Origin of the sequence: Sphingomonas sandaracina (assembly GCF_036663695.1) — a bacterium.
In the GTDB taxonomy this organism is placed as follows: Bacteria; Pseudomonadota; Alphaproteobacteria; order Sphingomonadales; family Sphingomonadaceae; genus Sphingomonas.
In genome coordinates this window covers 55,813-171,155 of the sequence record NZ_JAXOJK010000005.1, presented here as the reverse complement: position 1 = coordinate 171,155, position 115,343 = coordinate 55,813, and the positions used below count along the sequence as shown (strand labels likewise).

The window sequence follows — 115,343 nt, the reverse complement described above, 5'->3', positions numbered from 1 at the left end:
ACCCCCGACCCCTTCCCGCATGCGGGAAGGGGGGCAGCAGAGGGCGCTCATGCTGCGATCTCCTGCGCTTCGACAGCGCGCCGGAATGCCTCGACCAGTGGGACCACCCGGCTGCGGGTCTTCATCGCGGCGCGGTTGACGACCAAGCGGCTGGTGACTTCCATGATCGTCTCGACCTCTACCAAGCCGTTTTCGAGCAGCGTACGGCCCGACGATACGAGGTCGACGATCCGCGGAGCGAGACCCAGCGTCGGTGCGAGTTCCATCGCGCCGTTGAGCTTCACGCACTCCGCCTGCACGCCGCGGGCGGCGAAATGCGCCGCGGTGACGTGAGGATATTTGGTCGCGACGCGGACGTGGCTCCAGCCGCGCGGATCGTCCTGCGCCGCCATCTCGGCGGGTTCGGCGACCGACAGGCGGCAATGACCGATGCCCAGATCGACCGGCGCATACAGTTCCGAATAGCCGAACTCGGCGATCACGTCGGACCCGACGATGCCGAGCTGCGCCGCACCGTGTGCAACGAAGGTGGCGACGTCGAACGCGCGCACGCGGATCAGCGATATCGCCGGATCGTTGGTCGCGAACCGCAACGCGCGGCTGTTCTCGTCGGAGAACGACGCTTCGGGGTGCACCCCGGCGCGCGCGAGCAACGGCAAGGCCTCGGCGAGGATGCGCCCCTTGGGGACGGCGATGATGATTTGGGGGATGATCTGGGAGTCGGGCACGCGCCGGGCTTTACGGGGGGGGCTGGACGGGTGCAACAACCTGCGCATGGCCGACGAAATATCGAACCGCGCGTGCTTCGACATACAAGCGGGCTATTGCGCCGCGATGGACGCACCGATCACGGCGCGGGTATGCGCTGCGCTGGGAACCGCCATCGATCGCGCGAGCAAAACCGGGCGGCGGGTGCTCGACTGGCCGGGCGAGCCTGTCGCGGATGCACTGGCGTTGCGGCTCGTCGGCGGGTTGCATGCGCTGCACCGGGCGGGCATCGATCCGGCGCTCTCCGCGGTATTCTCGGCCGCGGAAACTGACCCGTCGCGCGTGTCCGCGACGCTGAAAACTACGCTCGTCGTGCATGATGCAGCGTTGCTGCCGTGGCTCGATGGGCCGCCGCAGACCAACGAGGCGGCGCGGTCCGCGGGGATGATGACCGGGATACTTCATCTGGCGGCGCGGTACGGACCGCGGTTCGAGGTGCTGGAGATCGGATCGAGCGCGGGGCTGAACCTGCTGATCGACCGCTATCGCTTTGATCTTGGCGGCGTGATGGTCGGGCCGAGTGATTCGCCGCTGACGATTCGCCCCGAATGGCGCGGCGCGGTACCGCCAGACGTACCGGTCACGATCGGATCGGCGTACGGCGTCGACATCCAGCCGCTCGACCTGTCAGACCCGGCGGCAGGAACGCGGCTTGAGGCGTATGTCTGGGTCGATGCGGTCGAGCGGCAGGCGCGGCTTGCGACGGCGATCGGCATGGTGCGCGACGGCGGCGTCAACTTGGTCGAAGGCGATGCGGCGGACTGGGTCGAGGCGCAGCTGGCGAAGCCGCAATCCGAAGGCGTCACGCGCGTCCTGATGCATTCGGTGGTGTGGCAATATCTGCCGCCGGTATCGCGCGAGCGGATTCGCCTCGCGATGGATGCGGCGGGATCGCGCGCGACGGCGGAGCGGCCGCTCGGCTGGGTGATGATGGAGCCGAACCGTGATCTCCATCGGCACGAGGTTCGCGTACGCGGCTGGCCGGCCGATCGGGCCATGGAACTGGTGGCGCTGACGCACGCGCATGGCGCGTGGGTCGAGGGCCTCGACGCTCCATACGAGACGCGCGACTATGTCATGCGGCGCGGGGCGTACGAGCAGGACTGAACCGGCCGGGATCGCTCCCGGCCGGTATCCGGTCTTAGTAGAAGAAGCCGTTGTTGACCTGCGCGACCCGGCCGTTGCGCGTGTCGACCAGCACGACGTCGCGGCCGTAGCGGACCCAGCGCTGATATCCGTAACCCGGACGGGGCAGGCGGTAGGTCTGATAGTCGTTGATCCAGTAGTTGCGGCCATAATAGGCCGGCGCGAACCGGTAGCCGACGGTCACCGGACGATAGCGATAGCCGCGGGGGCCGGCATAGGCCGGGCGACGATAGACGTTGCCGTGGGTGCGGCGATAGTCGCGCCAATCCTGGCGCGCTTCACGACGGTCCTCGCGCAGTTCCTGACGCGCTGCGCGGACATCGCCGCGGTCGCCATAGCGACGCGCACGCTGAAGGTCGCGCTGGCTCTCGCGGATCTCGCGCTGGTCACGACGGACTTCGCCGTAGCTCTGCGCGGTGGCGAAGGTGGGCACGAGGGTGGCGGCGGCAACGGCCGCGAGGATCAACTTACGCATGACTGCTCTCCTGTTTACGACGCCGACTCAACGGCATGACCAGCGTTGTGCTCCTACCCCGCTGAACGATCGCAGAATGTGGTCGTCAGGATCCAGACAGGTGGCGAAGTGCTAGGTCGCGATATCGGTGGTGACCTATCGTCGGGTCAGACACCCCAGCGGCGCATCGCGGCGATCACGGCGTCAGGCTTTTCCCACGGCACGAAATGGCCCGCATCGACCTTCTCGATGGTGAGGTCGGGCACATAGGCGGCGAGGTCGAGCTGGCTCGGCAGCAACGCCTTGTCCTGCATGCCCCAGATCACCAGCACCGGCATGGCGGTCGGCGGGAACGGCGCGTCGAGAAAGGCGGGGCGAGGGGGCGTCTCGTCCATCTCGGGGACGACGATCGCGCTGGCGCGGTACCAGTTGAGCATCGCGGTGATCGCGCCGGGTTGCGACCATTCGTCGAGATACGCGGCCTTGTCCTCGGCCATCTTCGCAAGGTCAGCATGCTTTGCGAAGCTCGTGTCGAAGAACGTTTCCAGCCCGATCGACGCGACATGTTTTTCGAGATCGGGATTGCGGAACGCGCGGATATACTGGCTCGCGGCGCGCTGTTCGAGATCGTCGAACATGGTGCGCTGGAAGACGAGCGGGTGAGGGGCGTTGATGATGACGAGCTTCGCGATGCGCTCGGGGTGGCGGAGCGCCGCCATCCAGGCGACCGCGCCGCCCCAGTCGTGGCCGACCAGCGTGAAGCGGTCGATATTCAGGTGATCGGCGAGCGCGATCAGGTCGGCGACGATCTTGTCGGGGGTGTAGCTGTCGACGCCCTCCGGCTTGGACGATCGCGCGAATCCACGTTGATCGGGGGCGACGACATAGTGATCTTGGGCGATGTCGGGGGCGATGGCGCGCCAGGTGCGGTGCGATTCGGGGAAGCCGTGGAGTAGCATGACGGGCGGGTTCGCCGGGTCTCCAGAGATCGCGACGTCCAGGGTTACGCCAGTGGATAACGCGATGCGTTGCAGGTCCGACATTATTCCCCTCCCGCTTGCGCGAGGGGTTAGGGGAGGGCCTACCCGTTCGCGCTGCCCCCGGATCATGCTCTCCCCCGACCCCTCCCGCAAGCGGGAGGGGAGAATACGCCTGCTCCCCTCCCGCATGCGGGAGGGGTCGGGGCTGGGCTCGCCGCCAATTACACACGAAGGGGGCTGCGATAGCGCGTGCCCACCCCCTACCCCCTCCCGCATGCGGGAGGGGAGGAGTCACGGATAGCTGACTGTCTTCGGGATCGCGGGGATTTCGATCCATTCCTTTTCGTCGCCGGGTACTTTCGGAAAATTGCCTGCGTTCCAGTCGCGTTTCGCCTGCTCGATCCGATCGCGGTTCGAGCTGACGAAGTTCCACCAGACGTGGCGCGGCGTCGTGAACGCATCGCCGCCGCAGAGCATCGCGCGGCCACCATGAGCAGACCGTAGCGTTGCCGAGATGCCTGGACGCAGCACGTACAGCACCTGCGGCTCCAGCGTCACGCCTTCCAGCGTCGCCTCGCCCATCGCGAGGTAGATCGCGCGCTCCTCCGCCGCGGCATCTATCGGCACGCTCGCGCCCGGATCGAGCGCGATATCGGCGTAGATCGTTCCCGAATAGGTCGTGGTCGGCGCGGTCTGGCCCCACAGGCTGCCCATGATGATCCGCGATCGCGCGCCGTGCGCCTCGATCGTCGGGAGTTCGGCCTTGGTGACGTGCTCGAACGCCGGGTCGATCTCCTCGACCGCCTCGGGCATCGCCAGCCACGTCTGGATGCCTGACAGGTTCGGCCCCTCGGCACGCTCGTCGCCGGGCGAGCGTTCGGAATGAACGATGCCGTGGCCCGCGGTCATCAGGTTCACCGCGCCGGGCTCTATCCGCGCCTGCGTGCCGAGCGAATCGCGGTGATCGATCGCGCCGTCGAACAGATATGTCACCGTCGACAGGTTGATATGCGGATGCGGCCGCACGTCGATGCCTTGGCCGACCTCGAGATGCGCCGGGCCCATCTGGTCGAAGAACAGGAACGGGCCGACCATCGTCCGCTCCTTGTTGGGCAACGTGCGATGGACCTTGAAGCCGCCGAGATCGTGCGTCGACGGCAGGATGGTCTGAAGGACGAAATCATCGAGCATGGCGTTATCCCTTGGCAGGTTCCGTGGCGTCGAGGAGTTCGACCAGGTCTGCGGGATAGAGCGTTTCGTGGAAGCCCGCGATGTCGTTTCGGGAAAACCAGCGGTGACCGACGAGCAGTTGCTTCTCCTGTTCGGTGAGATTTCCCGCCTTCACCTCGCAGGTGTCGACGTCGATCCGGAAATAGCGTTCGTCGGCGGTGACCTCGACGCCCTCGAACGTCAGGAATTCGACCACCCGGCGGGCAACCTCCGGACCGCAGTCGATGTCGAGGCCGACCTCTTCCCACAATTCGCGGCGGGCGGCGGCGGCATAGCTCTCGCCCGGATCGACCGCGCCGCCGGGCGTGCACCACAGCGGGGGCCGATCGGTGGGGGTGAAGCGGAACATTAGCACCCGGTCTTGGCGGTCGACGAGCAGGATGCGCGCGGCTGGGCGAGCGGTCCTCACGATATATTGCCCCTCCCCGGCGAAGGCCGGAGTCCAGTTGGAAAGGCCGATATGGCGACGGACAGCCGGTCGTTATCGACGTCCCCCAACTGGACCCCGGCCTCCGCCGGGGAGGGGCTTGCTGGCAGGGCGCTGCTGAGACTCACGCCGCGTCGAGTTCGGGATAGTAGCGGAAGATGCCGTCGGTGTTGAACGCGACGCGACGGTCGCTCTTCAGATACGCCTTGATGCCGGGCAAGGCGGCGACCTGATGGTGGATGCGGACCAGGGTCGGATACTCGGCTTCGAGCGTCTTCATGCGCTGGGGGAACATGTAGCGCAGCCCCTCGATCACCTGGAACAGCGACGTATCGGCGTAGGTCCATTTGTGATCGATCAGCCAGTCGCCCGGATTCGCCAGTGCCGCGTCCTCGAAATGGCCGAGGAATTTCGGCAGCCGCTCCTCGCGGAACTGTTTCGCGGCGCGCGCGGCCTCGGGCTTCTGGTCGTCGTAATAGTCCATCATCGCAACCGGGTGATGAACGTTGTGCACCTCCGCCACGAGGTCCGCGATTGTCAGCTGGAGCTGGTTGAGCCAGAGTCGGTCGGCCATGTTCGACGGCGCGAGGCCGTGGCGCTCACCGAGATACATCAGGATGTTTGCAACCTGTGCGATCACCAGACCGTCGAGTTCCAGATAGGGCGGTGCGAAGGGCGTGCGGCCGGTGCGGTCGTTGAGATCGGCCATCAGCCCGTCCTCGTCCGACGTCCGCGCGCAATCCTCATACGCGATCTCGGCGGCTTCGAGCGCGAGGCGGACGAACTCGCCACGCCCCTGGATGGAGGGCCAGTACCAGAGCTTGTACGCCATCAGATTTCCCCGGGTGCGCGGGCCTTGATGGCGAGCGCGTGGATCTTCGTGCTCAACAGATCGGCGAGCGCCTGGTTCACGAGGCGCTGGCGGGCGACGCGGTTGAGCCCTTCGAACTTCGGCGTTTCCACGTCGACGCGAAAATGCGTCTCGCCGGTGCCGTCGTCGCCCATATGGCCGGCGTGAAGCCCGCTTTCGTTAACGACGCTCAATTGCGTGGGGCTGAGCGCGGTGGTGAGGCGGGCGGTGATCTGGTCCTGTACGGAGCCGGTGGCGAGGTCTGTCATCGACCCTATATAGCCCGTTTCGAAAGGCGCGGGGAGCCGGTGGCGGACGACGACGGACATAAAGAACGCAAGGAGCGTCCCAGCCCGCGGTTTCACGGCCGCGTGGCCGGAACGGGGCGCGTCTGCATGTGGCGCGATTGCGAGGAGCCCGGCGAATTCCGTGCGCCGCCGCTCGAAGGGGCCAGCGACGGCGGACCGCCGCAGTTCCGCTGGTTCTGCCTGGAGCATGTCCGCGCGTTCAACTCAGGCTATAACTTCTTCGACGGGATGACCGCGGACGAGATCCACTATGCGCAGCGGCCGATGGCGGGCTGGGAACGCGAGACGCGCGCGTTTGCGCATGGTGGCGGAGACATCCCGCCGAAATGGGCGGACTTCGCCGATCCGATCGATGCGATCGGCGCGCGCTTCGGCGAGCGCATGGCGGCGGCACGCAAGGATGGCCGCGTGTTGTCCGACGGAGAGCGACGCTCGTTGCGGGTGCTCGGCCTCGGGACCGACACGGACCGGACGGCGCTACGCAAGCGTTACAGTGAACTCGTCCGCCGCTACCACCCCGATCGCAACGGCGGCGACCGCGCGCATGAATCGGACTTGCAGAAGGTGATCGCCGCGTACCAACATCTGAAGGGCGCCGCTGCGTTCGCCTGACTGCTCCGCCGCCTGACACCTCTCCGTCATCCTGGGCTCGACCCAGGATCCAGAGCCAAGCAGGGAATCGATAGTGGCTCTGGATCCCAGCGTTCGCTGGGATAACGGTCGTGGGATCCCGACGTTCGCTCGGATGACGGTCGGGTGCTATGATGCATGCTTACTCTGATCGATATTTCACCACGCCCGATCCGGAACCCGCTGCTATCCCGGCGGTTCGTCTAACTCATCCGGTCAATCGCCCGACCAATCGTGACGCGGCGGTTGAGTAACTGCCCGCGCTTGGCCTAGAGCTACCGGGAACACGAGGCCAACATGACCGATATCCCGAATACCCAGCCCGACAGCCGCGAGACCACGATCCTCGACGCCCCCGACCGCATGGTGAAGGTGCGCGAGATGTTCGGGATCGATTCCGACATGGAAGTGCCGGCTTTTTCCGAAGCCGACGAGCGCGTCCCCGATCTCGATCCGGCGTACGTCTTCGATGCGGACACCACGCTCGCCGTGCTGGCGGGCTTCGCGCATAACCGTCGCGTAATGGTCCAGGGCTATCACGGCACCGGCAAGTCGACGCATATCGAGCAGGTCGCGGCGCGCCTGAAATGGCCGTGCATCCGCATCAACCTCGACGCGCATATCAGCCGTATCGACCTGATTGGGCGCGACGCGATCGTGCTGAAGGACGGCCAGCAGATCACCGAATTCCGCGAAGGCCTGCTGCCCTGGGCGTTGCAGACCCCGACCGCGCTGGTGTTCGACGAATACGACGCGGGCCGCCCCGACGTGATGTTCGTGATCCAGCGCGTGCTGGAGACCGAGGGCAAGCTGACGCTGCTCGACCAGAACCGCGTGATCCGCCCCAACCCGTGGTTCCGCCTGTTCGCGACCGCCAACACGGTCGGCCTCGGCGACACGAGCGGGCTGTATCACGGCACGCAGCAGATCAACCAGGGCCAGATGGACCGCTGGAACATCGTCGTCACGCTCAACTATCTGCCCGCCAAGGTCGAGGCGCAGATCGTGCTCGCCAAGTCGGGCGAATACGACAAGCCCGAGGGCAAGAAGACCGTCGAGAACATGGTCCGCGTCGCCGACATGACGCGCAAGGGCTTCGTCAACGGCGACATCTCGACCGTGATGAGCCCGCGCACGGTGATCACCTGGGCGCAGAACGCGCTGATCTTCGGCGACGTCGGCTTCGCGTTCCGCTTGTCGTTCCTGAACAAGTGCGACGAGGCCGAGCGGCCGCTGGTCGCCGAATATTACCAGCGCGTGTTCGGCAAGGATCTTCCCGAGAGCGTGGTGGGTAAGGCGTAAGCCTTTGGCCAACGAAACACCCCTCGATCGGTTCAAGGCAGTTCTCGCCGGGACCGCGCGTGCGATTTCGGAAGAGCCCGAAGTCGAACTCGCGTTCACGGCTGACGCGCCGACGCAGAGCGGCAAGCACATCAAGGTGCCGATGCCCGCGCGTGCGCTGCCGGCCGAGCAGGTGGCGGAAGCGCGTGGGTTCGCGGATGGCTTTGCGCTGCGGCTGCGGCTGCACGACATCGCGCTGCATAACCGTGCCGCACCAGTCGAGGCGGTCGCGCGCGCGGTATTCGATTCGGTAGAGACGGCGCGAGTCGAGGCGCTTGGGTCGCGCGGCTATGCCGGGATCACCGAGAATCTCGAATATGCGCTCGAGGTCCGCCTGCGGGCAGACCCGATCACGCGCGCGCGCAACCGTGACGAGGTGCCGCTGTCGACCGCGCTCGGCCTGATGGTGCGCGAGCGGTTGACCGGGCAGGAATCGCCGGCGATCGCCGCCCCCGGCCTCGCGTTGGTCCGTGAGTGGATCGAGAGTAAGACTGACCTCGACGCGCTTGCCTATGCGCTCGACGACCAGAAAGCGTTCCAGGGTCTCGCGCGGAAGATGCTGCAGGAACTGGAGCTGGTCGAGGGCGATCAGGTCCCCGAGGAGAGCGACGAAGGCGGCTCCGAGGACGAGGGTACCGACGAGCAGCAGCAGGACGAGGGCGACGAAGGCGACGACCAGGGCGAAGACGGCCAGGGCGAAGTCGAGGCGCGCGGCGAACAGTCCGAGCAGCAGAACGAGGAAAGCGACGGCCAGGAGCAGAGCGACGAGTCGATGGACGACATCGACGGCGAGCCGGGCGACGACGGCGAGGAAGGCATGCAGCCGGTCCGCCCGAACCGTCCCTTCGCGGACATGGGCGGCGCGTTCGACTACAAGCCGTGGACGACGCAGTTCGACGAGGTGATCGCCGCCACCGAGCTCTGCGACGCCGACGAACTCGCACGTCTGCGCGGCTATCTCGACCAGCAGCTCGTGCACCTGCAATCGACCGTGTCGAAGCTCGCCAACCGGCTCCAGCGGCGGCTGATGGCGCAGCAGTCGCGGTCATGGGATTTCGACCAGGAGGAGGGCATCCTCGACGCGGCGCGCCTCGCCCGCGTGATCGTCAACCCGACGCTGTCGCTGAGCTACAAGGCCGAGCGCGAGACCGATTTCCGCGACACCGTCGTGACGCTGCTGATCGACAATTCGGGATCGATGCGCGGGCGGCCGATCTCGATCGCGGCGATCAGCGCGGACATCCTCGCGCGCACGCTGGAGCGGTGCGGCGTGAAGACCGAGATTCTGGGCTTTACGACGCGCGCCTGGAAGGGCGGGCAGAGCCGCGAGACGTGGCTAGCCGCGGGTCGCCCGCCGCAGCCGGGCCGGCTCAACGACATCCGTCACATCGTCTACAAGCGCGCCGACGAGCCGTGGCGGCGTGCGCGCAACTCGCTCGGGCTGATGATGCGCGAAGGGTTGCTAAAGGAGAATATCGACGGCGAGGCGCTGATGTGGGCGCACGCCCGGCTGGTCGCACGGCCCGAGGAACGCCGCATCCTGATGGTCATCAGCGACGGCGCGCCGGTGGACGATTCGACGCTCAGCGTGAACTCCGGTTCGTATCTGGAGCGGCATCTGCGCCAAGTGATCGGCTGGATCGAGAGCAAGTCGCCGGTCGAACTGGTCGCGATCGGCATCGGCCACGATGTTACGCGCTATTATGCGCGCGCGGTGACGATCATGGACGTCGAGCAGCTCGGCGGCACGATCATCGAACAGTTGGCCGCGCTGTTCGATACCGAGTGATGTCCTGGGAAGGGTGGGCAGGGTGATCGCAGCGCCTGCCGGCGGTTTCCACGGACCCGTCAAGCGCTCGATCACGATCGCCGGCCACCAGACCTCGATCAGCCTCGAACCGGTCTTCTGGCAGGCGCTCGAAGCGTCCGCGACGCGTCTCGGATTGCCCTTATCCGCACTTGTCGCGGAGATCGATGCGATCCGGATCGTCGCGGCGGCGCCCCCCAACCTCGCTAGCGCATTGAGAACATGGCTGTTCGACAAACTTGTTTGAGAACTAGTCGCATTAGCGTTGACAGTGCGAACGACTCTCAATAGCGAGCCCCGCAGAACAAAGGGGTTTGTCTATGTCGATACCTTCGCCGCGTGCATCGATGCCGCGCTCGTCCACCGTTCCGGCGTTTCTAGCTCTGTCGTGCGTCGGCGCCTTCGCGACCGCGCCCGCCTATGCGGCGGATGCGGACAAGGCCGCGGCACCTACAGCGGCGGACGAGCAGCAGCGCCAGGAAATCCTCGTCAACGGCCAGCGCCAGCGCGACGAGGGCCCCAAGCAGGTCGCGCCGCTGGTCAACACGCCGCGCTCGGTGATCGTCCTGCCCAAGGAGGTGATCGAACAGACCGGGTCGAACAGTCTGGCCGATGCACTGCGCACCGTGCCCGGCATCACGTTCGGTGCGGCCGAGGGCGGCAATCCGATCGGCGACCGCCCGTTCATCCGCGGCTTCGACAGCCAAGGCAGCATCTATGTCGACGGCGTCCGCGATCTCGCCTCGCAGACGCGCGAAGTGTTCGCGGTCGATTCGGTGCAGATCGTCCGCGGTTCGGATTCGACGCTCGGCGGTCGCGGCTCGGCCGGCGGCACGATCAACATCCTGTCGCGCCTGCCGCAGCTCGATCATTTCGGTACGCTCAGCGCCAGCTACGGCGAGGCGGATTACAAGCGCGTCACCGGCGACGTGAACCTGAAGGTCTCCGACACCGCCGCCTTCCGTATCGAGGGCATGTGGCATGATCAGGATGTCGCGGGGCGCGACGCGATCTGGCAGAAGCGCTGGGGCATCGCGCCGTCGTTCGCGATCGGGCTCGGAACGCCGACCCGCCTGACCGCGAGCTTCTATCACATGGAGAGCAGCGAACTGCCCGACAGCGGCATCCCGTATCTCTACACGATCGCCAACCATCCCGGCACGGGCAACGTCTCGACACAGCCCGCGCTCGGCACCGTGACGACCGCCGGCGGCCAGACCGGCTACGTCTCGCGCAAGAACTTTTACGGGCTGGCCAATCGCGATTTTCGCGAAGCCAACACCAACCAGGCGACGATCCGCGTCGAGCATGATTTCGGCGGCATCACGCTGCGCAACACCGCGCGCTACACGCACAGCACGCAGAGCTTCATCTTCACGCTGCCCGACGACAGCCAGGGTAATGTCTACGGCACCACTGCGACCAATACGGGGGCGAACGTGACGACCGGCGGCTATGTCTGGACGCGGGGCAACACGCGCTACGGCTATAGCGAGAGCATCGTCGATCAGACCGACCTGTACGGCAAGTTCGACACCGGCGGGATCGAGCACAGTTTCTCGCTCGGCACCGAGATCTCGTGGGAGAAGACGCGCCGCGGCGCGTTCGTGTCGGCCAACGGATCGACGATCTCTCCGCGCTGCAACACCGCGACGATCGCGCGCTCCTATTGCACCAGCCTGTTTGCCCCGAACCCGTATGCGCCCTGGGTCAACTACACGAGCGACACGTCGACCACGCCGACCCCGATCGTGAAGGGCGGGACCGCGACCGAAACGCAGAACGATGCGAACACCAAAGCGATCTACGCGTTCGATTCGATCACGCTGATGCCGTCGCTGATCCTGAACCTCGGCGCACGCTACGATCGGTTCCAGTCGACCGTCATCCTGCCGGGTGCCCAGCAGACGCGGATCAAGCGCGTCGACAATCTGTTCAACTGGCAGGCCGGTCTCGTGTTCAAGCCGACGCCGGAAACCAGCCTGTACGCAAGCTATGCGACCGCCGCGACGCCGCCGAACAGCCTGCTCGGCGAAGGCCGCGAGGACAATGCGATCACGGCCGCCACGCTCAACCTGCTGAAGCCGCAAAAGACCAAGTCGTACGAGGTCGGCGCGAAGGCCAGCCTGTTCGGCGAACGGCTTCAGCTCGGTGCCGCGGCATTCCAGACCGATATCGCCAATGCGCGCGTGCTCGACGACACCAACACCGCGTCGTTCATCGGCGAGACGCGGATCCGTGGCGTCGAATTCAACGTCAGCGGAACGATCCTGCCCGGCTGGACCGTCTTCGGCGGCTTCACGCATCTCGATCCGAAGATCATCGACGGCGGCTTCACGACGCTGACCGCACCCGCAGTCACGACGACCGCGAACGGCGTGGTGACGGTGCAACCGGCCCGTACGATCGGCGTCGTGTCGGTCAATACCGGCAAGCAGGTCCCGCAGACCGCGAAGAACAGCTTCACCGCGACCACCAACGTCACCGTGACCAAGCGGCTCCAGATCGGCGGCACGGCTTTGTATATGGACGAGCAGATCGGTGGCTATGCCGACAACCGCACCGCGACTCAGACCGCTGCGGGCGTGGTGTCGGTCAACCCGGCGACCAAGGTTCTGACGCGCAGCACCCCCGATTACTGGCGCTTCGATGCGCGCGCGAGCTACAAGCTGACCGATAATGTCGACCTCAGCGTCAACGCGCAGAATTTGACGAACAAGACCTATTTCTCGCAGACCTATGCCAGCCATTATGCCACGCTCGCGGCCGGCCGTACGATTTTCGGCACGGTGAACCTGCGTTTCTGAGGACGAGATGACGGCGATCGATACCCTCACGCCCGACGCCATCGCCGCGCGCCTCTCCGGCAGCCCGGAGGAGCGCGCGGCGTTCGTGCGTGAAGCGGCGGAGGCGGGCGTGGCCGAGGCGCAGGCGGTCTACGGGCAGATGCTGCTCGACGGCACCGGCGTCGCGTCCGATCCGGTCGCCGCGCTCGGCTGGTTCATCAAGGCGGCAGCGCAGCATCACGTGATGGCGCTCAACATGGTCGGGCGCTGCTACGATCTCGGCTGGGGCACGGCGGTCGACAAGGTGCGCGCGGCCGAATGCTACCGCATCGCAGCCGGGCGCGGGCTCGACTGGGCGATGTACAATTACGCGACATTGCTTGCGCTGGGCGAAGGCGTTGCCGAGGACAAGCCGGCTGCTTTGGCCTTGCTGGAAAAGGTCGCGGCGATGGACTCGAGATTGGCGAGCGCAAAGGCAATCAACTTCGTCGGCAGTTTCGCCGAAGACGGCTGGGCGTGCGAGCGCGACCTTGCGCGCGCCGCTGAATGCTATGCGAGCGCGGCGGAGGGCGGCGATTTCCGCGGATGTTTCAACCACGCCCGAATGCTCGGGGCAGCAGGGGATGTCGATGCGGCGCTCGGCTGGCTGCGACAGGCCGGCGCACAAGGCAATGCCGCGTTTCTCGCCAAGGCCGAAGCGTGGCTGGCGGCGAGCGATATCCCGGCGTTCCGGACGTCCGGTGTAGCGGCATTGCGCGAGGGTTCACGATGCTGATCGCCATCCCCGATGTGCTTGAGGCAGCGGACGTGGCGCGGGTGCGGAGCATCATCGATGCGGCTGCGTGGATCGACGGCAATGCGACCTCCGGCCAGCAATCGGCACTCGCCAAGCGTAACGAGCAACTGCCCGAGGACAGCGCCGCTGCGCGCGAGGCCGGCGGCATCATCCTCGACGCGCTCGGCCGATCCGCGCTGTTCGTCGCTGCCGCGCTGCCGCTGAAAGTCTTCCCGCCGCTGTTCAATCGCTATGCCGGCGGACAGGATTTCGGGCTGCACGTCGATACCGCGATCCGCATCAAGCGCGGCTCCGATTTCCGCATCCGCAGCGACCTGTCGGCGACGCTCTTCCTTGCCGATCCCGAGACGTACGACGGCGGAGACCTCGTGATCGAGGATCAGTTCGGCCCACAGTCGGTCAAGCTGCCCGCCGGGCATATGGTGGTGTATCCCGCCTCCAGCCTGCACCGCGTCGCGCCGGTCACGCGCGGCATGCGGGTCGCGTCGTTCTTCTGGTTGCAGTCGATGGTCCGCGACGACGGCGCGCGGCGTATCCTGTTCGATCTCGACCAGGGCGTGCAGGCCGTGGCGGCCACGCAAGGCCAGGGCGATCCGGCGATCGTGCGGCTGACCGGCGTGTATCACAACTTGCTGCGTCGCTGGGCCGACGCTTGAACGCGCAGGGTGACGGAAAGGGGTGGATCGGCGAGCGCGCACCGGTCATGCCACCTTCCACGAACGGGGGACTATGATGAGCAAGTTGGCGATGCGCAGGGCGTGGTTTCAGGTCCACAAGTGGATCGGGCTGATCCTCGCGATCCTGATCATTCCGTTGTCGCTCAGCGGCGCGGCGTTGGTGTGGCATGATGCGCTCGATCGGATCGTCGATCCGTCGCGCTATGCGGTGTCGGGAACGACGGTGCTCAGCCCGGATGCCTATGTCGCGGCGGCGGCGGCCCGGCTGACGCACGGCGAGCGGATCGCTCAGCTGACGATGCCGGAGGATGGCGGGCCGGTCGTGGTTGCCGCTGCCGCCGCCGGAACCGCGCCCAGGCGGCCGGGCCCGCCGCAAAGGACGGTGGTCTATCTCGACCCTCCGACCGCGCGCGTGCTGGAGGTGTCGCCCTCGAACGGCGGACTCGTCCGGTTCCTCCACGTGCTGCACGGGAGCCTGCAAGTGCCCGGCGTCGGGCGTTCGATCGTCGGCTGGATCGGCGTGGCGATGATGGTATCGTGCTTTACGGGGCTGTGGCTGTGGTGGCCGACGATCGGGAAGTGGACGCGCGGGCTGCGGTACAGGCGCCATCGCAACGCCGACACGAACCTGCATCACCTGTTCGGCTTCTGGATCGCGCTGCCGCTGTTCGTGCTCTCGCTGACCGGCGCGTGGATTTCGTTCCCGCAATTCTTCGGCAAGATCGCCGGCGAGGCCTCGCGGCCGAGAGGCGGGCCCGATCGCGGCGCGATGATGCGGGCAAAGCCGCTGGCCAGCCCCGCGCAGCCGCTCGTCGTCGCGATCGGCAAGGCGCGGGCTCTGGCCGGTGGCGCGCCGCTTCGCAGCATAGTGTGGCCGACCGATCTCAGCGCCGATTGGACCGTGACGTTCGCGCGCGGGACGACGCCGGTGGGCGTGAAGATCGCCGACGACACCGGCGGCGCGACCGCTGCACCTGCGCGGCCGCAGGGCGGGGTCGCGCGCTGGATGCGGCGGATCCACGACGGCACCGACATGGGTACGCTGTGGCAGGTGATCATCTTCCTCGGCGGGATATTGCCAGCCGTGCTGGCGGTGACCGGCGTGATCATGTGGTGGCGCGCCCGCGGGTGGAAGGCTGAGCTCGCGGCGCGGCGGGCGGCGTAAGATTTCCCTCGCCCCTTCGGGGAGAGGGAAGGAGGAGCACTTGCGACGGGAGGGTGAGGGGCGGTTGGGTGTCGCGTCCCGAGCCTCATGCCCCTCACCCTCCCACACGCAAGCGCGTCCGGGCCCCTCCCTCTCCCCGCAGGGGAGAGGGGTTTAGCGCCCGAGCAGCACGCGTGCCTGGCCGGCGATCTGTGCCAGCATCGCCGCGTTCGGGACGGCCGCATGACGCGCACGATCGATCACGGCCTTGAACTGCGACACCCGCGTGGCGTTCGCTACCAGCCAAGCCTCGACCGCGCCCTGCGGATCCTGTGCCCCGCGCCGCGCGATGAACTCCAGCCGCAACTGCTGGAAATCGCGCGCGAGGCCGGCGATCAGCAACCGCTCCCAGGGATCGGTCGGGCTGATCCGCGCCGCATTCGCCTGCGCCCAGTCGAGGCCCAGTGCCTGGCCGAGATGCGTGAACGCCCGCGTCAGCACCGCCTCGTCGAGCGTCATCCGCTCGCCGAGATCGGCAAGCCCGACCGCGCCGTCCATCTCGAACAGGCGCACGACTTTCCGCACCAGATCGCCCGGCGCGCCGACCGCTTCGAGCTGGCTGGCGATCCGCCCGCTCTGCGCGCTCGCCTCCTCCAGCAGCAACGCCGCGGTCTGGCTGTCGAGCTGCGTGATGCCCTTCGCGAGTCGCGCCATCACCGCGCCCGGCGCCGTGCCCGGTGCCGATACCCGCAACAGATCGGCGATCTGTGAGCGGGTCGCTACCGCCACCTCGTCGAACAGCGCGATCCGCGCTGCCTCGGGCATTACGGCCGTTTCGATCTCCGTCCACAAGGCCGGCAGGTCGAACAGGCGTTCGGCAACCACGAACATCGCCGCGATATCACCCATCGCCGCGCCTTCCTCTTCGGCGAGCTCGAACGGGTAGAGGATGCCGAGGCGATTGACGATCCGGTTGGCAAGCTTGGTCGCGACGATCTGCGGCCGCAGCCGATGCTCGTCGATCGCCGTCGCGTACCGTTCGCGCATCGCCGCCGGGAAGGCGGCGTGGAGGTCGGGCTTGAGCGCGTCGTCGCCCGCGATGTCGCTATGCTCGATCGCATCCTGCAACCCGAGCTTGGCGGTCGCCAGTAGCACCGCTAGCTCGGGCCGGGTGAGGCCGTGCCCGTCCAGCCCACGACGCAACAGGATATCGTTCGACGCCAGCCCCTCGACCGCGCGATCGAGCCGTCCGGAACCCTCGAAGATCTCGATCACTCGCACATAGCTCGGTACCGCGACCGCGCCGTCCGCCTCGGCGATCGACAGCGCCAGCGTCTGGAGGCGGTTATCCTCCAGCACCAGATGCGCGACATCGTCGGTCATGCTCGCGAGCAGCGTATTGCGGTCCTCGTACTCCAGCCGCCCCTCGATCATCTCGCGGTTGAGCGCGATCTTGATGTTGACCTCATTGTCCGAGCAGTCGACCCCCGCCGAATTGTCGATGAAGTCGGTGTTGATCCGCCCACCGCGGGTCGAGAACGCGATGCGCGCGGCCTGCGTGACGCCCAGGTTCGCGCCCTCGCCGATCGCGATCACACGCAGATCCTCGGCGTTGACGCGCAGCCGGTCGTTGGCCGGATCGCCGACCGCGACGTTCGCCTCCGATGCGGCCTTCACGTAAGTGCCGATGCCGCCGAACCAGAGCAGGTCGGCCGGCGCCTTCAGGATCGCCGAGATCAGCGCGCCCGGCTCCATCTCGCCGACCGTCACGCCGAGCGCGGCCTGCACCTGCGGCGACAGCTTGATGACCTTGGCGGTGCGCGCGAACACGCCGCCGCCCTTCGAGATCAGGCTGGCGTCGTAATCCGCCCAGCTCGACCGCGGCAGCGCAAACATCCGGTTGCGCTCTTCCCAGCTGATCGCCGGATCGGGATCGGGATCGAGGAAGATGTGGCGGTGGTCGAATGCCGCGACGACCTTCAGCGTCTTCGACAGCAGCATGCCGTTGCCGAACACGTCGCCCGACATGTCGCCGCAGCCGACGACGGTGATGCTCTCGCTCTGCACGTCGAGGCCACGTTCGGCGAAGTGCCGCTGGACGCTAAGCCATGCACCCTTGGCGGTGATGCCCATCGCCTTGTGATCATACCCGACCGACCCGCCGGAGGCGAACGCGTCGCCCAGCCAGTAGCCGCGTTCGAGCGCCAGCGCGTTCGCCACGTCGCTGAACGTCGCGGTGCCCTTGTCGGCGGCGACGACGAAATACGGGTCCTCGCCATCGAGGATCGTCACGCCGTCGGGGTGGACGATTTTGCCCTCGACGATGTTGTCGGTAATCGACAGCAGCGTGCGGATGAAGATCCGGTAGCTTTCGGTGCCCTCGGCTAGCCACGCGTCGCGGTTCGACGGAGCGGGAAGCTGTTTGGGATAAAAGCCGCCCTTCGCACCGGTCGGCACGATTACCGCGTTCTTCACGCGCTGCGCTTTCATCAGCCCGAGGATCTCCGTGCGGAAATCGTCGCGACGGTCGGACCAGCGCAGGCCGCCACGTGCGACCGGGCCAGCGCGCAGATGGATGCCTTCCACGCGAGGCGAATAGACCCAGACTTCACGCCACGGCACGGGCGCAGGGAGGCCCGGGATCAGATGGCTGTCGAGCTTGAACGCGAGCGCTTCCGACGCGGCCGGCGTGAACGCGTTGGTCCGCAGCGTCGCCGCAATCAGGTTGCGATAGGCGCGCAGGATGCGGTCGTCGTCGATCGCGGTAACCGCGTCGAGCCCGGCCTCGATCGCCTGATCCGCCTCGATCGCATTCCCCGGATGATCGGGATGATGCACCGCGGTAAACCGTGCGATCAGGGCCGCGGCAACTTTCGGTGCACGGCGGAGTGCATCGACCACGGTGGTCAACCCGTAAGGCATGCCTGCCTGGCGGAGATACCGGAACCACGCGCGGAACAGCACGACAGCCTGCGGTCGCATGCCAAGTTCGACGATCAGCCGGTTAAACGCATCGTTCTCGGCCGCGCCTTCCAGCACCGCGGCGATCGCGCCTTCGAGGACGGGCGCGTCGCTTTGCTGCGCCGCGTCGTTCGCCTCCAGCACGAAGTCATGCACGAACGGTACGCTGTCGTCGCGCAACCGCGTCGGCAGCTCGCCAATGATGCGGAAGCCGAAATTCTCCAGCACGGGTACCGCGTCGGACAACGGCAACGCGCCGCCCAGCTTGTAAATCTTCAACTGCGGATCGGCGCCGGCTTCGCCCGGCACGAGGCGCACACCGCGGGCATCCGCGTCGGTCAGCGCGGCGATGCGCTGGATATCCTCGGCAGCCTCGGCAGGCGTGCTGAGGTTGCGATAATTCTGCGGGAACGCGGCCGCCCATTTGAGCGCGAGGCGCGCGGCGCGGGGCGGTGGCAACGTCTCGACCAGCGCCGCCTCGACGTCCGATACCCAGCCGCGCACCATCCGCTGCAACCGCAGCGCGAGGGGCGCGACTTCAGGCATCCGGCCATCGCCGCGCAGATCGAGCGTGTAGCGAATCATCGCGACCTCGCCGTCCTCCAGCGCGATCGACCAGTTCAGGATGCTCCCATTCGCCGCTTCCGCGAGCATGTCGCCGATCGCGACACGGCGGCTGGTGGTCACGTCGTCGCGGGACAGCCAGACGAACCCGAACAGGTGACGGCCCAGCGCGGACTCGACCAGCACCAGTGCCGGCCGCGGGCGATCCGCCAGGCTCATCGCGGTCAGCGCGAGATCCTCCAGCGCATCGGGCGCGAACGCGATCACCAGGTCGTGCGGAAGCGCGGTGAACGCATGCGTCAGCGCCTTGCCGGCATGGCCGCGCGGATCGAACCCGAACTTTGCCTTCATCGCCGCCAGACGCGTGCGCAACACCGGCACATCGCGGGGCATCGCCGCCAACGCAGCGCTGGTCCAAAGTCCGCTATAGATCGACAGCCCGGCGACCGTCGCGCCCTCCATCACCGGCACCACGACCAGATCGAGCGGTACCGCGCGGTGCACGGTCGAAATCAGGTTCGACTTCAACAGCAACGGCGCATCGTTGCCCGCCTCGAACCATTCGATCGCCAACGCGCGCGAGGCGGCCGCGAGGATCGGTACGCGATGTTCGTTACGCGCGATGCCGAGCGCGGCATGACCGCTGCCGTCGCGGTGCCAGATCTGGTGCCCCAGCAACGTCAGGTGGCCGTTGAGGAACCACTGCAACAACGCCGCGCCTTCACCCTCGGGCAGTTTTGCGATGTCGTCGTCGAGTGCTGCCTGCATCGCGCGCCAGTCGGTCACCGCCGCACGGACGTCGGCCAGCACCGCGGTCAGGTCCTCGATCAGCCCGCGACGGTCTCGCGCGTCGGCGCGTTCCATCTCCAGATAGATCATTGATTCGGGGCGGCCCGCACCCTGGCCATCGGCGTCGATCGCATGCAGCGTGCCATCGGGCGTACGCGTCGTGCGGACGACCGGGTGGATGATCCGGTCGACCGCAATGTCCTGCGCACCGATCGCCGCGGCGATCGAATCGACCAGGAACGGCATGTCGTCGTTGATGATCGCGAGGCGCATGCGACGCCGCGTATCGTCCGCGCTGATCGGCTCGATCGCGATCGCTGGCGCCCCGTCGTCGCGGTGCGCGGCGGTGGCGGCCACGAACGCCGCGGCTTGCGCGACCTCGCCCGCACCGAAGTCCTTGAGTTCGCCCGGAAGGGCCCGTTCGGTCAACCGGCCCGCAAGGGTTTCGGTAAGCGTGTTCAACGATTGGTTCGCCATAGATCAGGGCCTATGCGCCCGCCCATCGGCTATCTCAACCCTTGTGGCAGTGCGAAAGATAATGCTGCAGCGCACCTAGAATGCGTCGCGTTCGGCGGCTGCGATCGCCGCGAGATCGCCGTCGAAACCGCCGAGAAAGCTCGCGAAACCGCCCGTCGGCACGTGGTGCCGCTGAGCGTGCCGTAACACCGCCGCGAACGTCTCCAGCCGTGTCGCTTCGAAACTGGTACCAAAGACCAGGGTAACGATCTGCATCATCGCCGCCGCCTGGTCCGGCAGACAGGCGGCGGAGAGCAGCACCGCGAAATCGTCGCCGTCGCGCTCGGCCGATACCGCCAGATCATGCGCCCGGCCCAGCGCCCGGTGAAGCGCCGCACGACTGCGCACTTCGGCCGCCCGGACCTGTGCCGCGCTCTCGCGCGCCATCGCCAGTTGCTCGCCGAGCGGACCGGCAAGCGCATAGTCGACGGGCAACGGATCATCGAGCACGAGCTCTTGCGTCGCCGGCGATGCCGGTTCGGCGGGCATGATATCGAAGCCCCCGCTGGGTCCATCGGCCCAGACCTGCGTGGCCGCGCCCGAACCATCCGGCGTCGCGCGGACCGCGGCATCCAGTTCCGCCGACAGCGTCGCCTGCAGGTCGGCGTCGGCGAGTTCCTTCCAGTTGATCACGCCGTAGATGAAGTCGATGGTCACGCCACCCGACGCGAACGGCATCAGGATGCCGCGGTACAAGGTCGTCCGCCCGCGACTGCTGACGAATTCCGCCTCGAAGCCGATCGGTGCGCGATTGGCGATGATCTGGAGATAGTGATCCGTCAGCCGCGACAGCAGCGACCGGCTGGGCACGTCGGCGATCGTCGCGATCTGCCCGTCGAGCCCGCATTCCTCCCGCAGCGCGCGGCCTAGATACGCGATTCTGGGATCGCCCATGCCGTGGCTGAAATCGAGCAGCACGCTGTGCGGTCCGAAATCGGTGATCGTCTCCGGCTCGAGATTCGCGATCGACGGGTAGGGGCGCCCATCGAGCAGCGACACCCAATGGTTGTACGCACGCACATGCATCCGCCGCTCGTCGCCGCCCAGATCGAACATCACGTCGTTGACGCCCGCATCGGTCGCGCCGCGCTCGCCGAAATCCGCCGTCGCAGGTGCAGCGGTCCCCGCGAGCGCCCCACTGTCCGCGCCGGCTGCGCGTCCCTCATCTACGCTGCGTGCCGTCGTCATGCCCAAAGGTCCCCGTATCGTCGCCACGCTTGTGCACCGCGTTTGGTAAACACCGGGTAAACTCGCAAACCGCTTGTCAGCCCGCAAAACCGCTGGTAGTTGCCGCCCCCTCGACCGGAGACATCCGTCGTCGGGCCGCTTTAGCTCAGCTGGTAGAGCATCGCATTCGTAATGCGGGGGTCACAGGTTCGAGTCCTGTAAGCGGCACCACGAGTTTACGCGGCTTTGGCGATTGGCTGGATTAATCACTTAATTTGTCGCTCGTGCGCGGGCATGCCGACCTTCAAGCTCGGCAGGTGATCAACTTCGAACCATCGTTCGGAGTGGCTATGCCCGTCAGATCGGTGCGCGAGACCGGGCGCTGGGGACCGTCGGGCGAGCGACGATGTCGAGTATCACATCGCCGCGCGCTTAGACGGACCGACAGAGGCGTTCCAACATTCCGTCTAGGACGCGAATTTCGATCGGGGCAGCTATCAGCGCGAGACAGCAATTCTCTAGTATCGCTTGATACACGCCCCCCCCCGTCACGGCGTACCAACTACCGCCCGAGCCTCCGCCATGCCCCCGCTCGACCGGCATATGGCACCGAATTCGCTGGACGCCGTGCTGCTCGTCCGACCGAGACGGTGGATGAACCGGAATTTGGGCCGAAACCCGTGTCCATGTGCTTGACGATGGTTAAAAGCCGGCCTCCCTCTTTCATGTCATGGACCTAATATTGATGCATGGCCTGCCGGGCTTCCTCTAGAGCGGAGACCGGATGACGCGTCTGGTTGCTGGGCATGACGGGAGCACGTCCGCTATCGGACCGCTGGAGGGATGGTCGGCGTAGCTGCAGATGGTTATCAGGTCCGAACAGCTTCACATCATGTAGAAAAAGGTAGGCGGTCCACCCGTCGCGCCGCCGACCCGCACGGGCTTCGGATCGAAGCTCATCTAGCGCGTGTCCGCCAGCGAGATCGAGGGGACGGTCAATCAAGTATCACCCGACGGCTATTGTCTTCTCGGCCGTAGCGCCTTTGCAGGAGCAAGGGGCGGAGCGCGCCGCCTGACCGTCCCGAACACGGAGCCGGCGGTAGGTCGCGGTGCGCACAGCCCTCAGGCCGCGGTTTTCAGTGGTTCCAGTTTCTTGCCGTCGGGCAAGGTCTTGCGCAGATGGTTGTGGACCATCGTCGCCGTGAACGGCTCCGATAGGAACGTCGCCTTGGCTAGCATGTCGCCGACGTCCGGACTGACCCGGCCGCTGCCGATGACGATCTTGATCCATGCATAGTTTGCCGCCACGTGGCGCTAGAGCGCGAAACCGTCCGTGTCGCCCGGCATGTCCACGTCGGAAAACAGCAGGGTCAGGTTGCCCGCGTATTCCGGCAGCATGAGCACGGCGGCATCGCCGTCATCGGCCTTATACGTACTGAATCCCTTATCCTGGAGAATGCCGGTGACATTCATCAGGATCAGGGGATCGTCGTCGACCGCGAGCCACACTTCTCGGCCGTGGTCCTGAAAGGGCGGCACCAAGCAAATCCCCGTAAGTCTAAGTAAAAAAGTTACAATCGCTTTCGACGGCAGGACGTGCTGCCACATTCTGGGCCGATTGTTGTTATGAGGCCACCGCAAGTTCTTCTACCGTCGTATTCAAACGCGCCCACATTTTCTCTTCTGTGAACATCCGCTCGAAACGGCGTCTCGCAATTGCGGACTTTTCAGAAGCTTCAGCAGGACTTGTCGTTATCCGATTGATGGCCGTCGCGAGGCCAGCGCTGTCCCCAACCTCGAAAACCTGCCCCGCCTCACCCGCGACCCACGGGACCCCCGATCCGGCTATTTGAGGGACGACGAGCGGAAGGCCATAACTCATGGCTTCTACCAAAGTGACGCCGAACGCTTCCGCGCGAGTAACCGAAGCACTGACGTAGAAAGCAGCATGCGCGTAGAGCGCGTCGCGAATTTTGCTATCGACGGCGCCTGTAAGGAATATCCGGTCGTTCAGACCTTCGCGGACGATCCGATCGCGAAGCATTGTTTCGGACGGGCCCGAGCCTACGATTACCACTACTGTCGACTGAGGGAGTAGTTTGGCTGCAGCAACGAGCAGGTCGAAGCCCTTGTAGGGCACCAAACGCCCGACCGACAAACCAAAGGGTCTGCCGTCAAGAAAGGACTGAAATTCTTGAGGCAAGTCGCCCGGCTTGTTGGCCTGGCAACGGTCTTTGATGCCAAGAGGAATTATCGAAAGTTTTGCGCGCCAACGCTGCAGCGGCAGGGACGAACTTGCATAGGCGTCCGAGGTCACGATAATTCTGTCTGCGCGGCGAGCAATATATCGTTCTAAGATTCTGCCAAGAAACCCCACCGGCCCGCGTCCTATGTAGTCACTGTGCCAGTGAAGCAGAACCGTCTTGCCGCGCGGCAGTAGCATGAGAGGTAGAACGGCAATCATGTTCGGAACATGTATATGGACGATGTCTGCCGTCCACGCGACACGGACTGCCGTGAGGAGATAATCTACTGAAAGCGGTTGTGACCACAAGGACATCCGAACTGGCGTTCGATGAACCGTGATCGCACCGTCGTGGTATCGCTCGTGTCGATCTCCGCCGAAGACCACGACTTCGACCTCGTGCCCCGCCGCGGACAGGCCATCGGCAACGCTGCGCGTAATCACTTCGATTCCACCGACGTCTGGCGGATACATTTTGCCCCAGCACACGATCTTCACAGAGCGCTCATTCGTAGCAGGGCAATCGCTGTCAGAGCGATGCCCCCGGCGGCGCCTGTCCAACCCGTGCGGACGTGCGGCAACCCACTGCGAGCAAGGAGCATCAACGCTAGTAAGAAACATGCCGCGGATTGCCCCGCAAGTAACCAGGATAAGCCAACCACGCCGACACCCGCCGCGGCAAATAAAACTATTGCGGTGCCGAAAAGGGCAGCAATACCGACGGCCCATGGCAGTAGCGCTTTGGCGAGTCCTAGGCGGTACACTCGTGCTTGAAGCAGCGCATATCCCACCCAAAAGCCAGTTTGCAGCGCGACGATCGGCAGTATCTGGTCAAGTACGACTCCCGCCTTTGCGCCGGATACATCCATGCTGGCCGCACGCGCAATTGCGGGACCAATAAGCGCAACCAGTCCTGCAAGCAACCAACCACCTGCGAGTAGTGGAGAAAGCAGCCGGTCCGCGCTGCGTGTCCTTGCCGTAAAGATACGACGGTAGAAGAGAGTGAGACCGATCTGGTGGACAATAAGTGCTACACCGGCGAGGCGAAAGGCTAATGCATAAGTTGCCAGGTGCGCTTCGCAGACTAGTCCCACGAGAACGCGGCCGCTCACTCCCAGCCAGACGCCAAACAATGCCGCCGCTGCCATTTGTCTACCGGCATTGAAGCTTTGCCGGAGTTTCGAGGCCAACGTGCCAAGGGCCTCGTTCCGCAACTTGATAGCTGCGGCGACGCCCGAGCCTGCCGATACCACGATCAATGATGCTGCGACGGGTTTTTCCGCTGGCGCTGATCCGGCGAGAGCCAAACATCCGACAATCGTGGCGGACAGGAGGAGCGGCAGGCCATCGAGCCACGCGGTTGCGAGCGAGGGCGGTCCGCTTCTTGACCACTCAGCAAGTATCATTTGTATAGCCACGGCACCGCCGATAGCGACGACCAGTGCAAAAATTTCTAGCGACAGGAGGAGCGCGACTGCCCCGATTGTTGCACACCCCGCACAAGCGAGGAAAAGAAGTAGCCAGATTTCGTGCCCGTCCTCGTTGCGGACGAGGCGCTGCCGAGCAAGTGCTTGGAGCGGCGTGCCAATTAGTACCGTCATTATCGGCAAGGCGGTAGCCAGCGACCATTCGATCGTTTCGTAGAGGTGCGGTTGAACCAAGGCTGCGATACACAACGGTGCAATATAAGTAGCCCCCTTGGCGGCAGAAAAATTGAGAAAAATGACAGGGGGTTGTCCAAATCGAGGCTCAGGCCGTTCCGGCGCTCCACTCGGTGTTTGAATTACTCCCATCTTGGCAGCTTGGCAGGCGTATACTGCAAATGGAAGTGCTCAGATTTAGGTTTCGGCACCGAATAGGACTTGGAATTATTCGCGTATCGTGCTGGTCGATATTAATTTAAACCGGCCCGAGCTTGAACCGGATCAGGGGGCGGATCGTACACCTGCAAAAACTGGTGAATAAGCTTCCCGGCGCCGTCTGATCGGGCGGAAACTACTGTTCGATTTTATGCAGAACGCGACCCTGTACTATAGGTGACGTGCGCTGCCGGAATGGCACCGATTTGACCATTTTGCTCGCATGGGCGAAGCGGCTTGATCAGCTATCGGCCTCCGTTCGGCGCGGTAACTACGAGGTTAAGGATTTTGGTGCTAATCGTCCGGCATGCGACGCATGTTTGCACGGTTGGGATCTTCGCCGCTCGGCCCGGCCATTCTCGGCATCGGGTATTTCACGGTCGCGATGCTGGCGCTGCTGGCGACGCGCGGGGTGTACGGGATCGCCGCGATCTGGCCGCCGAGCGGTATCCTGCTCGCGACCCTGTTGATCGTGCCGCGGCGGTCGGTCTGGCGGTTCGTGGTGGCGGCGGTCGTCGCGAGCTTCGCGGCGAACCTGCTGGACGGAACCGGCGTCCGCATTGCCGCTGGATTCAGCGCGGCCAATGGTCTCGAGGCGATGGTCGCCACGCTCATCCTGCGCCGGCGCTCCAGAGGGTGGGCGAGAGGGCGATCGGGGCGGCGCGTCTCCTTCCTGGACCCGTCGGGCCTGGGCGCGTTCATCGTCGCGTCGTCGATCGCCGCGCTGGTGAGTGCGGGGGTGGCGACGTGCATCTCGCCCGACCCGACGCGCGAATTCATGCTGTCGTGGTTCAGTACGGTGTGGCTCGGCATGCTGCTCGTCACGCCACTGTTGCTGGCGATATTCGAGATCGGCGCGTCGGCCAGGCATGCCGTGTCCCGGAGCGACGCGACGCACCTGATCGGGATCGTCGCGTTGACCGTCGTGGCCAGCGCCGCGACGTTCCACCAGACCGAATACCCGCTGCTGTTCCTGCCGATGATGGTGGTCGTCATCGCGGTCCTGCGCGGCGGCATGCTGGGCGGGATCGTCAGCATCGTCGTCGTCGTGGCCGTCGGATCCTGGGCGCTGTGTCGGGGTACCGGCCCTGTGTTCCTGATCCGCGAGCCGCAGGAAGCGCGGATGCTGTTCTTCCAGCTCTATCTGCTGGCGCTGTTCGTTTCCGCGTTGCCGATGGCGACGCTGCTCGCCGCGCGCGATCGCCTCAGGGTTACGTTGTCGGAGCGGATCCGCCTCCTCGATCAGGCCGAGGCCGCCGCGCATATCGGGCATTGGCGGATCGATCCGTCGGACCACGCGATATTCTGGTCGCCCGAGGTCTTTCGCATCCACGGGATGGCTGAGGGAGAGTTGCCGATGCTGGATCAGGTTGTCGCCCTCTATCATCCCGATGATCGGGGGCGGGTGGCGGAGATCGTCGCGGACGCGCTTGCCGATGGCCTGCCGTTTTCGTTCGAGGCGCGGCTGGTATGGCCCAATGGCGCGGTCCGGCATGTTTCGGTGCAGGGCGAGCGCGATTTCTCGTCCCCGGACGATGCGATCGGACTGTTCGGCCTGGTCCGGGATGTCACCGATCAGATCGACGCGCGACAGGTGTTGCGCGACGCGCGCGATGCCGCCGACCGGAGCGCGCAGGCTGCCATGCTACTGGCCTCGACCGATGCGCTGACCGGGCTCGCGAACCGGCGGCGGATCGGCGAATATCTCGAGTCCAGTCTGGCCGCCGAGGCCGAAGGGCCGGCCGGGGGGGCGGGGCTTTCGGTAATTCTGTTCGACATCGACCAGTTCAAGGCGGTCAACGATCGCTACGGGCATGATGTCGGCGACGAGGTTCTGAAGCGGATCGCAGCGTCCGCCGCCGAGGGTTTGCGCAATACGGATCTGATCGGGCGCTATGGCGGGGAGGAATTCGTCATTATTCTGCCCGCCACCGATCCGCAGACCGCCCTGAAAATCGCCGAACGCGTCCGCAAGACGATCGAAGGATCGGCGGAGGATCAGCAACCCATGGTCACCGTCAGCCTGGGCATCGCGTCGACACGAGGCGAAGACTCGGCCCGCGCCATCCTCAAGCGTGCCGATATCGCGCTGTATGAGGCGAAGCGTGCCGGCCGAAATCGATCGCGCATGGCGTGACGACGCAAAAATCTTGACATCGCGCTGCGTTGTGATTTGATATAGATTAAGTATCATAAGTCGTTGGTCGGACATAAGAAATGTTGCGTTCGGCCGGGTATCGCGACGGTGGGGCGGTTCATCCGTTAGGGGGGAGGGATGAAGTGTCTTTGACGGCAGAGCAGGCTCGACTTGTGACCGACAGCTACACGCTGATCGGGCACTCGTCCCGCCCGTATGCGGAACTCTTCTATCACCGATTACTGCTCGATCATCCCTTTGCCCGAGCGCTCTTTTCCGACGATCTCGGGCATCAGGCATTCGTCTTCGAGAAGACCATCGAGATTCTGGTCAAGAACGTCGTTGATATCGAACGGTTGCGTCCTGATTTGTCGGACCTTGCCAAGAAGCATGTCGGATACGGTGTGCTCCCTTATCAGTACGAGGCCGTCGGCGCCGTGTTGATAGAGACATTCTCGGCAATATTGGGTAGCCGTTTCACGCCGGAGGTTCGTACAGCGTGGGAAGCGGTCTACGCGGAAACTGCCGGCGTGATGATTGCCGAAGCATATTCCTGAAGCTGATGTAACGATCGGCGTCGACTAGGATAGCGCATCATGAGTGTGGCTCTGTCCGGATTTCCCTAAGCCGATCTTTACTGTCGGCCGTGAGCGTAAATTATCATGCGCGGCCTACGACTGACCGGGCTCCGCAAAGCCGACGTCAGGTTAGATAGGTATGGACGATATGAACCAGTTCGTCCGCGGCGGCGCGCTGCGGACTGTCGGGCGGGGACGCCGGATCGATCAGGTGCTCGCGAATGTGATCCTCGATCACTTCGGCGATAAAGCCGTCCAGCGCGCCGCGGCATGCAGTCGCCTGTTGCAGCACGCGCGCGCACTCGCGGTCCTCCTCCACCGCGCGCTCGATCGCCTCGATCTGACCGCGCATCCGCTTGAGGCGGTTGAGCAGCTTCTTCTTCTCTTTTTCGACGTGACTCATGCCTGCTCCACATTCCAGCTTGACCCTATACCCTCGAGGGGTATGAGCGCCCTGTCGTTGGCAGCCCCGGCGACTCGATTCAATGGCGCATCTACGCGCCATACGAAGGACCATGATGAACGCCCGATCTACCGCCATGTCCAGCGAGAGCGACAGTAGGAGCTTTGCTCCGCTGAATCGCATCGCGGGACGTGAACCGGTCAGGGAGTTTGCGCGCACCGCCTGAGTGTAGACGCCGACGTCCCGGACCGGAGCCAAAGCCCCGAACCCAGGAGGTCGCCGTGACCCTGTTTGTACCGCATGTCGAACGACACACCGATGTCATCCGTGTCGAGCCATTGAGCCGACGCATTCGTCTTGCCGCCGTTCGGCCTGTGGCGGGTACGAAAGGGCGAACCGTGGCGGCCTGAGCGCCGCCCGTTCCATCCGCATTCTAGCCCCTACCGCACGCGGAGTTCGTGCCATGATTCAGCATGCCTTGGCCCCGACCGGCCGCGGCGGTGCGCGCGAAACACGCGTGCCCGCTTATCTCGACAGCGCTCATCTCGACAGCTCTCATCCGGAGACCGCCCATCTGGACGACGCGCACAAGGGCGACATCATCGGCGCCTTCGGTGCGATCGCCGAACACGACACCGGCGCGCGGCAGGGGTGGCGTCGTCGACTGCTGACGCTGGCCGCGATCATCGGACCCGGCCTGATCGTCATGGTCGGCGACAACGATGCGGGTGCCTTCGGAACCTACACCCAAGCCGGCCAGAACTACGGCACGTCGCTGCTCTGGACGCTGCTGTTGCTCGTCCCCGTCCTCTACGTGAACCAGGAAATGGTGCTGCGGCTAGGCGCGGTAACCGGGGTCGGGCATGCCCGGCTGATCTTCCAGCGCTTCGGCCGCTTCTGGGGGGCGTTCAGCGTCGTCGACCTGTTCCTGCTCAATGCCCTGACGATCGTCACCGAGTTCATCGGCATCACGTTCGGGCTTGATTATCTGGGCGTACCCAAGGTCGCCGGCGTCATCGTCGCGGCGCTGCTGATCATCGCGGTCGCCAGCACCGGCAGCTTCCGGCGGTTCGAGCGCTCGATGATGGTGCTGGTGTTCGGCTCGCTGCTGCTCGTCCCGATCGCGGTCACTCTCCACCCGCCGATGGGGCAGGTCGCGCACGACTTCTTCGTCCCCGGGCTGCCCGCGGGCGGGAAACTGGCGGACGTGATGTTGCTGATCATCGCGATCGTCGGCACCACGGTCGCGCCCTGGCAATTGTTCTTCCAGCAGAGCTATCTGGTCGACAAGCGCATCGGGCCGCGGTTCATGGCCTATAGCCGGATCGATCTGTGGGTCGGCATCGCCGTGGTGATCGTTGGCGCGGTCGCGATGATGGCGTTCACCGCCGTGGCGTTCTCAGGGACTGCCGGGTTCGGCAATTTTACCGACGCGGGGGCGGTCGCGCGCGGGATCCAGGTGCATTCGGGCCGGTTGATGGGGGTGTTGTTCGCCATCGCGCTGATCGACGCATCGGTCATCGGCGCCTCCGCGGTGTCGCTCAGCACGGCCTACGCGATCGGCGACACGTTCGGCATCCGCCACTCGCTGCACCGCTCACCGAAGGAATCGATTGCCTTTTACCTCGTGTTCGCCGGGTTGATCGCTATCGCTGCGGCGCTGGTGTTGCTGCCCGGAACGCCGCTCGGCCTGCTGACCAATGCGGTGCAATCTCTCGCCGGCGTCCTTTTGCCCAGCGCGACCGTGTTCCTGCTGCTGCTCTGCAACGACGAGGCGGTACTCGGGCCATGGCGAAACGGCCGCTGGCTCAATTTCTTTACGGGTGCGGTGATCACCGTGCTCGTGCTGCTGTCCGTGATCCTCACCGCCTCCGTGCTGTTCCCCGATCTCGGTGCCACGGCCATGCTGTGGATTCTCGGCGGCGGTTCGACACTTGCACTGGTCGGCTGGACGGCGCTCCGGTTCGGATCGCGCGCGAGCGGAGAGACGATCGACCGGCGCGGCAGGGCCGATTGGCGGATGCCGCCGCTGGACGCGCTTGCGCCCGCCGCCTTGGCGCGCGGCGAGAAGCTGTGGCTCGGCACCCTGCGACTTTACCTGGTTGTTGCTGCGGGCCTCGTCATCATCCGGATCATCCATCTCGCGTTGACGCACCGGCTGTGATCGGCGTCCGCGCGGCCGTCGATCGTCGTGCGGCGCCGACGAGGGAATGCGTGCTCGCACGCACCAAGTGTCGGGCGATGCGGCGAAACCTCGATCGATCACAGCGGTCTGGTGGACAGCCCCAGCGCCGGGTAAGCGAAACCATGATCAAATACGCAGCCGTCGCGCTTCTCCTCGCATCTCCCGCCGCCGCCGCTGATCTACCGACGGTCGCGGCGGAGCGCTGGGATATCACGTCCACCGTCGTCGAGCTTTCGCTTCCCGGCGTTCCCGGTTTCATCGTGCGGATGATGCGCGGCAAGTCCAAGGCCGAGCGGAAGCGCGTTGCGAGCGGGGTGGGGATCGACGCGCTGCTCGTGCCGGATCCGAAGGCGCAATGCCGGGTCGATGGTCAGCGCGTCGCCGACGGTCACTATGTTCAGGCGCTGACGTGCCCGCAAAAAAGCGGCAAACCGTTGGCGATCGCGCGCACGGGCACATATGACGCCACGGGCTTCGTCGGCAGGGCCATCGTCACCGGCGTGACGCCCAAGGGACCGATGAGGATCGTGCTCGATCAGCGCGCCGTCCATACCGGCAAGTAGGCCCGGCACGTCTGCCGATCGCGATCCCCGTCGGTTGCCGGTCGGACGGTCGGTTGCTCAGTTACGGGGGGCAGGCGGGTTCGGGGCCGACGCGCCCGTTGACTGCGACCGAAGACCACCACCGAGCGCGCGATAGAGTTCGACCGAGTTGCTGTCGCGCGTCAGCCGCGCGGCTAACAAGGTCTGTTGCGCGTTGTAGAGCGACCGTTGCGAATCGAGTGTGGTCAGGAACGTGTCGATGCCCGCGCGGAAGCGAAGGTCCGACAAGCGGAACGCCCCCGCCGCATTGTCGCGCAGCGACGTCTGCGCCTGCAACTGCGCGCCGATCGTGCCGCGCCGCGCCAGCGCGTCGGCAACTTCACGGAAGCCGGTCTGGATGCTCTTCTCGTACGTGGCGACGGCGGCATCGCGCGTTGCCTGCGCGTAGCGGAGATTGCCCTTGTTGCGGCCGAAGTCGAACAGCGTCTGGCTGACCGACGGCGCGACCGACCAGTTCTGCGTACCGCTGCCGAACAGGTTCGACAGGCCGAGGCTGATCGTCCCGAAGGCTGCGGTCAGCGAGATGTTCGGGAAGAACGCCGCGCGCGCCGCGCCGATATTGGCGTTCGCGGCGATCAGCTGATGCTCGGCCGAGGCGATGTCCGGGCGGCGCAACAGAACCTCGGACGGCAGGTTCGACGGCAGGTTCTCCAGCGTCGGGCTGGTCTCTTCTAGCCGCGCGGGCAGCATGTCGGCGGTCAGCGTGGTGCCGGCGAGCAGGTTCAGCGCGTTCTGATCCTGCGCGATCAGCGTCGTCGCCTCGGCGATGTCCGAGCGGGCCTGATCGTAGCTGGTGCTGGCCTGACGGACTTCGAGTTCGGAAGCGATGCCGATCCGGAAGCGGTCCTGCGTGAGCTTCACCGTCTGGCCGAACGCACGCTCGGTATCGCGGGCGATCTTTAGGCGATCCTGGTCCGCTGCCATCGTCAGCCACTGCGTCGCGATCTCGGCGATCAGCGATACCTGGGCCGCGTTGCGGTTTTCTTCTGCGGCGAAATACTGTTCCTGCTGCGACTGGGTCAGGTTACGGACGCGGCCGAACAGGTCGATTTCCCAAGCCGAGACGCCGACATTGGCCGAATAGATGTCGGCACGGCCGCTGGACACCGCACCGCCACCAGTACCGCCCCCCGATCCGCCGCCGCCGGTTCCGCCACCGGTTCCGCCGCCGGTTCCACCACCACCGACCACGCCGAACGGCGACTTCTGATAGGTGGCACCGCCGCTGGCTGCGAGCGTCGGGAACAGGTCGGCGCGCTGGACGCGGTATTGCGCGCGGGCCTGGGCGACGTTGGCGACCGAGACACGCAGGTCGCGGTTATTGTCCAGCGCGGTGCGGATCACGCGGCGCAGACGGTCGTCGGTGAAGAACGCCTCCCACGCGGTATCCGCAGGCATGATCGCGCCGGCTGCGTCGGTCGCCGCATAGGCAGGGCCGACGGGTGTAGCGACCGGCACCGACAATTCGGGCCGGACGTATTTCGGGGCGAGGTTACACCCGGCGAGCGTGAGCCCAGCGGCGAACATCAGGGCGGTCTTGCGTGATAGCATGGGGGCGAACATCTGGATCAGGCCTCCTGCGGCCGCTGGTCGTGGGGCGGATGACGGTTATCGTCATGGCCGCCGTCACGGTTATCGTCGTCATTGCGGACCTGATCGCGGTCTTGCCCCGAGCCGGCCTTGTCCTGCTTGAAGACGCGCTTCACGAGCAGGAAGAACAGCGGCACGAAGAAGATCGCGAGGACGGTCGCGGACAGCATGCCGCCGACCACCGCCCAGCCGATCGCGTTCTGGCCGCCGGCGCCGGCACCGCTCGACAATGCGAGCGGCAACACGCCGAAGATGAACGCGAACGACGTCATCAGGATCGGGCGAAGGCGAAGCTTCGCCGCCTCGACCGCGGCATCGGCCGCGTTCATCCCGTCGCCCATCTTTTCCTCGGCGAATTCCACGATCAGGATCGCGTTCTTCGCCGCCACGCCGATCGTCGTGATCAGGCCGACCTGGAGGTAGATGTCGTTGTTCAGCCCGAAGATCATCGCCGCACCGACCGCGCCGAGGACGCCGAGTGGCACCACCAGCAGGACGGCGATCGGGATCGACCAGCTCTCGTACAGTGCAGCGAGGCAGAGGAACACGATCAGCAGCGACAGCGCATAGACCGTGGTCGACTGGCCACCCGACAGGTTTTCCTCGTAGCTGAGGCCGGTCCATTCATAGCCGATGCCGGGGGGCAGCTTGGCCGCCATCTCCTCCATCGCCTTGATCGCGGTGCCGCTGCTGACGCCCGGTGCCGGCGAACCCATGATCTCGAACGATGCCACGCCGTTGTACCGTTCTAGTCGTGAGGGCCCGTAGTTCCAGCTCGTCGTCGAGAAGGACGAGAACGGCGCCATCGCGTTGCTGGTCGTGCCGCGGACGTAGAAGTTGCCGAGGTCGGCCGGCGTCGTGCGGAACGGTGCGTCGGCCTGCACGAACACCTTCTTCACGCGACCGCGGTCGATGAAGTCGTTGATGTACGCGCCACCGAACGCGGTGCTGACGGTGGTGTTGATGTCCGCCTGGCTGAGGCCGAGCGCGCCGGCAGTGGCTTGGTCGACGTTCAGTTTCAGCTGTGGCGCATCCTCAAGGCCGTTCGGGCGGACCTGCATCAGGCGCTTGTCCTGGCTGGCCATGCCGAGCAGCATGTTGCGCGCTTCGAGCAGTTTCTCGTGACCGACGCCGGCATTGTCCTTCAGCATGAAGTCGAAGCCGTTGGCGTTGCCCAGTTCCTGCACGGCGGGCGGCACGAAGCCGATCACCATGCCGGCACGGACCCCGGCGAGCGCCTGGTTAGCGCGTCCGGCGACCGCGGCGACGCTGTTCTCCTTGCCGCTGCGATCTTCCCAAGGCTTCAGCTGGATGAAGGCGATGCCGACATTCTGGCCCTGGCCGACGAAGCCGAAGCCGCTGATCGTGAAGATACCCGCGGTGTTGGCCTTCTCGTCGATCAGGAAGTGATCGCGGACCTTGTCCATCGTCCGTGCGGTCTCCTCCATCGGCGTACCCGACGGCATCGAAACCTGTGCGAACATGACGCCCTGATCTTCCTCGGGGAGGAAGCCCGACGGCAGGCGCAGGAAGATGAAGGCCATCGCGACGACGATCACGGCATAGACCAGCATCGTGCGCAGCCAGCCCTTCTCGACGCGGCGCAGGCCGTTGCCGTATTTACCGACGCCCTTGTCGAAGGTGCGGTTGAACCAGCCGAAGAAGCCCTTCTTCTCGCCATGGCCTTCCTTGGCAGGCTTCAGGATCGTCGCGCAGAGTGCGGGCGTCAGGATCAACGCGACTAGCACCGAAAGCGCCATCGACGACACGATGGTGATCGAGAACTGGCGGAAGATCACGCCGGTCGAGCCGCTGAAGAACGCCATCGGCAGGAACACGGCGGACAACACCAGGCCGATGCCGATCAGCGCGCCGCTGATCTCGTCCATCGACTTTTTGGCGGCTTCCTTGGGGGAAAGCCCTTCCTCTTGGATCAGGCGTTCGACGTTCTCGACGACGACGATCGCGTCATCTACGAGCAGGCCGATCGCCAGCACCATGCCGAACAGCGTCAGCGTGTTGATCGTGAACCCCGCGACCTGGAGCACGGCGAGCGAGCCGAGCAGCACGACGGGAACTGCGATCGTCGGGATCAGCGTGGCACGGAAATTCTGGAGGAACAGGAACATCACGAGGAAGACGAGGACGATCGCCTCGATCAGCGTGTGGATGACCTGCTCGACCGACAGCCGCACGAACGTCGAGTTGTCGATCGGGAACGCGACCTTGACGTCGGGCGGGAACTGCTTGGCGATCCGGTTCACCTCGGCCTTGACCAGCTTGACGGTATCGAGCGCGTTTGCACCCGGTGCCAGCTTCACGCCGAAGCCTGCCGCCTGCTTACCGTTGTAGCGCGCCTGGAAGCTGTAGTTTTCCGAACCCATCTCGACGCGCGCGACGTCCGACAGGCGCACGGTCGCGCCGCTGGTTGCCGAGCGGACAATGATCTGGCGGAACTGTTCTGGCGTCTGGAGGCGCGACTGTGCGGTCACGGTGGCATTGAGCGACTGACCCTTCACCGCCGGGAGACTGCCGACCTGACCGGCCGAGACCTGTGCGTTCTGCGCGGTCAGCGCGGAGGTGATGTCGGTGACGGTGACGCCCAGGTTCGACATCTTGAACGGGTCGACCCAGATCCGCATCGAATATTGCGCGCCGAACACCTGCGTGTCGCCGACGCCCTTGATGCGGCTGAGCGGATCCTGGAGCTTCGAGGCGATCATGTCGCCGAGATCGACCTGGTCGTGGTCGCCGTTTTCCGAATAGGCGGCGATGATGAGCAGGAAGTTGGCGGTCGCCTTGGTCACGCGAAGACCGGCCTGCTGCACTTCCTGCGGCAGGAGCGGCGTCGCCTGTTGCAGCTTGTTCTGCACCTGGACCTGCGCGATGTCGGGGTCGGTGCCCTGCTCGAAGGTGAGCGTGATCGCGAGGTTGCCCGAGCCGTCCGAGGTCGAGGCGAAGTAGCGAAGGTTGTCGATGCCCTTCATCTGCTGCTCGATGATCTGCGTCGTCGTGTTCTCGAGCGTCTGTGCGTCGGCGCCCGGATAGGACGTCGCGACCGTCACCTTGGGGGCGGCGATCTCAGGGAACTGCGCGATCGGCAGCGACCGGATCGCGAGGATACCGGCCAGCATCAGGATGATGGCGATGACCCACGCGAAGATGGGCCGATCGATGAAATAGCGTGACATGGGCGGTTACTTCCCGGCCTGCGCGGACGTGTTGCCGGCTGCGGGATCTCCACCCGCTGCGGCACCACCGGTGGCGCCACCCGCGGGCTTGGCGACCTGCTGCGGGGCCGCGGGCTTGACGGTCGCGCCGGGACGCAGGTTGAGCAGACCCTCGACGATCAGCTTGTCGCCGGGCTTCAGGCCGCTGGTGACGATCCACTTGTCGCCGATCACGCGGTCGGTGGTAACGTTTCGCTGCTCGACCTTGTTCTGTGCGTTGACGACCAGAGCGGTCGCACCGCCACGCGGATCGCGCGTGATGCCGGCGGTGGGCGCCATGATCGCCTGGGCGCGCGTGCCCTCGACCAGCTTCGCACGGACGTACATGCCCGGCAGCAACAGGCCGTTGGGGTTGGGGAAGCTGGCGCGCAGAGTTACCGCGCCGGTGGTCTGGTCGACGGTGACTTCGGCGAACTGGAGACGACCCTCGATCGGGTAGGTCTGGCCGTTCGGAAGGATCAGCTGCACACGCGCGCTGCCGTCGCCGCGCGTCACGCCGCCGGTCGCCATCGCCTGCTTGAGATCAAGCAACTGCGCGGCCGACTGTACGACGTCGACATAGACGGTGTTGGTGCGCTGGATCGTCGCGAGCGGGTCGGTCTGGCCGGTCTGGACCAGCGCGCCGACGGTCACGAGCGACCGTCCAATGCGGCCCGAAATGGGCGCCTTGATGCGCGTGAAGCCGAGGTTGACGCGCGCCGACTGGACCGCTGCCTGCTGCGCTGCAACATTCGCGCGAGCCTGTTGTGCGGAGGCGGTGGCGTTGTCCGCCTCCTGCTTGCTGACCGCGTTCAGCGCGACCAGTTGGCCATAGCGCTGCGCCTGAAGGCGGGTCGCGTTGATCTGCGATTGGGCGGCGCCGAGCTGGCCCTGCGCGCTGGCGAGTGCCGCGCGGTAGGGGGCGTCCTCGATCGCGTAGAGGACCTGGCCCTTGCTGACCATCGCACCCTCGGTGAACAGGCGATCGCGAACCACGCCGCTGACCTGCGGACGCACTTCCGAGGTTTCCACCGCGGCGATACGGCCGGGAAGCTCGGAGGTGAGCACCACCGATTCCTCGCCGACGGTAACGACGCCGACGGTCGGCGTGGGCGGTGGCGGCGGGGCCTGCTCCTTGCCGCAAGCCGACAGCAGGACAAGTGCGGCCAGTGCCACAGATCCCTTGAGGTTCAATCGCTGCATGTTGAGCATCCCGACGTCCGTGCAGATAGGTTTACCGGAATGAACGTTCATTCCGCTTGCTTGCCCGCTAGGATTGTGCGAGCGGCCGGTCAACCAAAAAACGCGTTGGGAACATGATTTTGAGTGCAGTGCAGCATGAGATGGGGAGTCGGCAGCGTATCGTTGCTGCGGCGCGCCATCTGTTTGCGACCCAAGGGTTTCATCAGACGCCGATGTCCGAACTGGCCGTCGCTGCGGGTGTTTCCGTCGGCCAGATCTATCGCCTGTTCACCGGCAAGAACGCGGTGATCCAGGCGATCGTGATGGAGGACGCCACGGCCAGGATGGCCGAGCTGAAGACGATGAACGACTCGGTCAAATTCGAGGGATTGTCGATCGAGCAAGGGTTCGTCGAGTTGGCTCGCCGCGCGCTGTCGAAGGGCGACGAAGCGTTGTCGTTCGAGATCATGGCAGAGGCGCACCGCAATACCGATGTCGCCGACACGATCGCGGATCTGTGTCGCGGCTTTCGTCAGATGATCCGCGAACTGGCGTGCGTCGCCAATCCGAAACTCGAGGAGAACGAGCTCGAGGGGGCGGAGGAACTGATCCTCGCTTTCATGTTCGGTCTCGGCCATCGCACCTTGTCGCGCCCGCGATTGTCGGAAGACGAAACCGCGCGATTGACCGGCCGCATGATCCTGGCCGCGGTACGCGCACTTTAAGCCACCGCACTGTGTCGCGTTGCAGACACGCCAGTGCTTACCCTCGAAATAATGAGAGCGACGCTGTGTGGCCTCCGAGCACGTTGTTGAGAGAATACGCACGTTCCAGCCTTGGCTGACCGTCCCGGCGCCCAATACGCGCCGTTTCACCGTGTGAAGACCTCGTTCGGCGACCGTTAGTGCTGTTCGCGGATGTCGGCCCGTTCTGGGAAGGCGTTCAAGTTTCATGAGCCCTTTGTCATGAAGTGTGGGTTATGCAGGGGCTACAATCCCGTCCCCGGAGCCTTCCGTCTATGAGTATCGTCGTCCGCACCCTGTCCGAGCAGGTGTTCGAGATCGTCCGCGAACAGATCGTCACAGGCAAGCTCGCGGGGCATACCGCGATCCGCCAGGATGCGCTGGCGAACGAACTGGGCGTCAGCAAGATTCCGCTGCGCGAGGCACTGGCCCGGCTCGAGCAGGAGGGCCTGCTGACCAGCCATGCGAACCGTGGCTATTCGGTCCAGCCGATGTCGGCGGACGAGGCCGACGACATCTTCGCGTTGCGGATGAGCATCGAGCCGCAGGCTGCCGCCTATGCGTCGACGGTCGCCGATGACGCGGATCGCGCCGCTGCCATCCTGGCGTTCGAGGAACTCGACAGCGCGGCGGGCGAGCGACTGGCGGAGGTCGCGATCCGCAATCGCGTGTTTCACACCGCACTCGTCCGGCCCGGCCGACGCCTGCTGACCACGCAGATGGTCGAGCGGCTGGCTATTCTCGCCGAGCGTTATGTCGTCGCGCACCTGCGGCCGGCGGGGCGTGAGCACCGCGCGCATTTGGAGCATCGCCAGCTGCTCGACGCATGGCTGGCGCGCGACGACGATCGCATGCTGACGTTGCTGACCAGCCATATTCAGTCGACGCTGACCGATCTGCGCTTCCAGCTCGCAACGGGGCGGGACTAGAGATCACAGCCGATGATGGGCATTGTTGGACCGCGTAAATCGTTCGAATGGTCTGCCGATAATGCGCAGCACAGCCTCGCCAAGACGCCGAATTGGCCGCACCTGACCGCGCTCGGGGTCGGCGCGGTCGTCGGCACCGGGACGATCCTCGGCTGGCTGTACCTGCTGGCAAGCCTGCCGACCCCATGCTCGTCCGGTTCGTGATCTGGAACGCCGTCGGGCTTGCGCTGTATGCGGCCTATGGTCCGGCGCAACCGCCATGCGGGCCGCGCCCCGCCGCGGTGACGCGATAGCGCTTTCCAGCCGGATACCAACAGCCTAAGCGACTTCTATCCCCGGGGGGCCGCTGACGCGCGGCTGAGAGGTGGGCAGCAGCCCATGACCCGCTGAACCTGATCCGGCTTATACCGGCGTAGGGAGGGTCTGCGGCTGGCCCGTCGTCCCTCCGATTGGAGTGGACGTGAACGTTTTCGGTGCTGGTTTTCCGTTTTTGAAGTCCGCGATGCCGTCCCGGCATGGGTGCGTCCGGCTGGGTCTGGTCGGTGTGGTTTCGTCCGCCGCGATGATCGCGTCGTCCGCGGTCGCGCAGGTCGCTTCCGATCCCATCGAGCCGGCCGAGATCCGCGTCGTCGGCACGCCCGATCCTGCCGGGTTGCTGCCCGACCAGCGCACGCCGAAAGCGCAGAGCGCAATTTCCGCCGATTTCATCGTCAAGCAGGCGCCGACGCTCAACGCATTCCAACTGGTCACGTTGCTGCCGGGTGCGAACGTCGCGTCGAGCGACCCGTACGGCCTGTCGACCAGTTCGAGTCTCACCGTACGCGGGCTCGGGCAGGACGAGATCGGCGTGCTGATGGAAGGCGCGCCGCAGAACGACATCGGCTATTATTACGCCTATCCGTCGCAGTTCGCCGACCCCGAGAATCTGCGGCGGATCACGCTGGCGCAGGGCGCGGTCGATATCGATTCGCCGACGCTGGGCGGTGCCGGCGGGCTGTTGTCGCTGGCGCTCGACGATCCGAAGGCCCGCCCCGGTGCGCTGGTCGATCTGTCGCTCGGCAGTTACGCGGCGCGGCGTGCGTTCGTCCGGGTCGACACCGGCACGATCGGCAACGCCGGGGTAAAGGCGTTCCTGTCCTATTCGAACACCCGCGCGGACAATTGGCGGGGTGCCGGCTACGATACGCGGCAGCATATCGATGCGAAGTTCCTCAAGGAATGGGGGGCGGGGAACCGCGCCAGCCTCGCGCTGTCGTATAACGATGCGAACTCGTCGAGCTATCCGAGCCCGACGCTGGCGGAGTGGAACGCGCAGGCTCGCGGCTTCAACTACGACAAGCGCTATACGGCGGGGAATACCAACTATTGGCGGCTGTACCGCGCGCCGTTCCGCAACCTTTACGCTTCCGCGCCGGTGCATCTGGTGCTGAACGACCGGCTTGCGTTGGACACCACGACCTATCTCCAGTTTGGCTATGGCAACTCGCCCTACGGCACGCAGCTGACCACGACCGGCAATTTCCTCGGGACCGAAGAGCTGGCGCAGCCGATCTCGCTGCCGGGTGCGATCGACGGCGTGGCGACCGTGCTCGGCAATTATACCGGCGATCAGATGCGGACCGGCAACGTCAGCAAGCTGACCCTGAAGACCGGCGTGCATACGCTGACAGCCGGGCTCTGGTTCGATTACGGCACCGACCGTGTCACGCAATCGTACACGTCGATCGATGCGGACGGGCAGCCGACCGATCGCTGGGGGTATCGTGCGAAGGCGATCCGCACCGCCGACGGTCGCCTGCTCGCCTATGAGAATCAGCGCACCGTTACCGTCACGAAGGGGTTCTTCGTCGCCGACAGCATCGCGCTGACGCCGCGGCTGACGATCGACGCCGGGTTCAAGGGCGTCGACGTGCTGCGCAACGGCCGCAACTACCTGCCGGGGCCGCAAGACACGGTGCGGCTCGATAGCTTTGCCGCATTGCCGCGGGCCGCGGTCCATTACCGGATCGACGATCGCCAGCAGGTGTTCGCCAACATCACCACCAACTTCCGCACACCCAACGAGTTCACGCTCTACAACAGCTATTTCGGCGGGGTCGTGGCGACGCAGGGCACGACCGCGCTCAAGAACGAATATTCGGTGTCGCAGGAACTCGGCTATCGGTTCATCGGCGAACGGCTCTCGGCGTCGGTCACCGGCTTCCACTACAAGTTCCGCAATCGTCAGTTGGCGACCGTCATCAACCAGGGCGGCGCACTGATCAACGGCACACTCAATGCCGGCGGGCAAACCTCGTACGGGGTCGATGCCGAGGTCGATTACCGGCCGGTCGCAGGCGTCAGTCTGTATGTGTCGGGCGAGTATCTGCATGCACGGATCGACGACGACCTGCCGGTCGGCGGGGACGTTCTCGCAACCCGGGGCAAGCACGCGGTGTCGAGCCCGACGGTCCAGTTCGGCGCGGGCGGAACGTATGACGACGGCCGGTTTTTCGGCAGCGTCGCGTCGAAATATCTCGGCCGGCAATATGCGACCTTCGTCAACGACGAGCGCATCAAGGGCTATGCGACGCTCGACCTGTCGGTCGGTCTGCATCTGGCCGAATGGCTCGACGGCAAGCGCACCGATCTGCGCGTCAACGCGATCAACGTCACCGATCCGCATGTCCTGGCCGGCGTGCAGGCGGTCACCACCAACGCGCAGGACTCGATCGGCCGCAACGGCACGGTGATCGCAGGCACCGCGCCCGCCTATTATATCGGCAGCGGCAGGGCGGTGATGGCGACGGTGTCGCGTGCGTTCTGAGATGACGTCCGCTTCGGCCCTGTCGGTGGTCCCGCCCGCCAACCATCTCGTTCACGGAATGGGCACCGCGTTAGAAGTGCCGACCTGGCCCGCGATCACGGTCGACGAGGCGGTGGCGGCACTGGCCCATTTTTCGATCGCGGGAGAGCTGACGGCGTTGCACTGGCATTCGCCGCGACCGTTTTCCGCAGCAGCGCTGGTACAGACGACGCGCGGCATGTTTCTCCTGAAGCGCCACGACCACCGGCTTCGCACGATTGAGGGACTGGCCGAGGAACATGCGTTCGCCGCGCATCTGGCGGCGAACGGCGTGTCGGTGCCGGACCTCGTGCGCGCGACCGACGGAGCAAGCGCCACCGCGATCGGTGACTGGCGGTACGAGCTGCACCGCAAGGCGGCCGGAGCGGATGCGTATCGCGACCGGCTGTCCTGGACGCCGTTCCTGTCGCTCGACCATGCGCATGCCGCGGGGGTGGCGCTCGCGAAGGTGCATCTGGCGGCGCGCGACTTCGACGCGCCGGCGCGGTGCCGCCAGCCCCTCGTCGCCAGCTTCGCGATCCTTCCGGCAAGCGATCCGATGGCGACGACCGAACACTATGTGACGGCGCGTCCTGCGCTGGCGGCATTTCTGGCGGAGCGGCCATGGCAGCAACAGCTGGCGCCGCTGTTCGCGCAATTGGGAGACGGCCTGTTCGACCTGCTGGCCGGACAGCCGCCGTTGTGGACGCACAACGACTGGCATCCGTCCAATCTGCTATGGGCGGAGGACGGCACCGTGCAGACCGTCTTCGATTTCGGGCTCGCTGACCGGACATGCGCCGTCCACGATATCGCCACCGCGATCGAGCGTACTGCGGTCCGGTGGCTCGAACTGGGGCAGGGGGCGGACGACGCGATCGGCAATCCGGCCACGGCGCAGGCGCTGCTCGCGGGCTATCGCACGGTCGCGGCGCTGAGCTGTGCCGACCTGACCACGATCCTCCGCCTGGTCCCGCTGGTCCATCTGGAATTCGCCTTGTCGGAGATCGATTACTTCACGAGCGTGGTCGTGGATCCGGCGTCTGCCGCGCTGGCGTGGGACGGCTATCTCATCGGCCATGCCAAATGGTTTCTGTCGGCTGCGGGGCAGGATTTTCTCCAGCGGATCGCCCTGCCGGTGCACGGTCAATGACGTTGCTCGAAATCATAGCCGTCATCATCAGCTTCGCCGGGATCTGGCTGACCGCGACCCGGCGCATGCTGTGCTGGCCGGTCGGCCTTGTCGCCTGCGCGCTGTATTTCAAATTGTTCCTCGATGTGCGGCTGTACGCCGACATGGTCCTTCAGGCGCTGTTTGGCCTGGCCATCGTCTATGGCTGGATCGCCTGGGCGAACGGACAGGACGATGCGGGAGAGGTCGTCGTTGCGCCGCTCAGTCCCAGGCGCGTGGCCGCGGGGCTGGCGGCCGGTGGCGTCGGCGCGATCGCGATCGGCTGGTTCACGAGCCGCTATACCGATGCGGCGCTGCCGTGGATGGATGCGGGGCTGAGCAGTTTCAGCCTCGTCGCGCAATATTGGACCGCGCGTCGTCATGCCGCCAGCTGGCTGCTGTGGATCGCGGTCGATGTTCTTTACGTCGGGATGTTCGTGTTCAAGGGATTGTTGCCGACAGCGGGGCTTTATGCGGCGATGATCGTGCTGGCGGTGATCGGCTATCGGCGTTGGCGCAAGGCTGGCAGGCCGGATGCATCAATAGCCATAGCCTAACGTCGCGACGCTGTTCGCGGGCACGGTCGATATCCAGGTCTGCTTGCCGTCGACCCGGCGGAGCGTCGCGGTCGGTGCTTTGAACGCTTTTTGCCCGGCATTGCCTAGTTCGACCTCGATCGTCACGGGGAACGGATTGGCGTTGCTCAGCGTGACGATTGCGTGGTCCTTGCGATCGGCGACCTGACGCAGATAAACCCGAGGGCTCGTTCCCGCCGACAGCGTGAAGCGCTGCCCCGTCGCCGTGTCGCCGACCCGGCCGAGACCGATCAGCCCGCGCGATCCGTCGCGCTCGACGTACAACGCGGTCGAGCCGGAGGGTAGCGGCAGGCCAAGCCCGGCGCCTGTCTCGTTGTGCATGCGCAGTTCGATCCGGACCGGCGTCTCAGCGATCGTCCGGCCCGGCTGCACCTGGCTGCGATAGCGCCGCTCGAACGGTACGCGGCTTCTGCTCAATAACGCGACCTGTTTCATCTGGTTCGCGGCGACCGTTACGGGCTCCGGCACGCGGTAGAGTTTCAGATCGCCAAGGTCTTCCGGCGGGGGCGGCGGGGGCGGCGGTGGAGGTGCTGGCGGGGCCATCATGGCCATCGGCGATCTCATAAGCGAGGCGGTCACGACAATCTCGTCGCGCTCGGGCGCGTCTACGGTCTTCAAGTCCGACGTCGTCGTCCCGAGCGGATAGCATTCCAGCCGGAGACGGGCGACAGCGGCGCGGTACGCGCGGACCTCGCGACGTTCGAGCCGACCCGCGACCGCCTGGACATCGGCGTTCGCGAAGCTCTCCGCGTTGCCGTTGGCGAGCGTCATCCAGGCGAACAGATCGAGCGTGCGGCCATCGGCGGCGATCGTCGCGACATAGCTCGCCGCCCAATCGAACTCGGATGCGAGATACGAGACGGTAACGGTCGCCGTCGTCGCGCGCGGGCTGCGGGTGGTCACGCTCAGCACAGGCTGCGGCGAGAGGCCGGCGGGAATTTTTGCGTAGCGCGGTCTTTCGGGAAGACCCGAACAGCCGAGCGCTTCGACGCCTTGCGCGGTCCGTACGACGACGCCGCCCGCCGGCCCGGCCACGATCACCGCATCCTCGCTGCGCACCTGGCCGGTCGCGCGCGACGTGCGGGTCAGGGTCACGTGACGGCCGAGCGATCCGTCGATCAGCGCGGCCGGCGACAACAGCCGCGCATCGCGGTTCTTCTCGACCGTGCCGCCGGGCAGCCCGGTGATGATCGCGCTGGCGGGAATGATCCCCCCGGCGACCCCCTCGAACGTCACGACCGCCGGCCCTTTGGGCAGCCTTATCATCCGGGTCTCGGTCACCACCGCGAAGCCGCCGAGATACCGCAGATCAGGTGCCTGACCACGCTCGCGATACGGGTTGCGATAGACCGTGACGGAGACGTGCCGCGGCGGCGACGCGGCGACAGTCTTCGAGCTTGATATAACCGCTTGCGCCGTGACGGGCATAACCGGAACGCCGACCAGCATCGCCAGCAGGGCGACGATACCGCGCATCAGTTGCGGGTGTCGAAGCTGGCCGTGACGACCGACGTTCCATTGGCGGGCACCGTCACATGCCAAAGAGCGCTGTCCGAACTTTGGCGCTCGCTCTTCTGGCTCTCGGCCTGAACGCGCGTATCGGTCCACGACCAGTCGAGCCCCGCCTGGATCAGGTCGACCACAACCGGCTTCGCGCGCGCATTGCTGAGCGTGTAGCGCATCGTCGTCCGCCAGCGATCCGTCGACAACTGGGTCCGGCTTTCGACCAGGGGCAGCACCTTCACGTCGAACGCGTCGCCGGTACGCAGGCTGATATCCGAGCCTTGCGGGGTATGCTCGATGCGGTTCTCGCCGGTGAACTGGGGCTGGCCGCGCTGATCGCGGACGTACACGCGGACCGTCCCCGCGGGCAGCGCATCGCCGAGGCCGCCGGCGGCCGAATTGGCGAACCGCAGCATGCTGCCCGCGCTTTGCGGTTCGGTCTGCGTGCCGAGCCAGGCGTTGCGATATTCATAGCCTGCGCTGGCCTTCGCGCCTTTGACGTCGAGAAAGCTGACCTGTTTGGTCTGCTTGTCGGCGATCGTGGTGCGCGCCTTGAGAGGATAGAGGTAGAAATCGCCGAGCTGTTCGCGGTCCGCGCTTTCGGTGCCCGCCCGTCGCATCGGCGAGGTGGGGCGGTTGACGCGGAAGGTCTGGTTGTCGTCATCCGAGGCGACCTCACCCGCGACGAGCAGCGTTTTCGCACTGTCGAAGGTGGTGCCGGTCGCGTTGCGCAGCGTGATCCACCCCTGCACGTCGATCGTGCCGGTCTTGTCGTCGAACAGTGTCACATAGTCCGCCTGCCAACCGAGGCCGCGCGTCAGATACGACAGGGTCGCGAGCCGTGGCCCGGCGCGCGGGCTCGCCAGCGTCACCGACAGCGTCGGTCGCGCGCGCAGGTTCGCCGGGATCTTGTCGAAGATCGCGCGCACCGGCAGGCCGTCATCGCGCAGCACTTCGATATGGTCGGCGATCTGCAGCACCACGCCGCCGTTGACCGCGAGCACCTTCGCCCGCTCGCGCGTTTCCGCACCGGTCGCAGGATTGGTCCGGACGAGCGTGATAGTCTCGCCAACCGCCTTCTCCATCAGGCTAGACGGGGTCAGCAAGTCGTAGTCGAAATTCTGTTCGACGACGGTCGTGTCAGGCGCGTTCAGCGATACCGTTTCGGGGCGGATCGTCGCGCTGACGTCGGGGAAGGACTGACGTGTGCGGCCGGCCGGAAGGTCGAGGCGGCGGATATCCTGGATGAGCGCGATGTCGTTCGTGTAGATCGTCGCGGACACGTCGCCCTGCGCCGAACCGCTGCCCGGCACCGGCGGATCCGACTGTGCGACAGCGGCGGCCGATGCGGAAGCCAGCAGCAATACAGCTGCGATCCGTACAGTGATCATGTCGATAATCCCCTTTGCCGGCAGCATGACCGACGGGCGGAACAACGACAATGGGCAGGGTCGTCGAAAGACACGAGCGCGGCACGGTGGCTCGTCCGGATAAAGTGTACGATTCGGCGAGACATCACCGCACGTAACGGGATTGTAGCATTGCCTTCGCGAAACTGACCCGGAACGGACCTAGTCGCGCCGGTGGCGGCAACGTGGTCGCAGGGGACGTCTCTTCATGCGCAGTTTCAAAGGCCTGCTTCGGGCATCGGTTTCGCTTACTCTGATCGCGGGTGCCGCTACGGCCCAGGCGCAGACGTCTTCACCTGTGACCACGCAGGACCGCGCGACCGGGTCTGCGCAGACGACCGCCGAAGCCGACGACACCGGCGAGATCGTCGTCACCGGCACCTACGCCCGCAGCCTGAAGGCGGCGACCGAGACGAAGCGTCGCGCGGATTACGGCGTCGACTCGATCAGTTCGACCGACATCGGCAAGTTCCCGACGCAGAACGTCGCCGAGGCGTTGCAGCTGGTGCCGGGCGTGACGATCACGCGGCCGCGCGGCGAGGGGCTGTATGTCAGCGTCCGTGGCCTGGGGCCGCAGTTCCAGAGCACGTTGCTGAACGGCAGCTCGGTCGCGCTGAACGACCTGATCGAGAATGGCGGCGCCAACGGCCGCCAGTTTCGCTTCGAGATGCTGCCGGCCGAATTCACGTCGAGCATCGATGTCGTCAAGACGCCGACCGCGAACATGACCGAGGGAGCGCTGGGCGGCAATATCGACGTGAAGACGTTCCATCCGCTGGATGTCGGCACCAAGACGACGGTCAATCTGCGCGGCACCTATACGAGCCAGACCGACAAGGTGAAGCCGAACGCGACGCTGATCACCAGCTTCGCGAATGCCGCCGGCACGTTCGGCATCCTCGCGGGCGCGCAATATTGGGCGAAGTCGGTCCGCAACGACCGCTTCATCAACTTCGGCTGGAACCTGGACAAGTTCACGTCGGCCGCCTCGGGTGGGCTCCCCGCCGGGCTTTATACGCCGACGCGGACCCGGCCGACGATCGAGACCGAGGATCGCAAGCGCATCTCCGGCATGTTGTCCGCGCAGTGGAAGCCGAATGCGGAATTCGAAACGACGCTCGATATTCTCGCGACCCGCCTCGACGTCGCCTATGACGAATTCGGCCTCGACATCTATCCCGACGATTCCAGCGTATCGGGCCACCGGCCGGTCATCGTCCCCTCCAGCGTGAAGCTCGACGGCGATACGGTGATTGCCGCGACGATCAACGACGTGCGGTTCATAGCTTCGCGCGAATACAGTCTCAACCGGCACGACCTGCTCAACATCGGTCTTCGCCAGACCTGGGATTCCGACGCCTGGCATGCGTCGGGCGCGGTGAACTGGTCGAGCGCGCACAGCTTCCACCCGAACTATAACGAGGGGACGGTGCGCAGCCGGGCGATGTTCTTCGCGCCGCTGACCTACGATGCGTCGGCTGGCTACAAGGCGATCCCGACCTTCACGACGCCGGTCGATCCGACCAACCCGGCGAACTACCAGCTGTACCAGTTCAACATCGCGCCGAAGAACAGCAAGGACTGGGATTTCTACACGCGCGCCGATCTCGCGCATGATTTCGACGGCTTCGTCACCAAGCTGGCGGCGGGCGGCGAGTATCACTGGCGCAAGCGCGACTATGCGCGGCGCGATTTTCTCGTCAATCCGGCGCCGAACACGCCGCTGTCGAGCCTCGGCACGGGCGCGTACGAGCAATTGCCGTACGGCGATTTCCTGAAGGGCGTCCCCGGCAACACGCCGCGCAATTTCCTGGTGCCGGTGACGCAGGCCTATCTCGACGCGTTCTTCACCCCCGCAGTGCAGGCGTCGGCGCTGACTCCGGCGGATCTGCGCTCGTCGTTCGTCGTCACCGAGAAGGTGCTGGGCGCCTATGCGCGTGCCGACTACGGCTTCGATGCGGGCGCCGTACCGGTCACCGGCAATATCGGCATCCGCTATGTCCATACCGACCAGGTCGCGAGCGGCACGTTGACGACCGGCAACGTCGCGACGCCGGCAAGCTTCCCCAAGACGTTCAACAACTGGCTGCCGAGCTTCAACCTGCGCGCCGAACTGACGCACGATCTGGTCGGCCGTCTCGCCGCCAGCCGCGTGCTGACGCGGCCCAACGTCACCGACAGCGCGCCGCGGATCACCGTGTCGACCGACGCGCCGACCGCCAGCGGCGGCGATCCGCAGCTGGTGCCGTTCCTCGCCACGCAGTTCGACGGATCGCTCGAATGGTATTTCAACCGTGCGGGTTCGCTGACCGGCGCGGTGTTCTACAAGGCGATGGACGATTACATCACGCAGCAGAACGTCAACATCGACATCCCCGGCCGCGGCTCGGTACTGCTGTCGACGCAGGTCAACGGCGGCGATGCCAAGGTGTACGGCGTCGAGGCGGCGTACAATCAGGTCTTCACGTTCCTGCCCGCGCCGTTCGACGGGTTCGGCGTGCAGACCTCGTATACGCACACCTCGGTCAAGGCGAGCTACACCGCGGGCGCGCGACCGATCCGCGACGAGCTGATCGGACTGTCCAAGAACAGCTTCAACATCGTCGGGTTCTACGACAAGGGTCCGTTGTCGACGCGGCTGTCCTATGTCTGGCGCGACCGGTATCTGTCGGGCACCGGCAGTACGACGCAGGCGCCGGTCTATACCGCGCCGTTCGGGTCGCTCGACGGCAACATCTCGGTCAAGGCGAGCGACCGGGTAACCTTCAGCCTGGAGGGGATCAACCTGTCGGGCGCGCATCTCTACACCTATAACGACGACGAGAACCGCTTCGGCGAGATCAACTATTGGGGCCGAACGATCCTGTTCGGCGTGCGGGCGCAGTTCTGATGCGCGCGCGTCATGCCATGCTCGCCGCGCTCGTCCTCGCCAGCGACGTCGGCGCGCAGACCACGCCACCGCTGCGGATGAACGACATCCAGGTCGTCGGGTCGCACAACAGCTTCAAGGCAAAGATCCCGGACGCGGTGATGGCAGAACTGCGGCGGCGCGATCCGAAGACCGCGGCGGCGCTCGATTACTATCACCTGCCTCTGTCGGCGCAGCTCGACCGCGGCTTGCGGCAGATCGAGATCGACATCTTCGCCGATCCCAAAGGTGGGCGCTATGCGAACCCCAAGGGCGAGCAGATTGCGAAAGCGGCCGGCGAGAAGACCGCGTTCGATCGCGCGGCGATGTTGCGGCCGGGCTACAAGTCGTTTCACGTTCCCGACATCGACTATATCTCGACGTGTGTGACGTTGCAGCGCTGCCTCGGCGAGGTGACCGCGTGGTCGCGCGCGCATCCGCGGCACCTGCCGATCATGATCACGATCAACGCCGCCGATACGCCGCAGTCGCCGTTGGTGGCGGCGCCGTTGCCGCTCGACGACGCGGCGCTGCTCGACTCGCTCGATCGCGAGATCCGCCAGGCGATACCAGGACGACGGCTGATCGTGCCCGATGAGGTCCGGGGCGACGCGGCGACGCTGGCAGGCGCGGTGCACGACAAGGGCTGGCCGACGCTGGAGGCTGCGCGGGGGCGGATCTACATCCTGTTCGACGTGCGGCCTGCGGTGTCGAATGCGTATCGGGTGGGACATCCTTCGCTGCGCGGACGGGCGATGTTCGGCTGGTATCCCGACGGCGAGCCCGAGAGCGCGATCCAGATCGTCCAGGATCCGCTGGTCGACGGCGCGCGGATCCGCGATCTGGTCAAGGCGGGCGTGATCGTGCGGACGCGGACCGACGCCAACACCGTCGAGGCGCGGGCGCACGACCTGGCCAAGGCAAAGGCGGCGGCGGACAGCGGCGCGCAGGCGGTCAGCACCGATTATTATCCGGGCGCGCCCGATCCGCAGGGACTGAAGTTCTCGGTGACGCTGCCCGGCGGCGCGATGGCGCGGTGCAATCCGGTGCTGGTCACCACGCCTTGCAAGGTTGCTCCCTGACATGAAGCTTTCGGTACTGTTCGCCGTGGTGCTCGGCACCGGGTTCGCGCTCACGGGCAGCACGGCGCAATCGCCGGCGCGTCCGGCCTTCGTCACCGAACGAGCGGTGCTGGTCATGCGGCACGGCATCCGCGCACCGCTGTCGGGTGAGGTGCCGGACGGGACGCGCACCGCGACGCCGTGGCCGAAATGGAGCGTCGCCGAAAGCCGGGTCACCCTGCACGGCGCGCGCGCGCTCGAGATCGTCGCGCGCGAGGACCGCAAATGGCTTGCCGCGAAGGGCCTGCTCGACACGCAGGGCTGTCCGACGGCGGGTGCGGTGCGGATCGCCAGCAACAGTTCGGAGCGGACGATCGACAGCGGCGAGGATTACGCGAACGGCTTTGCGCCGGGTTGCGCGATCGCCGTCGAGCATCGCCCGGTCGGGACGGTCGATCCAATGTTCGAGCCTCTGCGTGCGCACGCGACCACGTTCGATGCGAAGGCGGCGATCGCCGATATCGATCGCTCCACCGGCGGCATGACCGCGTTGGTGCAGCGGCACGCACGCGAGATCGCCGAGCTCGACCGCGTGCTGGGTTGTGGCAGCGGGTGCGTACCGGGCGGGCCACCGCGCGTGTCGGCCGAGGACGACGGGCACGGCATCGCGTTGGAGGGGCCGATCCGCGGCACGTCCGGCGTCGCGCAGGTCCTGCTGCTGCAATATGTCGAGGGTCTGCCCGCGCGCGATGTCGGCTGGGGGCGGGTCGATGCCGCCGGGCTGAAGCGGCTCGGCGCGCTGCACGCCGCGTTGTTCGCGGTCTTCACGCGGCCGCCGTACATGGCGGCGCATCAGGCGGCGCTGCTCGGCCGCCGCGTGCTACAGTCGATCGAGGCCGGACCCAAGCTCGACGTGCTGATGGGGCATGACACCAACGTCACTGCGCTCGCGGCGGCGCTCGACGTCGATCTCGTCACGTCGGGCTATGCGACCAACGATGTACCGCCGGGTGGTGCGCTGCTGTTCGAGCGGGTTCGCGAGACGCGGAGCGGGCGGGCGTTCGTCCGCGTGTCCTATCGCACGCAGTCCCCCGAGGCGCTGCGATCGGGTGCGAGTGCGATGACCGTCGCGCCGCTGCGGGTCCCCGGCTGCGGCGGCGAGCTTTGCCCGGCACCCGTGTTCGAGCGGGTGTTGTCTAAGCGCTTGGCTGCGGTCCGCTAGAAGTCGTACACGCCCCCCGGCACCGCGGCGACGAAGCGGTCCGGGGGAATGTCTGACGCCGCCAGCGCCGCCGCGAGCGCGAGCGGTGGCGCATCGCGCGCCTCGTCCGTGAGCTGGAACGTGCCCCAGTGAATCCCCAATGCCCGACGCGCGCCCACGTCGCGGAAGATGTCGACCGCTTCGGCCGGATCGACGTGCTGGGCCGCCATGAACCAGCGCGGCTCGTACGCGCCGATCGGGATCAGTGCGACGTCGGGCGATCCCAGCCGCACGCGCACCTCGCGGAAGATCGCGCCATCGCCGTAGCCCGTATCGCCAACGAACCAGATCGTGCCGGCGGGGGTGTCGAGGCGATGACCCGCCCATAGCGCCATGCGGACGTCGTTCGGCCAGCGGTTCGCCCAATGGCTCGCGGGCGTCAGCGTCGTCGTGACGTCGCCGCCCAGCGACAGCGTGTCCCACCAGTCGCCCACCACGCACTTGGCATCCGGTACCGCGGCGCGAACGATCGTGTCGTTGCCGAGCGGCATCGCCATCAGCGGTGCATGGACCGCCTGGATACGCCGCAGCGTCGCGATGTCGAGATGGTCGTAATGGCAGTGGCTGAGCAAAACGACGTCGATCGGCGGCAGGTCGTCGAACGCGATCCCCGGCGCGACGACGCGCTTGGGGCCGGCGAACGAGACGGGGCTGACCCGGTCCGACCAGACCGGATCGATCAAGATATTGCGGCCGGCAACCTGGACCAGCAGCGAGGCATGACCGACCATCGTGATCCTCAGGCCGTCGACCCGTGCAGCTGGCTTGGCCGGGGTAACCGGTACGGAGCGAGGCCACGTCGCCGCACCCCGCGCCAATTTCCACCGAAGCACGTCGCCAAGGCCGCGATCGGTCGGCGCTCGTCCGGGATTGAAAAAACGAACGCCGTCGAAATGATCGCTCGGCGGGCCTTGGTAGTAGCGGTTGAGCGGCATGGTCGCGTGATAGCGGGAAAGCGGCGCGAACGCGATTCCCAAGCAGATGCTGACCATGCCCCTGCCGTGGCCTGTTGTTGGGCCGACCGACCGATCGCAAATGTTTCGAAATCATCGATCTACTACTTGAGCAACTCCCTCGCTGGCGATCACGCCGCAGTTGTCCGTCAGGCATGCAACATACTGTCGTCGAAGCAAGTTAATTCTGATCAGTATCCATAGATTATACAATTTGAAATTAAATCAAACCCGATGAATATTAGAGAATTTAAATGACTCTAAATCATGTTTCCGTACATTGATAAGCATGCCAAGCGAAAACAAACGTCAGGAAGCTGCGAATCCAGAGGCGTATGGGAGTGTTCTCGAGTTGCAGAACGCGATCCTTGAAATGATTGCTAGGGACGACCCGCTGGGCGAAACGTGCAAGCGTCTTTGCGAGGATGTCGAGGCATTGGTGCCTGACGCCGTCTGTTCGGTTCTTTCGGTCGACCGGGCGGGCCGGCTGCATCCGCTTGCCGGGCCAAGCCTTTCGGATGCGTATTCCAGCGCTCTCGATGGGGTGGCGATCGGTCCTGCCGCGGGGTCATGCGGCACCAGTGCCTATCTAGGTGTCGACGTCGTGGTGATCGATATCGAGACCGACCCGCGGTGGGCTGCGTTCAAGCACCTGGCGTTGCCGCACGGACTGTTGGCATGCTGGTCGAGCCCGATCGTCGATGCACACGGCGTGACCGTGGCGACCTTCGCGTTCTATTACCGCGAGCGGCGCGGCCCGACTGCGTTCGAGCGGGACGTCGTGCGGAACTGTGTCCGCCTTTGCCTGATCGCGATCGATCGTTGCGAGCGGATCGTCGAGCAGGAGCGGCGCGCGTTCAGCGATGCGTTGACGACGCTGCCGAACCGTGCGGCGTTCAACGCAGCGCTGTCGCAACTTGAATGCACGGTATCGGGGCGCTGGGCGCTGCTGGTCCTCGACCTCGACAATCTGAAGGTCGTGAACGACACGTTCGGGCACGGCGCCGGCGATCGTCTGTTGCAAATCGCGAGCGATCGGATCGCGGCCGCGGTCCGGCCGTGCCGGACGTTCCGGATCGGTGGCGACGAGTTCGGGATCGTCATCGATTCCGCGGACGCGCTCCGCGATCTCGACCAGTTCGTCCAGACTATCCTCGAAGCGTTGGCCCTCCCTGCCGATTGCGGAGGGCCGATCGTCGTGCCGCGCGCAACAATCGGTGGCGCGGTCCTGTCGCCCGGTGACGTCACCGTCGACCGCGTCCGGCAGAATGCCGACTTCGCACTGTACCACGCCAAGGAAACCGGCCGCGGCGGTTTCGTGCGCTACTGGCCGGGGCTCGGATCGACGATGACGCGGCGGTTGAGCGCGATCCAGGACGTCAACGCGGCGTTGGGCGACCACCGGATCGATGCCTATTACCAACCGATCTTCCGGTTGGACACGCGCGAGATCGTCGGGCTTGAGGCGTTGTGCCGGATGCGGATCGGCGACCGCGTCGTCGCGGCCGCCGATTTTCAGGAGGCGACCAAGGACGTCGACGTCGCCACCGCACTGACCGCGCGCATGGTCGCACTGGTCGCCGCCGACCTGCGCCGGTGGCTGGATATGGGTATCCCGTTCCAGCATGTCGGGATCAACGTCTCGTCCGCAGACCTGTGCGGCGGCTCGGTCGAGCGCGTCCTGACCGCGGCGTTCGAGCGCGAAGGCGTGCCGTTGCACCACGTCATCCTGGAGATCACCGAGACGGTCTATATGGGCGATGGCGATCACGCCGTCCAAGCCGCGATCCGGGCATTGCGCGACCGGGGCATCCGGATCGCACTGGATGACTTCGGCACCGGGTTCGCATCGCTGACGCACCTGCTGACCGTGCCGATCGACATCATCAAGATCGACAAGACGTTCATCGATCATCTCGCGCCGGAAACTGTAGGTGCAACGGCTGGTTCGACGGGGGCCAACGTCACGGCCGTCAGCATGACGATCGTCGAAGGCCTGATCCGTATCGCCGAACGGATGAACATTCGCATCGTAGCCGAAGGGGTGGAAACCGACCGACAGGCACGGTGGCTGCAATCGGCAGGCTGTGTGCTCGCCCAGGGCTATGTCCATTCCCCCGCGGTCGATCGCGACCGCGCGACCGCCTTGTTGCTGGCGGGCGCGCAATACCGGGGTGCGATGGCGCGCGAAGAATGCCGGACCGGCAGGCACGCATGACGCCGCTCTGTTTCAGGCGTCGATCGTCGGCTGACGGGATGGACGGCCAGGCGCGGCTACGGGGTGCCTAGCTCGTGTTCGGGCGCATGACGGTGTGTGACATGATCCACGCAATTCACAGCAAACATGTTTCAAATTGCAATAATGCCTTGCTTGATTGCGCCGATGCGTCATCTTTTGATCATAAAGAATAGACGGGAGGGGGTCGCGTCGCGTTCTAACGGGGGGATATATGCGCATATCGAAGAGTTTTCTGTGTCTGGGTACCGGCGGTCTTGCGCTGGCGGCGATGCTGGGCGGACCGTCGGCCTTTGCGCAGTCGGTGACCACGGTTCCGAGCGAGACGGCGGCCGTTGGGACGGACGATGCGCCGGTTGGCGAGGATATCGTCGTCACCGGATCGCGTATTCGCCGCAGTCCGCTCGACCAGCCGTCGCCTGTGGTGACAGTCGATGCGGAATCGATCCAGCGCACCGGTCTGTCGTCGGTCGCCGACGTGCTTCAGCGGCTGCCGAGCGCGGCCGGCGGGCTTAATTCGAAGGTCAACAATTCGGGTAACATCGGCAATCCACCCGACGGTGGCGGCGTCGGTGCAGGATCGGCGGAGATCGACCTGCGCTATCTGACCGCCAAGCGTACGCTGGTGCTGGTCGACGGTCTGCGGTTCGTCAACGGCGCGTCGGCGAGCGGTATTCCCTCGACCGTCGATCTCAACACGATCCAGGTCGGGTCGATCGAACGCATCGAGGTGCTGCAATCGGGCCAGTCGCCGCTGTACGGCTCGGACGCTCTCGCCGGCGTCGTCAACATCATCACCAAGTCGCAGCAAAAGGGCCTGAAGGCCTCGGCGCAATTCGGTACGTTCCGCCAGGGCGACGGCCACACGCAGGACTATAACGTCAGCTACGGCATCCAGGCGCCGCGCACGAGCGTGGTGTTCGGCGGCAGCTACGTGAAGCAGGAGGCGGTGAGCACGCGCGATCGGCGGATCTCGCAATTCCCCAATCCCGGCCAGACAAGTTGCTCGGACGACATTGGCGGCTGCTCGGGCGCGACCCCCAATGGGTTCTTCCAGGTCGGTGGCCGGAACCTGACGCTGAAGTCGGCGCCAATCCTCGGGCGGCCACGCTACGACGCCGCCAACCCGACCGGCCCGAACAGCGACTTCAAGGAGTTCACCTCGGCGGACCGCTTCAACTTTTCGCCGTTCAACTATTTCCTGACGCCGTCCGAACGCTACGGCTTCTTCGTCAGTGCCAAGCAGGAGCTGACGGACACCGTGAACCTGCGCGTGAAGCTGAACTACACGCGGCGCAATTCGCAGAACCAGGCGGCGTTCCTCCCGCTGGTGATCGGGCCGGACGCGGGCAACGGCAATTTGCTCGACACGATCTCGGTGGACGCCACCAACCCGTATAATCCGTTCGGCTACACGCTGTCGGCGGGCGGCGCGGGCAACGGCCCGGCGAACTATTCGACGGTCCGCCGTCGTCTGGTGGAGGCCGGCCAGCGCACCTATTCGCAGACCGTCGACACGATGTCGGCGACGGCGACGCTGGATGGCTCTTTCCACGTCGGTGAGCGCAAATTCTATTGGGACGTCAACGCGGTCCTTGGCTTCAACGACGCCAAGCAGCTGTTCACCGGCAACATCAACGCGGCCAATCTCGCCCAGGCCCTCGGTCCGGTCGCGAACTGCACCGGGGCGTGCGTACCGTTCAACATCTTCGGTGGTGCAGGCTCGGTGACGCCGGCGATGCTCGGCTATATCGCGTTCGACGAGCGTGCGCGCAGTGCGCAGAGCCTGGAGGACTATACCGCCAATATCTCGGGCGACCTGTTCGACCTGCCAGCCGGTCCGGTCGGCATCGCCGCCGGCTATGAGCACCGCGTGCAATATGGCAGCTTCACGCCCGATCCGCTGATCACCGCAGGGTTGGGTGCGGATATTCCGGCACAGCCGGCGCGCGGCCATTTCAACTCGGACGAGGTGTATGCCGAGTTGCGCGTGCCGTTGATCCACAACACGCCGCTCATCCAGTCGCTCGAAGTCGGCGGCGCGGTGCGGCATTCGAATTATTCGATCAGCGGCAGCAACACGACCTATACCGGCAGCGGCCTGTGGAAACCGTTCAGCGACCTGCTGTTGCGCGCCTCCTATGCACAGGGCTTCCGCGCGCCGAGCATCGGCGAACTCTTCGGTGCGGAATCGCGGTCTGACGCGGCGATCGACGATCCCTGCACCAACGTCGCCGGATCGCCGTTCCAATCGTCCGCGACCGTCCGCACCAACTGCATCGCCAACGGCGTGCCCGCAAATGGCAGCTATCAGGAGCCGAATGGCGGGCAGCTCAGCGTGCTGACCGGCGGCAACCAGGCGCTCAAGCCCGAGACCTCACGCACCTGGCTGTTCGGCGCGGTGTATGCACCGAGCTGGGCGCGGACCAGCGGGATTGCCAGCCAGCTGAGCATCGAGGGCAATTACTACGACATCAAGGTCGACGATGCGATCGCGGCGACCGACGCGACATTGACGCTCAGCCGCTGTTCGCAGGCGGCGGACGCCCTCAGCTGCGCGGCGATCACCCGGACGCCGAACGGGATAATTTCGCGCATCAACGCGCAGTTGCAGAACATCGGCGGGATCCGAACCCGCGGCGTCGACGTGACTGCGGTCTATCGCTCGCCACAGACTTCGGCCGGGACGTTCGGGCTTTCGCTCAACGGCAACATCCTGCTGAAATATGCCGAGAGCTTCCCCGCGACGGTCGGCTTCACCACCACCAACTACCAGGGCACGACGCGCGGATCGCCCGAACAATCCTACCCGAAGTTCAAGGGCAATGCGGTCGTCGACTGGGATATCGGCTTGGCGCGCGCATCGTTCACCGGTCGCTACATCAAGAGCGTGAAGGAAGCGGACGGCAAGACCCTCGACAACACCTTCTACGGCGACGTGCAGGTAACGTTGTCGCCAGGGTGGCTGGAGAACCGGCTGGGCCTGACGATCGGCGTGAACAACGTCTTCAACCAGGATCCGCCGGCGTGCTTCAGCTGCACCGGGCCGAACTATGATCCGACCACCTATGACGTGCCGGGGCAGTTCGGGTATGTCCGGTTGTCCTGGGGTCTCTGACCGACCGGCTCTGCGACGGGCGGATGCACGCGTCTCCGTCCGTCGCTTTCGGTACACAGGGCATGCCGCGTGGTCGCCGGCCATTCGGGAGGGACATGGTAATTCGCGCCGTCGCTCCCATCTGGCGCTCTCGATAGTGAGCGACGGAGAACGACATGAACGTCCTGATGGTACTGACCTCGCATGATCGCCTCGGCGATACCGGCAAGAAGACCGGCTTCTGGCTCGAAGAGTTCGCCGCGCCGTATTACGTGCTGAAGGAAGCGGGCGCCGCGATCACGGTGGCGTCGCCGAAGGGCGGTCAGCCGCCACTAGATCCCAAGAGCGACGACGAAAGCGCGAAGACCGCCGAGACGCGCCGGTTTGAAACCGATGACGAGGCCAAGGCGCTGCTCGCGGCGACGCACCGGCTCGACACGGTATCGATCGCGGATTTCGACGCGGTCTTCTATCCCGGCGGCCACGGCCCGTTGTGGGATCTGGCCGAGGACCCGACGTCGCGCGCGCTGATCGAGGCGGCGATCGCCGCGAACAAGCCGGTCGCCGCGGTCTGCCATGCGCCCGGCGTCTTCCGCCACGTCCAGAACGCCGATGGCACGCCGCTCGTGGCGGGCAAGACCGTCACCGGGTTCACCAACACCGAAGAGGCGGCCGTGGGGCTGACCGATGTCGTGCCGTTCCTGGTCGAGGACATGCTCAAGGCGCAGGGCGGCATCTATTCGAAGACCGCCGATTGGGGTGTCCACGTGCTGCGCGACGGGCTGCTGATCACCGGCCAGAACCCGGCATCGTCTGCGGCGACGGCGCAGGAACTGGTCAAGGCGCTGGCATAAGCGACCGACGTATCGGGCGAGTTCAGACCACTCGCGTCCTTGCCTGACTTGGACGACCGGACCCGCCTTCGCGGTCCGGTCGTCCACGGCGGTATCCTCCCGCCTTGCGCATATCGCGGACATGGTTCTCGACGGCGCGTTGATCGCAGAAACCCGGTGCAGGAATCCGGTATTCGCCCGCGTCGCGACCGATTAAGGCCCTCACGGTAACTCCGTTCGAGGATCGACCCTGCACGCTACCGTCCTTCTGAAATGGGTTCGCCGGCGAGTCCGTGCGAGTGAGGTGGCGTTCATCGTCCTCGCCTCGGTGGTCGGTGCGGGGGCCGGGCTGTTCAGCGTCCTTCAGGGTGCGATCGCGCGGACCATGCAACGCGGGTTGTTCGACATGCCGATCGGCGCGCGTCTCAGCGCCATGCCGGCGTTGTCGATCACGGTGCTCGTCGTGCTGCCCGTCGGCGGAGCGATCCTCGCTGCATTTTCCTGGGCGACGCGGGCGCGAAAGCGGCGGATGGTGGACGCGGTCGAAGCGAACGCGCTCCACGGCGGCCGGATGTCGGTGCGCGACAGCCTGATCATTTCCGGACAGACGATCTTGTCGAACGGGTTCGGCGCTTCGGTGGGACTCGAGGCCGCCTACGCCCAGCTCGGCGGCGCGGCCGCGTCGGTCGTCGGCAACGCGTTCACGCTGCGTCGCGCCGATCTGCGCAACCTGGTCGGGGCGGGTACCGGCGCGGCGATCGCGGCGGCATTCGGCGCACCGCTTGCCGGCGCGTTCTACGCCTTCGAGATCGTCATCGGCGCCTATACGCCGACCGCGTTGGCGCCGGTCGTCGCGGCGGCCCTGGCCGGGACGCTGGTCGCCCAACAGCTCGGTATCCAACCCTACGTGATCGATGCAGCCTCGACGATTTCGACCGAATCGCATCACTATCCGATCTATGCGGGGCTTGGTGCGATCTGCGCGGTCGTCGGTATCGCATTGATGCGGGCAGTGGGGTTCGTCGAGGCGGGAACGCGACGGATGCGCCTGCCGGACTGGGCGCGCCCTGCGATCGGTGGGATGCTGCTGATACCGATCGCGCTGGTATCGCCGCAGGTCCTGTCGGCCGGGCATGGTGCGCTGCACGCCGATCTCGCGGTCGGCGCACCGCTGATATTCATCCTGACGATCTTCCTCGCCAAATGCGCCGCATCGATCGTCTCGCTCGGCTTCGGCTTTCGCGGAGGGCTGTTCTTCGCCTCGTTGTTTCTCGGCACGCTGGTCGGCCATCTTTTCGCCGGCAGCATCGCGGCATTCGCCGGTCACGACGTGATCGATCCGCGCAATGCTGCACTCGTGGGAATGGCGGCACTGGCCGTCGCGGTCGTCGGCGGGCCGATGACGATGGTGATGCTCGTGCTCGAGGCGACGCACGATTTCGCGGTGACCGGCGCGGTGCTGGCGGCGGTGCTGGTCTCGTCGACGATCGTGCGCGAGGCGTTCGGCTACAGCTTCTCGACATGGCGGCTTCATCTGCGCGGCGAGACGATCAAAAGCGCGCGCGACGTCGGATGGGTGAAGACGCTGACCGCCGGGCGGATGATGCGCCGCGAGACCAAGGTGATGCGCGCCGACATGACGATGGCCGAATTCCGCCGACAGGTCCCCCTAGGCGCGACGAGCCGCGCCGTCCTGGTCGACGCCGCCGCGCGCTATGCCGGCATCGTCCAGACGCCGACGGCGTACAGCGAGGGCCATGATCCGCAGGCGCCGGTCGGAAAGCTGGCGATCAATACCGATGCCGCGCTCGCCCCGGCGATGGACATCACCGAGGTCATGGCGCGGTTCGACGCGTCGGGTGCGGACGAACTGGCCGTGCTGGACGACGATCGGCATGTGCTCGGCCTGTTGTCGGAATCGTTCGTCCGTCGGCGCTATGCCGAGGAACTGGAAAAGGCGCAGCGCGAACTGTTCGGCGAGCGTTGAGGCCAGATACGCCGCCGCGCGTTGGTCGTTTCCGTGACATTATCAGGAGCGCCCCAATGGCCGAAGACCGCGTCAGCATCGACAACCGGACGATCGAGGACAATGGCGACCAGCGCCAGGTCGAGTTCGAAGGGGAACTGAGCGGGGAGCGCTATCCGTTCGCCGTCCACTATGACGTGCTCGAGGCGTTGAGCGCGACGTCGCCCGAAACCGGCGCCGTCGCGCTGTTCCGGCAGCATGCGGATAAGATTGCCGTGCTCGGCGCGACCGCACTTGCGCGCGATCCCGATCAGGCACCCGATCAGGCAATCGTCATCATCAGCGAAAACGATCTGGACTAGCATCGACGGCGGTGAATGATCCGCGCTGGTCGACGTCGCTTACGATACGTCGACCAGCCGGGGAATACTGGTGCTGCCGGTGAGGATTGAACTCACGACCTCAGCCTTACCAAGGATGCGCTCTACCACTGAGCTACGGCAGCACTCGTCGGCATCGCTGCCGGCGGAGTGGGGCTAAGAGACGAGGGCGGCGCGGTTGTCAAGCTGTCGTGCGGCAATGTAGGGCGGATTATGGACGATCGAGATCGAAAGGCGGCTGAGAAAGCGGACCGCATGGCCGCCGCCTTGCGTGAAAATCTGCGGCGGCGGAAGGCGCAGGCGCGGGCCGTTGGGGCTGCGCCTGCGTCGAAGGACGAGCCTTCTAGCTGAGGGGCGCGCATTTGGCGGTTAGCCAGACGCGATCCTGTTCGTCGGTCATTTCAGGGCTCAGTACCGCCAGGACCTTGGCGTGATAGTCGTTCACCCAGGCGCGTTCCTGCGGGGTCAGCAGCGCCGGTTCGATCAGCGTGCGTTCGATCGGGCAGAAGGTGAGCGTCTCGAAGCCCAGCATCTCGCGGTCGGCGCCGGGGATGGCGCGCGGTTCGATCAGGATCAAATTCTCGATGCGGATGCCGTATTCGCCGGCCTTGTAATAGCCGGGTTCGTTGGACAGCATCATGCCGGCGCGTAAGGGTTCCATCGCCGCGCCGCCGGGATAATTGGGGGCGGCGATCCGCTGCGGGCCTTCGTGGACCGCGAGATAGGCGCCGATGCCGTGGCCGGTGCCGTGGCCGTAATCGAGCCCGGCTTCCCAGAGCGGAGCGCGCGCGAACGCGTCGATCTGGCCGCCCATCGTGCCGTCGGGAAAGACAGCGGTGGCGATGCCGATATGGCCCTTCAGGACGCGGGTGAAGCGGTCGCGCATTTCCGTGGTGGGTTCGCCGATCGGCATGACGCGGGTTACGTCGGTGGTGCCGTCCGAATATTGGCCGCCGGAGTCGATCAGGTAGAGTTGGCCGGGTTCGATCGGGGCGCTCGACTCTTCGGTGACGTGGTAGTGCGGGATCGCGCCGTGCGGGCCGGTCGCGGAGATCGTGTCGAACGAGGTGTCCTTGAGGACGCCGGTCTCCTGGCGGAAGGCGAGCAGCTTGGCGGCGGCGCTGAGTTCGGTCTGGCCGCCCTTCACGCACTCGATCTCGACCCAGCGGAGGAAGCGTGCGAGCGCGGCGCCGTCGCGCGCGGAGGCGGCACGGTGGCCGGCGATCTCGACGGGGTTCTTGATCGCCTTTGCGAGGACGACGGGATCACGCAGCGGCAAAATTTTCGCGCCGCTGGCTTGGAGCGCCTGGGTGATCGCGGCGACCGCACGCTCGGGATCGGCGGCGACGCGCTTGCCGGCATAGGCGCCGAGCGCGGCGGCAAACACGCTGCGATCATGCAGGCGCACCGCGTTGCCGAGATGCTGGCGGACCGCATCGTCGAGCTTGTCCGGCGCGACGAACAGGTCGGTGGTGCCGTCTGCGCTGACGATCGCATAGGACAGCGCGACCGGGGTGTGGTCGACGTCGCCGCCGCGGACGTTGAGCGCCCAGGCGATCGAATCGAGCGCAGTGAGAATGACCGCGTCGGCTTTGTGCTCGGCGAGCCAGTCGGCGATCGCCGCGCGCTTTTCGGCGGAGGAGGCCCCGGTGAACCGGTCGGGCTGCACGGTCAGCTTGGCGGGCGAGGGCAGGGGGCGGTCGGTCCAGATCGCATCGACCGGGTTGGCGTCGACCGCAACGAGCGTGGCGCCGCGATCGGCGAGCGCGGCGGCGGCGTCCGCGACCCAGCCGCCGGTATGCAGCCACGGGTCGTACCCGATCCGGCCACCCTCCGGCGCGTATTGGCCGAGCCAGGCGGCGGGGCTGGTCTGCGGTACGTCGGCATAGTCCCACAGCGCGCCGTCGACCTGGTCGCGGACCTGGATCGTGTAGCGGCCGTCGGTGAAGATCGCCGCGCGGTCGGCCAGGACCACCGCGGTCCCGGCCGATCCGCCGAACCCGGTCAGCCAGCCGAGTCGCTGCGCATAGCCGCCGACATATTCGCTCATATGCTCGTCGGTGAGGGGGATGACGAAGCCATCGAGGTCGACGCTCGCGAGCTGGGTGCGGAGGGCGGCGAGGCGGTCGGTCTGGGTCGGCATGGTACGGATCTCTGGTATGAAGTGGCGTGTGATCGGTGGCAGGGGTAGCAGAGGGGCAGGGTTCGGGCGACAGCGGAAACGCTGGTTGGAAGCGGCCAGGAACTCGCGGCGATCGCGGAGATGAACGGCGTAGTCCATTGGGTAGACGAACGGCCGGGCGGAAGCCGTTCAGGTTGCTGGGCGTACACGCTGCGTCGCATCGACTCGCGATGCCGTAAGGAGTGTGTGATGAAATCCGTGTTTGCAGTTGCCCTCGCTTTCGCTTCGGTCGGCGCGCATGCCCAGCCGTCCAAGCAGGATTATCCGAGTTGCGATCTTCCGGCCCAGCACGCGGTGAAGAGCGACGTCGGAGGTAGCATCAAGGATGCAGGACAGGCGCACATCTCGATGCGCGCGAACATCCTCGAGGCGGACCTGAGCACCGCGCGCAAGGCGCGTATTCTGACCGAGCGGCATGCCGAGCGATTGTTCAAGCGGGTCGAAACGGTGCGCCGTGCCACCGACGGTTTCGTCAGGAAACAGGGCTTCCTCAGTGCCGGCGAGCGCGCCAGTCATGATCGAGAGCTCGACGCGGTGGCCATGCGGATCTGCCATTCATGACCGGTTGCGGGTTTCCGGTCGCGTCGGTCGGGAACCCGCCTGCGGGCGGCGAAGCTGGCCCGCATACCGGGGGACGAGCGTTGGCTTCCTCCCCCCGCACCGCTAACACACGCGCATGACCACGCCCCCCATCGCCGAACAGCGCCCGCACAGCTTCACCACGCACGGCGTGACGATCGAGGATCCCTATGCCTGGCTGAAGGATCCGAACTATCCGGAAGTCGAGGACGCCGACGTGCTCGCGTATCTCGCCGCCGAGAACGCGTATTTCGAGGCGCAGATGGCGCCGCACACGGCACTGGTCGACACGATCTACGAAGAGATGAAGGCGCGCATCAAGGAGGATGAATCCTCGGTGCCGCAGAAGGACGGCGATTGGCTGTACTGGACCGCATACGAGACCGGCGGGCAGTACAAGAAATGGTGGCGCAAGCCGGTCGCGGGCGGTGACGACGAGTTGCTGCTCGACGAGCCGGCGCTGGCCGAGGGCCATGAATATTTCCGTCTCGGGGCGTTCTCGATCAGCAATGACGGGCGCTATCTCGCCTATGCGATTGATGACAATGGCAGCGAGCGGTTCGAGGTTCGGGTCAAGGATCTGGATACCGGCGAGCATCTGCCCGACGTCATTCCGGGAATGCTCAGCGAGATCGTCTGGACCGCGGACGACGCGGGCTTCCTGTACGGTCTGGCGAACGAGCAGTGGCGGACCGACAATGCGCGCTTCCACCGGTTGGGGACGCCTATCTCGGACGACGTCGTGCTGTTCCACGAGGAAGACGAGGGCTTCCGCGTCGGCGTCGGCGAGACGAGTTCGCGCAAGTGGATCGTGATCGCGACGAGCGATCATGTGACGAGCGAACTGTATCTGCTGCCCGCGCATGAGCCTCTGGCGGTACCGATCCTCGTCTCCGCGCGGAAAGTCGGGCGCGAGTATGACGTGGACGAGCATGACGGGACGCTGTTCATCCACACCAACGACGTCGATCCGAACTTCCGGCTGTGCACCGCGCTGGTCGAGGAGCCGGGGGCGTGGACCGAACTGATCCCCGCGAGCCCGCATTTCTACATGACCGGGGTGGAATGCTATCAGGACTTCTTCGTGGTCGACGGGCGCGAAGACGGGCTCGATCAGATTGCGATCCACCGGTACGAGACGCCGACCGAGGGCAAGCGGATCGACTTCCCCGAGGCGAGCTATGTCGCCGGGCTGGGGGATAATCCCGAGTACGACATGACGGTGCTGCGGCTCGGGTATGAGTCGATGGTCACGCCGGGGACGGTGTACGACTATGACGTCGATACCGGCGAGCGGACGATGCTCAAGGTGCAGGAAATCCCGAGCGGCTATGACGCGGCGAAATATGCGACCGAGCGGCTCAAGATCGTCGCGCGGGACGGGACCGAGATACCGGTCTCGATCGTGTATCCGGCGGGGTTCGTGCGCGATGGGTCGGCGCCTTTGTTCCTCTATGCCTATGGCGCGTACGGCTATGCGATCCCGCCGGGCTTCTCGACCGGGCGGATGAGCCTGCTCGATCGCGGGTTCGCCTATGCGATCGCGCATATCCGGGGTGGCGATGACCTGGGCCAGCAATGGTATCTCGATGGCAAGCTCGAGAAGCGCGCGAACACGTTCAACGATTTCGTCGATGTGGCGAAGGCGCTGGTCGACGCGCAGTGGACGTCGGCGGGGAAGATCGCGATTGCGGGGCGGTCTGCTGGCGGCGAGCTGATGGGGGCGGTGGTCAATTCCGATCCCGAACTGTGGGGTGCGGTGATCGCGGACGTGCCGTTCGTCGACGTGCTGAACACGATGCTCGACGAGAGCTTGCCGCTGACGCCGGGCGAGTGGCCTGAATGGGGAAACCCGATCGAGGACGAGGCGGCGTTCAAGCTGATCCGGTCGTATTCGCCGTACGATAACGTGAAGGCGCAGGCTTATCCGCCGATGTTCATCAGCGGCGGGCTCAACGATCCGCGCGTGACCTACTGGGAGCCGGCGAAGTGGGCGGCCAAGCTGCGGCTGATGAAGACCGACGATAACGTGCTGTTGCTCAAGACCAACATGGGCGCGGGGCATGGCGGCAAGTCGGGGCGGTTCGAATCGCTGCGTGAGGGCGCGGAGGAACACGCGTTCGTGCTGTGGCAGCTGGGCGTCGCGGGGTGAGCCGGTTCACGCTCTCGATCACCGCCGAGCACGCGGATATCGATGAACTGGGGCACGTCAACAACGCGGTCTGGGTGCAGTGGATCCAGGCCATCGCGACGGCGCATTGGGAGGCTGTGGCGCCGGCCGAGCACAAGCTGGCGTATGTGTGGGTCGTGACGCGGCATGAGATCGACTACCGCGGGAGTGTGGTGGCGGGGGAGACCGTTGTTGGCGAGACTTGGGTCGAGGGCGCGCCGAAGGGGGCTCGGTTCGATCGGCATGTGCGGTTCGTTGGGGAGGATGGCCGGGTGAAGCTGGAGGCGGTGACGACCTGGGCTTTGCTCGACCGCGCGACCGGGCGGTTGATGCGGGTGCGCGAGGATGTCGCTGCGCCGTTTTATTCCTAGTCCCTCTCCCCTCCGGGGAGAGGGAGGGAGCGACGCAGGAGCGGAAGGGTGAGGGGTGTTGGGAATTGATGTCCCGAGCCTCATGCCCCTCTCCCTTCCCACCGCAAGCGCGGCGGGCCCCTTCCCTCTCCCCGGAGGGGCGAGGGAGTTTTCTTAGCCGCTGTTTCTGAGCGCCGTGGCGATGGCGTTGATCGACAGAAGGATGCCTTCGCCGATCTTCGGATCCTCTTCGCCGGCGCGGCGGCGCTTGATCAGTTCGATCTGGAGCAGGTTGAGCGGTTCGATATAGGGCAGTCGGAGGCGGATCGAGGCGTCCAGCGCGGGGTGCTTTTCGAGCAGGCGCGATTGGCCGGTGACCTGCAAAAGCCCGTCGTGGGTCTGGTGCCAGCCGTCGCGGATCGTGGTGAAGATCTCGCGGAGCTTGTCGTCTTCCACGAGCCCGGCATAGCGTTCGGCGATGCCGATGTCCGACTTGGCCAGCACCATCTCCAGGTTCGCCAGCGCGGAGGCGAACAGTGGCCAGCCTTGCGCCATGTCCTTCAGCAGCGCCTTGTCCTCGAAATCGGCGATCGCGCGGCCGACGCCGTACCAGCCGGGGAGCATGACGCGCGCCTGCGCCCAGCTGAACACCCAGGGGATCGCGCGGAGGTCTTCGATGCGGTCGGACTTGGTGCGGCTGGCGGGGCGGCTGCCGATCTTCAGGCCGGCGATCTCGGCGATCGGGGTCATCTGGCGGAAGAAGGTGCGGAAGCCCTCCGTGCCATAAACTAAGTCGCGGTAGCTGTGGAACGCGGTGTCGCTGAGCGTGTCCATTGCGGCGGAGAAGTTGGCGTTGTCGGCGTTCGACAGGCGTTCGGGTTCAAGGCTTGCGAGCAACGTGGCCGACGCGATCGCCTCAAGGTTGGTCATCGCGGCGTCGCGCGTGCCGTATTTGGCGGCGATCACTTCGCCCTGTTCGGTGATGCGGATGCGGCCCTGGACGGTGCCCGATGGCTGCGCGCGGATCGCGCGGAACGCCGAGCCGCCGCCGCGCCCGACCGCGCCGCCGCGCCCGTGGAACAGCTGCATGCCGACGCCCGCCGCGGCGAAGACGGGTTTGAGCGCGGTCGAGGCTTTCGAGAGTTGCCAGGTGGACGTGAGGTACCCGCCGTCCTTGTTGCTGTCCGAATAGCCGATCATCACTTCCTGATGGCCGCGCGCCGTCGAGATCGTCGCGATTTCGGGAAGCGCGAACCAAGCGGACATGACGCCGGGCGCGGCTTCGAGATCGCCGATCGTCTCGAACAGCGGCACAGCCATGATCGCCGCCGTGGGCACATCGCCCGGACGGTAGAGACCGACTTCCTTAAGCAGCAAATTCACTTCGAACAGGTCGCTGACCGACTGCGCCATCGAGACGATGTAGTTGGTGATGCACGCAGGGCCGTACGCGGCGTGCGCGTCGGCGGCGGCCTGGACTATGGCGAGTTCGCCGGCGGTTTCTTCGGAATATTCGGCGAAGCGAGAGGTGAGGGGGCGGGCGTTGGCGAGTTCGCGGCGGAGCAGTGCGACGCGGGCGTCTTCGTCGAGCGACAGGTAATCGTCCTCGACGCCTGCGACTTTCAGCAGTTCGGCGACGACGCGTTCGTGGACGGCGCTGTTCTGGCGCAGGTCGAAGGTGGCGAGGTGGAAGCCGAACGTCTCGACCGCGCGGATCAGCCGGCCGAGCGCGCCGCCCGTCTTCAGCGCGATGCCGAGGCCATGCGCCAGCGTGACGAGGTCGGCGCGGAAGTCGGTTGGGTTGGCATAGGGCTCGCCGTCGAGGCGGCCGGGGCGGGGGGCGTGCTTGCCGGTCAGCGCGTCGTGTGTCGCGGACAGGCGGGCGTAGATGCCCGAAAGCGCGCGGCGATAGGGCTCGTCGCTGCGGCTGGCGGCATCATCGCCGCTGGCGTCGGCGAGCGCCTGCACCGCAGCATCGGCAGGGGCGTGCTCGGTCGAGATCGAGAGCTCGGCGCCGAGTGCGTGCACCGCGTCGAGGTAATAGCCGAGCACCGCCTCGCTCGCCTTTGACAGCGCGGTCTTGAGCGAATCGGCAGTGACGTACGGGTTACCGTCGCGGTCGCCGCCGATCCAGCTGCCGGGACGCAGAAAACTGGGCGTGCGTTCGCCGAGCGCGCGGTCCCAGCGCTGGTAGAGTGCGGGCAGCGCGGGGAGGAACACGTCGCGCAGGTAGCTGAGCGCGGTGTCGACCTCGTCGGTGACGTAGAGGCGTTCGCGGCGCAGCACGCGCGTTTGCCAGAGGAGCGCGATCTGGCGGAGGATCGCATCGTCGACGCTGTCGCCGTCGGGCGTGGTGTCGCGGCCGAGATCGCGCAGGCCCATCAGCTCGGCGATGCGGTTGCGGTGGTCGATCATGCTCTTGCGGCGGACTTCGGTCGGGTGCGCGGTGAGGACGGGAGCGATCAGCGCGTGATCGAGCAGCGCCCGGATTTGAGTGCGGTCGATGCCTTCGGCCTCGAGCGTGGCGATTGCGGAGGCCAAGTCGGCGCCGTCCTCGGCGGCGATGCCCTGTCGGTCCTCGGCCAGATTGGCGAGCATCGAGAACAGCATGAAGCCGCGGACGAAATCGAGCGTCTCGTCGAGGCTGAGCTTTTCGAGGCTGAGATCGACTGCGCGGTCGTCGCCGGCCTTGCCCTCGGACGCGTCGCGGTGGCGCTCGACCGACGCCTTGCGGATCGTCTCGGTGGCCTCGAACAGCCGCTCGCCGCCATAGGCGCGAATGACGTCGCCGAGCAGTTTGCCGAGGAAACGGATGTCGGAATTGTTCGCGATAGCGGGGAGGCTTGCCATGATTCCCTGCTGCGCTGCGGCAGGGATCAGGTCAACCGGGTTTGGTATCGTGCAGGAGCGAATTCGAATGAAAAGCGCTGATGGCGTGCAATTTAATGTCGCCCATCGTCTCGCGTCATCCTGACGAAAGTCAGGATCCAGAGCCGATAAAGCTGCATGCCGATACCCTGGATCCCGACTTTCGTCAGGATGACGGAGCGCGAGGTGACCTAGCGGTTGCGTGACTCCGTACGCTCTTCCGAGGTGACGGTGCCGTCATGGTTCAGGTCCATCCTGTCGAACCAGGCGAGCGTGCCTTCGCTCCACTCGATCGCGGTGATGACGCCGTCCTTGTTGCGGTCGAACGCCTTGATGCGCGTATTGGGCGAGGGAAGTTCGTCCTTCGTGATCCGGTCGTCGGCGTCGCGGTCGAGCGTCCGGAAGCGGCGTTCCATGCTGGCCCCGAAATCGAGCCGCGAGGTGACCGACGGGGGCACGAAGCCGACCGCATTGGCGTCGGCCTGTGCGCGCTGTTCGTCCCTGTCGCCGCACGCGGACACGAAAAGTCCCGTCGCGGCGAGCGCCGCCACCAGTTTCACCTGCATAGTATCTCCCGTCGTCTTGAAAGCCGTTACGCTTCCAGTTCAACGTCCCAGTACAACCAGTCGTGCCACGTGTCGTGCAGGTAGTTGGGCGGGAAGCTGCGGCCGTGTTCCTGGAGATGCCAGTTGGTCGGACGGATCGGTTCGATATGCAGAGGCATCGCCGCCTGTTTCGGCGTCCGCCCGCCTTTCTTCAGGTTGCACGGCGAGCAGGCAGTGACGACGTTCTCCCACGTGGTACGACCGCCTTGCGCGCGGGGGACGACATGGTCGAAGGTGAGGTCGCGCAGCTTGCCGCAATATTGGCAGGTGAACCGGTCGCGCAGGAACAGGTTGAAACGGGTGAAGGCGGGAAATTGCGACGGTCGGACGAACTGCTTCAGCGCGATGACCGAGGGCAGTTTCAGCGCGAAATTGGCGCTGCGCACTTCGCGTTCATAGGTGGCGACGATGTCGACACGGTCGAGGAAGACGGCCTTGACCGCGGTTTGCCACGGCCACACGCTGAGCGGATAGTAAGAGAGCGGCGTATAATCGGCATTGAGCACGAGCGCCGGACACCCATCCGGATGGCGCATCAGATCGGGGTGAAACACGGCTCCTCCCACTCAGGCTTCGCAGAGCGCCCTATGGACGACAGCGATGACAACCGCATGACAGCACGGCGCGTATCGTCAGGTCAAGCGCGGTGAGCGACGAAGCGGTCGTCACGCGGTTTGCGCCGAGCCCGACGGGGCGGCTGCATCTGGGGCATGCGGTGTCGGCGATCCGCGCGCATGATTTCGCGCGCGCGCGGGGCGGGCGGTTCGTGTTGCGGATCGAGGATATCGACGGGACGCGGAGTCGGCCCGAGTTCGTCGCGGGGATCGTCGAGGATCTGGCGTGGCTCGGGTTGCGGTGGGACACGCTGGTGTTCCAGTCCGACCGGCTGGCGACGTACGATGCGGCGCTCGACGTGTTGAAGGCGCGCGGGCTCGTCTATCCGTGTTTCTGTACGCGCGCAGAGATCGCGGCGAGTGCTTCGGCGCCGCAGGGGGACGTCGGACCGGCGTATCCGGGGACGTGTCGGGATCTGACCGCGGCCGAAGTGACTGCGCGGTCGGATCTGGCGCATTGCTGGCGGCTCGACATGGCGAAAGCTGTAGCGATTACGGGCGTGCTCGCGTGGCATGACGCGATTGCCGGCGCGGTGGTGGCCGATCCGCTGGCGCAGGGCGACGTCGTGCTTGCGCGGAAAGATGCGCCGGCGAGCTATCACCTGGCGGTAACGCTGGACGATGCGGCGCAAGGCGTGACCGACGTGGTGCGCGGGGTCGATCTGTTCGCGGCGACGGACGTGCACCGGGTGTTGCAGGCGCTGCTGGGATTGCCGGTACCTTCATATCATCATCATCCGCTGGTGGTGGATGCGGCGGGGCGCCGGTTGGCGAAGCGGGACGGGGCGGCGTCGCTGGCGGAGATGCGGGCGGGCGGGGAGGACGGAGTGGCGCTGGCCGCTCGGTTGCGGGCTGGGGGGACAACCGGATCGCGTTTTCTCGAGCGCTGAGACCTGTCGCCTATCGTGATTTGCGGACGCGGTGTGGACGGAAAAGGATCGCGGCCTGCATGTCCTTGTTCTCCCGCGAAGGCGGGAGCCCATACTGGGTCCCCGCCTTCGCGGGGAAGCAATGAAGAGGGTGTGACGCCCGTAATCTCGCACCACCCCGGCGGAGGCCGGGGCCAGTTGGGGGACGTCGCCAACTTATCGCAGCGCTCCGTTACTGCGACCATTCAACTGGGCCCGGCCTTCACCGGGGTAATATTTCTTGGTAGCGCTAATTTGCGTTCGATTAGGACGCGGTAGCTAAGCTCGATCCCGAGCCTCGGGGCCGCCCACGTCATCACAACATACAGCGCGATCGTCAGCACCCACCCCGCTACTAGCGATACCCAGATCGGTGCACTTCGAGGCGGCGGCGATAAGAATGCCCGATATCCGTGCTTTCGGCGGCAAGTATAACTTGCAGCATCTGCGTGGAATATTGGGGCGTCCGCGACACTAGCCGTGCCATTGCTAGCGTCGCCGACTGCGCTTACATTCGGTTCATGAACACATTCCTCGTCATCCTCTTGATCGCGGCGATGATCGCCACCCTGGTGGCGCTGGTACGCGGCGTCGTGTCGTTCCTGCAGGAGGGCACCGCGCAGGTTCGCGACGGTAACGGGCCGAGTGCGGCATCGCTGAAATCGAACCGGATGATGCAGCAGCGCATTTTCTTCCAGGCGTTGGCGATCCTGATCGTGGTCGTGATCCTGTTCGCGGCGGGCCGCAATTAGGCTGGTTCGGGCTGCTAATCTGACGATGCAGTCGGGGCGTGGGCTGGAATGGGGGGCCGTGCGCACCAGCACTGGAAGGTCACGGGTTCGCGCCGGCGTGACAGACTGAAGGATTGGGCCGATGGTCAAGTTGAACAAGATCTATACGCGTACCGGTGACGACGGCACAACGGGGCTGGTCGACGGATCGCGGGTGTCGAAGTCGAGTGCGCTGATGCAGGCGATCGGCGATGTCGACGAGGCGAATTCGGCGATCGGCCTCGCCGTCATCGCGCTAGGTGATCACCCGATGGCCGTCGCACTGACCCGCATCCAGAACGACCTGTTCGATCTCGGCGCGGATCTGGCGACCCCCGCGGGCGCGGACGAGACCGGCGGGGAGGATTTCACGCCCTCCGAAATGGTGTTGCGGATCGTGCCGTCGCAGGTCGAGCGGCTGGAGCAGGAGATCGACGCGATGAACGCGCATCTGGCGCCGCTCCGCAGTTTCATCTTGCCGGGCGGATCGGCCGAGGCCGCGGCATTGCACCTGGCGCGGGCGATCAGCCGACGGGCCGAACGGTCCGCGGTCGGCGCTAGCGACATGCAGCGGCTTAATCCGGCCGCATTAGCGTACGTTAACAGACTTTCGGATTTCCTGTTCGTGGCATCGCGCTCCGTGAACCAAAATGGCGCCGGAGACGTTCTTTGGCGACCGGGGGCTACGCGCGGTTAGGCACGTATCGTCGCTCGCGTTCCAACGTCGTCGCTTTCGACGTTGAACTGAGGATAGATCGATGCCCAACCCCGTCCGACCCGACGCAACGCCGCGTGCAGCCCTGTCGGAAATTTCCACGTTGGCGCAGCGGTTCGCCGCGGTGCGCGATCTGACCCTGGCGCTCGCCGCGCCGCTGTCCGATGCGGACGCGACCGTGCAATCGATGGCCGACGCGTCGCCGACCAAATGGCACATGGCGCATACGACGTGGTTCTTCGAGACGTTCGTCCTGCGCGATCATGTCGCAGGCTATGCGTTGCACGACGAGCGTTTCCCGTTCCTGTTCAACAGCTATTACGAGGCAGAGGGGCGTCGGCACGCGCGCGATCGGCGCGGCATGGTTACTCGGCCGTCGCTGGACGAGGTGCGGGCGTACCGCGCGCATGTCGATGCAGCATTGCTCGCGGCGCTGCCGACGCTTGGTGAGGACGCGCAGGCGCTGGTGGCGCTGGGCTGTCATCACGAGGAGCAGCACCAGGAATTGCTGGTGACCGACATCCTCCACATGTTTTCGGAGAACCCGCTGGAACCCGCGATGTGGCCCGCGGCGCGCAAGGTGCCGGTGGAGATGCCGGGACCGATCGGATGGATCGAGCGTGGCAGCGAGATCGTCGAGATCGGCCATGAGGGCGACGGTTTCGCGTTCGATTGTGAAGGGCCGCGGCATGCCGCGTTGCTCGCGCCGCATGCGATCGCCGATCGGACCGTGACCAACGGCGAGTGGGCGGCGTTCATCGCCGACGGTGGCTATACCGACGCGCGGCATTGGCTGGCGGATGGCTGGGCCTGGGTGAAGGCCGAGGGCATCGTCGCGCCGCTCTATTGGGAGCAGGGCGATGCCGGCCGGACCCGCTTCGGTCTCGACGGGCGGCGCGCGATCGATCCTGCGGCGCCGGTGACGCATGTGAGCTTTTTTGAGGCCGATGCGTATGCGAGCTGGGCCGGGGTGCGGTTGCCGACCGAGTTCGAATGGGAGGCCGCAGCCGCGTCGCACGACGCAGGCGGCGGGAACCAGATGGACGTCGCGGGGCCAGTCGAGCCGCGGCCGTCCGCTAATGGCCCGGCGTTCTTCGGCGATGTCTGGGAATGGACCGGCAGCGCGTACCGGCCCTACCCCAAGTTCCAGAAGGTCGACGGCGCGGTCGGCGAGTATAACGGCAAGTTCATGAGCTCGCAGTTCATCCTGCGTGGCGGCAGTTGCGCGACGCCGCGCGGCCATGTGCGGGCCAGCTACCGCAATTTCTTCTATCCGCATCAACGGTGGCAGTTCACCGGGGTGCGTCTTGCGAAAGATATCTGATGTTGAAGCCTGAGATCGAGGACGGCCAGCAGACGCTTGCCGACCCGCAATTCCGTGCCGACGTGCTGGACGGGCTCGCGCGGCGGCCGCGGGCGATCCCGGCGCGGTGGTTCTACGATCGGCGCGGCTCGGAACTGTTCGAGGCGATCACCGACCTGCCCGAATACTATCCGACGCGGACCGAGCGGTCGATCCTGGAAACGGCCTGTCCCGAGGTGGCGACGCTGGCCGGTGCCGGGCGTGCGGTCGTCGAGTTCGGCTCGGGCTCGTCGACCAAGACGCCGATCCTGCTCGATGCCGTAGCGCCGTCGGTCTACGTGCCGATCGATATCTCGGGCGATTTCCTGCGCGAGTCGTCGCGGGTCCTGGGCGAGCAGTTTCCCGACTTGCTGGTGCTGCCGTTCGAGGCCGACTTCATGCGGCCGTTGAGCCTGCCCAAGACGATCGCGGACACGCCGAAGCTCGGGTTCTTTCCAGGGTCGACGATCGGCAACATGATCCCGTTGATGGCGGTCGACCTGTTGCGGGCGATGCGCGCCTCGCTTGGCGTGGGCGCGATGCTGTTGATCGGGATGGACCGGATCAAGGGCGAGGATGTGCTGGTGCCGGCGTATGACGACGCGCAAGGCGTGACCGCGGCGTTCAACCTGAATTTGATCGAGCGGATCAACCGCGAACTAGACGGCGATATCCCGGTCGAGGCGTTCCGCCACAAGGCGGTGTGGAACGACGATCGCGCGCGCGTCGAGATGCATCTGGAGGCGACGCGGAATGTCGCCTTCAGCGTCGACGGGCGATCGTTCGAGATGGTCGCGGGCGAAACCGTGCATACCGAAAATTCGCACAAATACGGTGCGCGCGATGCCCGGATCCTGTTGCGGTCGGGGGGGTGGACGCCGATCGCGGCGTGGACCGATCCCGAGGGTCTGTTCGGCGTGTATTTGGCCGAAGCGCAGGTGGAGCGGCCGGCGCCCTAACGCACCACCTTGGCGCGCCATGTCGTGATGAAGTCGATGTTGCCGCGGCATTCGCCCATCTCCGACTGTTCGGAGAGGCGGAGGCGGTTGCCGTCCCAGACGAAGCTCTGGTGGACGCCGCAATCGCCGAGACCGCGGCCCTTGGCGTCGCTGGTCAGGACGCCGTCCGCGAAACGGCCGTTGACGATGCTGTGGACCGGCGTCCTCGTGTCGGCGCCGGTCGCCTCGAAGCCGGCGGGGGCGTCGATCGATGCCGGTGTGATCTTTGCGCCATCGACGACGAACAGCGCGCTGATCATATTATACGCGCCGGTGGAGCAGGGCAGGATCACGAGCGTCTTGCCGCCCCCGAGCGCGTAGGTATCGGGGGCGAAGGTCTCGTCACTCATGCCCGACGCGGCATCGGGAAGGTCGCATTGCGCCTGGGTTCGGATCTGCGAGATCTGTCGCCGGGTCAGCGTTGCCGGAATGCCCGACGGCGTAACTGCGGTGATGACCGGGAGCGCGGGGCGCGGCGCGGCGGAGGCGGCGGGGCCTTTCGCAACGATCGCATCGGTGCTGCCCGCACGCCCCTGTTCGGCATCGATGTAGCGGAGCGCGGCGGCGGCGCCTTTCAGCGATAGCGTGGCGAGCGTGCGGCCGTTCGCGGCGCGGATCGCCAGCGCGGTGCCGTTCGCCATTGCCGTGGCGAGCGCTGCCGCATCGTGCGCCGCGATGGGCTTGTCATCGACCGCGAAGCTGGCCGGCGCGGTTGGCTGCGTCGCCGCGTCGTCGTTTGTCTCGACCTTGACCGAGAGGGCGCCGGCAGGCCCGGCCTCGCGCGTGATGTTCAGCGTGATCGGCCGGTCACCACTCGCGGCGGGAAAGCCGGCTTCGGGCAGCAGTGCGCCGAGCGTGCAGCGCAACGCGTTGTCGCAGCCGGCCGTCCAGTCGCCGAACGTCTTCAGCTTGCCTGGTTTTGGCGGGGTGTGGGTGTCGGCGACAGCGGTGGGCTCGGCCGCTGTCTTCGACGGCGGGAGGGCGCTGGCCTTGGGTGTTTCCCGGGCGGCAGGCTGCGATGGGGGCGAGCAGCCGGCGAGTGCCGCAGCGATCATCGCGAGGGGGAGCAGGGCTGGGTTTTGCATCGTCACGACTCAGGCGGCCAGGATCGATGCGGCACGATCCGCGTCGAACAACAGATGGAGGAGACCGGGGGCGGGGCGGGCGACGGCATGGACGCCGAGCGCCTCCAGCGACGGGAACGTCGCGCGGTCCGCGTCGCGCAATCGGACGCGCAGCCGCGTGCCGTGGCGGGAGGCGCCCTCGATATTGTCGGCGCCGCCCAGTGCCGCGATCGTCGCGGGCGTCAGGTGGATGTCCGCCGGAACCACGGCCGCCGGTTCGGCGACGGCGGGGGCCGTGCCACCCGCGGCGATGGCATCGCGGATTTCGACCGCGACCGAGTCGGCGATCGGGCCGAGCACGATCTGGAGCGCCTTGTCGGACGGACGGATCAGCCCACGCGCGCCGAGAGCCTTCAGGCGGGCTTCGTCGACGAGGCTCTGGTCCGCGACGATCAGCCGGAGCCGCGTCGTGCAGGCGCCGACGCTGGTCAGGTTCGCCGCGCCACCGAGTGCTTCGGCGAAGGCCGCGCCGCGCTCGCTCTTGGCCACCGTTGCCGCCGTCACAGGCGCGTCGCGCTCGCGGCCCGGCGTCGGCAAATCGAGGCGTTTGATGACGGTGCGGAACAGGACATAATAGATCGCGGCATAGGCCAGGCCGACCGGCAGCAGCAGCAGCGGCTTGGTCGCCTTGCCATAGTTCAGCACGTAATCGAACAGCCCGGCGGAGAAGCCGAAGCCCAATTTCACGCCGAGCGCGTTCATCAGCGCCATCGACAGGCCGGTCAGGACCGCATGGATCGCGTAGAGCACGGGTGCCAGGAACATGAAGCTGAACTCGATCGGCTCGGTCACGCCGGTCAGCGCGGACGTCAGCGCGAGGCTGAGCAGCATGCCGCCGACGGCCTTGCGGCGTTCGGGCAAGGCGGCGTGGTACATCGCGAGGCAGGCGGCGGGCAGGCCGAACATCATCACCGGGAAGAACCCGGCCATGAACGCGCCGGCGTTGGGATCGCCCGCGAAGAAGCGGCGGAGATCGCCCGTGGTGCCCTGATAGTCGCCGGCAACGAACCAGACGATGTTGTTGAGCAGATGGTGCAGCCCGGTGACGAGCAGCAGGCGGTTGAGCAGCCCGAACATGAACAGGCCGAACCCGCCCGCGCCGCTGATGCCGTAGCTGAGGCCGTCGATGCCTGCGCTGAGGGCGCCGAAGCCGAGGCCGACGATGATCCCGAGTACGAGGCCCGCGACGCCGCTGACGATCGGCACGAACCGGCGGCCGCCGAAGAAGGCGAGATATTCGGGCAGCGCGATCGCCGAGAAGCGGTTATAGAAACTGCCGCCGATCAGGCCCGACAGGATGCCGATCGGCACGTCGAGCCGGGCGATCGCCTTGGCTTTCCACGCGGCGGTGGCGAGCGCGATCGTGTCGCCGCTCATGCCCTTTAGCGCATCGGCGGGGACGGTCATCAGCGCCTGTGCGCCCTGCGTGGTGACGAGGTAGCAGACCACGCCAGCGAGACACGCCGCGCCGTTGCCGTCGCGCGCGAAGCCGGTGGCGACGCCGATCGCGAACAACAGGCCGAGGTGCGAGAAGATCGCGTCGCCCGCCGCGCTGAGCACGGCGATATCAAGCAGGTCGGGTTGGCCGAGACGCAGCAACAGCCCGGCGACAGGCAGAACCGCGATCGGCAGCATGAGCGCGCGGCCGAGCGGCTGGAGGGCTTCGAGCACGGACTTCATGGGCGGAAACTCCGGGCGAGCGTTCGCACGTCCGCGGCTGAGATACAGTTCATTGCGGCGGCGGCATGGGCCCGACACGCGGGAATCGTGAGCGTCGCGACCAGCGCCTTGATCTCGGGCACGAGCGCGGGCGCGGACGAGAGTTCGGTGACGCCGAGCCCGATCAGGATCGGTACCGCGAGTGGATCGGACGCGAGGCTGCCGCACACGCCGGTCCATTTGCCATGAACCGCGCCGCCCTCGCAGGTGCGCGCGATCAGCCGCAGCACGGCGGGGTGGAGCCCGTCGAGGTCGCTGGCGACCGCCGGATTGCCGCGGTCCATCGCCAGCGCATATTGCGTGAGGTCGTTGGTGCCGATCGACAGGAAGTCGGCTTCGCTGGCGAGCAGGTCGGCGGTGATCGCAGCGGCGGGCGTCTCGATCATGATGCCGAGCGCGACGTGTTCGGTGTGGCCCGTGGCCGCTGCTGCGGCGTCTAGGGCTGTGCGGACGGCGCGAAGTTCGCCGAGGCTCGCGATCATCGGCACCATGATGCGGCACTGGCCGGCGGGGCGGACCGCGAGGATCGCGCGGAGCTGTGCGTCGAGCATCTCCGGGTGGGCGAGACCGACGCGGATGCCGCGCAGGCCTAGCGCCGGGTTCTCCTCGTCAGCGATCGGGAGGTAGGGCGCGGGCTTGTCGCCGCCGATGTCGAGCAGGCGGACGATCAGCGGGCGGCCGTCTAGCGTGTCGGCGATGCGCTGGTAGTCGGCGGTCTGCTCCTCGACGCTGGGGGCGCTGTCGCGTTCTAGGAACAGGAATTCGGTGCGGAGCAGCCCGCACCCTTCGGCGCCGTTGCGCACCGCCGAGTCGGCATCGTCGGCCGAACCGAGATTGGCGAACGCTTCGATCCGGACGCCGTCCTGCGTACGGCATTCGCGCGCGGCGTTGGCGAGGGCCGCGCGGCGGCGTTCGGTTTGAGCCTCGAACGCGGTTTGCGCAGTCGCCAGCGTTTCGGCATCCGGTGCGACGTGAAGCAGGCCTGCGCCGGCGTCGAGGATCAGCGGCGTGCCGGCGGTAATCTCTGCAAGGGCGGGGCCGACTGCGACCAAGGCAGGTAGCCCCATCGTCGCAGCGAGGATCGCGACGTGCGAGGTTGGCCCCCCGCGCTCGACGCAGAAGCCGACGATCGACGCGGTATCGAGGCCGAGCAGGTGCGAGGGGAGCAGGTCGTCGGCCAGCAATATCGTGCCGGGCGGGAAGGTCAGGCGCTCGTCGAGATCTTCGCCGGCGAGTGCGCGCAACACCTGGCGTTCGAGGTCGAGCATGTCGTCGGCGCGCTCGGCGAGGCGCGCGTCGCCGGTGGCCTGGAGCGCGTCGGCCTGCGCACGGATCGCGGTGCGCCAGGCGTAGGCGGCGCTGTCGCCTTGCGCGATCGCGGCGTGTGCGGCGGCGGTCAGGGTCGGGTCGTCGAGCAGCGCGGTATGCGCGGTGAGGATCGCGCGTTCGGCGCCGGTCGCGGTCGCCGATCTGGTGGCGAGGCGCGTGGTGATGGTGGCGAGCGCCGCATCGAGCGCGGCGCGTTCGGTGGTCGCGTCGGCCCCTTCGCGCGTCACGGCGATCTCGGCGAGGCGGAACAGGCCGGCCTGGCCGATCGCGATGCCGGGGGAGGCGGTGACGCCGGGCAGGCGGCCGTCGGCGGGCAGGGTTGCGACCTGTTTCGTGGCCGGCTGATTTCCCGCGGGTGCGACGGGAGCGGGGGGCGCAATGGATCCAGCCTTCTCCCCCATGCCGCCGAGGATCAGGTCGCCGATGGCGAAGAGCGCGTCGGCGGCGTCGGGGCCGGTGGCAACGAGCGTGATTTCGTCGCCGAGCTTGATGCCTAGCGCCATCAGCGCGACCGGGCTGCGGACGTTGCCTTCGCGCCGATCATTCTCACGGGGGGCGCCTTTAGCGATCTTGACCTCGGACACGAATTTCCGCGCGATCTCGCCGATCCGTGCGGCGGGGCGCGCGTGGATGCCGTGGACCAATGGCACCACGATCGTGCGGCGGACGGTGTCGCCTTTGACCACGGCGACATCGGCGGCATCGCGGCGTTCGAGAGTCATGATCGCGTCGCCGACGCCGATCGGCGTGTCGGTTTCGCGGCGCAGGATCGCGAAGCGCTCGGGGTTGGTGACGATCACTGGCGTGATCACCGCGCGCGCTTCGCAGACCAGCAGGTCGAGATCGAAGCGGATCAGCGGATCGCCGCGCTGCACGCTCGCGCCTTCGGCCACGCACGGGCTGAACCCGCGTCCGCCGAGCGCGACCGTATCGAGGCCGATGTGCATCAGGAGCTCCGCACCCTCGGGCGTGCGCAGCGTGATCGCGTGGCCGCTGGCATGGACGCTCAGCACGACCGCGTCGCACGGCGCGTGCAGGCAGTCGCCGGTCGGATCGACGGCGATCCCGTCGCCCATCATCCGTTCGGCGAAGACCGGGTCGGGGACCGCCTCGAGTGGCGATGCCCAGCCCTGGAGGGGCGACGTCAGGATGATGGGCTTCATGGCTTTACGTCCTGCCTGCGACCAGTTGGCCGCCGATCCAAGTGCCCGCGGGCCACAGGTCGGCGGTGAGCGCGACCCAGTCGGCGCGCAAGCCGGGGGCGAGCGCACCGCGCTCATGGGCAAGGCCGAGAAACGCGGCGGGGTTGGTCGCCGCCATCGCCGCCGCGGCGGGAACGTCGGCGGGCGTCCGCGCGACGAAGTTGCGGACCGCGCCGGCCATGTCGAGATCGGAGCCGGCCAGCGTCCCGTCCTCGCCGAAGCACTTGCCGTCCTCGACATGGATCAGGCGCCCCTGAAGGCGGAAATCCTTGTCGACCGCGCCGACCGACGGCATCGCGTCGCTGACCAGCATCAGCCGGTCGTTGGGCCGTGCGTTGAGCGCGAGGCGGAGCGCGGCGTCGTGGACGTGGAGACCGTCGGCGATCAGCCCGCAATAGACGTGGCGATCGTCGAGCGCGGCACCGACGACGCCGGGTGCGCGGTGGAGCAGCGGCGACATCGCGTTGAACAGATGGGTGATGCCGGTCAGGCCCGCACCGACCGCGTCGATGATCGTCTCGTAATCTGCATCGGTATGCCCGGCGCTGACGATCACGCCGCCGGCGACCAGCCGCGCGATGGCCGCGGGATCGGTCAGTTCGGGGGCGAGCGTCACCATCACGCGGCCCTTGCGCGGACGGATCAGCAATTCGATCATCGCATCGTCGAGCAGCCGGAACTTGGCGGGATCGTGGATGCCCTTGCGCGACGGATTGATCCACGGCCCTTCGATGTGCGCGCCGACCACGCCGGGAACGCCAGCGAGAATCGCGGCATCCATCGCGTCGAGCGTGGCCGCGATCACGTCGGGCGTGTCGCTGATCAGCGTCGGCATGAACGCGGTCGTGCCGTACGGAAGATGGGCGGCGCCGATCGCGGCGATGCCCTCGACGGTCGGCTGGTCGTTGAGCAGCACGCCGCCGCCGCCGTTCACCTGCGTGTCGACGAAGCCGGGGACGAGCCAGCCGCCCCCCAAATCGACGACGCGATCGATCGCGTCCGTCGTGGCCCGATCGAGCGGGTCGATCGCGACGATCCGATCGCCGTCGACCGTGATCGTCGCGCCGTCGAGCAGCGCGCCGGGCGTGACGACCGTACCGTTCACGAAATGCATCTGAAGACCGTTCATACCGTCGTTGCTCACATCACCGCCGCTCATGTCGTCGCCCCTCATACCGTCCGGGTGACCTTGCTGAGGTGGAGCGGTGCGTCGGGGTTCAGCCCGCGGCGCAGCGACAGCCGGTTGGCCATCCGGTAGAAGCTCTGGATCATCAGGATCGGCTCGATCGCGGGATGGGCGGTCAGCGCGACGGGGGTGCCGGCGGCGTCCGCCTTCGCATCCGCGAGACAGACGACCGCGCCGCGTGCGCGGAACTCGGCAGCCGCCTCGCGGACGCCGTCGCCGGCCGCATCGGAGGTGGCGAAGGCGATGACCGGGAAGCCGTCATTGACGATCGCCATCGGCCCGTGGCGGACTTCGGCGGCGCTGAACGCCTCGGCATGGAGCGCGCAGGTCTCCTTCAGTTTCAGCGCGGCTTCCTGGGCGATCCCGTAGCCATAGCCACGGCCGATCACGAACAAATTGTTGGCGTTCGCCAGCGCGTCGACGATCGGCGACCAGTCCGCACCGAAGGCGAGCGTCAGCATGTCCGGCAGCGTGTCGACGGCGTTGGCGAGCGCTTCGTTCCGCGACCATGCCGCGGTCAGGCCTGCGAATGCCGCGAGCGCGCAGATATAGGATTTGGTCGCGGCGACGGATTTCTCCGGTCCGGCCTTCAGCGCGATCAGCGTGTCGGCCATTTCGGCGAGCGGCGACGTCTCGTCGTTGACGAACGCGACGACATAGGCGCCGGCGTTCTGATAGGCGGTGACGGTCGCCAGCAGATCGGGGCTGCGGCCGCTCTGCGATACGGCGATGACGAGCGCGGTTCCGGGGGCCATCGGCGCGGCGTAGACCGACGACACCGACGGCGCGGCGGAGGCTACGGGCACGCCGAGCAACGTCTCGATCAGGTATTTGCCGTAGGTCGCGGCGTGATCGGACGAACCGCGCGCGCAGGTCACGACCACCGCCGGTGGTGCCGCCCGCAGCCGTTCGCCGAGCGCGGCGAACGCATCGCGATTGGCCGACAACAGCCGTGCGACCGCATCGGCGGATTCTGCCGCCTCGCTGAACATCAGCGTTTGGGTTTCGTCTAAAAGCGTGCCGTCTTGCAGTGTGGACGCGCGGTCCTGGATAGTCTCGTTCACTTGATGCCCCCCGGCCGACGCGCGTGCGCCGACGTCAGATGTCGTTCAATTCGGCGACGAGGTCGTACGCGTCGCCACGGTAATAGGATTGGGTGAATTCGGCCGCGCGCCCGTCGCGCAGAAAGCCGCGGCGTTCGATGAACAGGCCGGCATGCCCCGCATCGACGCCGAGCATCTTGGCGTGTTCGGCGCTGAAATGGACCGCGCGCAGGCGTTGCAAGGCGCGAACCTGGCGGTTGCCGGCGGCTTCGAGCGCTTCGTAGAGCGAGTCCTGCACGGCATCGATCGACGGCAGGCAATAGCCCGCGATTGTGGTGTATTCGAGCGCCATCGGCACGTCGTCGGCATAACGGATGCGCTGGAACCGATAGACGGCGGAGCCCGGCGACAGGCCTAGCGACAGCGACTCTTCGGGAGTCACCATCCCCATCGTCCGGCTGACCCATGCACTGCTTGGCGTGCGGCCGCGCGAGATCATGTCTTCCGAGAACGACGAGAGTTTGGAAAAGCTCTTTTCGACGCGCGTCGCGACGAACGTGCCGGCACCGCGGCGGCGCGTCAGCAGACCCTCTTCGACGAGCCCGCCGATCGCTTTGCGCACGGTGATGCGCGAGACGTCGTATTCCACCGCCAGATCGCGCTCGGCCGGAATGGCGTCGTCCTTCGCGAGCACGTTGCGGTTGATCGCGTCGCGGATCAGCTGCTGGAGCTGGACGTAGAGCGGGGCGGGGTTGCCGTCCCGGAATCGGCCGATGCTTGTGGAAAAGGACATTATGGCGACTTTCGCTGATGCCGGAGCGGGCCCCCAATAGATGCAGCCCGGCAACCGATCTGGGATACGTTATGTATTGGTATTGTTCAAGCGCGTTGATGCAGCATGTTGCCCAATACCGTCTTGAGAGCCTGGATCCGTGCGACGTCGGTGCGGCGCTGTCCAGCGGTGGTGAAGCCGAAGCGCCGTTCGCGGTCGTCCGCTTCTGGCCCAGCGACCGCGTCGCAGGCGGTCGTGCCGCACGATGCGTGGATCTCGACGATGCCGGCATCGACGAATGCGGCGACGTTGTCCGCGTCGATGCCGCTTCCCGCGAGAACGACGATCCGTCCTGCCGCGCGACGGTGCAGCGCGGCGAGCATGTCCAGCCCGTCGATCGCCTTTGGTGCCCCACCCGAGGTCAGGACGCGGTCGAAGCCGAGTGCGATCGCCGCGTCGAGGGCGGCGGGCATGTCGGGGCACAGGTCGATGGCGCGGTGCAGGGTCAGCGACAGTGGGGTGGCGCGTCTTTCACCCGCCGCCTGGGCGTGTGCCGTCAACGCGGCCAATGTTGCGGTGTCGAGCGTGTGGTCCGCGAGGCTGGCGCCGATCACGACGCCGGCAAGGCCTGCCTCGGCCGCTGCGGTGATATCGCCGGCGATCATCGCGGTTTCGCGCGCGGTGTAGTGGAACCCGCCTTCGCGCGGCCTGGCGAGGAGATGAGTCGGGATCGGTGCGCGTGCCGCCGCGGCGATCAGCGAAGGAGACGGCGTCAGTCCACCGAGCGCCAGCGCGGCGCAAAGCTCGACGCGATCGGCGCCGCCCGCAATGGCGGCGTCCAGTCCCGCGATATCGTCGACGCATATCTCCAGCGTCATGGCGTCCCTCCCACTCCAGTAATTATATTACGTCTGGCCGATCGAATCGCTGCGTTCAATCCCGAGGCGGCAGTTTGTTGTAAGAAGTGGTATTGCAGTAATTTGGCAGCAGCGGGGTGTCCTTGAGCCGAATGGGCGGTATGACATGGTCTAAACCATTCAATGCAAACGATATTGCTGACCGCGCCCTCGCCGAGCGGGGTCGGTAACCAAACTGTAATTTGCCATGGATTATTAAATCGAATTGGTTATACAATCCTTCTGCCAAGCCGCGCAAAGAGTTACCAAAGCAGTACCAGGCGGCTGGTGATCGAAAACGACGTCGAAGGCGTCGGGGGAAGACGCTGCGGCGTCGATTGGGAAGGGGTTTCGACGATGATTTCACGGAAGCAGATTTTGTTGGCGTCGAGCGCAGCGCTTTGTGTCGCAGCCATCCCGGCGTTCGCCCAGACCGATCCCGCGCCGTCCACGACGCCAGCGGGTTCGACGCCAGCCGCCCAGGACCAGCCACAGACCACCACAACGGGGGCCGCCACAACGGGGACCACCGCACCGGGGGCCTCCACAACGGGGACCACCGCACCGGGGGCCGCCGCATCGGGGACCACCGCCACCGGCGACGACATCGTCGTCACCGGCATCCGCGGCAGCCTGCGTAGCGCCATCGCGGTCAAGCGCCAGGCCAACGCGGTCGTCGACGTGATCTCCGCCGAGGACATCGGCAAGTTTCCCGATCGCAACGTCGCGGAATCGCTGTCGCACATTCCCGGCGTCAGCATCGATCGTCGCTTCGGCGAGGGCGAGAAGGTCGCGATCCTCGGCACCGATCCGGCGCTCAACCGCATGCTGCTCGACGGTCATGCGCTCGCGTCGGCCGACTGGGGCGGCAACGACAACGACCCGTCGAGCCGCACCTTCAACTATTCGCTGCTCGCGCCCGAGCTGGTCGATCGCCTCGAGGTGTACAAGTCGCCCGAGCCGCGGATCGAGGAAGGCAGCCTCGGCGGTACGGTCATCGTCCGCACGCGCCGTCCGCTCGACCTGAAGGCCAATGCGATCTTCGCCTCGGGCGGCTATTCGTACAACGACCGGTCCGAAAAGGGCAACGTCCGCGGCTCGGGGCTGTACAGCTGGAAGAACAAGGACGAGACCTTCGGCTTCCTCGTCGCCGCAACCTACGACAAGCAGAGCCTGACGCGCGCGGGCGTCGAGTTCTTCGGCTACGACAACGTCGCGCCGAACGCCGACGGCACGTACAACAGCCCGTTCGTCAACCGTGCGGCGGACGGCACGCTGAGCCTCAAGAGCCCCGGCGCGACAATCACCGGCGGCACGATCTCGGACCTGTACAAGGCGGCGTCGCCGTTCGGCATCAACTATGCCTATTTCCAGCAGACCCGCGAGCGCAAGAGCGTGTCGGGTACGGTCCAGTACCGGCCGACGTCCGCGTTGACGCTTACGCTCAACGGCCTGCACATCAACGGCAACTACAACAACTCCAGCCAGTCGATGTACACGATTCCCGGCGCATGGACCGGCGACGTGCTGCAATCGGCGAACATCAGCAACGGCGTGGTCAACGCCGCCTCGTTCGGCGCGGCGACCAGCCAGGGCTCGCAGCTCGACACGCTAGTGCGCAAGACCAAGCTGAAGACCGACAACCTCAACTTCTTCGCCGACTACGAAGGCGACGGCGGTACCAAGATCTCGTTCGCGGGCGGCTGGAGCAAGGCGGTCGGCGGGCGCGATCCCGAATATCTGTTCAACGTGCAGACCAAGCTGCCGTACAGCTATGCCTTCACCGACAAGACCGCGACGGTGAACTTCGTCGGCGACCAGACCAACCCGGCGAACTATTTCACCAACCCGAACAACAATCCGGCGCAGATCGAAGGGCGCCCGGTGATCGTCAACGGGACGCAACTGAACGCGGCGCAGATCGGCGGGCAGGACTTCAGCGTCACCACCGACCGCGACATCTTCGGCGGCTATGACGCGACCATCCCGGTCGAGTTCGGTCCGTTCAAGGAGATCCTGCTGGGCAGCCGCGTGACCGATCACGTCAACCGGGTCGATGCGCGCGGCATCAACACCTATCTCCAGTCGTCGCAGACCATCGCGCAGCTCGGCGTGCCGGCGCTTGTCACGCCGGGCGGCACGTTCGACGGCAGCGGCGGGCTCGGCAACGCGACGCAGTATCTGAACCTGCCGCAGCAGTCGGTGATCGATATCCTGTCGGGCGCGATCAACTCGCCGCTGGTGACCAAGATCGGCGCGTCGACCAAGGTCAAGGAGACGGTCGTCGCCTCCTATGCGCAGGCCAATTTCGACCAGGGCGGGTTCCGCGGCAATATCGGTGGCCGCATGGTCTATACCCGCGACATCTCGAACTACGCGACCACGCCGAGCGCGCAGGTGAACCCGCAGCCGGTGCCTACCCGGACGGTGACTGATTACCTGAAGTTCCTGCCGAGCCTCAACATCGCCTATTCGGTCACGCCGACCGTCATCGTGCGTGGCGCGGTGGCCAAGGTGATCTCGCGGCCGCGCTATCAGGATCTGGCGGCAGCGACCACGCTCAACGACGTCACGCTCGACGGCGGTGGCGGCAACCCGAACCTGAAGCCGTATGAATCGACCAACTACGAACTGACCGCGGAATGGTATCCGCGCTCGGGCACGCTGCTGGCGGTCGAGCTGTTCCGTCGCGACATCAAGAACTACATCATCAGTTCGCGCCAGAACGTCGATTACTTCAACGCGCTGCAGAACCGGATCACGACCTACAACGTCAGCCAGCCGATCAACGGCGCCAAGGCGAAGGTCAACGGCGTGCTGGTATCGGGCCAGGCCGAGATCTGGGGCGGGTTCGGCCTCCAGGCGAACTATTCGTACCAGGACAGCAATACCTCGTCGGTCGACGTCAGCGGTGCGGCGCTCAACCTGCCGTATCTGTCGAAGCACACCGTCAACGTGATCCCGTATTTCGAGAGCGGGCCGTTCCAGGCGCGGCTGAGCTACAACTACCGGACCGCGTATTTCCGGACGATCGGTCGCCTGGGATCGCGCGAGATGGTGGCGCCGTACAACCAGCTCGACTTCTCGGCCGGGTTCAACGTGACGCCGGCGGTGACCCTGTCGGTCAACGCGCAGAACCTGCTCGACGCGACGTATCTCCAGTATAACGGTACGCCGGATCGTCCGACCGCGTTCTACAAGAATGGCCGGACGTTCGCGGCATCGCTCTCGTTCAGGATGTAGCATCACCGGGTGGCGCACCCTCGCGGTGCGCCACCCCCGTCCAAAGGGGGCACGATATCGCCGCATGACATCGGAATGGATCAAGGCAGTACGCAAGCGGATGGGGCATCTCGGTGTCCTGTCCGCGTTTCTCGTTCCGATGGTCCTGGCGACGCCGGCCGCGGCCGAGCGGATCGATCTGGATGCGGGGTGGACGTTCTGGCTGGCGAAGGATGCGCCGGCCGATCCGGCGTGGCTGAAGGCCGATCCCGCGGGCGCCGAAAGCGTCAGTGTCCCGCATAGCTGGCCGCTGACGCGCGGCGCGAATGCCGAGGGCGTCGGCTGGTATGCGCGCACCCTGGTGGTGCCCGAGGCGATCGTCGGCAAGCATCTCGAACTGCATTTCGACGCGGTGTTCTACGCGGCGCGCGTCTGGGTGAACGGGACGCTCGTCGGCACGCATGAGGGCGGGCATACCGCGTTCGATATCGACGTCTCCCGGGTGCTTAAACCGGGCGAAAATCGTGTCGTCGTCTCGGCGGACGATCGGCCAGGGTTCGTGACGATTCCCGGCTATGCGATGCGGCTCGCGGGCTCGGGGAACGTCTGGTACGATTGGTGGCATAGCGGCGGGATCACGCGCGACGTGTCGCTGCGGATCGCCGAGGGCGGGCTGATCCGCCGCCAGCGTATTCGCCAGGTCCTGCGCGCCGACAGCGCGACCGTCACGAGCGGCGTCGGGATCGAGAATATCGATAGCAAGGCGCATACTTACGCGCTGACGACGGTCGCGATCGATCCGGATGGCCGCGAGGTTGCGCGCGCTTCCAAGGGCGTGACGGTAGCCGCGTCCTCGGCGGCGACGCCCGATGCCGCGCTGACGATCACCAAGCCCCAGCGGTGGCAGATTGGCGCGGGGAAACTCTACCGGATCATCGCCGAACTGCGCGACGAAAAGGGCGTGGTGCTCGACCGGCGTGAAGATACCGTCGGCCTGCGCACGCTCGCGCTCCGCAACCGGACGCTGTACGTCAACGACATGCCCGTGCGGCTGACCGGCGTGACGCGGCACGAGGATTCGCCGTGGGAAGGTGCCGCCGAGACGCGCGGCACGATCCTGCACGACATGCGCGATCTGAATGCGCTGCACGTGACGCTGACGCGGCCGGTGCATTATCCACAGCCGCAGAGCGTGTTCGACGCCGCCGACCGTGCGGGCATGCTGCTGATCCCCGAAATCCCGATCTGGCAGATGACCGCGGCGCAGTTGGGCGACCCGCGGCTGCTGGCGCGTGCCAAGGCGATGATGGCCGAGATGATCGCCGAGAGCGGCAATCACCCGAGCGTGCTCGCCTGGAGCGTGATGAACGAGAGCGAGGCCGCGACGCCGCAGGGGTTCGCGTTCGTCAAGGCGATGAAGGCGCATATCAACGCGATTGATCCCGGTCGGTTCGTGACGTTTGCGGATTCGCAGATCGCGGAGCGTCCGGTCCGCGTACCCGCGCTGGTCGCGGCCGACTTCGTGATGGCCAACGCCTATTTCGGGACCTGGAGCGGCGCCGCGGACAAAGTCGGGCCGTGGCTCGATGCGTTCGACAAGGCCTATCCCGACCGGATGCTCGTCATCTCCGAATTCGGCTGGCCCGGCCCGTTCTCGAAGGACGGCGCGAGTGCGGACGTCGCGCGCACCGAAAACCTCAAGGACCAGCTGGCGGCGTTCGCGACGCGCCCCTGGGTCGGCGGCGCGATCTTCTGGAGCTATGCGGATTACCGGTCGAACAAGAACCTGTTTGCCGGCATCGCCGACGGCTATGTCGATCACGGGCTGGTCGATCCCGATCGCCAGCGCCGCCCGAGCTATTTCGCCTGGGAGGCCGCCAATCGCGCGGTGACCGCACGCGTCGACCTGACGATGGCAGGCGAGACGCCGACCGGCTTTACCGCTACCGTCATGGGCGCCGCGAAGGGCGCATTGCCGTCCTATCCGCTGGTCGGTGCGCGGCTGCACTGGCGGGCGATGGGCGGCGACCGGGTGCTGCTCGGCGAGGGCGAACAGGCGCTGCCGGTCATCGCGCCGGGCGGCACCGCGACGGTGTCTGCGTCATGGCCGGGCCGTCTTTCGCCCGTCACGGTGACCGTCGATATCCTGACCGCGGAGGGCGCCCGCGCAGGCGGCGTCGTCCGTGCGTACGAACCATTCAAGGCCGGCTCCGCCGCCTTCCCGCCCGACCCGGCGCAATTACCGAAGGACCCATCATGATCCGTCTCCGCCCTTTGGTGCTCGCGCTGCTCATGACCTCGACCGCGGCGGTGGCCGAAGGGCCGAAGCTGATACCGATGCCCGCCTCGATCGAGGCGAAGTCGGGGACGCTGACGATCGGCGAAGGTGCCGGAATCGTCGCGAACGATGCGGGGACGAAGACCGCAGCCAAGCTGCTTGCGCAACAGGTGAAGGTCGTCCGCGGGCTGTCGCTCGCAAGCGACGCCGGCACCGGTCCGATCCGGTTCGTGCGCGATGCGAGTGTCGTGGGTGACGAGGCCTACACGCTGAGCGTCGATGCGAAGGGCGTCACGATCGCGGCGAGCGGCGATGCGGGCCTCGTCCACGGCGCGATGACGCTGGCGCAGTTGCTCAGCCCCGATGCGGCGGTCGGCAAGCCCGTGACGCTGGCGGCGATGACGATCCGCGACGCGCCGCGCTTCAAGTGGCGCGGGTTGATGATCGATCCGGCGCGGCATTTCGTGCCGATGCCGACGTTGTACGCTATGGTCGATCAGCTCGCCGCGCAGAAGATGAACGTGCTGCATCTCCACCTGACCGATGATCAGGGCTGGCGCGTCGAGATCAAGCGCTATCCCGACCTGACCCGGATCGGCGCGTGGCGGACGCCGCCGTCTGCGGGCGGTGCGTCGGGCGAGAAGGTCGGCGGGTTCTACACGCAGGCCGAGCTGAAGGCGCTGGTCGCCTATGCGCAGGAGCGCGCGATCACGATCATGCCCGAGATCGATCTGCCCGGCCATGCGCAAGCCGCGGTCGCGTCGTATCCGGCCGAAGTCGGCGTGCTCGGCGATCGGCCTGCGGTCGGTCACGACTGGGGCGTGAACCCGTGGCTGTTCAGCCCTGAGGATCGCAGCATGACCTTCATCAAGCATGTGCTCGACGAACTGATGGACGTGTTCCCGTCGCAGTTCATCCATCTCGGCGGCGACGAGGCGGTCAAGGACCAGTGGGAGCGTTCGCCTGCGGTGCAGGCCAAGATGAAGGCGCTTGGCCTCAAGACCGAGATGCAGATGCAGAGCTGGATGATCGACCAGCTGGGCGAGTATCTCGCCAAGCACGGCCGCCGCCTGATCGGCTGGGACGAGATCCTCGAGGGCGGGCTGCCGCCGTCGGCGTCGGTGATGTCGTGGCGTGGCGAGAAGGGCGCGGTCGAGGCCGCTAACCAGGGTCACGACGTGGTGCTGAGCCCCGCACCGATCCTGTATCTCGACAGCCTGCAGAGCAATCGCAGCGACGAGCCGCCGGGCCGCATCGCGAACGGCGATGCGATCGTGCCGCTCGCTCGGCTATATGCTTACGAGCCCGAGCCCGCAGGACTGGCGCCCGACAAGGCGAAGCATGTGCTGGGCGCGCAGATCAACGCGTTCAGCGAATATCTGGTGACGCCCGAGCAACTTCAGCACGCGACCTTCCCGCGGCTGTCGGCGCTGGCCGAGCGGACGTGGTCGCCAAAGTCCGTGCGCGATTTCGACGGGTTCGTGGCGCGCCTTGAACCGCAGATGGGCCGCTATGCCCGCGCTGGTATCGCCGCGGCGGACAGCGCGTTCGCGGTCGACTTCGCGATCCAGGGCACGCGCGGCGACGCGCTGCGTCGTGGCAAGGTGCCGGTAACGCTCGCGACGCAGACGGGCTACGGCACGATCCGCTACACGCTCGACGGCAAGGCGCCGACCGCGCGATCGAAGGCCTATGCCACGCCGTTGTCGTTGAAGCCTGGCACGACTGTTCGTGCGGCCGCCTTCACCAGCGACGGTCATCCGACCGCGGAACCGCGTCTGTTCGAGACGAGCCGTGCCGCGCTGCTGCGCCGGTCGAGTTCGGAGCTGGTCGCATGCCCCGATGGCGCGATCGGCCTGCGCGTGCCGCTGACGTCGGAGGCGACGGGGAACACGCCGGTGTTCAACGTCAACATCTTCGATACGTGCACGATGTATCCGGCGGCCCCGCTCGACGTGGCACGCGGCTTTACCGTCGATGTCGCGCGGCTGCCGCGGCATTACGGGCTCGCGCATGACGAGAAGGCGCTGCGCCGGCATTATGCGGTGACGACGTATGGCGAACTCGTGGTGCGCACCGGCGGCTGCACCGGCGCGATCGCGGGGACCTTCCCGCTGCCCAACCCGGCGACGAGCCCGAACCGCATGACCTTCCGCGGCACGTTGCCCGCGGGGAAGGGCGATGCGGACATCTGCCTGTTGTTCACCGCCTCGATGGAGTCGCCGTTCTACGCGGTCGAGTCGATGCAGCTGTCGGAGAAGAAGTGATGCGGCCGACCACATTTCTGCTGCTCGCCGCGATCGCCGCGACTCCGGCCTGGGCCGCGCCGCGTACCAGCGTGGTGCTCGACAGCGGCTGGTCGATGCGGATCGATCCTGCCGATACCGCTGCCGCCAAGGCGCATCCCAAGGCGGCACGCTGGCTTCGCGCGACCGTGCCGGGCAGCGCGCAAACCGACCTGATGGCGGCGAAGATCGTGCCGGATCCGTACAAGGGTCTGAACGAGGCGAAGATCCAGTGGGTCGGGCTGACCGACTGGCAGTATCGCACCACCCTGCGCATGACCGCCGAACAGCTTGCGCGCGATCATATCGACCTGGTGTTCGACGGGCTCGATACCTTTGCCGAGGTGCGGCTGAACGGGACGCGGCTGCTCGCCGCCGACAATGCGCATCGCCGCTGGCGCGTGCCGGTCAAGGCGGTGCTGAAACCCGGCAGGAACGACCTGCTGATCACGTTCCGCTCGCCGATCCGCACATTGCAGCCGATGGTGTTGAAAGCGAAGAACCCGCTGCCCGGCGAATATGATTCGGTGTTCGGCGACGAGCCGATGGGCAAGCAGACCTCGCCCTATATCCGCAAGCCGAAGTATCAATATGGCTGGGACTGGGGTCCCCGGATCGTCACCCAGGGAATCTGGCGGCCGGCGCGGATCGAGGCGTGGGACGACGCGCGGATCGAAGCGTTTCGCGTCACGCAGGAAGCGCTGACCAAGTCCGAGGCGCGGCTGTCGGCCGAACTTGACGTGGTGGCGGGCGAGGAGCGTCCGGTCACCGTGCAGGTCGCGGTTACGGGTCCCGATGGACGCGTGAGTCAGGCTGCGCGGACCGTCACCGTCGCGGCGGGCGCGAGCCATGTGGCGGTGCCGGTGAGCGTCGCCAACCCGCAGCGCTGGTTCCCCGCGGGCTATGGCGCGCAGCCGCTTTACACCGTGAAGGCGACGCTGACCGACGGCACCGCGACGATCGATATCGCACAGCGCCGCACCGGCCTGCGCACCGTCGAACTGCGTCGTGACAAGGACGCGCAGGGGCGGGGCTTCGCGTTCGTCGTCAACGGTATCCCGGTGTTCGCCAAGGGCGCGAACCTGATCCCGTTCGACATGTTCCCGGCGCGCGTGCCCGAGAGCCAGATCCGCACCGTCATGGCCGGCGCGCGCGACGCCAACATGAACATGATCCGCGTGTGGGGCGGCGGCTATTATCTCGACGACGCGTTCTACGACATCGCCGACCAGATGGGGCTGATGGTGTGGCAGGACTTCATGTTCGGCGGCGCGGTGACGCCGCCCGATCGCGACTTCCGCGAGACCGTCCGGATCGAGGCGGAGGAACAGGTCGACCGGCTCCAGGCGCATCCCTCGATCGTGATGTGGGCGGGCAACAACGAAGTGCTCAGCGGTTGGGCGAACTGGTCCGACCGGATCGCGTACAAGAAGGCGGTCGGCGCGGACGAGCAGGAGCGGATCGGCGTCGGCATGGCGGTGATCTTCGACCGCGTGCTGCGCGATGCCGCCGAACGCCGCGATCCCGATGCGGTCTATTGGCCGGGCTCGCCGAGCAGCAATTACGAGGACAAGCCCGACATCGATGGCGACGGCGACCGGCATTATTGGGACGTGTGGGGCGGCAAGAAGCCGGTCGAGGCGTATCTCGACAGCTGCCCGCGGTTCATGTCCGAATACGGCCTCCAGTCGATGCCCGAGATGAAGACGATCCGGACGTTCGCGACCGACGCCGACTTCTCGCCGACCTCGCCGGTGATGAAGGCGCACCAGAAGTTCCTGAAGGGCGAGGGCAACGACCGGCTGCTGTTCTACATCCGGGAAAAATACCGCGAGCCGCGCGACTTCGCCGAGTTCGTGTATCTGAGCCAGGTCATGCAGGCGGAGGGGGTCGAACTCGCCGCGCTGCACCACCGCGCGTGCCGGCCGGTGACGATGGGGTCGCTGTTCTGGCAGATCAACGACGTCTGGCCGGGCGCGTCATGGGCCAGCATCGATTATTACGGCCGCTGGAAGGCGCTGCAATTCCGCGCGCGGCATTTCTATGCGCCGCTGGCGATCGCCGCGGAGCGCAAGGACGGCGCGACGAAGGTCAGCCTGATCTCCGACGCGACTGTGCCGACCGAGGCGAAGTGGCGCGTGCGGACGCTCGACGTCGACGGCAAGGTCGTCGCGACGCGCGAGGAGGCTGCGACATTGGCGCCCTTGTCCGCAACGGCGGTGGCGACGCTGCCCGATGCGACGCTGTTCGCGGGTGGCGATCCGGCGCGGACGATCGCGGTGGCGGAGTTGCTGGTGGACGGCCGCGTGACGTCGCGCATGCTGGTGTCGGCGGCGCCCAAGACGATGACGCTGCCCGATCCGGGGCTGAGCGCGACGTGGGAGGGCGATCGCCTGACGCTGACCGCGACCAAGCTGGCGCGGGCGGTGTGGCTCGATTTTGGGAAGGTCGAGGCGGCGCCATCGGACAATGCGTTCGATCTGCTGCCGGGTGAGAGTGTTACGGTGACGGTAGCGTCCAAGGTGTCGGCTGCGTCGCTGCGGCGTGCCTTGTCGGTCCGAACGCTGGCCGGCGTTGCGGCGGTGAAGTCGTGATGCGCGATTACGCCCCCACCGCCCCGTCATCCCACCCGATGCGCGACCATACCACCCTGCCGTCATCCCAGCGAACGCTGGGATCCAGAGTTACGGACGCCGCCGCCCGTGGCTCTGGATCCTGGGTCGAGCCCAGGATGACGGAGGGGGGGAGAGGTCGCCTCTCGACCAGGCTTGCCCGGTTTGCCTTCGCTCCCGGCCTGTTGCTCGCTACGTCAGCGCTTGCGCAAACCGTCGATCCAGCCGTCCGCAGCATGACGCTCGACGAGAAGGCGGCGCAGTTGCAGAGCGTCGCGCCGGCGATCCCGCGGCTGAACCTGCCCGCCTATGATTACTGGAACGAAGGGCTGCACGGGCTCGCGCGCAACGGCGTGGCGACGGTGTTTCCCCAAGCGATCGGCCTCGCCGCGACGTGGGACGAGGCTCTGCTCCGGCGCGTCGGCGACGTCGTGTCGACCGAGGCGCGCGCGAAGTCGAACGCGCTGCCGGCAGGGGACCGGACGCGCTATCAGGGGCTGACGATCTGGTCGCCCAACATCAACATCTTCCGCGATCCGCGCTGGGGGCGTGGGCAGGAGACGTATGGCGAGGACCCGTATCTGACGGGGCGGCTCGGCGTCGCCTTTATCGGCGGGTTGCAGGGGCCCGACCTTGCGCACCCGAAGGTCATTGCCACGCCGAAGCATCTCGCTGCGCATAGCGGACCCGAGGCGGGGCGCGACGGGTTCGACGTCGATATCTCGCCGCACGACCGCGAGGCGACGTTCCTGCCTGCGTTCCGACTGGCGCTGACCGAGGGCAAGGCGCTGTCGACGATGTGCGCGTATAATTCGATCCACGGGGTGCCGGTCTGCGCGTCGGAGCCGTTGCTGACCGAGACGGTGCGGAAGCAATGGGGCTTCAAGGGGCTGATCGTGTCCGACTGCGATGCGGTCGGAAATATCGCGAATTATCATTATTACCGGCCGGATGCCGCCAGCGGGTCGGCGGCGGCGATTTCCGCAGGCATGGATTTCAACTGCGGGAAGACCTACGCGGCGCTTGGCGATGCGGTGCGCCGCGGGCTGGTGCCTGAGGCGACGCTCGACGCGAGTCTGACGCGGACGTTCGCGGTGCGGCGGATGCTCGGCGGGGCGTTCGGCGCGACGAGCCCGTGGGACAGGATCAAGCCGACCGAGTTCGACACGCCGGCACACCGCGCGCTGGCGCTGGAGGCGGCGCGCAAGGCGATGGTGCTGGTCCAGAACAACGGCGTGCTGCCGCTGAAACCATCGGCGAAGATCGCGGTGATCGGGCCGAATGCCGACAGCGTCGACGTGCTGGAAGCGAATTATCACGGTACCGCAGCCGCGCCGATCACGCCGTTGGCGGCGCTGCGCACATCGTTTGAGGGCGTGCGGTATGCGCAAGGATCGAGCATCGCCGAGGGCGTGCCCGTGCCGGTGCCCGACACTGCGCTGTCGTTGCGCGGCGAGTATTTCCGGGCGAGCGATTTCACCGGTACGTCGGTGGTGCGCGCCGACCGGCTGATCGACTTCGACTGGGACCGTACCGCGCCTGCGCCGGGGATCGATCCCGCATCGTTCTCGGTGCGCTGGACGGGCACGATCACCGCGCCGTCCGCGGGCGACTATGTGTTCCGGCTCGACGTGCCACGCTGTTTCGACTGCAAGGGGCATGACCCCTCGCGGTTGTGGATCGACGACAAGTTGGTCGCTGACGACGACGGCAGCGGCAAGAATGTCGAGGCGGCGGTGACGCTAACCGCGGGCCCACATGCGATCCGCGTGGAGCTCGCGCATAGCGGCGAGGACCAGGGGCTGCGGCTGACCTGGACCGCGCCGGCCGATGCGCAGGTCGCGGAGGCAGTTGCTGCCGCCAAGGATGCCGATGCGATCGTCGCGTTCGTTGGGCTGTCGCCCGCGGTCGAGGGCGAGGCGTTGCAGATCGAGGTGGCGGGGTTCTCGGGCGGCGATCGGACCGATATCGGGTTGCCCGCGGCGCAGGTGCGGTTGCTAGAAGCGGCCAAGGCGACCGGCAAGCCGCTGGTGGTTGTGCTCATGACCGGCAGCGCGGTCGCGATGACCTGGGCGAAGGCGCATGCCGACGCGATCCTGGTCGGATGGTATCCGGGGCAGGCTGGCGGGCAGGCGATCGCCGATACGCTGACGGGGAAGAGCAATCCGGGCGGGCGACTGCCGGTGACGTTCTACGCGAAGACGCGCGATCTGCCGGCGTTCATCGACTACAACATGCGCGAACGGACCTATCGCTACTTCACCGGCACGCCGCTCTGGGGCTTCGGGCACGGGCTTAGCTATACGCAGTTCGCCTATGCCGCGCCCAAGCTCGCGCGCACCACGATCGTGGCGGGCGAGAGCGTCACGGTCGAAGTACCGGTGAAGAACGCCGGCAAGGTTGCGGGCGACGAAGTGGTGCAGGCGTATCTCGTGCCGCCCGAGCCGACGGTGAAGCCGCGCTTCAACGATCCCGTCCTGCAACGCCAGCTCGTCGGGTTCAGGCGCGAGACAGTGAAGCCGGGCCAGACGGCACGCGTGGCATTTACGATCGATCCTCGCGGCATGAGCAGCGTCGATGCGGCGGGAACGCGCCGTGTCGTACCGGGCGAATACCGGCTGCATATCGGTGGCGGCCAGCCCGGCGATGGGCCGGGTGTCGATACCGTCTTCACCGTGACGGGAACGCAGGATTTGCCGAAATGATCGACCCCGGGATGATAGACCGGCGCATGCTGATCGCGGGCGCCGCGGCGCTCGGCCTCGCCGGACCGCTTCGGGCGGCCGCGCCGTCGTTCGTCAGCAAGCGCCCGAAGCTTGGCGATCGGCGCTACACCAGCCGCGCGGTGGAGGCGGAGATCGCGCGCGTGTCGGCGAAGATCGCCGATCCCGAACTCGCCTGGATGTTCGCGAATTGCTATCCGAACACGCTCGACACGACGGTGTTCATGGACGCGGTCGACGGCAAGCCCGATGCGTTCGTCATCACCGGTGATATCGACTGCATGTGGCTGCGCGACAGCTCGGCGCAGGTCCATCCGTATCTGCCGCTGGCGAAGCGCGACCCGGCGTTGCGGACGCTGTTTCGCGGGCTGATCGCGCGGCAGGCGCGGTGCATCCTGATCGATCCGTATGCCAACGCGTTCATGCACGACCCCTCGGCGAAGACCAACCTGAGCTGGTCGCTGACCGACGACACGGTGATGAAGCCGGGCGTCGGCGAGCGCAAATGGGAGGTGGATTCGCTCTGCTACCCGATGTGGATCGCGCACGCCTATTGGCAGGCGACCGGCGACACCGTGCCGTTCGACGCGCTGTGGGCGGACGGGGCGCGCGCGTCGATCCGGACGTTCCGCGAGCAGCAGCGCAAGGACGGGCCGGGGCCGTATCGCTTCCGCCGTTCGTCGCCGATCGTCGGGGAAAGCATGCCGCTCGACGGCTATGGGCCCCCGTCGCGACCCGTCGGGCTGATCCATTGCGGATTCCGGCCTTCGGACGATGCGTGCGTGCTCCCGTTCTTGATCCCGTCGAACATCTTCGCGGTCCGCGCGCTGCGGCAACTGGCGGAACTCGCGACGCGGGCTCGGCGCGACGCGGCGCTGGCGGCGGATGCGTCTGCGCTGGCGGACGAGGTCGAGGCGGCGTTGCGGCTGCACGGCATGACCAAGGGTCCGGACGGCCAGCCGGTCTGGGCGTACGAGGTCGATGGCTATGGCAACGCGATCTTCATGGACGACGCCAATGTGCCGAGCCTGTCGGGGCTTGCCTATCTCGGCGCGGTGAAGGCCGACGATCCGCTCTGGCGGCGCACTGCCGCGCGCGCCTGGAGCAAGGACAACGCGTATTTCTTCGCCGGCAAGGCGGCGGAAGGGATCGGCAGTCCGCATACTGGCTTGCGCGAGATCTGGCCGATGTCGATCGTGATGCACGCGCTGAACGCGCTCGAGACCGGCGACGACGCGACCGTCGCGCGGTCGCTGGCGGCGCTCAAAGCGACGCATGGCGGCACCGGGTTCATGCATGAATCCTTCAACCAGGACGACGGCGCGAAGTTCACGCGGTCGTGGTTCGCATGGGCCAACGGGCTGTTCGGCGAACTGGTCGTCGACATCGCCGTCAAACGTCCCGCCCTTCTAGGAGTCCGCGCATGATCACTCGCCGCATGCTCCTCGCCGGAACCGGCGCGCTTGCGCTCACCGCGCGCGCGACGTTTGCCGCAGCGCCCCGCGGGCAGGCGACCGCTCCCGACCTGTTCGTCGGCACCGGTGGGCATGGCCACACCTATCCCGGCGCGACGCTGCCGTTCGGGATGGTGCAGCTCAGCCCCGATACCGATGTCGAGCGCTGGGATGCGTGCTCGGGCTATCACCGCACCGACACGTCGATCATCGGGTTCAGCCACACGCATCTGTCGGGCACGGGCATCGGCGACATGCTCGACGTGCTGGTGGTGCCGACCCGGGGGCCGGTGCAGTTGATACCGGGCACGCTAGAAGACCCGGGTGCCGGCTATCGCCAGCGCTTCTCCGACGAGCATGCCGAGCCCGGTTACTACCGTGTCGCCCTGGAAACGGGTGTCCGCGCGGAGCTGACCGTGACCGAGCGGACGGGCATCCAGCGCCACGTCTTCCCGCGCGGCGCGGGGCATGTCCTGATCGATATGTCGCATTTGATCCTCGACGAGTCCGACCGGGGCGTGCTGATCGACGAGGCGTCGCTGGCGATCGACGAGAGCGGTACGCTGACCGGCAGCCGCCGCGTGTTCCGCTGGGCGAAGGGGCGCCGCATCCACTTCGCGATGCAGGTGTCGCGCAAGCCCGACCGCATCGTATTCTACGGCGATGGCGACGTCGCGCAGGCGGACGGCGCACGCGGCGTCGCGGGCAAGCGCGTGAAGGCGGTGCTGCACTATGACGACGCCGGTGCCGCACCGATCGTGATCCGCACCGGCATCTCCGGGGTCGACGTCGCCGGCGCGCGTGCGAACCTGGCGGCCGAGGCGCGGCATTGGGACTTCGACCGGTATCGCGCGAAGGCCGCCAAGCGCTGGGCCCCAGCGCTTGACGCCGTCACCGTCGAGGGTGGGACGCCGGCGCAGCGCACGATCCTGGCGAGCGCGCTGTATCATTCGCAGCTTGCGCCGACGCTGTTCTCCGACGTCGACGGGCGCTATCTCGGGCTCGACAAACGGGTGCACAGGGTGACGGGCAAGGATCACGCCTACAGCACCTATTCGATGTGGGATACGTACCGCGCGCTGCATCCGTTGCTGACGTTGATCGAGCCGAAGCGGACCGCGGACCTCGTCGGCGACCTGATCCGCCAGACCCAGCAGAGCCGATACGGCCCGCCCGTCTGGCCGCTGCAGGGGATCGAGACGGGCTGCATGATCGGCTGGCATTCGGTGGCGGTGATGGCCGAGGCGCGCGCGAAAGGCGTGCCGGCCAACTACGCCGCGGCATGGCCGAACGTCCGTCGTCGTTCGTTCGATTTCACGATGCCGAATCTCGACAACAGCCTCGGGATCGAACCCTATGACGCGCTTGGCTATGTTCCCGCCGACAAGGTGTTCGAGGGGGTCTCGCGTACGCTCGAATATGCGTATGACGATTACGCCTCGGCACATCTGGCCGACGCCGCGGGCGCGACCGCCGATGCCGCACGACTCCGCAAGCGTAGCGGCAATTGGCGGAACGTGTTCGACAGCACGATAAACTTTGTGCGACCGAAGCGCGAAGACGGTACATGGATCGAACCTTATGATCCCGTCGCGCTCGGCCATTCCGCCACGTGGCGTGACTATACCGAGAGCAATAGCTGGCAGGCGACGTTCCTCAACCAGCACGACGTCTACGGACTGATCGCGGCGATGGGCGGCGATGCGAAGTTCGAGGCCAAGCTCGACGCGCTGTTCACCGCATCGTCGGTCCTGCCCAAGGACGCGCCGCCCGACATCACCGGGCTGGTCGGCCAATATGCGCACGGCAACGAACCGAGCCATCACGTCGCCTATATGTACGCCTATTGCGGCGCGGCGTGGAAGACGCAGGCCATGGTGCGTCGACTGCTGACCACGATGTACCGCGACGATCCCGAAGGCATCATCGGCAACGACGATTGCGGGCAGATGAGCGCCTGGTACGTGCTAAGCGCGCTGGGGCTGTACCCGGTCGATCCGGTCAGCGCGAATTACGTATTCGGCTCACCGCTGTTCGATCGGGCCGAGATGCGCGTCGGCAAGGGCAGGACGCTGGTCGTCGAGGCCCGCGGCAATGCGGCGGACCGGCCCTACGTGCAGTCGGTGACGTGGAACGGCAAGCCCTGGACCAAGAGCTGGATCGCGCACGCCGATATCGTCCGCGGCGGGCGGCTCGTCTTCGAGATGAGCGACACGCCCAACCGTGATTTTGGCCGCGCGCCTGCCGATCGGCCGCCAGCAACCACCGGAGTTTCGCGATGACGTTAGACCTGAACCGCCGCGCGTTGATCGCCGGCACGCTCGCCACCGCCGCCGCGGGTCGTGCGAATGCCGCCACTCCGGTTGATGCGCCCGCCCCCTGGGGCGCGACGCCGAGCGTCCGCCAGCTCGCGTGGCACAAGCGCGAGCGCTACGGCTTCGTCCACTTCACGCTGAACACCTGGACCGACAAGGAATGGGGTTACGGCGACGAGGACCCAAAGCTCTTCGACCCGACCGCGTTCGACCCCGACCAGATCGTCGCGGCGGCGAAGAGCGCGGGGCTGACCGGCCTTGTCCTCACCGCCAAGCATCATGACGGCTTCTGCCTCTGGCCGACCAGGCTCACCGAGCATTGCATCCGCAACAGCCCGTACAAGCAGGGCAAGGGCGATATCGTCCGCGAACTGGGCGACGCGTGCCGCCGCGGCGGGATTTCCTACGGGCTGTATCTGTCGCCCTGGGATCGCAACCGCGCCGATTACGGGAAGCCCTCGTACGTCGAGTATTTCCGTGCGCAGCTGACCGATCTCTGCACCCATTACGGCGAGCTGTTCGAGGTCTGGTTCGACGGCGCGAACGGCGGCGACGGCTATTATGGCGGCGCGCGCGAGGCGCGGAAGATCGATGCGCCGAAATATTACAACTGGCCGTCGATCATCGCGATGGTCCATAAGTTGCAGCCGATGGCGTGCACCTTCGATCCGCTCGGCGCGGATATTCGCTGGGTCGGCAACGAGGACGGGCGTGCGGGCGATCCGTGCTGGCCGACGATGCCGAACCATCCCTATGTGCAGGCCGAGGGCAATTCGGGCGTGCGCGGTGCGCCGCTCTGGTGGCCGGCGGAGACCAACACGTCGATCCGGCCCGGCTGGTTCTATCATGCCGACGAGGATCTGCAGGTGAAGTCGCCGCAGCGGCTGATGCAGTTCCACGACGAGTCGGTCGGGCGCGGCACGAACATGATGCTCAACCTGCCGCCCGATCGCCGCGGACTGATCGCGGAGCCCGATCTCGCGTCGCTGAAGTCGTTCGGCGATGCGTTGCGCGCGAGCTTCAGGACCGATCTGGCGAAGGGCGCGGTGGCGAGCGGACCGTCGCGCGGCGCGCGGTTCGCGCCGGCCAACGTGCTCGACGGCAATCCGGACACCTATTGGAGCACGCCGGATGCGATGAAGACGCCGTCGCTGGTGCTCGACCTGCCGCCGGGTCGCCGCTTCGACCTGATCCGCATCCGCGAGGCGCTGGCGCTCGGCGTGCGGGTGACGAAGTTCGCGATCGATGTGGCGGATGCGAAGGGTGCGTGGCGCGAGGTCGCGCTGCACGAGTGCATCGGTGCGCAGCGGATCGTCCGCTTGGCCTCGCCGGTGACGGCGCGGCGCGTGCGGTTGCGCATCGTCGAGGCGCCGGCGTGCCCCGCGATCACCGAGCTGTCGCTGTTCCTGAGCGTCCCGCCGGTCGCGATCGCGGCATCGCAGTCTACCGGTAACAAGATCATCTCGAAGAGCGGGTGGACGATCGTCAGCGCGATCCAGCACAGTCTGGCGATGAAGGCGGGCAAGCCGGATTTCGCGGGCGAGAAATCGTTGGCGGGTGTGGTGAAGCCCGGATTGCCCGGCGCGGAAGCGGTGCTAGACGATGACCTTGCCACCGTCTGGACGACGCCGGCGCCGACCCCGACGAGCATCGTGATGCTGATGATCGACATGGGCAAGGTGGAACAGATGGCGGGGTTCAGCCTCACACCGACGCGCCACGCGCTGCCCGACGCGGGCCCGCCGGGGCGCTATCAGATCGAGACGAGCCTCGACGGCAAGACCTGGACACCCGGGGGCGAGGGCGAATTCGGCAACATCGCCTACGCGCGGGCGACGCAGCGCGTGACCTTCGCAAAGGCACGGCAGGCGCGGTATCTGATGCTCGGCTTCACGAGCGTCGCGACGGACCAGCCCAAGATGGCGATCGCGGGGATCGGCGCGTTCCGGCCGTAAGACGGGGCGACTAAAAGATAGGCCCCACCCCGGCGAAGGCCGGGGCCCAATTGGGGGACGGTGGTAACGGCGGGATGTGCATCGTCATGTCGAGCTTGCCAATTGGGCCCCGGCCTTCGCCGGGGTGGGCATACTCGATCTAGAGACACCTCCCGCCGTCACCCCGGACCTGTTCCGGGGGCCACCGTTCCGCAAACTCGACAGAGTTGATACAGGGGAACGGTGGATGCCGGAACAAGCCCGGCATGACGTGGGACTGGGTAGTTTCCCCCAATGCCGTCATCCTGACGAAAGTCAGGATCCAGAGCCTTGAGCGCGTCGTCCGTTACCCTGGATCCTGACTTTCGTCAGGATGACCGGGGGAGGTTCAGGATGACGGAAGCGGTTCAGGACGACGGGAGAGGTTCAGGGTGACGGGAGGGGTTTAGGATGACGGGCCGCCGGCAGCGGGGCTGGGCTGCCTCGCTCGGATCGGGCATGGGAGGCTCGAATAAAACGAGCGAGCGAACTGATGGAAGACCGAGCAACCATGGCGCGCATCGCGGGGCCCGAGGATCATGTGGTGGTCGTCGGCGGCGGGTTTTCCGGGGCGCTGTTCGCGGTCAATCTGATGCGGCACGCCGGCCCGCGCGTGACGCTGATCGAGCGGCGCGACCGGCAGCTTGCGCGCGGCGTCGCGTACAGTGCGGCGCATCCGGATCATCTGCTCAACGTCCGCGCGGGCAACATGAGTGCGCTGCCCGACGATCCCGGTCACTTCGTCCGCTGGCTGGATGCGCACGACATGGGCGATCGCACGACCTTCGTCCCGCGCACGACGTACGGCGCGTATCTGCGCGAACTGCTCGATGCGGCGATCGCGGAGTCGGGCGGGCGGCTGGTGCATGTCGAGGGTGAGGTCTGCGCCATCGACCCGGTGGCGGGCGATGGCGTCACGCTGACGATGGCGGACGGACGCAAGATCGGCGCGGATACCGCGGTGCTCGCGCTCGGCAACCTGCCGCCGCACACGCCGCCGGGTCTGAAGCCGGAGGCGCTCCCGGTTGGCGTGTATCGCGCGGACCCCTGGGCGGGCGACATCGCCGAAGGGCTGGGGGCGGACGACACGGTCGTGCTGGTCGGCACCGGGCTGACCGCGATCGACGCGGCGCTGCTGCTCGATGCGCAGGGGTTTGCAGGGCCGATCCTCGCCATGTCGCGCCGAGGCCTGTCGCCGCGCCGCCACGTCGATGGGGCGCCGGCGCACCGCGGCGTTTCGGACAAGCCGCAGGGGGCGCTGACCGACCTCGTTCGCCATGTTCGCGCAAGAGCGGCGATCGAAGGCTGGCGGTGCGCGGTGGACGAGCTTCGGCCGGTTACCCAGATGCTGTGGTCCGCCGCATCGCAGGAGATACGCGGCCGTTTCCTTCGCCATCTGCGGCCCTATTGGGATGTTCACCGCCACCGCCTCGCGCCTGCCGTCGCCGAGCGTGTCGAGGCGCTCGTCGCATCTGGGCGGCTGACCTTCGCGGCGGGCAAGATCGTCTCCGCCGAGGCCGACGGCGCGCAGGCAAACCTCACCTGGCGGCCGCGCGGTGAGACCACGCCCGTCATTACACACGCCGCGCGGATCGTGAACTGCACCGGGCCGCAGGGCGATCTGTTGCGGTCCGAAGAACCGCTCGTGAAACACCTGCTCGGCGCAGGGGCCATCCGCCCCGATCCCCTTCGGCTCGGTGTCGACGTGGATGCGCAGTCGCGCGCGATTCGGGCCGATGGCACGCCCGACGACCGGATCCACTGCATCGGGCCGATGACCCGCGGCGGGCTGTGGGAGGTCGTCGCGGTCCCCGATATCCGAGTCCAGAGCTGGGATCTCGCGCGGCGCCTGTCGAACGCGCAGTGGGTGGGCGGCGAGGGGCTCTGACGTCGCAAGGCCCCCCCGGGGGCCTCGGGCGCGGCAGGGTGCGCGTCAACCACGGCCTGTCGACGCGCACCGAACCCGTCTATATGTTACCGCGTCGCAGCATGATGACGATTGAGGGAGCCACGACATGATCGGTCGACGCGAAGTGATGACCGCGCTGGGTCTGTTGGGCTTCGGCCCGCAAGCCGCCGCCGCGATGGCGCGTGCCGCTGCCGGCAAGGGGGCAGCGGCTGGCAAGACCGAGCCATTCTCGTGGGAAGCGCTGCAAGCGCGCGCCGCGACGCTGGCCGCAAAGCCGTACGCCGCCCCCGCCAAGGTCGCCGCTGCCGCCGCGATCGATTACGACAAGGTCGGCAGCATCCGCTTCCGCGCCGACAAGACGCTGGCCGGCGGCATCCGCCTGTTCCCGCTGGGCCGCTATGCGCCGATGCCGGTCGCGATCAACGTCGTCGAGGGCGGGCAGGCACGCCGCATCGACTTCTCGCGCGGCCTGTTCGAGGCGGAAGAGGGCCATGCGGCCGCGCTCGGCATCGCCGGGTTCCGCGCGATGGCGCCGGGCGGGACCAGCGACTGGATGGCGTTCCAGGGCGCATCCTATTTCCGCACCGCTGGCGCGCAGGACCAATATGGCCTGTCCGCGCGCGGGCTCGCGATCAACACCGGGCTGCCGGGGCGCGAGGAATTCCCCGACTTCACCGAGTTCTGGATCGAGCGCACCGGTGCGGACGCGTACACGATCTACGCGCTGATGGACGGCGCCAGCGTCACCGGCGCCTACCGGTTCCAGTCGCGCCATGTCGTGGGCGCAGGCGTCGAGCAGCAGGTGTCCTCGGTCCTGAACCTTCGCCGCGACATCGAACGGCTCGGCGTCGCGCCGGCGACCAGCATGTTCTGGTACGGCGAGGGCAACCGCGCGGCCGCGGTAGACTGGCGACCCGAGATCCACGATTCGGACGGCCTCGCGCTGCTGACCGGCGCGAGCGAGCGCATCTGGCGGCCGCTCAACAATCCGCCGCATGATACGCTGGACAGCTTCGCGGATCAGGCGCCGAAGGGCTTTGGCCTGATCCAACGCGACCGGAACTTCGATCATTATCAGGACGACGGCGCGTTCTACGATCGGCGCCCGAACCTGTGGATCCAGCCGCAGGGCGACTGGGGCAAGGGCGCGGTGATGCTCTATGCGTTCCCGACGAATAGCGAGACGGTGGACAATATCGTGTCGTTCTGGACACCCGCCGGCCCCGCCAAGGCCGGGCAGCGGTTGCAGTTCGATTATACGCTGTCGTGGCAATCGGCCGATCCGACCGCGGTCGCCGCGACCGCGCATGTCGTCGATTGCTGGCAGGGCATCGCCGGCCGACCGGGCGCCGAGCCGGTGAAGGGGGCAAGGAAACTGGTCGTCGATTTCGTCGGCGAGGGCCTCGCCGGCCTCGACCGGCAGAGCGGCGTGACCGCCAAGATCGACGTCGTTCGCGGAAAAATACTCGCCAACGCGGCCTATCCGGTCGTCGGCCAGAAGAACCGCTGGCGCGTGACGGCCGACGTCGCCCCCGACGCACAGGGGCCGGCCGATGTCAGGCTGTTCCTCACGCGCGGCGGTCGCGCGCTTAGCGAAACCGTCCTGACGCCGATCTTCTGATGCCTGCATTTCCCGCCGCGATGCCGCCCATGATGCCGGGCGAAACCCCGATCGAGATGCCGCCGCAGCGGTTCGACGGGCCACCGCCGCCGTGGTCCGCGCCCGAGCCCGGGCCGGGGATGGTGGTGTCCTCCGACGACATGCTCGCGCGCCGGATCATCCTCGTGCTGATGACGGGTCTGCTGGCGACGGCGGCGTCGTCGGCGGTGCAGGAATCGCTGCTCGCCGACGGGCTCAGCCTGTGGGATGCGGCGCTGCTCGCGCTGTTCTTCCCGTTGTTCGCCTGGATTTCGTTCGGCTTCATGAACGCCGCGATTGGCTTCGTATTGCTGATGACCGGTGGCCATCCAGGGTTCGTCCCGACGCCGCGCCAGTCCGAACCGCTCGAAGGTCGCACCGCGATCCTGATGCCGGTCCACAACGAAGATATCGCGGCAGTGTTCGAACGGATCGCCTGGATGGCGCGCGCGATCGCGGCGGGTGGTGTCGCCGACCGGTTCGACATCTTCATCCTGAGCGATTCGGGCGAAGCGGCGGAAGCGTCCGAAGTAGCGGCATGGCAGGCGTTGGCACCAACGCTCGCCTGCAAGCTGTATTACCGCCGCCGTACGGTGAATATCGGCCGCAAGCCCGGCAACGTCGCGGAGTGGATCCGGCGGTTCGGCGGCGGCTATCGCTACATGCTGATGCTCGACGCGGACAGCCTGATGGGCGGCAACACGATCATCGGCATGGCCCAGGTGCTCGAACGTCGCCCTGCGGTCGCGCTGCTCCAGACCGTGCCCGCGGTGATCAACGGCGTGACGTTCTTCCAGCGCTGGATGCAGTTCGCCAGCCGGTTGTATGGTCCGATCTCGACCGCCGGCCTCGTCTGGTGGTCGGGTTCGGAAGCGACCTTCTGGGGGCACAACGCGCTGATCCGGATCGAGGCGTTCGCGTCGAGTTGCGGACTGCCCGACTTGCCCGGGCGCGCGCCGTTCGGCGGCGTCATCATGAGCCACGACATGGTCGAGGCGGCGTTACTGCGGCGGCGCGGCTGGCGCGTGCACATGCTGATGACCGAGGAAACGTTCGAGGAATATCCGCCGACGCTGATCGATGCGGCGGTGCGCGACCGACGCTGGGCACAGGGGAATATTCAGCACCTCAGCCTGCTGACCTCGTCGGGGTTCCACTGGGTCAGCCGGCTGCAACTGCTGATGGGGGCGTCGGCGTTCATCACCTCGCCGGTATGGCTGTTGATGATCGCGACGAGCGTCGTGCAGGCGTTGATCGGCGAGCGCAACATCGTCGAGGCGCAGACCTCGCTAGAGGTGCTGGCGGTGACTCTGCTGCTGTTGTTCGGGCCGAAGCTGCTGAGCGTGATCTGGGCGATGTCCAACGCCGAGCGTCGCGCAGGGTTCGGCGGGCGGCGCGGGATCGTTCGGTCGGTGCTGATCGACGTGCCGTTCTCGATGCTGTCGGCGCCGGTGATCGCGCTGACCCAGACGATGGATCTCGCCGGGATCCTGATGGGGCGCAAGTCGGGCTGGGCGCCGCAGAACCGCGATGCGCACGAACTGTCGCTGGCGGACGTGATGCCACGTTATCGCTGGCATGTCGGGGTCGGCGTCGCGTTGCTGCTGGTGACGCCGTTCGCGCCGATCACCGCGGCGTGGCTCGCGCCGGTGACGCTGGGGCTGTTGCTCAGTCCGTTCCTGACGATGCTGACCGCGAGCGAGAAGGCTGGGCGCTGGGCGCTGTCGCACGGCATGTTCGTCGAGCCGGGCGAGCATGTCTCCGTCCTGTCGCGGCCTTCGCTGCCGGCACACACGAGCTAGCCTCCGTCATCCTGACGAAAGTCAGGATCCAGGGTAACTCAGCGTCGCCCGTCTTGGCTCTGGATCCTGACTTTCGTCAGGATGACGGCAGGGGATATTCAGGACGCGGCGCGCGCCCGATGCCCGCTGAGCTCCGCGCCGGCATTCACCGCAAACCGGCGATTCCAGATCGTCGCCGACGCCGACACCGCGGTCACCACCAGGAACGCCAGCGTGAAATCCGCTAGCGCCGGCCGCGTCGCGCCCGTGCCCAGCATCCCGACATGTAGCGACGCCGCCCCCACGCAGATCCCGAGCGACAGCATCAGCTGCTGGAACGTCGCATAGAAGCTGGTCGCGCTGCTCATCCGCGACGACGGGATCTCGTCATAGGCGATCGTGTTGTACGCCGAGAACTGGAACGACATGAAGAAGCCCGAGATCATCAGCACGCCGAAGATCGCGGGGATCGGCCAGTCGGGGCGGAACAGTCCGGCCACCGCATAGCCCGAACTCGCGCAGAGACCGCCGACGATCAGGCTGTTGCGAAACCCGAAGCGGCGCAGGATGCGTGGTGCGAGGCCCTTCATCGCCAGCGATCCGATCGCGCCCGCGATCGTGATCGCCCCACTGGCAGCCGCGGTCATGCCGAAGCCAAGCTGGAGCATCATCGGCAACAGAAACGGCTGCGCGCCTTGCGTGATGCGGGTCAGCGAGCCGCCGATCACCGACAGCCGGAAGGTCGGGATGCGCATCAAGGACAAATCGAGGATCGGGTCGTTGCGGCGCTTGGCATGGCGGATGTACGCGAAGCCGGCAATCAGCCCGACGACGATCAGCACGACCGCACGCGACAATTCACCGGTGCGGCTGGTCATCTCGAACCCGAACAACAGGCAGCCGAGCGACACGCCCGACAGGATGAAGCCGGGCATGTCGAACTTTGCCGGTTCGTCCTCACGCACCTCGCCGATGTAGCGCGTCACCAGCACCACGCCGAGCAGGCCGATCGGCACGTTGAGATAGAAGATCCAGCGCCAGTCGAGATAGGTGACGATCGCGCCGCCGATGGGAGGCCCCAGAATCGGGCCAATCAGCGCAGGCATGATCAGCCACGACATCGCCTGCACCATGTCCTCCTTGGCGACGCTGCGCAGCAGGACGAGGCGGCCGATCGGGATCATCATCGCCCCGCCGAGCCCCTGTACGAAGCGCGCGGCCATCATGAACGGCAGGCTGGTCGCCTGCCCGCACAGCATCGATCCGCCCACGAAGATCAGGATCGCGGCGCGGAAGATCGTGCGCGAGCCGAACCGGTCCGCAAGCCGTCCGCTGGCGGGGATGAAGATCGCGAGCGCGAGCAGGTACGAGGTCAGCGCCGAACTCATGCTGGTCGCGGGTACGCCGAAATCGCGCGCCATCGTCGGCAGCGCGGTGGCGAGCACGGTCGAATCCATCTGCTCCATGAACAGCGCGCAGGCGATGATCAGCGCGGTGATCCGGTAGTTGCTCGGCGTGTGGATCGCCGTTCCCGGCTCGGTCGCAACGCGTGAGATCAGTCCCGCTGCCGGCATGATGCCGTCGCGCACCTCGCTGTTGATCGAGGCCAGCCCGCGGCGACGCAGTCTCAAGCCTGCCACCCCCCGCCGAGCGCCCTGAAGACGTCGACCTGGCGATCGACCAGCAGCGCGTCGGAGGCGGCGAGGTTCGCCTGCGCCGTGGTCAGTGCAGCCTGCGCGGTCAACAGCGAGAGGAAGTCGGTGCGACCGAACCGGTACAGCGTCCCGGCCTGGTCCGCGGCCCTTGCCCCACTGGCCTGCGCGCGGCGCAGCGCCGCGTTGCGATCGGCCTCGCGGGCATAGGCGGACAATGCGGTCTCGGCCTGGCGCAAGGCCTCGAGCGTGGTCGAATCGAACTGCGCGAGCGCCTGGTCCGCGGCCGCGCCGGCCTGCGCGATCTGCGCGCGGATGACCGGCCGGTTGGGGAAGCTCCAACTGATCAGCGGCCCGAGACCGAGATGGAACGCGTCGGTGGAGCCGAGCGACGAGACCGGCCCGGTCAAGCCGACCGACCCGCCGAGGCTGACCTGCGGATAGAGGTTTGCGGTCGCCACGCCGATCCGGGCGGTCGCGGCGGCGAGCGAACGTTCCGCCGCACGGATGTCGGGACGACGCAGGATCAGCGCGCTGCCGTCGCCGATCGGCAGCGGACGCGTGAGGGCGGGCGGCTTGGCGCACGTCGCGACGTCGCGGGGATAGTCGGCGGGCGCGCGACCCATCAGCGTGGCGAGGCGGTAGAGCGCGGCGGTGCGCGTCGCGACCTGCGCCGGGATCAACGCCTCGCTTTGGTCGACCGCGGTCCGGGCGCGGGTCACGTCGAACGCGGTGCCGCGACCGCCACGTTGCAGGCGCTGCGTCACGGTGAGCGTCTGGCGTTGCAGCGTGAGGATGCGGGTATTGGCGGCCAGCACCATGTTGGCGGTGCAGGCGGTGGCGTAGCTGCGCGCGGTTTCGGCGGCGACGGTCACGCGGACATTGTCGCGCGCGGCAGCGACCGCCTCGGCATCGCCCTGCGCGGCCTCGATCGCGCGGCGGATGCGACCGGACAGGTCGAGCGGGTAGGCGAGGGTTATACCGAGGTTGTAGTCCAGCGTGCCGGGCAGGTTGGTGCCGGTCGTATAGGGCCGATCGAGCGACGTGCCGCCGCCGAGCACGGTCGACAGCGTACGCCCCGCGGCGACTTCGGCGACGACCGCATCCGCGCGGCGCAGGTTCGCATCGGCGGCGCGCAGATCGGTGTTGGCAGCGAGCGCTTCGGTGACGAACACGTCGAGGCGGGGGTCGCCGTAGAGTTGCCACCAATGGTCCGGCAGGGGAGCGTTGGCGAAGACCTTTTCGGTACCGCTGTCGAACCTGCCTTGCGCGGAAGGGCGGTTGACGACGGCGGACTCGGGCAGGGCGTAGTTCGGGCCGGCGGTCGTGCAGGCGGCTAGGGCTAGAGCGAATGCAGCCGCAACCGCTCCCCTCCCTGGAAGGGAGGGGTTGGGGGTGGGTCGGCCCGCTTGGGCCACCGAGGTTCGAGTGTGCGGAAACCGACCCACCCCCGGCCCCTCCCTTCCAGGGAGGGGGGAAGAGGATGCCGAGCGGCCCGACAAGTAACGGTTGTCGCGGATCATGCCGTCGTCCCCGGCTGGACACGCTGCTGGACGGTCACCGTCGCGGTGCGGCCGACGATCAGCTGGACCCCCTTCGGCACGTGTGTCAGCTTGACGCGGACCGGGATACGCTGGGCCAGGCGGACCCAGTTGAAGGTCGGATTCACGTTGGGCAGCAAATTGGTCGTGTTGGTGCGTTCGCTGTCGTTGATGCCCGCGGCGATGCTGTCGACGCGACCGTGCAGCGCCTGCGGTTCGCCCATCAGGTGGACGACGACCGGATCGCCGACATGGATGCTGCCGAGCTTGGTTTCCTCGAAATAGCCCTCGACGCGGAGCGAATCGGTGTCGACCAGCGCCATCGCCTGTGCGCCCGTTGCGATATAGTCGCCGGGGTGGAGATCGAGGTTGGTGACGATCCCGTGGACCGTCGCGCGGACCGTCGTGCGGGCAAGGTTGAGTGCGGCGGTCGAGCGTGCGCTCTGCGCCTGGGCGAGCGCGGCGGAGGCGGTGGCGACGCGGGCGACGTTCTGCTCGTGCGTTTCCTTCGCCACCAGATCGCCGAGCGCAAGATCGCGCTGTGCCTCGCGCCGCGCCTGCAACAGCGTCGCGCGGGCGCTCGCGATCGAGGCGTCGGACTGGGCCAGCGTCAGCTGGAAGCGGGGGCGATCGACCACGAACAGCACCTCGCCGGGCTTCACCGCCTGGTTGTCGTGCACCGCGACCTGCGTCACGAGCCCGGCGACGTCGGGCGTCACGCGGACGATATCGGCGCGGATCTTCCCGTCGCGCGTCCACGGATCGGTCTCGTAATGCTTCCACAGCCAGATCCCGACCAGCACCGCCAGCAGGACGATCACCAGCGTGACGGCGGACCGGCCGAGGGGGGCAAGCAGCGACTTGAGACGGGAAGAGGTCATGCGGAAGGTCCGGTGAGCAGGGCGAGCAGCCCGAGGATGAGGATGAACAGCGCGAGGTCGACGAGCGGGCGATAGGTCACCACGCGGTAGGCGCCGACGAACGCCAGCAGGCGCGTCGCGATCGCGGTTATGAGGACGGCCGCCACAGCGAGCAGCAGGATGCTCGGCAGGAAGACGCCGCCGATCGAAATTTCGCCGGTCATGCGGCCGCTCCATAGACTGGGGCGCCATAGGCTGGAGCTTGGGGGAACAGGTTGCGTCGCAGCGAGGTCAGCGCGAGCACGCTGGTGCGGTGGCGATCGGGCGTGCTGGTCGCGAACCCGGCCATCGCCGTATCGATCCCGACGAGCAGATCCGGCTCGGGCGGCGCCGGCCTGTCGGGGCGCAGCGCCCGGTAATGCGCGCCGATCCCGCGCAGCACCGGGGTGATCATCCCGGCCTCGTCCGGCGTACCGTCGAGCCGGAGCTGGCGCAGTTCGCCGACCGCCACGCCGACTCGCAGATCGGTCAGCGCGTCGAGCAGCGGCTTGCCGGGATCCTCGCCCTGCGCCGCGAGCCGCGGTGCCAGCAGGCCGATGCGGTCGAGCATCCGCGCGATCCAGCCCGCGACGTCGGGCCGGCCGGGCGAATCGCTGCGTGCCGCCAGTTCGCGCCAGCCCGCGCGGATCAACCGCCGTGCGCTGGTATCCGCGCCGATCGTTTGGAACAGCCCGACCGTGACGACCGCGAACAATGTGCCGACGAGCTGGGCGATGCCGCCGTTGATAAACGCGCTGAAATCGCTGCCGAAGCGGTCGTTCAACCCGACCGTGTTCAATCCGCCGAGCAGCGCGCCGAGCGTGACCAGCAGCGTCGCCGGTCGCGCAAGGAACATCCCGCCGATCAGCATCGGTGGCGCGAGGACGACCATCAGCGTCACGAAATCCGTTACCCGCGACAGGATCGCGAAGGCGTAGATGGCGGAGACGATGAGGCCGATGATCGTGCCGTAGAAGAACGCCATGATCGACGGCGCCGGATTATCGCTGTTGCCGAACAACGCGCAGCACACGCCGGCGATCAGGACCGCGCCCGCACCGTCCGCCCAGCCGGTGCCGATCCAGAAGATGCAGCCGAGCAGGATCGTCGCGACGGTGCCGGCGGCGGCGCGCAGGGCGATGCCGCGATCCCGGTGGAGCGGCCGCTTCGCGGTGCGGGCCAGCAACCGCGCGACGGCGGGCGTGACGGCCGTGCGTGAGGGCGAGCGCATCTGGTCGCGCAGGTCGCGGGCGTTGCGATGCGCGTCGACCAGCTCGCCGAGCCGCGCGAGCAGGCTGAGCCGCAACGCGTCGCGCCAGATGAGCGTGTCGCCGACGAGCGGCTCCAGGGCCTTGGCGCGGGCGATCAGCGCATCGGCGGAGTCGTGCCGCTCGGCCAGCGGCAGCGGATCGCGCAGCCATTCGCGGACATCCTCGATCAGCGCGAGCGCTTCGGGGCGGGGGGCGTCGGCACCGCGTCTCAGCTCGACGATTCGGTCGTCGACCGCGCTTGCGAGCGGCAGCAGCATCGACAGCTCGGCCTGGAGTGCGCGGAGCGTGCGGACGCGCGGCAACAGGCGGGCGGTATCGAACGGCAGATGGATGGAGAGCTGGTGCAGTTCGTTGATATCGAGCGCGAGCCGGCGGCGGTCACGCCCGAGCGTCGCATCGGGCTCGCTCGCCAGCGAGTCGCGCGACCAGCGCTCGGCATCGCCAAGGATCGCGTCGATCCGGCTCAGCAGCACCGCGGTCACCGTCTGTGGAAAGACGAAGCCGTGGATCAGGCTTCCGCACAGGATCCCGATCGTGATCTCCTGCACGCGGAGCGCCGCCGTCGTGAACACCGCACCGGGGGCTTCCACCGACGGAAAGCCGATGATACTGGCCGTGTAGCCCGCCAGCAGGAACAGGTACGCGCGGGGGGTGCGGTCGAGCAGCGAGATGTAGAGGCACAAGCCGAGCCACAGCGCGAGCCCGAGCGACAGGAGTTCGGGCGCGTTGACGAGATTGGGCACCAGCACCACCGCTGCGACCGCGCCCAGCACGGTTCCGGCAACGCGGAACACCGCCTTCGACAGCACCGCGCCTGCCAGCGGCTGCGCGACGATGTACGACGTCGTGACCGCCCAATACGGCCGCGTCAGGCCGATCCTGAGCGCGATGTAATAGGCCAGCATCGCCGCGACGAAGCATTTGACCGTGAACAGCGCCTCCTTGCTGCCGAACCGCGTGAGGATCATCGCGGACGGTCCGCCAGGAAGCGCGCACCGAGCCGCTCGGCGACCCGTAAGGCGGTGGCGAGGTCATCGTCCGACACCCCGTCGAGCATCGCGTGGCGCAACGTCGCGAACTTGTCCTCGATGGTGGTGACGAGGGTGCGGCCACGTTCGGTCAGGCGGATGCGGCTGACGCGGGCATCGGCGGGGTCGCGGTGACGTTCGACCAGCCCGGCCGCGGTCATCTGATCGATCGAGCGCACCAGCGAGGC

General features: G+C 66.6%; 83 protein-coding genes, 2 tRNA genes and 1 riboswitch (1 of these 86 running past the window's edge). Of the genes, 47 read left to right on the top strand and 38 right to left on the bottom strand.

Annotated features, from left to right (window positions below; all coding sequences use genetic code 11):
• Positions 1 to 47: 47 nt before the first annotated feature.
• The gene (hisG, locus tag U1707_RS15570) at positions 48 to 713 is read right to left on the bottom strand and encodes an ATP phosphoribosyltransferase (RefSeq protein WP_332801044.1); all 666 of its coding nucleotides are present in this window, start codon (positions 711 to 713) and stop codon (positions 48 to 50) included.
• Positions 714 to 774: 61 nt separating this feature from the next.
• Here hisG and U1707_RS15565 point away from each other — a divergent pair, with 61 nt between their 5' ends.
• Positions 775 to 1,875: a DUF2332 domain-containing protein gene (locus U1707_RS15565; protein ID WP_332800980.1), complete on the top strand. Its 1,101-nt coding sequence runs from the start codon at positions 775 to 777 to the stop codon at positions 1,873 to 1,875.
• 34 nt (positions 1,876 to 1,909) lie between these two features.
• Here the strand turns inward: U1707_RS15565 and U1707_RS15560 are convergent, their stop codons facing one another.
• The 6 genes from U1707_RS15560 to U1707_RS15535 all read right to left on the bottom strand — a co-directional run bounded on the left by U1707_RS15560 (position 1,910) and on the right by U1707_RS15535 (position 6,124).
• Complete coding sequence (locus tag U1707_RS15560; RefSeq protein ID WP_332800979.1) at positions 1,910 to 2,389, bottom strand: RcnB family protein; 480 nt, start codon at positions 2,387 to 2,389, stop codon at positions 1,910 to 1,912.
• Positions 2,390 to 2,535: 146 nt separating this feature from the next.
• Entirely contained in the window at positions 2,536 to 3,411 is an 876-nt protein-coding gene (locus U1707_RS15555) for an alpha/beta fold hydrolase (RefSeq protein ID WP_332800978.1), read from the bottom strand.
• Between the two features lie 228 nt (positions 3,412 to 3,639).
• On the bottom strand, positions 3,640 to 4,539 hold the full coding sequence (locus tag U1707_RS15550; protein ID WP_332800977.1) for a pirin family protein: 900 nt from the start codon (positions 4,537 to 4,539) through the stop codon (positions 3,640 to 3,642).
• Between the two features lie 4 nt (positions 4,540 to 4,543).
• A complete protein-coding gene (locus tag U1707_RS15545; RefSeq protein ID WP_332801043.1) occupies positions 4,544 to 4,990 on the bottom strand; it encodes an NUDIX hydrolase in 447 nt (148 codons plus the stop codon).
• A gap of 139 nt (positions 4,991 to 5,129) precedes the next feature.
• Positions 5,130 to 5,837: a glutathione S-transferase gene (locus tag U1707_RS15540; RefSeq protein WP_332800976.1), complete on the bottom strand. Its 708-nt coding sequence runs from the start codon at positions 5,835 to 5,837 to the stop codon at positions 5,130 to 5,132.
• On the bottom strand, positions 5,837 to 6,124 hold the full coding sequence (locus tag U1707_RS15535; protein ID WP_332801042.1) for a BolA family protein: 288 nt from the start codon (positions 6,122 to 6,124) through the stop codon (positions 5,837 to 5,839). The genes U1707_RS15540 and U1707_RS15535 overlap by 1 nt, the downstream gene beginning before the upstream one ends.
• A 126-nt stretch (positions 6,125 to 6,250) precedes the next feature.
• Between U1707_RS15535 and U1707_RS15530 the strand changes: the two genes are divergently transcribed.
• From U1707_RS15530 to U1707_RS15495, 8 genes are all read left to right on the top strand, one after another.
• Positions 6,251 to 6,775, top strand: a complete 525-nt coding sequence (locus U1707_RS15530; RefSeq protein ID WP_332800975.1) for a J domain-containing protein — start codon at positions 6,251 to 6,253, stop codon at positions 6,773 to 6,775.
• A 315-nt stretch (positions 6,776 to 7,090) separates the two neighbouring features.
• Positions 7,091 to 8,095 (top strand): cobaltochelatase subunit CobS, encoded by a 1,005-nt coding sequence (gene cobS / locus U1707_RS15525; protein ID WP_056052421.1) that lies wholly within the window; start codon positions 7,091 to 7,093, stop codon positions 8,093 to 8,095.
• Positions 8,096 to 8,099: 4 nt separating this feature from the next.
• Positions 8,100 to 9,923, top strand: a complete 1,824-nt coding sequence (cobT, locus tag U1707_RS15520) for a cobaltochelatase subunit CobT (protein WP_332800974.1) — start codon at positions 8,100 to 8,102, stop codon at positions 9,921 to 9,923.
• Positions 9,924 to 9,945: 22 nt separating this feature from the next.
• Positions 9,946 to 10,188 carry a ribbon-helix-helix domain-containing protein gene (locus U1707_RS15515; RefSeq protein WP_443025714.1) on the top strand — a complete coding sequence of 81 codons (243 nt, stop codon included), beginning with the start codon at positions 9,946 to 9,948 and terminating at the stop codon, positions 10,186 to 10,188.
• A gap of 73 nt (positions 10,189 to 10,261) precedes the next feature.
• The gene (locus tag U1707_RS15510; RefSeq protein ID WP_332800972.1) at positions 10,262 to 12,748 is read left to right on the top strand and encodes a TonB-dependent receptor; all 2,487 of its coding nucleotides are present in this window, start codon (positions 10,262 to 10,264) and stop codon (positions 12,746 to 12,748) included.
• Between the two features lie 7 nt (positions 12,749 to 12,755).
• Positions 12,756 to 13,502 (top strand): tetratricopeptide repeat protein, encoded by a 747-nt coding sequence (locus U1707_RS15505; RefSeq protein ID WP_332800971.1) that lies wholly within the window; start codon positions 12,756 to 12,758, stop codon positions 13,500 to 13,502.
• Positions 13,496 to 14,179 (top strand): Fe2+-dependent dioxygenase, encoded by a 684-nt coding sequence (locus U1707_RS15500; protein WP_332800970.1) that lies wholly within the window; start codon positions 13,496 to 13,498, stop codon positions 14,177 to 14,179. The genes U1707_RS15505 and U1707_RS15500 overlap by 7 nt, the downstream gene beginning before the upstream one ends.
• Positions 14,180 to 14,255: 76 nt before the next feature.
• Positions 14,256 to 15,365, top strand: coding sequence for a PepSY-associated TM helix domain-containing protein (locus U1707_RS15495; protein WP_332800969.1), 1,110 nt, complete (start codon positions 14,256 to 14,258; stop codon positions 15,363 to 15,365).
• 153 nt (positions 15,366 to 15,518) lie between these two features.
• Here the strand turns inward: U1707_RS15495 and U1707_RS15490 are convergent, their stop codons facing one another.
• The gene (locus U1707_RS15490; protein WP_332800968.1) at positions 15,519 to 20,135 is read right to left on the bottom strand and encodes an NAD-glutamate dehydrogenase; all 4,617 of its coding nucleotides are present in this window, start codon (positions 20,133 to 20,135) and stop codon (positions 15,519 to 15,521) included.
• Positions 20,136 to 20,210: 75 nt separating this feature from the next.
• Positions 20,211 to 21,362: a PAS domain-containing protein gene (locus tag U1707_RS15485; RefSeq protein WP_332800967.1), complete on the bottom strand. Its 1,152-nt coding sequence runs from the start codon at positions 21,360 to 21,362 to the stop codon at positions 20,211 to 20,213.
• Positions 21,363 to 21,496: 134 nt separating this feature from the next.
• Between U1707_RS15485 and U1707_RS15480 the strand changes: the two genes are divergently transcribed.
• A tRNA-Thr gene (locus tag U1707_RS15480) sits at positions 21,497 to 21,572 on the top strand.
• An 891-nt stretch (positions 21,573 to 22,463) separates the two neighbouring features.
• Here the strand turns inward: U1707_RS15480 and U1707_RS15475 are convergent.
• From U1707_RS15475 to U1707_RS15460, 4 genes are all read right to left on the bottom strand, one after another.
• Positions 22,464 to 22,649: a hypothetical protein gene (locus tag U1707_RS15475; RefSeq protein WP_332800966.1), complete on the bottom strand. Its 186-nt coding sequence runs from the start codon at positions 22,647 to 22,649 to the stop codon at positions 22,464 to 22,466.
• Between the two features lie 6 nt (positions 22,650 to 22,655).
• On the bottom strand, positions 22,656 to 22,880 hold the full coding sequence (locus U1707_RS15470) for a response regulator (RefSeq protein ID WP_332801041.1): 225 nt from the start codon (positions 22,878 to 22,880) through the stop codon (positions 22,656 to 22,658).
• Between the two features lie 85 nt (positions 22,881 to 22,965).
• Complete coding sequence (locus U1707_RS15465; protein ID WP_332800965.1) at positions 22,966 to 24,084, bottom strand: glycosyltransferase; 1,119 nt, start codon at positions 24,082 to 24,084, stop codon at positions 22,966 to 22,968.
• Positions 24,081 to 25,262, bottom strand: coding sequence for a hypothetical protein (locus tag U1707_RS15460; RefSeq protein ID WP_332800964.1), 1,182 nt, complete (start codon positions 25,260 to 25,262; stop codon positions 24,081 to 24,083). The genes U1707_RS15465 and U1707_RS15460 overlap by 4 nt, the downstream gene beginning before the upstream one ends.
• Before the next feature lie 490 nt (positions 25,263 to 25,752).
• Here U1707_RS15460 and U1707_RS15455 point away from each other — a divergent pair, with 490 nt between their 5' ends.
• Positions 25,753 to 27,582: a sensor domain-containing diguanylate cyclase gene (locus tag U1707_RS15455; RefSeq protein WP_332800963.1), complete on the top strand. Its 1,830-nt coding sequence runs from the start codon at positions 25,753 to 25,755 to the stop codon at positions 27,580 to 27,582.
• A gap of 173 nt (positions 27,583 to 27,755) precedes the next feature.
• Positions 27,756 to 28,139, top strand: a complete 384-nt coding sequence (locus U1707_RS15450; protein WP_332800962.1) for a globin domain-containing protein — start codon at positions 27,756 to 27,758, stop codon at positions 28,137 to 28,139.
• 145 nt (positions 28,140 to 28,284) lie between these two features.
• Here the strand turns inward: U1707_RS15450 and U1707_RS15445 are convergent, their stop codons facing one another.
• Positions 28,285 to 28,563, bottom strand: a complete 279-nt coding sequence (locus U1707_RS15445) for a metal/formaldehyde-sensitive transcriptional repressor (RefSeq protein ID WP_332800961.1) — start codon at positions 28,561 to 28,563, stop codon at positions 28,285 to 28,287.
• Positions 28,564 to 29,026: 463 nt separating this feature from the next.
• Between U1707_RS15445 and U1707_RS15440 the strand changes: the two genes are divergently transcribed.
• Together U1707_RS15440 and U1707_RS15435 are read left to right on the top strand one after the other, a co-directional pair.
• A complete protein-coding gene (locus U1707_RS15440; protein WP_332800960.1) occupies positions 29,027 to 30,727 on the top strand; it encodes an NRAMP family divalent metal transporter in 1,701 nt (566 codons plus the stop codon).
• 143 nt (positions 30,728 to 30,870) lie between these two features.
• Positions 30,871 to 31,311 (top strand): DUF3617 domain-containing protein, encoded by a 441-nt coding sequence (locus U1707_RS15435; protein WP_332800959.1) that lies wholly within the window; start codon positions 30,871 to 30,873, stop codon positions 31,309 to 31,311.
• Positions 31,312 to 31,368: 57 nt separating this feature from the next.
• Here U1707_RS15435 and U1707_RS15430 read toward each other — a convergent pair whose 3' ends face one another.
• From U1707_RS15430 to U1707_RS15420, 3 genes are read right to left on the bottom strand one after another with little or no spacing between them, the layout of a single operon-like run.
• Positions 31,369 to 32,913: an efflux transporter outer membrane subunit gene (locus tag U1707_RS15430; RefSeq protein ID WP_332800958.1), complete on the bottom strand. Its 1,545-nt coding sequence runs from the start codon at positions 32,911 to 32,913 to the stop codon at positions 31,369 to 31,371.
• Between the two features lie 5 nt (positions 32,914 to 32,918).
• Positions 32,919 to 36,131: an efflux RND transporter permease subunit gene (locus tag U1707_RS15425; protein ID WP_332800957.1), complete on the bottom strand. Its 3,213-nt coding sequence runs from the start codon at positions 36,129 to 36,131 to the stop codon at positions 32,919 to 32,921.
• A gap of 6 nt (positions 36,132 to 36,137) precedes the next feature.
• Positions 36,138 to 37,352 (bottom strand): efflux RND transporter periplasmic adaptor subunit, encoded by a 1,215-nt coding sequence (locus U1707_RS15420; protein WP_332800956.1) that lies wholly within the window; start codon positions 37,350 to 37,352, stop codon positions 36,138 to 36,140.
• Between the two features lie 113 nt (positions 37,353 to 37,465).
• On the opposite strand from U1707_RS15420, the gene U1707_RS15415 reads away from it, so the two are divergent.
• The 6 genes from U1707_RS15415 to pnuC all read left to right on the top strand — a co-directional run bounded on the left by U1707_RS15415 (position 37,466) and on the right by pnuC (position 43,555).
• Complete coding sequence (locus tag U1707_RS15415; RefSeq protein ID WP_332800955.1) at positions 37,466 to 38,056, top strand: TetR/AcrR family transcriptional regulator; 591 nt, start codon at positions 37,466 to 37,468, stop codon at positions 38,054 to 38,056.
• A gap of 293 nt (positions 38,057 to 38,349) precedes the next feature.
• The gene (locus tag U1707_RS15410) at positions 38,350 to 39,003 is read left to right on the top strand and encodes a GntR family transcriptional regulator (protein ID WP_332800954.1); all 654 of its coding nucleotides are present in this window, start codon (positions 38,350 to 38,352) and stop codon (positions 39,001 to 39,003) included.
• Positions 39,004 to 39,015: 12 nt separating this feature from the next.
• Positions 39,016 to 39,207, top strand: coding sequence for a hypothetical protein (locus U1707_RS15405; protein WP_332800953.1), 192 nt, complete (start codon positions 39,016 to 39,018; stop codon positions 39,205 to 39,207).
• Positions 39,208 to 39,329: 122 nt separating this feature from the next.
• A riboswitch (TPP riboswitch) is annotated at positions 39,330 to 39,439 on the top strand.
• A 126-nt stretch (positions 39,440 to 39,565) separates the two neighbouring features.
• Entirely contained in the window at positions 39,566 to 41,809 is a 2,244-nt protein-coding gene (locus tag U1707_RS15400) for a TonB-dependent receptor (RefSeq protein WP_332801040.1), read from the top strand.
• Between the two features lies 1 nt (position 41,810).
• Positions 41,811 to 42,980, top strand: coding sequence for a phosphotransferase enzyme family protein (locus U1707_RS15395; RefSeq protein WP_332800952.1), 1,170 nt, complete (start codon positions 41,811 to 41,813; stop codon positions 42,978 to 42,980).
• Positions 42,977 to 43,555 carry a nicotinamide riboside transporter PnuC gene (gene pnuC, locus U1707_RS15390; protein WP_332800951.1) on the top strand — a complete coding sequence of 193 codons (579 nt, stop codon included), beginning with the start codon at positions 42,977 to 42,979 and terminating at the stop codon, positions 43,553 to 43,555. The genes U1707_RS15395 and pnuC overlap by 4 nt, the downstream gene beginning before the upstream one ends.
• Here the strand turns inward: pnuC and U1707_RS15385 are convergent.
• Together U1707_RS15385 and U1707_RS15380 are read right to left on the bottom strand one after the other, a co-directional pair.
• Positions 43,538 to 45,070, bottom strand: coding sequence for a DUF4139 domain-containing protein (locus U1707_RS15385; RefSeq protein WP_332800950.1), 1,533 nt, complete (start codon positions 45,068 to 45,070; stop codon positions 43,538 to 43,540). The genes pnuC and U1707_RS15385 overlap by 18 nt on opposite strands.
• Positions 45,070 to 46,488, bottom strand: a complete 1,419-nt coding sequence (locus U1707_RS15380) for a DUF4139 domain-containing protein (RefSeq protein ID WP_332800949.1) — start codon at positions 46,486 to 46,488, stop codon at positions 45,070 to 45,072. The genes U1707_RS15385 and U1707_RS15380 overlap by 1 nt, the downstream gene beginning before the upstream one ends.
• Before the next feature lie 226 nt (positions 46,489 to 46,714).
• Between U1707_RS15380 and U1707_RS15375 the strand changes: the two genes are divergently transcribed.
• From U1707_RS15375 to U1707_RS15365, 3 genes are read left to right on the top strand one after another with little or no spacing between them, the layout of a single operon-like run.
• Positions 46,715 to 49,396, top strand: coding sequence for a TonB-dependent receptor (locus tag U1707_RS15375; protein ID WP_332800948.1), 2,682 nt, complete (start codon positions 46,715 to 46,717; stop codon positions 49,394 to 49,396).
• Complete coding sequence (locus U1707_RS15370; protein WP_332800947.1) at positions 49,396 to 50,496, top strand: Ca2+-dependent phosphoinositide-specific phospholipase C; 1,101 nt, start codon at positions 49,396 to 49,398, stop codon at positions 50,494 to 50,496. The genes U1707_RS15375 and U1707_RS15370 overlap by 1 nt, the downstream gene beginning before the upstream one ends.
• 1 nt (position 50,497) lies before the next feature.
• On the top strand, positions 50,498 to 51,697 hold the full coding sequence (locus U1707_RS15365; protein WP_332800946.1) for a histidine phosphatase family protein: 1,200 nt from the start codon (positions 50,498 to 50,500) through the stop codon (positions 51,695 to 51,697).
• On the opposite strand, the gene U1707_RS15360 is transcribed toward U1707_RS15365, so the two are convergent.
• Positions 51,694 to 52,671, bottom strand: a complete 978-nt coding sequence (locus U1707_RS15360; protein WP_332801039.1) for an MBL fold metallo-hydrolase — start codon at positions 52,669 to 52,671, stop codon at positions 51,694 to 51,696. The genes U1707_RS15365 and U1707_RS15360 overlap by 4 nt on opposite strands.
• 307 nt (positions 52,672 to 52,978) lie before the next feature.
• On the opposite strand from U1707_RS15360, the gene U1707_RS15355 reads away from it, so the two are divergent.
• The 5 genes from U1707_RS15355 to U1707_RS15335 all read left to right on the top strand — a co-directional run bounded on the left by U1707_RS15355 (position 52,979) and on the right by U1707_RS15335 (position 61,183).
• The gene (locus U1707_RS15355) at positions 52,979 to 54,907 is read left to right on the top strand and encodes a putative bifunctional diguanylate cyclase/phosphodiesterase (protein ID WP_332800945.1); all 1,929 of its coding nucleotides are present in this window, start codon (positions 52,979 to 52,981) and stop codon (positions 54,905 to 54,907) included.
• Positions 54,908 to 55,139: 232 nt separating this feature from the next.
• Positions 55,140 to 58,043: a TonB-dependent receptor plug domain-containing protein gene (locus U1707_RS15350; protein WP_332800944.1), complete on the top strand. Its 2,904-nt coding sequence runs from the start codon at positions 55,140 to 55,142 to the stop codon at positions 58,041 to 58,043.
• A 155-nt stretch (positions 58,044 to 58,198) separates the two neighbouring features.
• Entirely contained in the window at positions 58,199 to 58,876 is a 678-nt protein-coding gene (locus U1707_RS15345; RefSeq protein WP_332800943.1) for a type 1 glutamine amidotransferase domain-containing protein, read from the top strand.
• 283 nt (positions 58,877 to 59,159) lie between these two features.
• Entirely contained in the window at positions 59,160 to 60,842 is a 1,683-nt protein-coding gene (locus U1707_RS15340) for a chloride channel protein (protein WP_332800942.1), read from the top strand.
• 56 nt (positions 60,843 to 60,898) lie between these two features.
• Positions 60,899 to 61,183 carry a DUF1488 family protein gene (locus U1707_RS15335; protein WP_332800941.1) on the top strand — a complete coding sequence of 95 codons (285 nt, stop codon included), beginning with the start codon at positions 60,899 to 60,901 and terminating at the stop codon, positions 61,181 to 61,183.
• Positions 61,184 to 61,251: 68 nt separating this feature from the next.
• On the opposite strand, the gene U1707_RS15330 is transcribed toward U1707_RS15335, so the two are convergent.
• Positions 61,252 to 61,326 (bottom strand) — tRNA-Thr (locus U1707_RS15330).
• A 218-nt stretch (positions 61,327 to 61,544) separates the two neighbouring features.
• Entirely contained in the window at positions 61,545 to 63,344 is a 1,800-nt protein-coding gene (locus U1707_RS15325) for an aminopeptidase P family protein (RefSeq protein ID WP_332800940.1), read from the bottom strand.
• Positions 63,345 to 63,464: 120 nt separating this feature from the next.
• On the opposite strand from U1707_RS15325, the gene U1707_RS15320 reads away from it, so the two are divergent.
• From U1707_RS15320 to U1707_RS15310, 3 genes are all read left to right on the top strand, one after another.
• Positions 63,465 to 63,944: a hypothetical protein gene (locus U1707_RS15320; protein WP_332800939.1), complete on the top strand. Its 480-nt coding sequence runs from the start codon at positions 63,465 to 63,467 to the stop codon at positions 63,942 to 63,944.
• 115 nt (positions 63,945 to 64,059) lie between these two features.
• Positions 64,060 to 66,114: a S9 family peptidase gene (locus tag U1707_RS15315; protein WP_332800938.1), complete on the top strand. Its 2,055-nt coding sequence runs from the start codon at positions 64,060 to 64,062 to the stop codon at positions 66,112 to 66,114.
• On the top strand, positions 66,111 to 66,503 hold the full coding sequence (locus U1707_RS15310; protein WP_332800937.1) for an acyl-CoA thioesterase: 393 nt from the start codon (positions 66,111 to 66,113) through the stop codon (positions 66,501 to 66,503). The genes U1707_RS15315 and U1707_RS15310 overlap by 4 nt, the downstream gene beginning before the upstream one ends.
• Before the next feature lie 153 nt (positions 66,504 to 66,656).
• On the opposite strand, the gene ppc is transcribed toward U1707_RS15310, so the two are convergent.
• The 3 genes from ppc to U1707_RS15295 all read right to left on the bottom strand — a co-directional run bounded on the left by ppc (position 66,657) and on the right by U1707_RS15295 (position 70,509).
• On the bottom strand, positions 66,657 to 69,332 hold the full coding sequence (ppc, locus tag U1707_RS15305) for a phosphoenolpyruvate carboxylase (RefSeq protein WP_332800936.1): 2,676 nt from the start codon (positions 69,330 to 69,332) through the stop codon (positions 66,657 to 66,659).
• Between the two features lie 209 nt (positions 69,333 to 69,541).
• Positions 69,542 to 69,916 (bottom strand): EF-hand domain-containing protein, encoded by a 375-nt coding sequence (locus U1707_RS15300; protein ID WP_332800935.1) that lies wholly within the window; start codon positions 69,914 to 69,916, stop codon positions 69,542 to 69,544.
• A 26-nt stretch (positions 69,917 to 69,942) separates the two neighbouring features.
• Positions 69,943 to 70,509: an HNH endonuclease gene (locus tag U1707_RS15295; protein WP_332800934.1), complete on the bottom strand. Its 567-nt coding sequence runs from the start codon at positions 70,507 to 70,509 to the stop codon at positions 69,943 to 69,945.
• Positions 70,510 to 70,601: 92 nt separating this feature from the next.
• On the opposite strand from U1707_RS15295, the gene gluQRS reads away from it, so the two are divergent.
• From gluQRS to egtD, 5 genes are all read left to right on the top strand, one after another.
• The gene (gluQRS, locus tag U1707_RS15290) at positions 70,602 to 71,459 is read left to right on the top strand and encodes a tRNA glutamyl-Q(34) synthetase GluQRS (RefSeq protein WP_332800933.1); all 858 of its coding nucleotides are present in this window, start codon (positions 70,602 to 70,604) and stop codon (positions 71,457 to 71,459) included.
• Between the two features lie 539 nt (positions 71,460 to 71,998).
• A complete protein-coding gene (locus U1707_RS15285) occupies positions 71,999 to 72,229 on the top strand; it encodes a twin transmembrane helix small protein (RefSeq protein WP_332800932.1) in 231 nt (76 codons plus the stop codon).
• A 121-nt stretch (positions 72,230 to 72,350) separates the two neighbouring features.
• Positions 72,351 to 72,944, top strand: a complete 594-nt coding sequence (locus U1707_RS15280; RefSeq protein ID WP_332800931.1) for a cob(I)yrinic acid a,c-diamide adenosyltransferase — start codon at positions 72,351 to 72,353, stop codon at positions 72,942 to 72,944.
• Positions 72,945 to 73,005: 61 nt separating this feature from the next.
• On the top strand, positions 73,006 to 74,286 hold the full coding sequence (gene egtB / locus U1707_RS15275; protein ID WP_332800930.1) for an ergothioneine biosynthesis protein EgtB: 1,281 nt from the start codon (positions 73,006 to 73,008) through the stop codon (positions 74,284 to 74,286).
• Positions 74,286 to 75,263, top strand: coding sequence for an L-histidine N(alpha)-methyltransferase (gene egtD / locus U1707_RS15270; protein WP_332800929.1), 978 nt, complete (start codon positions 74,286 to 74,288; stop codon positions 75,261 to 75,263). The genes egtB and egtD overlap by 1 nt, the downstream gene beginning before the upstream one ends.
• On the opposite strand, the gene U1707_RS15265 is transcribed toward egtD, so the two are convergent.
• The 7 genes from U1707_RS15265 to U1707_RS15235 form a co-directional block, all read right to left on the bottom strand.
• The gene (locus tag U1707_RS15265) at positions 75,260 to 76,387 is read right to left on the bottom strand and encodes a DUF1176 domain-containing protein (protein ID WP_332800928.1); all 1,128 of its coding nucleotides are present in this window, start codon (positions 76,385 to 76,387) and stop codon (positions 75,260 to 75,262) included. The genes egtD and U1707_RS15265 overlap by 4 nt on opposite strands.
• 9 nt (positions 76,388 to 76,396) lie before the next feature.
• Positions 76,397 to 78,106, bottom strand: coding sequence for an N-acetylglucosamine-specific PTS transporter subunit IIBC (gene nagE / locus U1707_RS15260; RefSeq protein ID WP_332800927.1), 1,710 nt, complete (start codon positions 78,104 to 78,106; stop codon positions 76,397 to 76,399).
• The gene (gene ptsP / locus U1707_RS15255) at positions 78,103 to 80,637 is read right to left on the bottom strand and encodes a phosphoenolpyruvate--protein phosphotransferase (protein ID WP_332800926.1); all 2,535 of its coding nucleotides are present in this window, start codon (positions 80,635 to 80,637) and stop codon (positions 78,103 to 78,105) included. The genes nagE and ptsP overlap by 4 nt, the downstream gene beginning before the upstream one ends.
• 4 nt (positions 80,638 to 80,641) lie before the next feature.
• A complete protein-coding gene (gene nagA / locus U1707_RS15250) occupies positions 80,642 to 81,835 on the bottom strand; it encodes an N-acetylglucosamine-6-phosphate deacetylase (RefSeq protein ID WP_332800925.1) in 1,194 nt (397 codons plus the stop codon).
• An 11-nt stretch (positions 81,836 to 81,846) separates the two neighbouring features.
• Positions 81,847 to 82,854 (bottom strand): SIS domain-containing protein, encoded by a 1,008-nt coding sequence (locus U1707_RS15245; protein WP_332801038.1) that lies wholly within the window; start codon positions 82,852 to 82,854, stop codon positions 81,847 to 81,849.
• Between the two features lie 106 nt (positions 82,855 to 82,960).
• On the bottom strand, positions 82,961 to 83,698 hold the full coding sequence (locus tag U1707_RS15240; protein WP_332800924.1) for a GntR family transcriptional regulator: 738 nt from the start codon (positions 83,696 to 83,698) through the stop codon (positions 82,961 to 82,963).
• Positions 83,699 to 83,784: 86 nt separating this feature from the next.
• Positions 83,785 to 84,555 carry a copper homeostasis protein CutC gene (locus U1707_RS15235; RefSeq protein WP_332800923.1) on the bottom strand — a complete coding sequence of 257 codons (771 nt, stop codon included), beginning with the start codon at positions 84,553 to 84,555 and terminating at the stop codon, positions 83,785 to 83,787.
• Positions 84,556 to 84,930: 375 nt separating this feature from the next.
• On the opposite strand from U1707_RS15235, the gene U1707_RS15230 reads away from it, so the two are divergent.
• From U1707_RS15230 to mdoH, 11 genes are all read left to right on the top strand, one after another.
• On the top strand, positions 84,931 to 87,816 hold the full coding sequence (locus U1707_RS15230; protein ID WP_332800922.1) for a TonB-dependent receptor: 2,886 nt from the start codon (positions 84,931 to 84,933) through the stop codon (positions 87,814 to 87,816).
• 64 nt (positions 87,817 to 87,880) lie between these two features.
• A complete protein-coding gene (locus U1707_RS15225; protein ID WP_332800921.1) occupies positions 87,881 to 90,055 on the top strand; it encodes a glycoside hydrolase family 2 protein in 2,175 nt (724 codons plus the stop codon).
• Positions 90,052 to 92,340, top strand: coding sequence for a beta-N-acetylhexosaminidase (locus U1707_RS15220; RefSeq protein ID WP_332800920.1), 2,289 nt, complete (start codon positions 90,052 to 90,054; stop codon positions 92,338 to 92,340). Before U1707_RS15225 ends, U1707_RS15220 begins: the two co-directional genes overlap by 4 nt.
• Positions 92,340 to 94,952 (top strand): beta-mannosidase, encoded by a 2,613-nt coding sequence (locus tag U1707_RS15215; RefSeq protein ID WP_332800919.1) that lies wholly within the window; start codon positions 92,340 to 92,342, stop codon positions 94,950 to 94,952. Before U1707_RS15220 ends, U1707_RS15215 begins: the two co-directional genes overlap by 1 nt.
• Before the next feature lie 137 nt (positions 94,953 to 95,089).
• Positions 95,090 to 97,675, top strand: coding sequence for a glycoside hydrolase family 3 C-terminal domain-containing protein (locus U1707_RS15210; RefSeq protein WP_332800918.1), 2,586 nt, complete (start codon positions 95,090 to 95,092; stop codon positions 97,673 to 97,675).
• Positions 97,672 to 99,120, top strand: coding sequence for a glycoside hydrolase family 125 protein (locus tag U1707_RS15205; protein ID WP_332800917.1), 1,449 nt, complete (start codon positions 97,672 to 97,674; stop codon positions 99,118 to 99,120). Before U1707_RS15210 ends, U1707_RS15205 begins: the two co-directional genes overlap by 4 nt.
• Complete coding sequence (locus U1707_RS15200) at positions 99,117 to 101,429, top strand: GH92 family glycosyl hydrolase (RefSeq protein ID WP_332800916.1); 2,313 nt, start codon at positions 99,117 to 99,119, stop codon at positions 101,427 to 101,429. The genes U1707_RS15205 and U1707_RS15200 overlap by 4 nt, the downstream gene beginning before the upstream one ends.
• Positions 101,426 to 103,417 (top strand): alpha-L-fucosidase, encoded by a 1,992-nt coding sequence (locus U1707_RS15195; RefSeq protein WP_332800915.1) that lies wholly within the window; start codon positions 101,426 to 101,428, stop codon positions 103,415 to 103,417. Before U1707_RS15200 ends, U1707_RS15195 begins: the two co-directional genes overlap by 4 nt.
• 511 nt (positions 103,418 to 103,928) lie before the next feature.
• On the top strand, positions 103,929 to 105,323 hold the full coding sequence (locus U1707_RS15190) for an FAD/NAD(P)-binding protein (RefSeq protein ID WP_332800914.1): 1,395 nt from the start codon (positions 103,929 to 103,931) through the stop codon (positions 105,321 to 105,323).
• A gap of 127 nt (positions 105,324 to 105,450) precedes the next feature.
• A complete protein-coding gene (locus U1707_RS15185) occupies positions 105,451 to 106,965 on the top strand; it encodes an OpgD/OpgG family glucan biosynthesis protein (RefSeq protein WP_332800913.1) in 1,515 nt (504 codons plus the stop codon).
• Positions 106,965 to 108,785 (top strand): glucans biosynthesis glucosyltransferase MdoH, encoded by a 1,821-nt coding sequence (gene mdoH, locus U1707_RS15180; RefSeq protein ID WP_332800912.1) that lies wholly within the window; start codon positions 106,965 to 106,967, stop codon positions 108,783 to 108,785. The genes U1707_RS15185 and mdoH overlap by 1 nt, the downstream gene beginning before the upstream one ends.
• Before the next feature lie 98 nt (positions 108,786 to 108,883).
• Here the strand turns inward: mdoH and U1707_RS15175 are convergent, their stop codons facing one another.
• The 6 genes from U1707_RS15175 to U1707_RS15150 form a co-directional block, all read right to left on the bottom strand.
• Positions 108,884 to 110,395, bottom strand: a complete 1,512-nt coding sequence (locus tag U1707_RS15175) for a DHA2 family efflux MFS transporter permease subunit (protein ID WP_332800911.1) — start codon at positions 110,393 to 110,395, stop codon at positions 108,884 to 108,886.
• Positions 110,392 to 111,834 (bottom strand): efflux transporter outer membrane subunit, encoded by a 1,443-nt coding sequence (locus tag U1707_RS15170; protein WP_332800910.1) that lies wholly within the window; start codon positions 111,832 to 111,834, stop codon positions 110,392 to 110,394. Before U1707_RS15170 ends, U1707_RS15175 begins: the two co-directional genes overlap by 4 nt.
• 101 nt (positions 111,835 to 111,935) lie before the next feature.
• Positions 111,936 to 112,838, bottom strand: a complete 903-nt coding sequence (locus tag U1707_RS15165; protein WP_332800909.1) for an efflux RND transporter periplasmic adaptor subunit — start codon at positions 112,836 to 112,838, stop codon at positions 111,936 to 111,938.
• Positions 112,835 to 113,041: a DUF1656 domain-containing protein gene (locus tag U1707_RS15160; protein WP_332800908.1), complete on the bottom strand. Its 207-nt coding sequence runs from the start codon at positions 113,039 to 113,041 to the stop codon at positions 112,835 to 112,837. The genes U1707_RS15165 and U1707_RS15160 overlap by 4 nt, the downstream gene beginning before the upstream one ends.
• Positions 113,038 to 115,095, bottom strand: coding sequence for an FUSC family protein (locus U1707_RS15155; RefSeq protein WP_332800907.1), 2,058 nt, complete (start codon positions 115,093 to 115,095; stop codon positions 113,038 to 113,040). Before U1707_RS15155 ends, U1707_RS15160 begins: the two co-directional genes overlap by 4 nt.
• On the bottom strand, positions 115,092 to 115,343 hold the 3' portion of the coding sequence (locus tag U1707_RS15150) for a MarR family winged helix-turn-helix transcriptional regulator (protein WP_332800906.1). Its footprint extends 201 nt past the window's final position; the window shows 252 of its 453 coding nt (coding positions 202-453); its start codon lies beyond the right edge, outside the window — the gene reads right to left on this strand; its stop codon occupies positions 115,092 to 115,094. Before U1707_RS15150 ends, U1707_RS15155 begins: the two co-directional genes overlap by 4 nt.

Coding starts and splice junctions, on each gene's coding strand:
- U1707_RS15360 (WP_332801039.1), bottom strand. CDS start 52,671: ATGCCGCTCAACCGCTACTACCAAGGCCCGCCGAGCGATCATTTCGAC.
- U1707_RS15385 (WP_332800950.1), bottom strand. CDS start 45,070: ATGCGCGGTATCGTCGCCCTGCTGGCGATGCTGGTCGGCGTTCCGGTT.
- U1707_RS15225 (WP_332800921.1), top strand. CDS start 87,881: ATGACATCGGAATGGATCAAGGCAGTACGCAAGCGGATGGGGCATCTC.
- U1707_RS15485 (WP_332800967.1), bottom strand. CDS start 21,362: ATGACGACGGCACGCAGCGTAGATGAGGGACGCGCAGCCGGCGCGGAC.
- U1707_RS15200 (WP_332800916.1), top strand. CDS start 99,117: ATGATCACTCGCCGCATGCTCCTCGCCGGAACCGGCGCGCTTGCGCTC.
- U1707_RS15345 (WP_332800943.1), top strand. CDS start 58,199: ATGAACGTCCTGATGGTACTGACCTCGCATGATCGCCTCGGCGATACC.
- U1707_RS15415 (WP_332800955.1), top strand. CDS start 37,466: ATGATTTTGAGTGCAGTGCAGCATGAGATGGGGAGTCGGCAGCGTATC.
- U1707_RS15210 (WP_332800918.1), top strand. CDS start 95,090: ATGACGGAGGGGGGGAGAGGTCGCCTCTCGACCAGGCTTGCCCGGTTT.
- U1707_RS15565 (WP_332800980.1), top strand. CDS start 775: ATGGCCGACGAAATATCGAACCGCGCGTGCTTCGACATACAAGCGGGC.
- U1707_RS15285 (WP_332800932.1), top strand. CDS start 71,999: ATGAACACATTCCTCGTCATCCTCTTGATCGCGGCGATGATCGCCACC.
- pnuC (WP_332800951.1), top strand. CDS start 42,977: ATGACGTTGCTCGAAATCATAGCCGTCATCATCAGCTTCGCCGGGATC.
- U1707_RS15185 (WP_332800913.1), top strand. CDS start 105,451: ATGATCGGTCGACGCGAAGTGATGACCGCGCTGGGTCTGTTGGGCTTC.
- U1707_RS15440 (WP_332800960.1), top strand. CDS start 29,027: ATGATTCAGCATGCCTTGGCCCCGACCGGCCGCGGCGGTGCGCGCGAA.
- U1707_RS15540 (WP_332800976.1), bottom strand. CDS start 5,837: ATGGCGTACAAGCTCTGGTACTGGCCCTCCATCCAGGGGCGTGGCGAG.
- U1707_RS15350 (WP_332800944.1), top strand. CDS start 55,140: ATGCGCATATCGAAGAGTTTTCTGTGTCTGGGTACCGGCGGTCTTGCG.
- U1707_RS15405 (WP_332800953.1), top strand. CDS start 39,016: ATGATGGGCATTGTTGGACCGCGTAAATCGTTCGAATGGTCTGCCGAT.
- U1707_RS15365 (WP_332800946.1), top strand. CDS start 50,498: ATGAAGCTTTCGGTACTGTTCGCCGTGGTGCTCGGCACCGGGTTCGCG.
- U1707_RS15395 (WP_332800952.1), top strand. CDS start 41,811: ATGACGTCCGCTTCGGCCCTGTCGGTGGTCCCGCCCGCCAACCATCTC.
- U1707_RS15165 (WP_332800909.1), bottom strand. CDS start 112,838: ATGACCTCTTCCCGTCTCAAGTCGCTGCTTGCCCCCCTCGGCCGGTCC.
- mdoH (WP_332800912.1), top strand. CDS start 106,965: ATGCCTGCATTTCCCGCCGCGATGCCGCCCATGATGCCGGGCGAAACC.
- U1707_RS15510 (WP_332800972.1), top strand. CDS start 10,262: ATGTCGATACCTTCGCCGCGTGCATCGATGCCGCGCTCGTCCACCGTT.
- U1707_RS15505 (WP_332800971.1), top strand. CDS start 12,756: ATGACGGCGATCGATACCCTCACGCCCGACGCCATCGCCGCGCGCCTC.
- U1707_RS15355 (WP_332800945.1), top strand. CDS start 52,979: ATGCCAAGCGAAAACAAACGTCAGGAAGCTGCGAATCCAGAGGCGTAT.
- U1707_RS15370 (WP_332800947.1), top strand. CDS start 49,396: ATGCGCGCGCGTCATGCCATGCTCGCCGCGCTCGTCCTCGCCAGCGAC.
- cobS (WP_056052421.1), top strand. CDS start 7,091: ATGACCGATATCCCGAATACCCAGCCCGACAGCCGCGAGACCACGATC.
- U1707_RS15315 (WP_332800938.1), top strand. CDS start 64,060: ATGACCACGCCCCCCATCGCCGAACAGCGCCCGCACAGCTTCACCACG.
- U1707_RS15240 (WP_332800924.1), bottom strand. CDS start 83,698: ATGTCCTTTTCCACAAGCATCGGCCGATTCCGGGACGGCAACCCCGCC.
- egtB (WP_332800930.1), top strand. CDS start 73,006: ATGCCCAACCCCGTCCGACCCGACGCAACGCCGCGTGCAGCCCTGTCG.
- ptsP (WP_332800926.1), bottom strand. CDS start 80,637: ATGAAGCCCATCATCCTGACGTCGCCCCTCCAGGGCTGGGCATCGCCA.
- U1707_RS15195 (WP_332800915.1), top strand. CDS start 101,426: ATGACGTTAGACCTGAACCGCCGCGCGTTGATCGCCGGCACGCTCGCC.
- egtD (WP_332800929.1), top strand. CDS start 74,286: ATGTTGAAGCCTGAGATCGAGGACGGCCAGCAGACGCTTGCCGACCCG.
- U1707_RS15445 (WP_332800961.1), bottom strand. CDS start 28,563: ATGAGTCACGTCGAAAAAGAGAAGAAGAAGCTGCTCAACCGCCTCAAG.
- U1707_RS15455 (WP_332800963.1), top strand. CDS start 25,753: ATGCGACGCATGTTTGCACGGTTGGGATCTTCGCCGCTCGGCCCGGCC.
- U1707_RS15430 (WP_332800958.1), bottom strand. CDS start 32,913: ATGTTCGCCCCCATGCTATCACGCAAGACCGCCCTGATGTTCGCCGCT.
- U1707_RS15335 (WP_332800941.1), top strand. CDS start 60,899: ATGGCCGAAGACCGCGTCAGCATCGACAACCGGACGATCGAGGACAAT.
- U1707_RS15220 (WP_332800920.1), top strand. CDS start 90,052: ATGATCCGTCTCCGCCCTTTGGTGCTCGCGCTGCTCATGACCTCGACC.
- U1707_RS15425 (WP_332800957.1), bottom strand. CDS start 36,131: ATGTCACGCTATTTCATCGATCGGCCCATCTTCGCGTGGGTCATCGCC.
- U1707_RS15435 (WP_332800959.1), top strand. CDS start 30,871: ATGATCAAATACGCAGCCGTCGCGCTTCTCCTCGCATCTCCCGCCGCC.
- U1707_RS15535 (WP_332801042.1), bottom strand. CDS start 6,124: ATGACAGACCTCGCCACCGGCTCCGTACAGGACCAGATCACCGCCCGC.
- U1707_RS15280 (WP_332800931.1), top strand. CDS start 72,351: ATGGTCAAGTTGAACAAGATCTATACGCGTACCGGTGACGACGGCACA.
- U1707_RS15230 (WP_332800922.1), top strand. CDS start 84,931: ATGATTTCACGGAAGCAGATTTTGTTGGCGTCGAGCGCAGCGCTTTGT.
- U1707_RS15560 (WP_332800979.1), bottom strand. CDS start 2,389: ATGCGTAAGTTGATCCTCGCGGCCGTTGCCGCCGCCACCCTCGTGCCC.
- U1707_RS15500 (WP_332800970.1), top strand. CDS start 13,496: ATGCTGATCGCCATCCCCGATGTGCTTGAGGCAGCGGACGTGGCGCGG.
- U1707_RS15555 (WP_332800978.1), bottom strand. CDS start 3,411: ATGTCGGACCTGCAACGCATCGCGTTATCCACTGGCGTAACCCTGGAC.
- nagE (WP_332800927.1), bottom strand. CDS start 78,106: ATGAAGTCCGTGCTCGAAGCCCTCCAGCCGCTCGGCCGCGCGCTCATG.
- U1707_RS15190 (WP_332800914.1), top strand. CDS start 103,929: ATGGAAGACCGAGCAACCATGGCGCGCATCGCGGGGCCCGAGGATCAT.
- U1707_RS15400 (WP_332801040.1), top strand. CDS start 39,566: ATGATCGCGTCGTCCGCGGTCGCGCAGGTCGCTTCCGATCCCATCGAG.
- U1707_RS15320 (WP_332800939.1), top strand. CDS start 63,465: ATGAACGGCGTAGTCCATTGGGTAGACGAACGGCCGGGCGGAAGCCGT.
- U1707_RS15490 (WP_332800968.1), bottom strand. CDS start 20,135: ATGGCGAACCAATCGTTGAACACGCTTACCGAAACCCTTGCGGGCCGG.
- nagA (WP_332800925.1), bottom strand. CDS start 81,835: ATGAGCGGCGGTGATGTGAGCAACGACGGTATGAACGGTCTTCAGATG.
- U1707_RS15160 (WP_332800908.1), bottom strand. CDS start 113,041: ATGACCGGCGAAATTTCGATCGGCGGCGTCTTCCTGCCGAGCATCCTG.
- U1707_RS15325 (WP_332800940.1), bottom strand. CDS start 63,344: ATGCCGACCCAGACCGACCGCCTCGCCGCCCTCCGCACCCAGCTCGCG.
- ppc (WP_332800936.1), bottom strand. CDS start 69,332: ATGGCAAGCCTCCCCGCTATCGCGAACAATTCCGACATCCGTTTCCTC.
- U1707_RS15205 (WP_332800917.1), top strand. CDS start 97,672: ATGATCGACCCCGGGATGATAGACCGGCGCATGCTGATCGCGGGCGCC.
- U1707_RS15375 (WP_332800948.1), top strand. CDS start 46,715: ATGCGCAGTTTCAAAGGCCTGCTTCGGGCATCGGTTTCGCTTACTCTG.
- U1707_RS15530 (WP_332800975.1), top strand. CDS start 6,251: ATGTGGCGCGATTGCGAGGAGCCCGGCGAATTCCGTGCGCCGCCGCTC.
- U1707_RS15155 (WP_332800907.1), bottom strand. CDS start 115,095: ATGATCCTCACGCGGTTCGGCAGCAAGGAGGCGCTGTTCACGGTCAAA.
- U1707_RS15235 (WP_332800923.1), bottom strand. CDS start 84,555: ATGACGCTGGAGATATGCGTCGACGATATCGCGGGACTGGACGCCGCC.
- U1707_RS15300 (WP_332800935.1), bottom strand. CDS start 69,916: ATGCAGGTGAAACTGGTGGCGGCGCTCGCCGCGACGGGACTTTTCGTG.
- U1707_RS15215 (WP_332800919.1), top strand. CDS start 92,340: ATGCGGCCGACCACATTTCTGCTGCTCGCCGCGATCGCCGCGACTCCG.
- U1707_RS15265 (WP_332800928.1), bottom strand. CDS start 76,387: ATGCAAAACCCAGCCCTGCTCCCCCTCGCGATGATCGCTGCGGCACTC.
- U1707_RS15245 (WP_332801038.1), bottom strand. CDS start 82,854: ATGTTCAGCGAGGCGGCAGAATCCGCCGATGCGGTCGCACGGCTGTTG.
- U1707_RS15420 (WP_332800956.1), bottom strand. CDS start 37,352: ATGCAGCGATTGAACCTCAAGGGATCTGTGGCACTGGCCGCACTTGTC.
- U1707_RS15380 (WP_332800949.1), bottom strand. CDS start 46,488: ATGATCACTGTACGGATCGCAGCTGTATTGCTGCTGGCTTCCGCATCG.
- U1707_RS15550 (WP_332800977.1), bottom strand. CDS start 4,539: ATGCTCGATGATTTCGTCCTTCAGACCATCCTGCCGTCGACGCACGAT.
- U1707_RS15495 (WP_332800969.1), top strand. CDS start 14,256: ATGAGCAAGTTGGCGATGCGCAGGGCGTGGTTTCAGGTCCACAAGTGG.
- U1707_RS15410 (WP_332800954.1), top strand. CDS start 38,350: ATGAGTATCGTCGTCCGCACCCTGTCCGAGCAGGTGTTCGAGATCGTC.